The organism is Streptomyces sp. NPDC050625 (assembly GCF_040654755.1).
Classification (GTDB): Bacteria; Actinomycetota; Actinomycetes; order Streptomycetales; family Streptomycetaceae; genus Streptomyces.
The window spans coordinates 1-115,343 of the sequence record NZ_JBFAIQ010000008.1 but is presented as its reverse complement, the minus strand read 5'-3'; the positions used below and the strand labels follow the sequence as shown (position 1 = coordinate 115,343).

Below are 115,343 nucleotides of genomic sequence, written 5' to 3'. Positions count from 1 at the left end.
CTCACCACCGACCACCCGATCGACCTCACGCGCTGGCAGGTCGCCAACTGCTACATGGGCCGTGTCGGCCTGATCAACAGCGGCGGCGCCTCGGCCGGCCACGGGGACCTGGCCCAGGCGGTACGGACCGCGGTGATCAACAAGCGGGCCGGCGGCACCGGCCTCATCACCGGGCGCAAAGCCTTCCAGCGCCCCACCGCCGAGGGCATCGAGCTCCTGCACGCCGTCCAGGACGTCTACCTCGACGAGAGGGTGACCGTCGCGTGACGGGGGCGTGGCCGGACGCCCGGCGCCCCGCCGATGTCGGTCCCGGGCGCCTCGGTGTGCCTCAGACCGGCGTCACATCACTGACGAGCACTACGGCTGACAGCCTGACCGGGGCAGACGGATGCTCCGGTGGTTGCAGTCCTCCCCGGACGAAAATTGTGCGGAGAGCGGCTGCCGCATCAACCCGCGTCGGCGGGGTTACGGTCGGGCGGATTCGCGTGCGACCCTCCTGACCTTGCGATGGTGGTCGCGGACGAAACGTACATGCCGGAGCAGGCTTCCGATGTTCTCCCATCCCGGGAAGGCGTGAGCGTGCACCACGACGCCGGCCAGTGCGTCGAAGTCTTGGGCGCGCAGGGGCTGTTCAACCTCGACCACGAGCACGTTGGACCCGGGCAGGAGCTGGTGGGACACGCCGGGCCCTTCGGGCAGTGAGGCGAGCCAGCGCAGGGTCTCTTCGCGATCCTGAAGTCCGAAGACGCGTACCGGACAAGGCATCAGGAAACGCGAGAGCCGGGTCGATTCTCGGATCCAGCCGATGTCGCTGACGACTGCGCATCCCTCGAACAGGTGGATGGCGCCGATCCCGATCTTGAGGTTCTCCCACCCGGCGGCCGGGGTGAACGACCGGAATTCCGGGCCGATCTCCGACAGGATCCGGATGCGGCGGCCTTCTCTGCGGGCACCGTGCCGATCGCCTTGACCGTGTCGACCCTTGAGGGCACGTCTCGGGCTCTCTCAAGCATGGGGATCCTCTCTCGACGCCGGTGCGATGTGGAGGCCGGACGTCCTCGCCGCAGTCGGAGAGGACGTCGCAGAACCACGATCGCCCGCGATGCGAGCCGAGCCGCTAGCTGGTGGGGACGGTGTCCGTGAACGTTGTACCTGCTGTGCGGTAGGCGTTCACCTTGGCGGATACCTGGGCCGGGGTCAGGACCTGGTCCTTGACGTGGAGGACGTAGTCGACCTGTTCGTCGTAGGCGCGGGCGGTGGTGCCGGTCTGGCCCGCGAGGTCGATCAGCCACTGGTTGAAGTTGATCGACATGGGGCGCTCGGGCAGGTAGGCGGCGTCGTGGGTGCCGAAGAGCTGTCCGTCGATGTAGTACTTGATGTTGCTGTTGTCGATGGTCAGCAGCAGATCGTGCCAGCCGGCGTAGCTCTGCCGGGACTCGGTGTGCTGGTTGACGGCCTGCCAGGGGTCGGGGTTGTAGGTCTCCCAGGACGTCGTGTAGAGGATGTCGGAGGACTCCCCCCAGCCGCCGTTGGGAAGGTACTCGAAGTCGTATTCGGAGTAGTCGTCCGCCATGGGCGCCGTGAGGTCGTTGATGGTGAAGAAGGTCTGCACGAGGTGGTCCCCGTCAGGCCCGGACACCGGCGCGTCGGCGAACTTCACCCGGGCGGCGTAGGTGCCGTTCTTGAACTTCGTCGCCTTGGTGAGGATTTCGGTCTGCTTGGTGCTCTCCGCCGTCCCCGCCGTCGAAGTCCGCAGGTTCATCACGGAGTTGCCGCCGGTGGTGGCGAAGGTGACGTTCTCCGGAGACCAGGTCGCGCCGGGCACGCCGGGCCCGCCGGCATTGGAACGCACGTTCCAGCCGTTAGCCGAGATCTTCGGGTCGCTGGAACTGGTGTAGTTGAAGTCGTCGAACAGGCTTCGTCCGTCGGCAGGAGGGTCGGTCGGCGGATCGGTGGGGGGATCGGTCGGGTCGTTGCCCCCGGGCGCCGTGCCCCACACCGTGCTGCCGGACAACTGGGCAGTGACCTTTGGCCAGTTCGCGTACGCCGTCTGGGAGGCTCCGAAGGAGTAGTCGTCGCTCTGGTTGAGCGGCTGCCAGTCCGAGCGGTAGAAGCGCAGTTGCATGTCCCCGGTGTCGGAGCCAGGAGCAAGGCTGCCCGCGTTCGAGGTGAAGCCGATGTCGAGATAGCGGTCGGCGGTGGCGGTGGGGTTGGCCAGCGTGCCGAATGTGCCGGTGACGTTGGCACACCCCTTCACCGCCCAGGAACAGGCGAAGCGGTAACCGGCGCTGCTGGAGTCGGCTTTGAAGTAGTAGCGCACCTTGACGCTGGAGAGCTGGATGGTGGTGCTGCCGCTGTTCTTGACCATGAACCAGGGTTCGGCCTGGTCCGCCGTCGCGCCGGTGGCGCTGGTGCGGTACTGGACGGTCACAGGCTCGCCGACGGCGCCGGCCGTGCCGGACAGAGCGACGAGACCGGCAGTTCCGGCGGCCGTCGCTGCGGCCGCGGCGACGGCGACGCGCCATCCGCTGGGGACAGTTCTGGGTTTCATGGGGGATCCTTCCGGAGCGGGCTGATCTGCGGCGTGTTCCGTGCGGAGCAGGAATGTGCTGTGGTGCGGTTCGCGGGTGGCGACCGAGCGCGTCGAGGCGCGCACCGTGCCCCTGCAGGTGCCGACGTTGAAGGCGAAGCGGCCAGGTCTTGAGGGAGCCTTGGCAGGGTGGGGCACGGGCGAGGCGTGCGGCGGGCTCACACCTGTCTCCAGAGGTCGCGTGGGGGAGCGAGGGAGCTGTCAGCCCCGGGCTGGGCCGACGGTGAAACCATGGGTGACGCGGTGCCGGGGGAGGGGCCCGGCGTGTGCGCGGAGGGCAGAGGCCTCTGTGGAGGCATCGCAGTACGTTCCAACCGCGGACGTGGCGGTCACCAGCCCTGCGGGTGTGCCTGCGAGCATGTGGAGCTTCACGGTCACCCCCGGCGGGAAGGCACCTGGAGATCTGACCAGTTGGGTAACTGGTCAGGTTACCTCTTACTGGTCGTTGAAGGTGGCATAGACCAATCGAGCCGTCAACCCCCAATGCCGTATTGCCTTTTGAGATGGGCCGCACTCCAGGGCCTCCCCGCATGGGACGCGAAGTGCTTACACTGGGCCTGTCCAGTACGAGGTCGGTGGTAAGGGACAGGAACGGTGCCGGGAGCGAACGGGCACGGTGGGGCGGGGACGGCGACATGAACGCAGAGGAATCGGGAGCCGTCCTGAAGCGCGAACGCGTCAGAGACCACATCCTCGAACTGATCGAATCCCTCAGCCCGGGTGACGCCATCCCGTCCGAGCGCTCCCTGTGCGCCGCCCTGCACGTCTCCCGGCCAACACTGCGGGCAGCCGCCGGAGAACTCGTCGCAGCGGGTCTGCTGGTGCGCGAACACGGCCGTGGGATGTTCGTGGCACCCGAGAAGATCACACAGGAACTCATCTCCGACCACCACGCAGCCGTCCTCCCACGGGCATCCGGCACCTGGTCGAGCCGATTGCTGGAATTCACCACCATTGCGGCCGGCGCCCGCGTGGGACGCAAACTGCATGTGTCACCCGCCGCCGACATCGTCTACGTGGCCCGGCTACGACTCGTCGACAGCGCCCCCATGGCCATCGAGCACCTGCACATCCCCGCAGCCCTCGTGCCCGCACTCACGGCCGAGGAACTCGAGGCCGGAGATCTCTACGAACACCTTCGCGACCGCCACGGGGTCCAGGTCAGCGAAGCCAACCAGACGATCGAACCCACCGTCGTCAGCCAGGCCGAGGCCAGACTCCTCACCATCCCGCACCTGTCGCCCGCCCTGCTCTTCGAACGCCTCACCAGCGACACGGACAAACGGCCCGTCGAATACGTCCACTCCGTCTACCGCGGCGACCGCTACCGCATCGTCTCCCGCCTGTCCCTGGGACCGGCCGCCACCCACGAGCCCACACCGTCCACCGGCCACATACCGGGAATACCACCAGGCGCTCTGAACGAGCACACAGCCATCGCCCTCACGGCCCACCCCGCCCACCGGCCAACGGATCCGGCCAGCCGCACCTCAAGGTCATGAGGCTCCCACGTGCTGCTCCGCTTGCCCGGTGTTGACTCGCCCCCGAAGGGCGTGCCCCATCTCTTCGGTCGCGGTGCGGCGCGGCTCAAAGTCGCCGTCGAGTCCTGGCGTGAGACCAACGGAACGCCGGCCCTGCAGACACGTGCACCCTCACCCCTCCAGATGGCGCGATGGATCATTACTCCACCCGAACGTCGGCGCCTGGACGCCCAGGAACGGCTCGGAGTTGCGTGGTGCTGAAACCTCGCCCGCCTGCTCTGGGAGTTGGACAGTGGCCGTCTCTCGTCCCGGTTGGTCCGACTGGTCGGATCTGACGGTGGGTCGCGCCAGGACGTTCCGGGCGGCGGCAGAGCCGAGGTTATGAATGCGGTGCCTGACCATCCATGAACATCGACCCCAGGAGCCCCACGGTGCGCCCCATCAGAGCAGCCTGTCTCGGCACGGCCACTGCGCTGGTCCCCCTTCTCGCCTGCGCCCCTGTCGCGGCCGCCGCGACGGACACCGATTTCGCCCACGCCAAGGGTGGAGACCGAGTCATCACACTCATCGGCCGTCTCGCACAGCAGACACGCTTCCCCGTCAACCCCGGCGGCAGCCCCGCGCAGGGAGATCGGACCGTCTTCCGCTCGGACCTCTTCGACGAGCACGGCAACCAGGTCGGCGACACCGGCGGCACCTGCACCACCACCCGGGTCGACAACGGCGGAGCGGAGGAGTGTGTCGTGAACTACAACCTCCCGGGCGGCCAACTCACCGTGCAGGGAATGGTCTTCGGCATTCTCAACCCGGGCCCTCCCCCTTCGTTCGACAACGCGATCACCGGCGGCACCGGGGCATACGACCGGGCTCGTGGCTGGGTCCACGCCGACACGATCGGTACGGGTACGAGGCGCTTCACGATCGACCTCGACCGCTGACTGATCCTGAGCCCGCCCGGTGAGAAGGCTGGGCCGTCCACGGCACGGCGCACCGGTTCGATTGGTGCTGTCTGATGACGAGCGGGCGGGTTGGAGCGGTGGACGCGTCGGGCGACGCCGGCCCAGGTGCTGGCCCTGCGGGCGCGGGTTGTGCTGGCGTGTGCGGGGCCGGAGGTGCCGCCGATTGTCGCGATCGCCCGGGATCTGCGGGTGACTGCGGACACTGTTCGGAAGTGGCGGCGGCGCTTCCTCGCCGAGCGGCTGGACGGGCTTGCTGACGAGCCTCGGCCAGGCCGGCCGCCGACCATCAGCGTCGATCAGCACGCTGGAGCAGCTGCCGAAGAGGCCACACACTGGAGGCAGGAGTTATCCCAGGACCTCGCCGGCGTAGCAGGCGTAGACGGCGGCTGCCTTGAACAGCTCCTGCTCGTCGACGTGCTCGTTCGGGCCGTGGGAGACGTCCAGGCGTCCGGCGCCGAAGGCGAAGGCGGGGATGCCGAGTTGGTCGTACCAACGGATCTCCAGGATTCCGCCGCACATCTCGAACCGGGCCGGGATGCCGCGGACTTCCTCGACGCAGCGTGCGAGTGCGGCCCCGGCTGGGTGGTCGGCCGGGGTGCCGGCGGGCGGCTGGAACTGGGTGACCTCGACGGTGACCTTCGCGTCCACCTCGGCCGCGGCCTCGCGGATGATGGTCTGCATCCGTTCCAGTTCGGCGGCCAGGTCTTCTTCGGGGTTGAAGCGGCTGTCGACGGTGAACCAGGCGTCGGCGGGCACGACGTTGAAGTTCGATCCGCCGCCGAACAGGCCTCCGACGACGACCATCGACCCGGTCGGATCGTCGGGGTCCATGGTGTAGCCGGTGGGCCGGCCGGCCTTCTCCTCGGCGTAGGCCAGCAGCGGGCGGGCGATGTGGACCATGTGGGCGAAGGTGTTGATGCCGAACGCGGCCTGCCCGACGTGCGCCTCGCGGCCCTCGAAGCCGACCTTGAGGCTGACGGCGCCGCGGGCGGCGTTCCAGATGCTGCTGCCGCTGGGCTCGCCGGTCACCATCGCCACCGCGGAGGGGTCGATCAGGTTGTGCTCGCGCAGGTGTCCCGCGCCGACGACGCTACCCGTCTCCTCGTCCGGGACGACGTGGATCACGATCCGGCCGTCACCGATCAGTCCCAGGTCCTGGGCCGCCGCCGCGCCGTAGAGCATGCTGACGATGCCGCCCTTCATGTCGGCCGTCCCGCGGCCGATCAGCTTGCCGCCCTCACGGCCGCATCGTGAACTGGTTGCGGTCCTGGACCGGTACGACGTCGTAGTGGCCGTGGAAGTGCAGCAGCTTCGCCCCCGTCCCTGCGCTGCCGCGCACGATGTAGGGGTCCTCCAGGGTGTGGGGTCCGGTGATTTCGACCAGTTCCGGGTCCAGGCCCAGACGGTGCATCTCCTCTCCCAGCAGCCGTGCGCACCGGCCCAGCCCCACCCCGGGCGGGTTCTCGGTGGGCTCGGCGACCAGGCGGGCGAGGAAGTCCACCATCTCCTCGGCACGCGGCTCAAGCCATGCGCTGATCTGCTCGGAGCGTGCGCTCATCTGCGTTCTCCCGTCGATCGTCGAAGTCGGTCGGCTCGGCAGGACGAGAGTGTTCCGCCGCTCTCACACCCCGCTCACCAGCAACTTTAGGTCAAACCGTCAAGGTCGGACTGACGCCCCCACCGTGCCTGCGCCGAGTCAAGCGCCTGGAGGAGCGAGGGGTCATCGCCGGGTATCGGGCGGTCATCGACCCCGCGGCGCTGGGGCGCGGGATGGAGGTGATCGTCTCGGTCGAGGTGTCCGTCACCGACGTGGACAGCCTGCGCCGGTTCGAGGCGACGGTCGCCGCCCTCGACGAAGTCGTCGAGGTGCGCAGGGTGTTCGGCGTGCCCGACTACTTTCTGCGGGTCTCCGTCGCCGACGCGGACGCCTATGCCGTCTTCCAGATGACCAAGCTCGTCACCATTCCCGGCGTCAGCCGGGTGATCTCCCACCTGACGATGGAGGTCGTCAAGTCCGAGATCTAGGCTTCCGGCCGAGCGCCCGTGCCGTCGCTACAGCCCGAACAGTTGCGCCGCGTTGTCGTGGCAGACCGCGCGCAGCCAGTCGTCCCCCAGCCCCAGCCGCTCAAGGGCGTGGAGTTGGTGCAGGTAGGGATAGGGCACATTGGGGAAGTCGGATCCCAGCAGGATGCGCTCGCCCAGGCCGGCAAGGCGCGGCAGCTCCCGGCGTGGGAAGGGCATGAATCCTTCGGCGAAGTCGGTGAACGCCATCGTGGTGTCGAGGCGTACCTGGTCGTAGCGCTCGGTGAGATCGAGGAACTCCGTGTACTCGGGCATGCCCATGTGCGCGACGATCAGTCGGAGCGCGGGGTGGCGTACCAACACGCGGGTGATGGGCTCGGGACCGGTGTGCTTGCCCGGTGCGGGGCCGGACCCGCAGTGCATCACGACGGGAATCCCTGCCTCGGCCAGCAGCCCCCAGGCGGGATCGAGCTGCTCGTCGGCCGGGTCGTAGGCGCCCACCTGGACATGAGCCTTGAACACGCGCGCCCCCGCCTCGACCGCTTCGCCGACGTACGCCTCGACGCCGGGCTCGGGGTAGAGGGTGGCGGTGTGCAGGCAGTCGGGGGTGCGGTGTGCGAAGTCGGCGGCCCACCCGTTGAGCCACCTGGCCATGCCGGGCTTGTGCGGGTAGAGCATCGCGGTGAAGGCCCGCACTCCGAAGTCCCGTAGAACGGTGGTGCGTTCGGCCTCCTGTCGGCGGTAGGTGATGGGCCACTCCCGTCCGCCGATCATCGGCCCGCTGCCGTCGAAGTAGTCCCAGACCTTGTGCAGGACCCGCTCGGGCATGAAGTGGGTGTGGACGTCGATCAACCCGGGCAGGCCGAGCCCGCGCCAGAAGCGGCGGATCTTCACCGCCTCCCCCTCAACGTCCATGCGAACGGAACTCACTTGGTGTCCTCTTTCTTCAACTCGCGCGGGGCGCGGAGGCGTTCACGCGGATCAGTGTCTGCTGGCCGTTGGCCACCAGGGTGCGCACTGCCCCGTCCCGGACGGCGTAGACCTCCATCCTGCATACGGTCAGTGTGCGTCCGGACTTCAGCACGGTGCCGATGGCCTCAAGGTGGTCGCCGAGAGCGGGGGCCAGGAGGTTGATCTTGAATTCGACGGTGAGGACCTCGCAGTCCTCGGGGAAGAGCGTGAGCGCCGCGTAGCCGCCGGCGCTGTCGGCGATGGCGCTGGTGGCACCGGCGTGGATGTATCCGTGCTGTTGAGACACCTCTTTGCGTGCCGCAAGGACAATGTGCACGCAGCCTGGGGCCATGCTGGTGATTTGTGCGCCGAGATGCGTCATCAGGCCCTGCTGGTCGAAGCTGTCCTGGACGCGCTGTCGGACCGATGGACTGACCTGGCCCGGGTCCGTGTGAGCTGTCACGTAGGCCGTCTCCTTCGTCGTGCGTCGTGCCGCTGCGCGGGATGGCAGCGGCTGTGTCAGGCCGCCAGGCGTCCCACCAGGAGGAGGGCGCCGATGACAATCATGGCGGCGCCGGAGATCCGGGTGACCACCCGGGCCGCGGAGGGCCGGGTCTTCAGGACCGTCCGCGCCAGCAGCCCGACCGCCAGGTGCACCAGCGCGCTCGCGGTCATGTGCAGCGTGCCGAACAGGCCCATGACCTGCATCCGTGAGGAGCCGATCGCCTCCTCGGAGGCCGCCACCGTGGCCGGCTGCCGCAGCACCCCCGACCCCAGCCACACCAGGTACCCGGCGCCGGTCACGGTCAGCGCGGTCAGCACGGCCGGGGAACCCGCGACGATCACCACCAGGCCGGCCACGGCCAGCAGCGTGCACCCGGCGTAGGCCGCGATCAGCCCGGCCACCGCCGGGAGGACCGACCTCTCGCGCAGGCCCGCGGATATCGCGAACGCCCAGTCCGCGCCCGGGGTGAACACGAGTAGCAAGTCCACCGCCAGGAAGGCCGCCAGCGTGGTCGCGTCCATCGAATCCGTCCCTCTCACCTGCAGTGTTGCGTGAGAAAGGCTAGGCCGAATCACCTCGAAAGTGTTCCTGCATTTACCCCATGATCGCGACAATGGGGGGAGAATCTTCTCAACAGATGCAACAGACCGGAAAATTCTTTCCCAGCTACAGTCGCACGGCCGGCTCACGATCACCGAACTCGCGGCCCGGGTGCAACTGAGCGTCTCCGACCTTCAGATCGCGCCCAACACCGTCAACAACACCCGTCTGAAGCTCAACCGGCTTGCCGAACGCGGGATCCTGGCCGAGGCCGAGGAGGGCTTGTTCACCCATCCGCGGCCGTGAGCCACCCGGCGTCGCCGCGATCTGCCCGTTCGCCCCGAACGATGCGACGAGTCAGAAATAAACCCTCATACCGCCCTCTAACCTATTTGGCGGATCTTCCTTTAGTGTGTGCAGCGGTCCCAACTTCCCGGAGCCAGGGCGGCATTGTCGTTGGATGTCCGCCTTCGGTTGTCGGCGGGCTGATTCATGGGGTCGGCTCGGTGAGCCTGGTCCTGGTGCATACGACTCCGACGGGGGGACTACGCATGACCCAGGGATCGGTGTCCGGACCTGCGCCGGGAGTGGCCCGTGCGGTCGGCTCCGGGGGCATCGCGCAGGCATTTCGGGACGCCCTCTGCGGCCCCGCCCACCAGGGCAGCCCCCAGGTGGTCTGGGCTGATGGTGGAGACCGGATCGTGCTCCAGGTGGACCGACTCCAGGTCCGTACCTCTGGCAGTGTGCTGGTGGTGGCGGTGGACACCGAGTCGGCCGAGTTCGGCAGTGCCCCCCTGATCGCCCGGTTCGTTTTCGGCACCGAACAGGACCCGGCCATGCTGGTGGCCGCCACCGACGCCGCCCCGCTCGGTCATCCGCAGGTGGCTGCCCGCTGGGGAGAACTGTTCCGGTCGGTGGTCTGGGCCGCGTTCGCCCGGCTGGTCGAGGTGACCGCCGCCGGGCAGCAGCCCGGCCGGATCCGGCTGCATGAGGGCGGCCTGGAAGTCACTGTCCAGGAGCGGGTCTCGATCCGCGATCTGGCCCACGCCCACTTCCGCCAGGAGCAGTTATGACGATCAGCCTGGGTGGCTCGGGTGAACTCCAGGCGCTGGCCACGGCGATCGGGCTGCTGGACGCCGGTGGGAACCTCGACCCGGGCTGGTTCTCGGCCCCGCTGACCCGGCTGGCCGACGCCGTCCGGACGCCGGACCAGCGGGCCGCGCTGGCCGAGTTCTTCGACCTGGCCCTGCCGCCGGAGCCCGAACCGGGCCGCCCGGCGGAGGAGAAGTGGCATCCGCTGCTCGGCCGGCAGGAACTGGGCAACCTCTACCTCACGCTGCGCGACACCGGATCCGATCTCGTGCTCGGGATCGCCGGGGAGCTGCACACCCCGCCGGGAGCGACGGTGCCCGCCCGGTTGCGGCTGCAGGGCGACGTGATCGCGGCCGGAGCCGACGTGGACGTGGTGGCGGGCACCAGCGACCACCCGATCGTGGCCGAACTGCGGGTGGAGACCGGCTGGGTCTACGCGCCCCCGGCCCGCCCGGTCGGCCTCGGCGCGGTGTCCGGCCGGTTCGTTCTGGTCCCCGACCCGGACCACCCCAGCGCGACCATGCAACTGGTGCTGGAGCAGCTCAGCCTGGCGGGGGAGGGTCCGGCCGATACCGCCCTGGACGTCGAGGATCTCGGCGCCAGCGCCCCCGACCTGCTGGCCGCCCTGCTCAAGGTGGTGCTGGCCGAGGCCGATGGCGGCCCCGTGCTGACCCGGCTGGCCGACCATCTGCTGGCCCTGTTCGGACTGGCCGACGCGCAGGCCATCCCGGCCTTCCCGTTCGCCGGCCTGGCCAGTGGCCCCGGGGCGGCCCAGGCCTGGATGGCGCAACTGCTGGGTGCTCAGGGCGGCCCGCCGACGGCCGGGCCCTGGCTGGAGCACCTGGCCGGGCTGCTCGGCGAGGACGCCACCGCGATCGGCACCGGCAGCCCGGACACCCCCTGGCAGGTCACCCTGGCCGACTTCACCGGGGGCACGGTGTACGCCACCCTGGCCCTGGCCGACGGCTGCCTGCGACTGGGCACCGGTGTGCGGGTCGGCGGTTCGCTCGGCGCCGGTGATCCGGAGATCCACCTGGACGCCGCCGCGGCCATCCTGGACGTGCCCCTGGCCGGGGCCGCCCCACCGGTGGTGCTGCCCCGGGCCGCGGTCCTGGTCCGGGCCACCGGGCCGGGCGCGGGCGCGCTGCTCGACGAGCCGGCCGTGCGGATCGGTTCGATCCAGGCCGGGATCGCCTGGGACGGCACCCAGTTGCGACCCACCGTGCTCCTGCTGGACAACCGGCTGGACACCACGCCCTACCCACGGCTGGACCTGACCAACGTGGACAGCGTGGAGGCCGCCGCCGCCGACTTGGTGGTCGGCGAGATCACCGCCGCCCTCGGCACCGGGATCGGGCGACGGCTGGCCGCGATCTGCGGCCTGGTGGCCCCGGAGGATCCGGCCAACCCGGGTAGCGGGATCCCCGGCTGGACCCACCGTCTCGACCTGGCCGCCTTCGTGGTCAACCCGGCCACCGCGATCGGCGGCTACCACCGGGCGGTGCTGCTGGACGGGACCAACTGGCGGCTGGTGCTGCGGGAGATCGCCGAACTGCTCGGCCTCGGCCGGGCGATCGGCGGGACCGGCAGCGCCTCCGATCCATGGACCGTGCCGATCGCCGCAAGCGGGGCCGCCCACCTGGAACTGGCCGCCTGGCACCAGCCCGCCCCCGATGACCCGGCGGTCCGCCAACTCCGGCTCGGCCTGCGGCTGGCGGCCACCCCCGGTGGCGCCACCCTGGCCCTGGTCAGCGAACTGCTCAGCTTCGACCTGGCCGCCGGCGGCCCGGCCAGGCTGGCCTTCCTGGGCGCCCAGCAACTGCGGCTGGTGATGAGCCCGGCCCTGGAGGTGCAGACCGGGCCGACCGAGCTGCACCTGGACACCCTGGACGCCGCCGCGGGCTGGACCCCGGAAGGTGGCCTGGGCTGGCAGATCCGGGCCGGCGACCTGACCCTGTCCGTCGACGGCGAGAGCGTCTCGGTGGCCGAGCTCCATCTGCCCCCTGCGGTGCCGTTCGACCTGACCGACCTGCCCGGGTCGGCCGCCGCGCTCGGGCTCGGCCTGGCCGACCTGACCGGGCTGATCCGGATGGTCTTGGTGCTGCTGGCCGAACATGCCGGTCCGGAGGCCGGGCTCGGCACCGCCCTGCTCGGCCTGCACGCCCGGCTGCCCGGGATGAGTGAGGACACACCGCTGCTGATCGACCCGGCCGACCCGGGGCTGGTGCTGCGGGACCCGGTGGCCGCCCTGCGCGGCTGGCTGACCCGGCTGGTCGGGCACGTCGGCTCGGCCGGCCGGCCCAGCCTGGTGGCGCTGCTGCGGGCCCTCGGCACCCTCGGTACCGACCTGCTCGGATCGGTGGCGGCCGGGTTCGGCGCGGGCCTGGGGGAGGCCGGCGGCGCACTCGGCGAGTTCACCGCCGAACTCGGCGACGCGGAGCTGGCGCTGGCCCAACAGCTCGGTGGCACGGGAAGTTTCGAGGATCCGTGGCGGATGGCCTGGCCGGGCGCGGCGCCGCCGCAGGACACTGTCCCGGCCGACGGGTTCGGAGCGGCCGGCCCCGGCCCGGACCTGGAGATCTGGCTGGAGCCCGAAGGGCCGCCGCCGAGCTGGCTGGGCGGGCTGCGGGAGCGGGCCCAGCAGGCGGGCACCCCGGAGGAACTGGCCGCCGTGCTGCGCGAGGTGGCCTGGTTCGACCCGGCGCTGCGCTCCCTGCTGCGCGGGCTGCCGACGGCCGGGCTGCTGGAACGGATCAACCTGCTCCAGGTGCACCTGGCCGGAGGTGACGGTGTCGTCCCCCGGGACTCGGCGGCGCCCAGCGTGTTCGGCTGGAGCCACGGCGCCGAGGCGGAGGCCGCCCACCACCGGTTGCCCGCCCACCCGGACGTGATCGATGAAGTGATCAGCCGGGTCACCCAGTTCCAGGCCGGTCCGCCGGTCACCTCCGGGCCGGTTTTGCTGATCGGGCCGGACTTCACCGGCCGGGAGGCGTGGTCGGCGCTGCTGGCCGATCCCCGCCTGGCCGGGCAGACCGACCCCAGCGCGCACTTCGGGCTGCGTACCACCGGGATCGATCCACGCACCATCGCCCTGGACCACGTCAGCGCTTCGGCCGGTTACTACACGGCCGACCTGGCCCCTGGTGACCTGGCCTTCCAGGCCGCCCAGGTGGCCCATATCGCCGACCGGCTGGCCCAGTTGCGGCCCGGTGCGGTGGTGCTGGTGGCGCACTCCACCGCGGGCCTGGTGGCCCGCCGGTTCGCGGCCGACCACCCCGGCCGGGTGGCCGGGCTGATCACCATCGGCACCCCGCATCTGGGCGCGCCGCTGCCGTTCCTGCGTGAGCCCGAACACGGCGACGCGGTCCGGCTGGCTGGTCTGCTGCTGCCTCAGCTGCAGGATTCGCCGCTGAAGGACGCGCTGGCCCATCTGGTCCAGGCGGTCGAGGGCTACCGGCCCGGCGCCACCCCGGGGGCGCTGGACGTCGCCGATCCCTACCCCGAGGCCGCGTTCGGCAGTTCGCCGCCGTTCGACCTCGGCGACCTGCCGGTGGTGGTGATCAGTGGCGGGCTGACCGGTGACCTGATCGCCGCCCTGGCCCAGGCGCTGGCCGATCACGTGCAGGCGCTGGTCGGCCTGCCCAGGGCCACGCCGACCCACCTGAGCTACGGCATGTCGATGGTCCTGCCGCTGATCGACTCCGCGCAGGATCCGTCGGCCGGCGCCCGGGTCCGCCACGGGCTCGGCCAGATCCCGCTCGGGGGTGGCGGCACCCCACCCCGCCCGGCCCATCTGCTCCGGGCCGAACTCGACCTCTGGCGCGAGAACGGCTGGCTGGCCGGTGGTCCCGGGGTGTCCGCGTTGGATGGACGGTTGCGCTCGCTCCAGGTTGCGGTCACCGCCGGCGCGGGCACCGGAACCCGCGCCGGTGTCGTACAGGCCGCGCTCTCGGCCCGGCTGGACCAGGCCGCCTGGCACGGGACGACCGTGGCCCGGGCCGGCCTGGACGATCCCCGCGCCACCCCACTGATCGGCGCCGCCTTCGCGGCCGCGCTGGCCGGTCCGGGGACGGCCGGAGGCGCCGCCCCGGGTGGCCCGTCCGCCGCGGCGGCACCGGCAGGTGGCCCAGCACCGGACCTGAACGGCCTGGCCCGCGCGCTGTCGGCGATCGGCCTGGTGGCCACCGACACGGCCGGGGTGACCAGTCTTTCCGCCGACGCGTTCGCCGCCCTGCGTACCGATCCGGCCGGGTACCTGGCTGCCAGGATCCCGGCGGCGCTGGCCGCACCGGGCGGCTGGGCCGGGCTGGTCCGGATCGGGGACGACGGCGGATCGCGTTACCAGCCCGCCGATTCGGTGTTCGCGCTGTTCGTCCGGCCCGACGCCGGTCACTGGCGGACGGGGATCGAGACCAGTACGCCGCTGGACCTGCCGCTCTGGGTGTCGGCCGATATCGAGATCCAGTTGCCCGGTTTCGTGCCCCAGGCCGAACTGGGCGCTCATCTGGGACCGGCCACCCTGCGGTACCACACCGCAGACGGCACCATCACCCTCGACGTCCGGCCCTACCTGGACGGCCTGGTGCTGTACCCGGTCCCCAGCCCGGCCGAGCTCGGTGCCCAGGTGAACGACGTGCTGCCGGACGTCCTGGCCACGGGGGTGCTGGGGACGGTGCTCGGCCAGATCGTGCCCGGCCTGGACATGACCGCCTTCGCCGACCTGCTCCATGCCCCAGGGGCGTTCCTGGCCGGTGTGCTCAGCGGCGGAACCGGCCCGGGCCCGACCGGTCTGGACCTGACCCGGGTGTCCGGTCTGTTGACCACGCTGAACACCGCGATCGGGCTACCGGACGGCCCCGGCCTGCAACTGCCCGGGGACGTCAGCCTGATTGCCACCGCCGGCGCGGCGCCCGGCTCGGTGGCCTTGGGGCTGCGCACCACCACGCCGATCGGTGGTGTGCTCGGCCTGGCCGCCGGTCTCGAGATCGACTCCCGGTTCCACGTCAGCCCGGCCGGGTCAGTCACCGTCGCCACCCCATTGACGGCCGGCACCTGGCCGCACCTGACACTCACCTTCGGAGCCGGCGCGGGTGGTTTCAGCCTCGTGCTCGACCCGCAGGTCACCGATCCGATCACGATCCTGCCGGTCTTCAGCGGGCTGGGCGCGCTGCGCGGGGCTGGAGCGGCACTGCTGCCCCAGGTGCTGGACGCCGCGGTGGGGGCCGCGGTCACCCCGCACGCCCCCTGGCTGGAGCATGCCCTGGCCGCCGCCGGGCACCTGGGGATCTACGACGCCGGTGGTGGGTTCTCCGCTCACACCGCCGAGTTCAGCGCCATGCTGGACGGGAGCTGGTTCACCAGCGTGGCCGGCGGAGACCGGCAGGGCCTGGCCCAGGCCGCGATCGACCTGCTCACCCTGATCCCCGGCCTGCCCGGCAGCCTGGACGCCCCCGGGGCCGGGCTGATCCGGTGGCGCCTGGATCTGCCGGCCGGCGCCGGCCGGCTGCGGATCTCGACGGGCTGGGGCCTGGACGGGCCGATGGTGGCGGCCGGAATCGAGGGCCTGCACCCAGACGGTGCCCCGGCCGAACTGAGCGCCGGCGTCAGTGTGGACGGCACCGGCGTGGACGTGAGTGTCTCCGCCGGAGTCGTTCTCAGCGGCCTCGGGATCCCGCTGGTGCCCCGGTTCAGTCTGGACCGGGACGCCGGCGGGGCAGTCCGGGTCCGGCTGCTGCCACTGGCCGGCGGGCTTGCCGGGAGCGGGCCGTCCAGCACCGTCGACGAGGGGCCGCTGGAGATCACCCTGGCGCCGTCCTTCGCGGTGACCACCTCCGCCGGGTCGGCCGAGGCGCTGATCACCGGCTGGGCGCTGCCGCTGGCGGTCCAGGTCGCGCTGACCGCCGCCGAACCGGCGCTCGGCCATGCCCTGTGGAGCGGCGGGCCGACCCTCACCGAGGCGCTGACCGGGGCCGGCGTCCTGGTCGGCGGCCACATCGCCGACCCGCTGCCCGGGATCTTCCCGATGCTGGCCGGTTTCGTGGCGGCAGCGGCCGGCTCGCTGGATCTGCCGCTCGGGGACCTGCGGATCAGTCTGGCCACCCAGAACGGCCGGGTGGGCCTCGGACTGCGCGGCCGGCAGGCGATCCCGCTGGGTGATCTCGAACTGGACGTGTTCTTCGGCGCCCCGGCCGGGTGGGGGACCCCGGCCACCGAAGGGCTGCAGATCCTGCTGCTGGACATCACCGCCAAGCCGTTCCGGTTCGACCTGGGCCTGCGGATGCACGGCCTGGGCATCGGGCTGGCCCGCTCGGACGGCTCCCCGCTGGTGGCCGAGGACGCCGTCCGGCTCGGCTCGGTGCAGGCCTATCTGTTCCTGGACCTGGAGACCGGGACCGGCTCGCTGGTGGCCAGTCACGGCGGTGCCGGGGTTCGGCTCGGCGGTTTCGGCCTGCCGCTGTCGGCCGCGCTCGGCGGCGGTGGCGGGTCCAACCCGGTGGCCTCGAACCTGCTGTCCTCCGGGGGATCCGGCGGCCCGCAGGGCGACTCCCAGGCGGTCCACCCGGCCACCGACATAGACGCCTGGTACTGGGACGACGCGGGCACCAGCAGCCCGGCCCTGCACGTGCTAGTCGGCGGACAGCAGGGGCTGTTCTGGATCCCGATACAGGCCGGTTTCGGACCGATCTACATCGACGAGATCGGGGTGGGGGTGAACAGCACCCGCCTCACCCTGGCGATCGACGGCGGGGTCAGCGTGGCCGGGCTGTCGGCCGAGGTGGACGAGTTGTCGGTGTCGGTGCCCTACGCGACCGCCGGTGACCCCAGCACCTGGGCGCTCGACCTGAAGGGCCTGGCCATCGGGTACTCCGGCCCGGCCGTCTCGATCGCCGGCGGGCTGGTGAAGTTCGACGGCCCGCCGATCGAGTACGACGGAATGCTGCTGGTCGAGGTGGGCAGCATCGGCGCCGTCGTCATCGGCTCCTACGCGGTGGTCGGCTCCGGGGCCGACGAGTACACCTCGCTGGCCATCTTCGGCGGCGTGTTCGTCCCGATCGGGATCCCGCCGATCATCAACATCACCGGGATCGCGCTGGGCATGGGCTACAACCGGCGACTGATCGTGCCCGAGGACCTCAACCGGATCCCGGACTTCATGCTGGTCCAGGCGCTGGACCGGCCAGAGGCGCTGGCCAACAACCCGATGCAGGCGCTCTACGCCTTCCGGGACCAGGTGCCCCCGGCCCGCGGAGCGCTCTGGTTCGCGGCCGGGCTGCGCGGCACCTCGTTCGAGCTGGTGAACATCACCGCGGTGATCTACGTGGCGCTGAACAACGGCGCCGAGGTCGGCCTGCTCGGGGTGGCCCGGATGGCGCTGCCCTCCAGTGACGCCGCCGTCGCCAGTGTCGAACTGGCCCTCAAGGCCCGCTTCTCCAGCGCCGAGGGGCTGTTCTCGGTCCAGGCCCAGCTCACCGACAACTCCTGGCTGATCACCCAGGACTGCCGCCTGACCGGCGGTTTCGCATTCTTCACCTGGTTCCGGGAGTCCCAGTTTCTGCTCACCCTGGGGGGCTACCACCCCTCGTTCGTGCCCCGGCCGGAGTACCCAGTGGTGCCCCGGATCGGGTTCCAGTGGAACTTCCTCGGCGTGGTGCACATCAAGGGCGAGACCTACTTCGCCCTGACCAACACCGCGATCATGGCCGGGACCCGGGTCGAGGCCACCTACGGCCCGGACTGGCTGCAGGTCTGGTTCACCGCCTACGCCGACATCCTGGTGATGCGGGACCCGTTCCACTACGAGGTGGACATCGGCATCTCGGTCGGGGCCCGGTTGCGGATCCGGATCTGCTTCTTCGCGTGCTGCACGATCGAGATCAGTGTCTCTGTCGGAGCCTCCCTGCACCTGGCCGGCCCGCCCATCCACGGCACCGTGACCGCCGACCTCGGGGTCACCTCGGTGACGGTGCCGTTCGGCGACAACGCCCTGCCCAAGCCGCCGCCCCGGCCCTGGAACGAGTTCGTCGACGAGTACGTCAAGGCCGGGGACCCGAACGCGGGCACGGTGCAGGCCCAGGTCACCGCCGGGCTGATGCCGTCCGAGCCACCCGGCGCGGCGGTCGCCCCGGGGACCGCGGCCCAGCCCTGGCGGCTGTCGGCCGAGTGGTCGCTGCGCACCGAGAGCCGGATGCCCGCACACGGTTTCGGATTGCAGATCGCCACCCCGATGACCGAGGGCGAGATTCCGGCGGTGGTCTTCGGCACGGTGGCCAAGCTGGCCGGGGTCTACGACTTCGACCTGGCCCCGATGTACGTCAGCCACAGCAGCATGCGCTCGCTGCACCGGGTGGTGCTGGCCCGCCGGCCCGAGAACGCCACCGGCTTCGAGGACATGGTCCCCGACAGCCGGCCCGCCCCGGCCGATCACGCCCGGGTCCTGCGACACGCCCAGTTCCGGGTGAACCCCCTGATCTGCCAGGTGTCGGAGGCGACGTACCACTACTTCCCGGACCTGAAACCGCCCGCCGCGGCGAACACCCTGCCGGTGTTGTCCGGACTGACCCTGGACGGGGTGGCCGAACTGCACCACGAGAGCGCGGTCGTCCCGATCGGCACCCTGGTCGACGCCACCAACTACCGGCCGCTGCCGTTCGCCCGGCGGACCCCGGCGCTGATCACGAAGATCACCCGGATCGGGGACGCCTGGGTCACCGTGGCCGCGGTCAGCAGCGGGCTGAACACCGCCACCCTCGTCCAGGGATTCGCCGGCATCCTCGGCCCGGCCGCCGACTTTGTCGCGCTTAGGTCCGAAATCGGCCTGCGTCCCGGTGGTTACGGGCCGGTCGCGCTGGATGCCCTGGCCACCCGGCGTTCGGCCCCGCCGGTGCTGTCCGCCCTCGGGGAGGGATTCACCCTCCAGGACAACGGGTTCGGGGTGGCTCCCGAACCCGTCCGGGTGGGCCCGCTCACCGGTGTGGCCCTGGAGCGGCCCCGGCTGCGCACGGTGATGCAGCGCCCGCTGCTGGACGCCGCAGCCGCTCCGGCGCCGCGCACCTCGACCGGTCGCACACCGCGCCCGATCGGCCGGGAGGGCGCTCCGGCCGCAGACCCGCGTGAGGCCGTGGCATCCCGGGTCCCGGTGGTGAACGTCCGGGACGAACTGATACTGAGCTGGGACACCCCCGGGGTGGCGCTGGTCACCGCACCGGCCGCCGATGCCGCCCAGCCCACCCGGGCCGCCCGCTCGGCCCGGTCGCTGCGGCACCCGGCCCAGGGCGCCCCGACCGGCCGGGCCGCGCTGGCCGCCCTGGAGCAGCTCACCGAGGAGGTGGCCAGGCAGGTCACCGTCCGGGCCGGGGTGACCCAGGTCTGGGAACTGCCCGCGGCCCGGCGCTGGGTGCTGGCCGTACGCGGGGACAGCGCCGTCCGGGTCACCGAACTGAGCTCCGCCGGAACCGTACTGACCGACCGTGAGATCAGTGACCTGGTCCTGGCGGACGGCGGGGAGCACCGACTCGGCCTGGCCGAGGGCACCGGCATGGTCGCGATCACCGCCCTGGGCCGGCACAGTGCCGGCCAGTCCCCGGCCACCCGCGAGCGGGCCAGGGCCCGGGCCGAGCAGATGCGGGCCGCCCTGACCACACAGCCACCCGGCCGGGGCGGGGTGGTCGGTGTGACGTCCACCGCGCCCGGGGCCGGCCGGGCCGTGCTCGGCTGGCAGACCGGCGGGCAGGGGATCCAGACGGGCCCGGCCACCATGCTGGTCCGCGGGTCGGTGCTGCGCCTGGGCGTTCCGTTCGGCCCGGCCGTCCGCGGTCACGTGGCGGCGTCCGGGGTGGTGCCGATCTCAGCGGCGATGGTCCAGCAAGCGGTGATCGGCACCGAGTTCCCTCGCTCGGTCACCGTGGCCGGGGTGCTGGTGGACAACGCCACCGCCGCCGCACCCGGTCCCGACGAGGTGATCGTGCACGTGGACGGCGCGCTCGCCGGCCCCTTGCCGGTCCAGGTGGTCGCCGGGCGCCGAACCCTGTACCTGTACGACCTGGAACCGCTGCCGGACAAGGAACACCAGCGGGACGACCAGCGGGACGCCGGACAGAGCCAGGACGGCGAGTGGGTCCAGCGGGCCCCGGACCCGGCTCGCAGCGCCGACCCCGGGGTCGGCTACCTGTTGGTCTCGGCCGGGCTGACCGGCGACGCCCGGCTGGCCGGGGTGCTGGCCGGCACCGGCACCGCCGCCGAATGGGCCGCCGAACTGGCCGGTTCCACGCTCACCCAACTGGTGCCGCAGGAGCATCTGACCCCGGCCGGAGCGCTCCGCATCCGACTGGAGAAGGGGGACAGCGCGGATGGCTGACCCGAAGATCGGCGAGATGGTGCTGTACGACTACATCCGCCCGCCCCTGCTGGCCGGGGAGTACCGGATGCGGGTGCAGACCGACGTCTCGGTCCCCGGTACCGCCACCCCGCTGCCAGGGCAGGACTTCTTCTTCAACGTGGAGGGGCCCCGGTTCGCGCTCTCCCCGAATGAGGTGGCCGGGGTGTTCCCGCCCCGGGGCGGACACGGCCCGTTCGACTCGGCCCTGCCCCACGTCGCACTCGGCCGCCGGACCCTGCCCTGGGAGCGCCCGCTCGGCGATGCCTACACCGTGGCCGGGGACCAGCAGCCCTACCCGTTCCTGGCCCTGGTCCTGCTCGAACAGTCCGAGTGCACGATCCTGCGCAACCAGGCGCTCACCGACATCGTGCCGGCGGATGTCTTCACCCGGCTCGGCCGCCCCACCGGGGTGCGCTGCGACGCGGTCGAGGCGGACGCCCAGCTGCTGCACGAGATCCTGCCGATGCCCGAGGAACTGCAACTGCTCACCCACGTCCGGCAGGTCAACGTGGAGGACCGGGAACTGTCGGCCGGCGATTCCGACGGCTACTTCGCGGTCGTGATGGGCAACCGGATCCCCCGCCCGGGTGGCGACTACGTGGCCTGCCTGGTCTCGGTGGAGGAGCGCACCGACCTGCTGCCGGTCACCGACTTGGTGGACAGCGGGCCGAAGGGCGACGTCTGGGCCAACCCCGAGATCGACCACGTCTACCGGCCCTCGGACGCGGTGCCCAGTTCGATCGGCACCCAGATCAGCCCGCACGAGGCCGACCGGATCCGGATCAGCCCACCGGGAGCGGAGCCGGCTGGTCCCGGGCTCCCTGGCGGAGTGGCCGATCTTGTGACCGGCCCGGGGCTGGACGCGAGGCGAACAGATAACGGCGTGGGCGCCACAGTGGATGGCAGGTCGGATGCGGTGCGGGCGACCGGACCGGCCAGTTCGTTCACCCAGGTGGCGGCGGTCAGCCAGAGCAGCAGCGTGGTGAAGTTCGGCGCCGCCCAGCAGACGGCCAGGGCGAAGGAGTTCATCGCCGTCGAGGTGGGCTCGGGCGCGAGCAAGGCCGGCGGGCTGCTGCTGCATCCCAAGGCCCGCCTGGTGCTGCTGCATTCATGGACCTTCAGCGTGGAGGGCGAAGGCACCTTCCGGCAGCTGATGCAGGGTCTCGATGTCGGGATGATGGGCGACGTCAGCCCGGAGTCGAAGCTGAAGGTGGCCGACACCGGCCACATGCTGGTCGACGTGGTGGACCGGCTCGGCGCCGCCGAACAGTCCTGGTACAGGGGTCCGTTGGTCGGCGAACCCCTCACCCGGGACCCGCTGGGGCCGTACCACAGCGCCGACCAGGCCCGCCGGGTGGTGGCCGAGTCCGGGATCGAGAACATCTCCTACGCGGCCGCCTTCGAGACCGGCCGGTTGCTGGCGGCGGCCGACGGACGGCTGGCCCAGGAGCTGATGCGCTGGCGGCGGGGCAGTTTCCGGGCCTCCGCCCGGCACACCAGCATCACCCTGCTGAAGCAGAAACTGCGGCTGACGGCGGTGGAGGACCCGCTCGACCCGGTGGCCCTGCACTACACCGTGGACGTGCTGCAGAAGATCACCGACGGGATCATCGCCCCCGCCGACCCGCACGGCCTCGACCTGGCCCTGGCCGGCCCGCTGCTGCAACCCGAGGTCGTGGCCAAGGCGTTCGGCCTGGAGACCACCGAGCAGGCGCTGTCCCTGCTCGGGCACGACGTCGCGCTCAGCGGGCCGATCACCGTGCAGGCCCCCGAACGGGCGCTCAGCACGCTCGAGGCGGTGCTCTCGGACCGAGCCGGGATGGCCGCCCTGGCCGAGGTCCGTGCCCGGGCGATCGAAGCGGTCACCCGGACCGGCGACCCCGGCCGCCAGAACCGGTTGCTGCGCGACCATCCAGCCCGGCCGCAGGGACAGGAGGATCGGCGATGAGGACACCGGCCACCACCGCCCGGGAGGCGCTGCACGCCCGGCTGGTCGACCCGGCCCAGCAGGCCCCGTTGCAGCCTGAGGGCGATCTGCCGCCCTACCTGGAGTCGTTCCTGTCCCACCTGCGGCTGCTGGTCGGCGTCCCGTTCGAGTACCTGGTGCCCGACGACCGGCTGCTGCCGCCGGAGTCGATCCGGTTCTTCTACCTGGACCGTTCCTGGGCCGACCGGCTGGTCGACGGCGCGGTCGCGGTCGGCCAGATCGGTTCCCGCGAGGAGGCGCATTACCAGGCCCGGGCCGGCGTCCTGCACCAGGTGCTGGACCAGAGCGAGCGGATGGTCCGGGCCCTGCAGCGCGGCACCGAGTTCAGCGCGGCGAAGGCGACCAGTGACGCCGACCGCCGGCCGGCCCGGACGGTGACCGGTTTCGTGCTCCGCTCCAGCGCGGTCAAGGGCTGGCCGCACATGGATGTCCGGGCCTACGACCGGACCATCGACGAGCACTACACGGTGGCCGATCCGGCGGTCGCCGCCCATCAGTTGAAGCTGCTCCGGCTGGAGATCCTGGCCCCCTCGGTGATGATCGCGCTGTTCGAGGCCGAGCCGGCCATGGTCGTTCTCGAGGAGCCGCACCACGGGATCCAGTTCGGCGTCCGGCACCGGGGCAGCGCACTGGCCGTCCCGCTGCGGGACCGACACGGGAACGAGATCCGGGTGGACGACAAATCGGTCCCGGTCACCGTACCCACCCGGCGCGGGCACAGCGACGTGGTCCGGGTCAAGGCGCTGCGGGACGCGTTGCAGGCCGCGCGTACCCAGCATCCGGATGCGGTCGACCAGGACGGATCGGCCGCGTTCGCGATCACCGTTCTGGATCCGCCCTGGCGCCAGCACTTCCAGGGCACCCGGGACGACGCCGACACCGCGCCGCCGTCCCGGGTCTCGATCGGGGTGGCGGACATCGTCCAGCGGCCGGTGGTGCTGGCCGCCGTGAAGACCGCGCTGGAGGTGCGCTGAGATGGCGATGGACAGCCGCCTGATCTCCTCGGCGCTGGCCCATGGGCTGAGCGCCGGGGTGGTGGCCACCTGGGACCCCCGGCTGGCCCGCACTCCGAGGGTGATGGTCCCGATCCAGCTCGATGTGCTGATGGTGCGGAAGCCGGACGGGGTCTGGGCGCAGACACAGATGAGCACCCCCGAGCCGGGTTCGGCGCCCGCTGCGCACACCCTGCTGGCCCCGCCGTTCGCGGAGCGCGCCCCCCGCCCGCTGGGGGCCTACCTGCACTGGTCGTTGCCGGATGCGCTGACCCGGGGTCAGGGCAGCGCGCAGGGCGGCGACGTCAGCTTCCCGCCGATCCCGGACCGCTGGCTGGTGGTCCGGTTGTCCGCCGCGCCCGGTGGCGGGCGCCGCCAGGTGACCTCCTGGGTCCTGGAGTCCGGCGGCCAGGACCCGGTGATCACCCCGCTGGAGGAGTGGTCCGAACCGGAGGACCCGGAGCGGACCGGCACGCCGGGGGAGCAGCCGCTGACCGCGCTGGGGCACGGGGACGCCGGCTGGTCGGCCTATTTCGACAACGTGGAGAACCGGCTCGGCCTCTACGACGACCTGACCGACCGGGTCACCGGGAAGCCGGCCGAGGGCCCGATCGGCTACCTGGTCTGCGGCTGGCACAGCAGGCACCTGGACGACCCGATCGGGGAGGGCCTGTCCACCCCGGCAGCGTTCGAGGACCGGCTGGCCCAGCTCGGCTGGGAGATCGACCCGCACGACGTCGAACGGGCCTTCGTGTACGCCGACGACCGGGCGGTCGCGGCGTCCACCGCCGGTCTGGTCACCCGGGAGATGACCTTCCGGCGCACGGCGTCGGCGGCTGCCGGGAAGACGCTCATCCCGGACAGCACCACCGCGCACGTCGCGACCAAGGTGGGCGCCGGCGGCCGGCCGGTGCTCAAGCGGTTCCAGGCCCGGACCGTGTCCTGGCCCGAGTTCACCCTCTACCACGGGGGAGTGGTCGGCCTGGGCTGGCCCGGCCTGGGGATCGCGGTGGCCCCCGACGGCCTGCTCGGCGGGGACGCGGGCGGCCCGCCGCCGGCCTCGGCGGTGACCGTGACGATCGGGAACACCCTGGCCGAGGCGCTGGCCGCCCGGCTGGCCGACAACCAGGGGAACCAGGACGAGGCCCGGGCGCTGGAGGCAGTGCTGCTCGGCGGGGCGGACGAACTCGGCCAGCCGGACGGCGCCGCCCGGATCGATTCACTGCTGCACGCCTCCGGGTTCGGCAGCCTGCCCGGGGGGACCCGCACCGAGCCGATCACCCAGCACGCCAAACTGCCCCCGGCCTCAGTGGTCGCCGACCCGGCCCGGACCGATCCCGGCGTGTTCGCCCGGCAGGCCGCCGGGGGTGCGATCAAGGTCAGCCCGCGGGGCACGGTGACCGCCGGCGGTACGAAGGGCTCGCTGACGGGCGACATCCGTGAGCGCGAGCAGGTCACGCTCTCGCCCACGCTGAGGCTGGGCACGATGGACACGCTGGTGTCGAAGGTCAAGGACGCGATCAAGGTGCCCGTCCCGGTGCCACCCGCGGTGAACTCCGAGCCGTCGGCCCAGACCGTGGACGCCGAACGGGCGCTGCCCCGCTTCTTCATCCAGGCCGATCCGGTGTTCCTGCTCGAACACGCCGGGCGGTCGTTCAAGCACGGCGCCGACCACCTGCAGTCCGAATCCGGCCACCTGGTGTGCCGGCTCAGCGGGCACACGGTGACATCGCTGACCCCCCGGACCCTGATCACCGGCCCGGGCGGCGGGGTCCGCGGCTCCGACCTGATCGAGCGCGGCCTCGACCATGGCGGGATCCCGCCCGAATGCGATGACCTGCTGGCCGAACTCGCCCTGCTCGACCCGGGCAGTGCGACCGTCGCCGCCCAGGCCCGGGAGCGGGGCATCCAGCGGATGGCTGCCCGGACCGGCCGGCCGGCCCCCGAGCGAGCCGGCGCCGCCGCGATCGCGCAGACCGCTCAGGTGTTCGCGGTCGAGCAGGCGGCCGTCTGGATCACCCGGGACGACCGGCGGGACCCGGCCGGCCTGATCAGCCGGTCCGGCCTGGCCGGCACGCTGCCCGCCGCGTTCGCGATCGGGCTCCCGGTCCGGCCCTGGGTCCCGTTGCACCTGGACTGGGAGGCCGAACTCTTCCTCACCGCCGGGCTCGGCGACTGGGACCTGGGGGAGATCGACTACGACGCGAAGTCGGACACCCTGCCCGCGCCGGACGCCGCCCCGGACCGGACGCTGTCCGGCCGCGCGCTGCTCACCGGAGGCGCCGCCCAGGTGGCGGCGGCCACGGTCCGCCGGGTGCTGGAACAGGCACAGCAGACGGCCGGTTCGGCAGCGCTGGAGCCTGGCGTCACACACGCCTACCACTCCGCGGTGGCCCAGCAGGCGACGGCCAGGATCAACGGCCTGCGCTCGGCGTACGCCGCCAAGCGGATCGAGACGACGGCAAGGGCTCTCGGCGGCGGCGCCCAGGCGCTGGCCGCCGCCGAGCAGGCCGACTTGGATCACATCGCCGACGAACTGGAGAGGATGGACGTACTGACCGGGGCGATGGACCGGTTCACCTCCATGCTGCGTTCGGGATTCGTCGCCGACGGCGAGGACGCCCCGGCCGACGGGGTCGTACCCGCGGACTTCCTGCCCTTGCGGGCCGGATTCCTGCGGATCACCCGGCTGCGCCTGGTCGATTGTTTCGGCCAGACCCTCGACCTGCTGGGATCGAGCGCCGAGACGCCGGCCGCGGCGGACGAGATCCTCCGGTCCGAGCCGCTGACCGTCCGCGACCGACCGGAACTGGTCGAGCTGGCGCCCCGGTTCACCGCGCCGTCCCGGCTCTGGTTCCGATTCGTCTCCGCCGATGACGACGCCACCGACGCCACCGACGCCGTCTCCCCGGTCTGTGGGTTCGTGCTGCCCAACCATCTGGACGGCGACCTGCAGTTCTACGACGCCGCCGGAACCGCCCTGGGCGCGGTCCGATTCGACCCGGCTGCCGGGGTGGTCTGGGAGGAGTCCCCCGGCCACCCGGCCACGGTCGGCTCGGTGCCCGCCGCGATCGTGACCAACCGGCACCTGGCAAGGCTGGCCCAGGGCCTGATCGACTGGGGCGCGGTGGACTCCACCCCGGACACCCCGGCCCTGGACACCGCGCTGTCCTCGCTGCTACGGCTCATCGACACCTCGCTGTGGTCGGTCGACCCGTTCGGCCACATCGGCGAGGAACACCTGTCCCTGCTGGTCGGGCATCCGATCGCGGTGCTGCGCGGCCAGATCCGGGTCGAGGTGGACGAGCCGGTGACCCCCGGCCGGGTGAGCGGGATGCGGGTCCCGGTCCGGCTCGGTGCGCCGGCCCACTGGCAGGACGGCCTGCTCGCCTACCTGGTCGGGGACGACCCCCACACCCTGCATATCCCCGACCCGGCGGCCGCCGACTTCGCCCGGCCGATCGGGCCCAACCGGGGCTTCAACGGTCAGGCCGGCCAGAGCACCGACTACTACAACCGGTTCGCCAGTGACCTCGGGGTGGTGGCCGATCCCGGAGCCACTCCGGTGGACCACCCGTACGTCGACCACAGCGGCGTGCTCTGGGTGCAGCCGGGCCAGGACGTGTACGTCACCCTGCTGGCCGAGCCGCACAGCGTCGTCCACGCCACCACCGGCTACCTGCCGCGCAAGGAGATCGGCATGCGCCGGTCCTGGGTGGCGCCCGGACTGGCCGCGCTGGCCCCGCTGTTCCGGTTCGGGCCGGTGCTGGTGGATCCGAAGCAGATCCGGATGCCGGTGGCCTCGGACATCCGCGGCACCTGGAGCTGGAGTCATCGCACCAACCCCTCCACCTGGGCCGACGAACCGGTGATCAACAGCCTGGGTGATGCCCGGATGCCGTCCAATCCGTCCCAGGGACAGGAGGGCTGGCTACGCCTGACCCCGGAGGAACCGCTGTCATGAGTGAGGCCGAGCAGAACGTCCACGACGGCAACGAGGGCGAGTCCGAGAGCGTCCCCGAGCAGCTCCGCGAGCATGAGATCGACCTGAACGGCCGGGCCGACAACCGGCGTTGGCGGTACGCCGTCCGGGACCTGGAGTCGATCGGCTTCGCCGGCCCGGGGATCTGGCGGCAGATCGGCCCGGCCCCGTTGCAGATCGGGGGCCAGCAGGTGTTCCAGGGCACCGGGCCGAACTCCGGTGAGGTGGTGGACATCGCGTTCGACCCGCGCGGCGGGACCGAGCGGATCATGTACGTCGCGGCCGGCAACGGCGGGCTGTGGCGGAGCACGGACGCCGGGACCAACTGGAAACCGGTCACCGACCAGTTGCCCGCCACGTCGATCGGCGCGGTCGCGCTCGACCCGGTGGACCCGGACATCATCTACGTCGGCACCGGCAACCTGTTCGTCGGCGCGGGCGGAATGGCCAAGGCGGCCGGGATCTTCAAGTCGGTGGACGGCGGGCGAAGCTGGTCCCGGCTGAACTCCCCGGCTGGGCGGCCACCCCAGCAGATCGCGGCGGCGGTGAATGTCGCGGGCGGGGTGCGGGTCACGGTGGCCGGGCACGGCTATGCCAGCCTGGACCGGGTGGTCGCGGTCGGACTGCCGGGGGTGGTCGGCGCGGCCGGGGAGGGCGTGGTCCGGAGGATCGACGCGAACACCCTGCGGATCGGCGGGGTGAATCTCGCCGGAGTCTACGGCGGCGGGGCCATCCTGTTCGATGCCCGCCAGCCGCCGTTCCTGTCCGATCGGGGGATCATCCGGATGGTCTGCCCCGCCGGCGGAACCCTGCTGGTGGCGGCCGAATCCGGGCTCTACTACTCGAAGGATCACGGCCGCAACTTCGGGGCCAACTTCCCCGACTACAACGACGGCCGGCCGATCCGGACCGGGCTGATCAGCGCGCTGGAGGTCGACCAGGGCTGGAACCGGGTGCTGCGGGTGGCCGATGCCACCCCGGCCACCCCGATCCGGGTCACCCTGCCCGGGCACGGGTTCGTCACCGGCGACCACGTCGTCCTCGGCGGCGTCACCACCAACCGGGCAGCCAACGGCGGCTGGACCACCGACGTGGTGGACCCCGACCACATCACCCTGCGCGGGTCGAGCGGCAACGGCACCGGCGCGGTCACCGGTTTCGCGATCGGCCCGGCCCATCCGAACAGCCACCCGGTGACCGGGGCGACCAATCCGGCCGCGCCCAACCCGATCGTGATCACCGCGGCCGGGCACGGCTACGTCACCGGCGACATCGTCGCGATCAGCGGGACGACCGGGAACACCGCCGCCAACGGGTCCTGGGTGATCCGGGTGCTGACCCCGGACACGTTCTCGCTGACCGGTTCGCGGGGCAACGGGGCCTACGCCGGGGGTGGCGTGGTGGACGGGCCGCGCCACCGGGTGGGCCGGCCGATCACGGCGGCGGTGAACAACCCGGGCGGAGTCCGGGTGACCGTCGTGGGGCACGGCCTGATCGAGGGCGACCGGGTGAGCGTGACCGGCCTGCCCGGTATCGCCGCCCCTGGCAACTCGGCCGCGGTGCATGTGATCGACGCGAACACGGTGCGGCTGAACAACCTGGCCCTGAACGCCGTCTACGGCGGGGTGGGGGCGGTGCTGGCCGGACCGGCCGACTCCTGGAACACGGTCTACTTCGCCAGTGCCGGGCGGCTGCTCGGCACCACCACCGCCAACCCGGACTGGGGCCTGTACCGGCTGGCGATCACCTCGGCCGGGGAGGTGGTGATCTCACGGAACCTGATGGCCAATCCGGGGATCCCGGCCGGCCCGTTCGGCCGGGTGGCGTTCTGCCAGTCGCTGCTGCCCCGCAGTCGGGACCTGTACATCAGCGTGCAGAACAACGAAGCGGTGCAGGGCGGGGTGTTCGTCGGACTCTTCCACAGCGACGATTTCGGTGGCACCTGGAATCCGCGACCCGCCGTGGTTCCCCGGGTGAACGCCGATGGCGCGGCGCAGAGCAGCTACAACATGGTGATCGGCGTCGACCCCCAGGACGCCCGGCGGATCTACACCGCGCAGCAGCAACTCTGGCGGTCCACCGACGGAGGGGCCACCTGGCCGGTGACGCAGCCGGTCACGGCCGGCGGGGTGGACGCGCTCGGCGGCAGCGGCCGGGCCGCCAGCTTCACGCTGCTCCATTGGGACCATCATGAACTGGTGTTCCCGCCGGCCACCTGGTGGGCCTGGACGGCGGGCAACCCGGTGGCCCCGACCCCGGCCTACCACGGCACGGACGGCGGGGTGGCCCGCAGTGACACCACCCCAGCCGGTGCGCTGGCGTTCACCCAGTTGAACGAGGGCCTGGCGACCTCCCTGCTGACATCCCTGGACATCGGCCGGGGGGCCGGGAACAACGAGGTCAGTTTCGCCGGGATGCAGGACGCCGGGACGGCCGGCCACCGGGCCGGGCGCAGCACCGGCGGCTGGACGGCCGGGCACAACGGGGACGGCGGGCCGGTCGCGGTGGACCCGTTCGACCCGAACATCGCGTTCGGGATCAGCAACGGCAACCTGATCCGGACCACCAATCGCGGCCTGACCTGGTTCACCGCGAACCTTGCCGCCCGGGTGGAGATCGAGGCGGTGGACAACACCAACCCGGTCCGGGTCACCACGGCCGGGCATCCGTTCCGGACCGGGGACACCGTCACGATCGCCGGGGTTCCCGGGGGCGGCGGTCTGGCCAACGGGCCGTGTGCGATCACCGTTCCCGCCGGGGACACGCGGACCTTCACCCTGAACGGCAAGAACGGCGTCCCGGCGCCCGCTTTCGGCCCGTTCCCGGTGGCCACCGGAACCCGTTTCCTGGCCGACAAGACGATCACGGTGGCCACCCTGCAGGCCCCGATCCAGATCGAGACCAGCACACCGCACGGCTGTGCGAACGGTGACCGGGTCCGGATCGAGGCGGTGCAGGGCAATCTCGCCGCCAACAACACGGTGGCCAATCCGTCCTGGCGGGTCACCGTGATTTCCTCGACCCGGCTGTCCCTGGACACCTCGGACGGCACTCTGTCCCAGCGCTACGTCCGCGGCACCGGCCGGTTGCTCGGACCCGGAGTGAACGGCCCGGTGCCGGTGTTCGGGACCACCAATGCCAATCCGATCGTCGTCACCGCCCGGGGGCACGGCTTCCTCACCGGCGAGCAGGTCAGCATCGCCGGGGTCACCGGGAACACCGCCGCGAACGTCGCAGGCCAGGTGATCACCGTGCTGGACCGGAACAGCTTCAGCCTGAACGGGGTGGCCGGCAACGCCGCTCCGGGGGCGATGCCCCGGGCCTCGCTGTTCCAGTCGATCGGCCGCAACGGCGTCACCGTGAACTCCTACCAGGGCCGGATCGCGCTCGTCCCGCAGCCTGGGGCGCCGTCCAGTCTGATCTTCCTGGGAATGCGGAATCAGTTGTTCCGCAGCACCAATGGTGGGATCAGCTTCGTCCCGATGTCCACCTTCACCAACGACATCACCGCCGTGCACGCCCCGGACCCGCATCGGCTCTGGGTGGCCACCTCGAACATCTTCGGCACCAACCGGCAGTACCGGGTGCACTTCTCCCGCAACCAGGGAGCCTCCTACGACGGAGCGGCGCAGCACTTCGTCGGGGACATCGGGGCGCGCAGCTTCATCACCCAGATCATCGAGGACCCGGCCCGGGGCGGGCAACGGGTGGCGGTGGTCTGTGCCGGCTACAGCCGGACCGACACCGCCCGGCGGACCCGGCACGTGTTCCTCAGCGAGAGCGGGGGCAGCAACGCCGGCGGCGTGGTGCCCTGGCGGGAGGTCGGCGGCGTGTTCGGCGCCGCGCCTGGCAACCTGCCGGACATCCCGGTGCTCGGCGCGGCCTGGGACACGTCGATGAATCCGCAGCCGTCCCAGTTGCTGATCGCCACCGACGCGGGGGTGCTCCGCCTCGACCCGGGCGGGCCGAGCTGGTCCCGGGTCGGGCCGAACCTGCCCAAGGTCGGGCTGACCGCGATCGCCGGCGACGCCGTCGGGGCGGCTTCGGTGATCCGTGTCGGCAGCTACGGCCGCTCGGCCTGGCAACTGGAGGTGCCGCCCGGTCCCTCGCTCTTCGTGGAGGCCGATCTCGGGTTCGGCGACCAGCAGATCGGGACCACGGTGCGGCGCCGGATGACGCTGCACAGCGTCGGCTCGGGAACGGTCCAGGTGACCGGGATCAGCGGCGCCACGGGCGACATCACCGTCGAATCCGTTCCGCCCGGAGCGACTTTCCCGATCAACCTGGTCTCCGGCGCCCGGCAGGAGTTCGATGTCGTGTTCACCCCGTCGGCGGCTGGGGACCGGGGTGCTTTCCTGATGGTCAGCTCGGACGACCCGCAGCTCCTGGCGACCGAGGTGAAGGTGACCGGCTTCGGGATCGCGGCCGGAGCCCCCCGGCTCAGTGCCCGGGCCTTCCTGGAGTTCGGGGTGGTCCGGACCGGCCAGCCCAGCGACATCGCCGTCGAACTGCGCAATGTCGGGGACGGGCCGCTACCGATCACCGCCCTGGATCGCGCCGGTAGCGACCGGTTCAGCCTGGTCGCCCCGCCGGCCCTGCCGCTGACCATCCCGCCCAGCGGCTCGGTCAGCGTGACGGTGCGGTTCGATCCGAACGCCAATGGTGTGGTCCGGGGTGCGCTGATGGTCAGGGGCGGCGGTCAGGGGCAGGTGGTCACCCTGACCGGCGAGGGGACGACGACGGCGGCGGGCATGGTGGCCCTGCTGATCGAGCAGTTGGGGATCGGACAGCCGCAGGACGCGCTGGCCTGAGTGAGATGGCCGGACGCAGGTCCGACCGGAAGGAGACCGATGATGAATCCGCCCCGGGGGCTGCGGCCCCGTTTCTGGGTGCAGGCCGGCCTGTCCGCGCTGACCGCGGTGCTGGCCCTCCTGACCTTGCTGGTCCCGGACTGGATCGAGCAACTGACCGGCCTGCGCCCGGATTCGGGTACCGGGGAGGCGGAATGGTTGGTGGTCGGGGTGCTGGTGCTGGTCCTCGTGGCCGGCTCGGCCGGGCTGGCCGCGGGGGCGCGGCGGGAGTGGCGCCGGGCGGCAGCGGCCGGCACGTGAGCACGCCTTCACCGCCCTGGATGCGCAACTGGCGGACGAACGCGACCCGCCAGGCTCGCGGAGGCGACGGATGGGCTGCGTGTGCGCAGGTCCGTGCGCGCCGGTTCTTGCATGCGGATCTCCGTAGTGATCGGAGACCTGGAGTCACCCGTGATCGTCCGCGTGCGGATCGGGCCTTGGGGGCGCGCCCGGTCGTGCGTAGCGGCCAGCCACGCCCGATACCGCCGCAGGGCGCGGGCAGCGTCAGCCGGGGATGTTCGCCCGCCTGCCACATGCGGGGCGCGTCCGGTGCCAGTGCCGGCGCGGTGGCCAAACCCACGACGTTCACTCCGGACTTCAGGACTTCCTCAACCACCGCCGAGCGTCGGATGCCGCCGGTCAGCATGAGGGGCATGTGGGCGCTGTGTACCAGTGCCTCCGCGAGGGTGAGGAAGTACGGGCGTCGTCCGGATCGAAACCGCCGCGTTGGAAGTCGGCCGAGTTGAGCCTGACGGCCACGGCGAACTCTGGTGAGACGGCGTCGCGGACCGCGGCCACCACCTTGATCAGGAGCCGTGCCCGGTTCTGCAGGGTGCCGCCCCACGCGTCCTGGCGCACATTGGCCGGCGGGGACAGGAACTGGGACAGCAGATAGCCGTGTGCGGTGTGAATCTGAACGCCGTCGAACCCCGCGCTCTGGGCGCGCTGTGCCGATGCGGCGAACCGGGCGACAGCCTCCCGGATGTGACGCTCGGCCATCGCCTCGGGGACCGCGAAACGGCGGGAATGGCGGCCCAACTCGACCGGCACGTCCGATGGCGCCCAGGCGACCCCCGGCATGTCGGACTGGACCTGCCGACCGGGGTGTTTGGTTTACATCCACGCGCGCGCCGCCGGACTTGGCTGCCTCGGCCCACCGTCGGAACGGCTCCAACGGTGTTTGCGCCTCCAGCACAGCTGGTGAAGACGCCTCATCACGTCATCGCCGTGTCATGCGCGCCTGGGCAGCCGGTACTCAACTCCTCTCCCGCACTGCCGGGCGCACGGCCCGCGCAGGCTGAGCAACGCCTGCTCAATCGGGTGGTCGGGGCGGCGCCCTAGCGTCGCAGTGTCCGCACATCAGCGGTCACCGAGGAAAGGAGCCTTCCATGAAGTCCGGGTCGCACAACCACAATGAAATCGTCGTCGAGAATTCCACTGAGGTGCCGCCCGCCGGCTCCGTCGAGCCGACGCCGCGCGACATCGAGGCGGTCGCCACGTCCGGAGCGGGGCCGATCGGCTGCAACCACAACCAGATCGGCGTGCTGAACCACAACCACATCAGCGTGCACGGCGAGTAAACGCGCACCACATATGGATATCCTCCGGATCCAGGCGAACGGGAACGCCCGTTTCCGGCGTTGTGTGAAGCAATGCGGAATTCCACCTATCGCCGCGGTGGTGCTCTTCGGTGAATTCCTCTCCAGCGTCGGTTCCGGTACGACCTTCCCGTATCTGGTCGTCTACCTCCACGACGTCTGCGGCCTGCCCGGCGGCCAGGTGGGGGCGGTGTTGGTCGCCCGCTCGCTGGCCGCCGTCGCGGGATCCGTGGTCGGCGGCAGCCTGAGCGACCGATACGGGCCGCCTCGTACCGTCGTCGCGCTCGCCGCGACGGCTGCGACAGCGACGGCTGTGATGGCGACGGCTGTGATGGCAGGTGAGCACGGGAACGCCGTCTGGCCGGGAATCATCGGCGCAATCGTCGGTACGGGCGCGGAGGCGGCGCTCGTACCGGCGCTGGACGCGCTGCTGGCCCGGTCGGTGCCACATCATGCTCGCGAGAGGGCATTCTCCTGGCGCAACACCGTCGTCACTTTCGGGGCCATGCTCGGCGTCGTCGGCGCCTCCGCCGCGCTTGGCGCGCTCGGCGTCTCGAACGGGCTGCGCTGGGTGTACGCCGTTGACGCCGCCTCGTTCGTGGTACTGGCAGCGCTGGTGCTCCGGGCGTGCCGACCCTGCGGGGACCTCCTGCGCACGCCTGAGGCCCGTACACCCAGTGTTCGCAGAGCACGGAGTCGCAGTGCGCTGCACGGCTGCGGAATGCCGAGCGAGAACTACGCCGCCGTCGCCCGCGATCCCGCCATGCGCAGGGCCTTCGTCTTCGTGCTGCTCGTCGTGGCCGCCGGGTTTGCTCAGCTTCAGATCGGCCTGCCCGCCGTGACGGTGCTGACCCGCCACGTCGATGCGCTCGGCTGGCTTTTCGCCACGAACATGATCGTCGTCGCTGTCACACAGGTGCCCGCACAGCGCGCCCTGGCGCGCTTCCCCCGGCCGGTCGTTCTCGCAGGCGGAGCCGCCTGCATGGCCGGAGCCTGGGTAGTCGTCGCCATGAACCCTGCTCCCGAGGTCGGGACCCTTCTCACGGCGGCCGTGATGTTCGCCCTCGGGGAGGTCGCTTACATGCCGGTCATCGCCGCGCTCATCAACGACCTGGCGCCACCAGGCCTCGTCGGACGCTACAACGGCGCCCACACCCTCGCCTGGACCAGCGGTTTCGCCATCGGGGCACTGGCCACAGGAACGCTTCTCGGGACCCACTCCATACGCCCGTTCTTCGCCGCCGCAGCCGCCGTCCTGGGCCTGACCGCGATGACCGCGCTGAGCCTTGGCCATATCCGACCGGGGGAGAGTCGCAGATGATCGAGCACGAGTCCCTGAGCCCCGTGCGCACGGCCATCGCGCAAGCCGAGCGCGCGCTGGACGCAGGTCTCGCCGACAAGGCGGAGCACCTGCTGCGGACCGCGCTGAACACTCCCTCCTCCCTTCCTCGCCGGCCCACGACCACCGCACCCCTCACCGAGGAACACCTCCAAGCACGCGGCACGCTGGCCGCCGTATGGCGGACGCAGGGCAAGTACCGGCACGCCGGGCTGCTACTCGCGGTGACCCTGGCCGCGGCGGAGACCGCCACCGGTCCCTCGTCACCCCTCGTGGCCTGGCTGTGCAACCAGCGGGGTGTCCTGGGCAAGTACGTCGGAGACTTCGACGCCGCCGAACACCAATACTTCCGGGCACTGGAGATCTACGAAGGTGTCTTCGGGCCGGAGCACGACACCGTTGCCATGGTGTGCCACAACCTCGGAGGGCTGGCCCATGCGCGCGGTGACGCACAGGCCGGGGAACCGTGGGCCGCCCGCGCCGTACGGATCCGCACCCGGCTGCACGGGCCAGGCCATGTCCTCACGGCCCTTGACCTGGCCGCGTGGGCTGCCCTGCTGGACGGCTGCGGGCGCTCGGAGGAGGCCGAGCGCTGCCTGTGGCAGGCACTCGCCGCGTTTCATGACGTCCACGGCCCCGACCACTACGAGGTGGCTGTGACCTTGCACAACCTCGCTGCCCTTCAACATCGGGGCGGCGAATTCGGTCCGGCGGGCCGGCGCTATGCCGACGCTCTGCGCCTCAAGGAGCGCCTGCTGGGCACCGACCACCCCGACTTGGCACCGACGCTTGTCAACATGGCGGCCCTGAGCGAGTCGCAGGGCGAGACGGCACGCGCAGGGGCGCTGTACCGGCGCGCAATCCGACTCCTGCAATCCAGGGTTCACACCATGCACCCCACCCTGACCTCGGCACGAGCGGCGCTCGGCCGGCTTGCCGCCGACTCTCGTGAGCCCGCTGCCATCCTCAGCAAGGAAGAGACACCTCGATGACAATCCCAGCCCGGACGGCGTTTCGCAGCGCGATACTCGCGGAGGCGGCCATCTGGCCGGCCGCCCTCATCGTGGTGCTCCTGCACCTGCTGCCCACTCGGCTCAGCCCGGCCACCGACATGGTCAGCGAGTACGCGCTAGGCAGGTTCGGGCTGCTGGCGGACACGTGCTTCCTGGCAATCGCGGTCTCCGCCCTCGCGCTTGCCGTGTGCCTGCGCCGGGCCCTGCAGCCGAAGCGGGCAGTCAAGACGGCGACCATCGCGCTCACCGTCATGGCGATGGCTACCTTCGCACTTCCGCTCTTCCCGACGGATCCCGACCGGCCCTCGACCGTGCATGGCTGGATCCACCTGGCCGCCGCGCTGCTCGGCATGACCTCGCTCATCGTGGCCGCGGCCGCGGTCGCCGTGCACTACCGCACTCCCGTCGCGAACCACCCGGCGTCAACGAACATCGCCGGTCTCAGCCTCATCTGTTCCGCTGTCATGGCCGTGAACCTGGCGCTCATGCTGGCACGTTGGCTGCCAGGACTCACCGAACGCCTGCTGATTCTCGCCGGAATGGTGTGGATCGCCGTCATCTCGCGATTCCTGCGCACCAAGGCGCTGGGCGGGGGCTGACCTGATGCACGATTCACCTCCGAACCGCACGTATACCGAAGCCATTGAGCTGGAACCCGAGACCGTGCTACCGGCGCCGTTAGCCGCCCGCCTCGCCGCTGCGAGACATCCTGGCTCTCACGGACCGCCCCGAGGTTGTCTCCTGGCAAACTCCGCACCGCGCGTGTTGCCCTGCAGTGCTTCCGGCTCGCGGGAGCCCGGGTGGTCCCCCTCCCCCCTCACGGCGGAGGGCTCAACCCGGAGATGCTGCTGGAGACGCTGCGACGCGAACGCCCGAAAGTGCTGTACGTCGTACCGAACTTCCAAAGCCCACAGGGCACAGCGCGCGACTGCGCGACGCGTACCACACACGTTTGACAACCATGCTGGACCGCCTGCCGGACACCCTGCCTCATGGCAGCACATGGAGCGTGCCAGACGGCGGCATGTTCCTCCGGGCCCGCCTCCCGGACGGATGGGACACCGAAGCGTCCCTCCCGCACGCTCTTCGCAGGAACGTCGCCTACGTCCCCGGCGCGCCCCCACCGCGGGACTGGCACGGCCGGCGGCCGCGCTCAAGCAGTAAAGGAAGAACTGAAGTGACCCTCAACGGATCCAGCCGCTCTCTGGCTGCATGGACCCTGACCATTACCAGCGCGGCCGGTTTCATGATCGGCCTGGACAATCTCGTCGTCACGACCGCCCTGCCGTCCATCCGCAACGACCTGGGCGGGGGTATCGAGGACCTGACCTGGACCGTCAACGCCTACACACTGTCCTTCGCCGCGCTGCTGATGACGGGCTCGACGCTGGGTGAACTGTTCGGCAGACGCAGGCTGTTCATCATCGGGCTGGCCGTATTCACCGCGGCATCCGCTGCCGCAGCCCTCGCCCACGGCCTTCCGGCTCTCATCGCGGCGCGTGCGGCACAAGGCATGGGCGCAGCGGTGCTGCTTCCGCTGACACTGACCCTGCTCACGGTCGCTGTGCCGCCCGCACGCAGGGGCATGGCCTTCGGGATCTGGGGCGGCATCAACGGCAGCGCCATCGCCCTGGGGCCCGTCATCGGCGGGGAGGTCATCGACCAGCTCTCTTGGCAATGGATCTTCTGGCTGAACGTCCCCGTCGGCCTTGTCCTGCTGCCTCTGTCCCGCCTGCGGCTGGCAGAAAGCCACGGCAGCGCGCGACGGCTCGACGTGCCGGGCACCCTGCTCGCCACCTCCGGCGTCTTCGGCCTCGTGCTCTCCCTCGTGCGAGGGGAGGGCGCGGGCTGGACCAGTGCGGGCGTCCTTGCTGGATTTGCCGGCGGGACGGTTCTGCTCACTGCCTTTGTACGTTGGGAGCTGCGCACTCAGTACCCGATGCTGCCCATGCGGCTCTTCCGCGGTCGCGCCTTCAGCGTGGTCAACGCCATCGGCCTGCTGAACTTCTTCGGTCTGTTCGGCGCCGTCTTCCTTCTCACTCAGTTTCTCCAGGGTGTGCAAGGCTATTCACCGGTGGAAGCAGGCGTGCGAATGCTGCCGTGGACGGCTCTGCCCATCGCCGTCGCACCGCTCGCGGGCACGCTCTCCGACCGCGTGGGCAGCCGTGGCATCCTCGTCTCCGGGCTGGCCCTCCAGGCGCTGGGAATGGCCTGGTACGCGGCCATGACAGCCCCCCGTCTCTCCTACGCCGCCCAAGTGCCGCCATTCGTCCTGTGTGGGCTCGGTATGTCCCTGTTCCTGGCGCCTGTTGCCAACGTGGTCATGAGCAGTGTGAGCGCCGAACAGCAGGGCATCGCCTCGGGCGCCAGCACATCGCTGCGCAACATCGGAGGCGTGCTCGGAGTGTCGGTGTCCGGCGCCGTGTTCTCGGCCTGTGGCGGATACCAGTCCGCCGGGCAATTCGTCGACGGGCTCCGGCCCGCGCTGTGGATTGGCGCCGCCGCGTTCGCCCTGGCGTCGGTGACGGCGGTCCTGCTGCCTTCAGGCGGTGGCGGGGTCACGGTCGGTGCTGCGGCCAGCCCGGCCGAGGACACGGTGACGCCGATCTGACGGAAGGCTTTTCAACCTCGCTCGTGAGGTGCGTTCGGACAACCTGAACAGGTGTGAGATGTGAAATGAAGCATCTTCTATTTCCTGCCAGAGCAAACCGATCAACCGCGCGGGGGACTGCTCTGAGGTGGGTGCTTGGGTGTGGTTTCGTAGTTCAGGGCATGGGTGAGATCGGTGCGGTTGCGGATACCGAGTTTGAGGTAGATGCGCTGCAGGTGGTTCTCCACTGTGCGGACGGAGAGCGTGAGGTGCTGGGAGATGGTTTTGCTGGTGTTCCCGGCGGCGGCCAGCAGAGCGATTTCCTGTTCGCGTTTGGTGAGGGGTTCGGAAGTGCTGGCGATGGTGGCCAGCAAGGGGGTGCGGGCACCTTCGCATTGGCTGGCGAGACTGGCGGCGCGAGTCGTGGCAGCCGTCACTTTGCGGGAGTCTCCCTGGCGTTGCCAAGCGCCGGCGGCCGCGGCTGCTGATTCGGCGGCGAGGACAGGTGTGCTCATGTGCTCGAGTTCTTCCGAGCAGTTCATCAGACGCTGCGGATCGCTGTCCGCCAGAGCGGCCACAAAGCGTGCGCGTGCGTGAGTGAGTGCGCCGTCGCAATGAGCGGACAGTTCGGCAAGTCGCTCGCGGACGCTCTTCGAATCGCCGAGGCGTGCGATGTCGGTGAGCAGAAGCACTTCGGAGATGAGGTGGCCGGTGCGCCTGGCGTCGTCGGCGGCGGTGTACAACAGGTCTCGGGCACGGCCGAGTTCGCCGCGAGCGGCATGCAGCCAGGCCAGGCCGAGCGCCTCTTCTCCGGCCAAGAAGCCACTCGGCGCGCTCGCTTCGAAGTCCGGGATGAGTGAGGCGGCCATGTTCATGTCGCCGACGAGCGCGGCGCAGGCCATCAAGCCCGACAGGTAGGAGCGGACAACCCTGGTCAACCGATGTGTGCGCGCTATGGCGGCGGCCTCCGCGTACCATCGCCGGGCGCTGACGGGGCGACCAGCCAGCCACTCCGCACGTGCGCTGTAAAAAGCCAGGTACTGGCGGGCTACAGGAGAGTGCGCGGCCTGTAGGGCGTCCGAGGCTCGGAGGGAGACGTCGCGAGCCTGGTCGATCATCCCCTTTTCCATGAGCGACAAGGCGAGGGGCGCGAGTTGCAGGGCTGGATGAGGTAGTAGCTTGCCTTCCCCGATCGCTTCGTGGACGGACCTTGCATGATCGGCCAGCTGCTCGGCCTCTTCGACGCTGCCTACGAAGGCCAGGCCCAAGGCCTTCGCGTTCAGCGTGATCAACCAAGCGTCCAGACCCTCCTGAGGCGGAGCGTCGGGCAGATCGTCGAGCATTCGGAGCCCCCGGGCCGGTGCGCCTCCCAGAGTGAGCATGCCCCCCTCCATGAGGCGGGACTGCCGGGCGCAGGCTTGATCGGAGAGGGCGGATCGGGCTGTGGCGCAGACAGTGAGTGCCCTGTCCAGCTTGGGGTCCGACCAGAAGAGGTTGGTACAGCGGGTTGTTGCCACCGTGATGCGCTCGTGGTCGTTACGGGCGTGGGTATCGGCTTCGGCGAGGATCGCATCGGCGCGTTCGAGTTGGCCGGTGTGCATGAAGGCCCGGCCGAGGAGGACACGGCTTTCCAGCGTGTGCTGGTCGGGTTTGAGCGCGGTGAGCAACTCGATGACTTGCTCGTTGTCGTTGGAGTTCATCGCGACCGTGGCGGCCTGTCGGAGGAGGGCGGGATCGGCGGTGCCAGTGGCAGCAAGTCGCCAGGAAGCGACGTGAAGGGCGTCGTCGCGGCGTTTGAGGCCGTGGGACTCGAGCCGCTCAGCCTGTCGCAGGCCGAGGTCGTAGCGCTGGAGGGCGGAGGTGCCGGCAGCGATGACCTCTTCGTAGAGGGGGTGGGCCAGGGTGAGGACAATCCTGCGTCGGTGTGCGGAGACCTGGATGATGCCCGACTGCTCGAGGTGGTCCAGGACGGTGCGGTCGGTGAGGGTTGTGGCGTCGGCGAGGGAGAGGGCGCCGCAGAAGGCGAGGGATTCGAGCAGGGGCCGTGCCGCCGGCGGTGAGAGAAAGATCCTGGAGGCGATCAGGTCCCTGAGGTGCGGGGTGACAGGGAGGCGTTTCTCTGAGATGTCCCAGACTCCGCCGTCGTGGGTGAGGGCCCCCGCTTCCATCGCTCCGAGTACGAGTTCTCTCAGGAACAGGACGTTTCCGCCGCTGGCGGTGGAAAGCGCGTGGAGGGTACGTCGGCTGACGGGGCCTCGGAGGACGCGATGAAGGAGTTCTTCGACCTGGACGCGAGCCATGTGGCCGAGGTCGATGCGATGGATGTGGTCGCCGCGCCGCAGCAGCGCATGGATGGCGTCACTTGTCTGTTCACCGTCGCGGGCGGTGCCGATCAGGGCAATGACCTGGGAATCGAGGAGTTGGCCGAGCAGGACGGCCGATGAATTGTCGAGCAGGTGCAAGTCGTCGACGAGTATGACAGTGGGCTTGGAGCGTCCCGCCAGGGCCTGGGCGACGGTGCGGAAACCACTGACGGGATCGGTGAGGTCGACGCCTGGGGGGAGGATGTGGGCGATCGCTCCGAGGGGTACCTGGGCGGCGGCCCGGCTGGCCACTGCTTTGGCGGTGCGCCGTTTTCTGGCGGCGGCCAGGTCCAGGAACTCTTCCGCCAGGCGGGTCTTCCCCACCCCGGCGGGCCCGCAGATCATCCATGAGTGAATGTGGTTGGCGGAAAGATCCTGCGTGAAGGAGTCGAGGTGTGGTTTCCGCCCGACGAGTGGCCACCTGTCTATCCAGCCCTGCATGCCGTACTCCCTCAAGGCGTGACAGATTACTCATGTTACCCGCGGCGTCGCAGGGTCCGTACGTCTGAGACCTCGGCTGCGATCGAGAAGGGGGGAGTCTTGTCGGCGGTCGGTGTCAGGGCGGCTCTTGTCATTCCTCGACGGCGCCAGGGCCGCCGTCGGTGACCTCGATCAGCAATGTGTGGTCCACGCGGAGGAGCAGAGACAGCCGGACGGGAGGCTGAGCGTGCACCACGGCGTTGGTGACCAGCTCCGAGACGATCAGTAGGGCCGGGAGCGTCGAAAGCCCTCCGCCCTCTGAGGCGGTGGTCGGGGCGATCGGCGTGATGGCCTCGGCGGCTGTGAGAGCCATGGGGATCACTGCTTCGCAGGAGTGGATTCCGATAACCTCAGGACACAGTCATGCCGTGATCCGGCGATTGAGTAAGTAGCACCCAACCCGAAATTTCGCCGCAATCGGAGATATCTGAATTAATCGGGCATATTAAGTCGTAATGGCGATCGATTGTTACGACCGCTGCCGCGATTGTCGCAGGAGTGGTGGCTCCCATGTGCGCTGCGCGTTTGGCACCAGGATCGAGGCAGGCCTGAAGGAGTCTTACTAGGGCGTGTCCCTAGTCGTGATCAAGATGCGGGACGCCTCTTCCGGCGGCCGTTTGCCAACTGGTAGATGTCCAGCGTGGCACATGAGGAACTCACTTATAACGATTGGGAGTTGGGGGCCGCCGGAAGGGACGAATGGCGCAGGCCGAGGACGAGGCGGACGAGTCCGACCCGCGTAGACGAGAGCGGCGGCGGATCCGGCGCAGGCGCCGGGTCCGCCTGAGGCCGCCCGGCTCGGGCGTTCGTGCGGCGGGCTGACGAGCAAGGTCCACCTGATCCGCAGGACCCTACGACGTACCTCCAAGCAGCACCACGCGGCTGACATGTCGGCGCTGAAGGCTTTCTACACGGCTGCGGCCATGGCGCCGCTCCGGCCAGACCTCACGGCAAGCGGTTGCCCCTGTCTACCAGCTGATTGAGGGGGCCGTCTGTCAGGGTCGCACGCTGGTCCGTCACGACGGGCAGCCGTGACAGCGCCGCGGGCTCGATGAGTTGCGTTTGGCTGAGGACCGATGCCTGGTCCCAGTAGATGTGCTCGCTCGAGATCAAGGAGCCCTCGAAAGCCACGATGGCGATCACGGCGATGCTGACGGGGCGCCCGGTCGGGGCCACCCCCGGAAGGATCCAGGGCACCTGGCTGTCATGGGTGAACGAGATCAGCATTTCATCGACGATGCGGTCGCGTCCCGTGGTGCGGCTCAGCGATGTGATCGTGAAGTCCTGCGGATTGTGTCCTACGAACCAGCGGGCGTAGAAGTCCCGGACGGCCGGCCTGCCGCGGGCGCCCATGGCTGTGGGCACATGGAGCACCTCAGGTGAGTCCGTCATCGTGGCCATGGTCGCATCGACATCGAGCGTGACGAATTCGTTGCTGGTATGGAGCTCCCAGATGCGCTCCATGTCCTGGGCGGTGGTCATGAGCAACCTCCTCGAAGTCAGACAGCTGGCCGCACCGATCTTTTACCGCGCCGACGCGCGCCTGGCTGAACCACGCCGAGCGGGACCAACCATGTTGAGCGGATCGCCCGACGCGAGCCGCGCCCACCTCGCCCGGCTGGCGCCCTTGCGGTCACGGCCGAGGTCTGGATCCGCCGACCCCACGGCGGCCGCCCCAGGGCTCTACCGCCAGCCGGAGACGAGGACCATGCCAAGGCCGGCGGCGCAGAACCCCACCACTGCGATGCACGTTCCGGTCCAGCCGGCCACCGTGTGACCCATGTCCACATCACCATGTGCGTTCATCAATTCTCCCAAGCCTTGCCGATGAGCCCGCCGCCCATACGCCGACAGATATTGGTTCACCGGTTGGGCCAGGGCTTGAGCAGGTGCTACTCATGTCATTGCGCGGAACCGGGCGCGGGAACGGCATCCGTGGGTGATCTCGCAACGGCGTTCGCGGGTGAGGGCCGGCTCAGGCGCGGAGTCGTCTGAGTAACCATTACTCATGTCCCGGAGGTGCCAGGGCCCTGAGAGTAAGAACGTTCGGGTCATGCGCTCCAGCCCTGGTCCGGATACGCAAGGCCGACATGGCCTGCTGAGTTCCGAGGCCGGAGGCTGAAGCACATGGTCGCGCATGGTCCATCCCTGACGAGTGGCTTGAGAGAGGTCGCGTGGAGCGAGGGGACCTGGCTGAACGCTCCCCCGGACTACTGGGAAGAGGGCCAGGACCTTGTGGTGGCCACCGCTGGAGGAAGCGATTTCTGGCGGCACACGGCATACGGGTTCGTCCACGACGACGGTCACGCTCTGCTGGCGGATCTGCCGGACGCGACGGCCGTGGAAGTGACGTTCACTGCTGAGTTCCTGACCCGGTACGACCAGGCGGGCCTCATGGTCAGGGCGCATGATGCCCTGTGGGTGAAAGCCGGCGTGGAGCTGACCGACGGCGCGCCCCACGTGGGAGCGGTGGTGACCCGAAGGCTCTCGGATTGGTCATTGGCTCCGGTCCCGGACTGGTCGGGCAGGCCGGTCACGGTTCGGGCCAGTCGATTCGGGGGCGCCCTGGTGATCCGGGCCAGGTGCGACGGTGGTCCGTGGCGCCTGCTGCGTGTGGCCCCTTGGCCCGCGCGGATGGCGTCGATGGCTGGACCCTATTGCTGTTCACCGGGACGCAGCGGGCTGCTCGTCCGCTTCGGCGGCTTCTCTGTCGGCCCGGCCGACTCCGGCCTCCATGTCACTCCTTGATCTGTCTCCGTCGCGGAATCGGTCGGGAAGTTCCTGGAGAGCGAGCCCCCGTCCGAGTCGCGGGCCCAGCCGCATACCTCGCTTCGGCGCTCACGCTCCCGAAGCGGTGCCACGCACAGGGTGATCTCAGGCGCGGCGCCCCGCGTCAGCCGGCTGTGCCGTGCTCTTCGACTGATGGTGAACGCGCCCCGCTGCGGGCGGAGGAGAGAGAAGACAGCCACCATGGAAAAGATCACTTTGGTCACGGGCGCCACGGGGAACCTGGGCGGTCATGTCGTGGCACAACTGATGGAACGGGGCGGGCGGGTACGCGCCCTGTCCCGGCGCCACCCGGCCACCGACGACGTACCCGATGTCGAATGGTGCCAGGGCGACCTGTCGTCGGGGCAGGGGCTCGAGCGAGCTCTGGAGGGCGTGGAAACCGTCGTGCACTGTGCGACGGACGGCCGTACACGCAACGGTGACGTCGCGGCCGCGCGGCACCTGCTCAGGGCCGCGGGTGAGGCCGGCGGGCCCCATGTGCTGTTCGTGTCCATCATCGGTGTCGACCGCCACCCGCTGGGCTACTACCGGGCCAAGTACGACACCGAGCGCCTCGTCGAAACCTCCGGGCTGCCGTACACGATCCTGCGTGCCGCCCAGTTCCACGACATGCTGCACTACGCCCTCCACCAGGCAGCCCGCCTCCCGGTCATGCCCGTGCTGGCTCGCACGGGCTTCCAGAGCGTCGACGCCACGCATGTGGCCGCCCGGGCAGTGGAACTCAGCACTGGCGGTCCCTGCGGACGTGTCGCCGATCTGCCGGGGCCGCACACCCTGACGATGGCCGACATGGCGCGCATCTATCTGCGGGTCACCGGGCGGCGGCGGCCGATCCTGCCGCTCGTCCTGCCGGGCAGCGTGCCCAGGGCCTACCGGCAGGGCCTGCATCTGGCCCCCGCTCCCCAGCCCGGCAGTCGCTCCTTCGAGGAGTTCCTCAGGGAGCGCCCGTCCGTGAGGGTGCCCGAGGCCGCGCGGAAGGCGGCTCGGTGAACGAATCCGGACGCCCCGCGAGCAGCGAGACCACGCTCCCGTCCGATTCGGCCGGCTGTGAGGGAACCTGGCCCCTCGTCGGACGTGAACAGACGCTCGACATCTTCACCCGGGCGCTGCGCCACCGCCGTATCCAGGCGTTGCTCATCCACGGGGCCGCGGGCGTGGGGAAGTCCCGGCTGGCTGAGGAATGCCTCCTTCGCGCGGAGCGCGACGGATTCCGCACCGCCTGGGTGGTCGCCACCGCGGCGGCGGCCGGCGTGCCGCTGGGCGCCATGGCACACCTGATCCCCGCCGGCATCGACCTTTCGGACCCTGTCTCCGGCTTCGCCGCGGTGGACGCCGCGCTCCGGCCGGGGGACCAGGGCCGGCTGGTGATGCTGGTCGACGACCTCCATCTGCTCGACGCGACGTCGGTGATGCTGGTGCGGCAATTGATGGACTCCGGCACTGTGCTGCTCATCGGCACCGTCCGGACCGGCGAGCCCTTCGAGTTGGCGTCGGCTTTCGGCAGCGGCGACACCATCCACCGGGTGGACATCGAGGCGTTCACCGAAGACCAGGTGGCGGAGGTCCTCCGTACAGTGCTGGGTGGACCGGTCAGCGTTCATGGCGTGCACGAGCTGTACACAGCCAGCGCGGGAAACGCCCTCTACCTGCGGGAGCTGGTCCTGGGCGCGCTGCGGAACCGGTCCCTGACGAGTGACGGTGAGGTCTGGCAACTGGCGGCCGGTTGGCAGGTGGGGACGCCGCGGCTGAAGGAACTGATCGAGGCTCGGCTGGCCGGGGCCTCGGCGGCCGGCACCGCAGCGCTCGAACTGCTCGCGTTGTGCGCACCCGTCGCCCTGGCCGACGTGCAGGCCGTCGCCGGGTTGGAGGAGCTCATCACACTGGAACGGCTCGGGTACATGAGAGTGGTCAAGGAGGGCCGGCGCCATGTGGCGCTCCTGACGCACCCGCTGTACGGCGAAGTCGTACGGGACGCCATCCCGGAGCTGCGCCGCCGGACGATCCTGCTGGCCCAGGCCGAGCGAGCAGAAGCACGAGGCGCACGCCGGCAGGACGACCTGTTGCACATCGCTTCATGGCGGCTGTCCGCCACCGGCACTGCCGATCCGCAACAGCTGGAACGCGCCGCAACGCTCGCGCGTCACAGTCATGACTACCCGCAGGTGGTACGCCTGCTGCGGGCGCTTCCTCCGTCCGAACACAGGGTGCGGAACCGGCTGCTGCTCGCCGACGCGCTGTTCGAGCTGGGCAAGCCGGATCAGGCGGAGCCGGTGCTGGACCAGGCGAACGCTCTGGCGAGGACGGAAGAGGACAGACTGGCGGTGGTGGTGGCCTTCTCGGTCAACGCCCTGTGGGGCATGGCCCATGCGTCACTCGCGCTGGCCGTGACCACCGCCAGCCGAGCGCAGCTGACGTCCTCGAAGGCGCGCAGGATCCTCGCCATCAACGAGGGCTGCATACATGCCGCATGCGGGCGACCTGCCGAAGGACTCAGGCTGCTTGACTTGCTGGAACATGATGTCGGCTCGGCATGTGACCTCAACGTGTGGCTCATCGCAGCGGCCGTGAAGACCAGGGCCCTCCAGATGACTGGCCATGTCGCACAGGCCCGGTCCTGGGCGGAACACGCCTACGCGGCGCATCAGCGCGCCGGCCGACGGGCGCTGGCGGCGCCCCATCCGGCGATACAGCTGGCGCCCGTGATCCTCGCCCTTGCCGAGGACGGGCGTATTCCAGAGGCCCGGGCTCTGGGGGAGCGGCTGTTCGGTGAACTTGTCAGCTCCCAGGCAGGAATGGCCCGGATGTGGGTCGCCTTCTTCCTGGCCCGTACCGAATGGCTGGCGGGGCGCGCCGCCTCTGCGCGCCGCTGGTACGCCGAATGCACCGCCCTCGCCCGCTCGCACCACCGTACCCGGCCCATGCGCGAGGCGCTGGGCGGCATGGTCGCGTGCATCGCTCTCCTGGGTGATGCGCACGCGGCCGGCGCGGCACTGTCCGACCTCGACGAGGCCGATGCGTCGATGACCGAACGCGAGTACGTCAACGCGATCGCCTCCCCGGGCAGAGCCCTCGCGGAGGCCTGGTCGCAGGCGGCCAACGGGCAGCTGGCCAGTGCCCGCACCATCCTGCTCGATGGCGCGAAGAGTCTCAGGAGCAGCGGGAACATCTCGTCGGAGGGCCTGCTGTTGCTGGACGTGGCACGCCTTGGCGGAGCAGCGGACGTCGTGGACCGGCTCGCTGCGATCGCAGTGCAGTCCGATGGCCGGCTGGCCCGAGCCCAGGCGGACCTGGCCGCCGCCCTGGCCCGGAAGGACGCCGAAGACCTGCTGAGCATTTCTGAGGAACTCGAGGACATGGGCTGTGATCTCCTCGCCGCGGAGGCGGCAGGGGCGGCGGCTGCCGCATTCCGAATGTCAGGACAGTCACGGAACGCCACTGCGGCCGCCTTGCGGTCGAGGGCTCTGACGGATCGCTGTGAGGGCGCGCGCACGCCCGCACTCGCCGTGGCGGATGCAACGGTGCCCCTCACCCAGCGGGAAACCGAGATCGCATGGCTGGCCGCTGCGGGGGCGACCAGTCAGGAGATCGCCGAGAAGCTGGTCCTGTCCATTCGTACCGTCGACAACCATCTGGGGCATGCGTACACCAAGCTCGGAGTCACGAGTCGGCGTGAACTGGCTCAGGCGCTGCCCTCGGCACCGCGGTTCAGGCTGTAGTCCCGTTTCCTCCGTACGAGGGCGCTGAGCCCATCAAGGAAGGCACACACCGATGACGAGTGAACTCATTCTGCTGGCATCGGGTTTCGCGCTGGCCGAGGGCCCGGTCGTGCACGGTTCGGGAGCCCTGTGCGTGGCGGACGCGTTGGCCGGAGGGGTCCGTGTGCTGCACGCGGGCGGCGGCGAGAGGCAGCTGCTTGCGGGCCGCAAAGGCATCGGTGGGCTGGTGGTTCACGCCTCGGGTGCCCTGCTGGCTTCGGGTCGGACCGTTGTCGCCGTGGAATTGGACCCACCGGCCGGCACGGAGCGCGGTGTGGAAGTCCTTGGGGCCCGTCATGTCACGGGCTTCAATGATCTTGGGGTGGGACCTGAGGGGCAACTGCTGGCCGGGATGCTCCGTTACCGACCCTTCCGCGGGGAGCCGGCAGTTCCTGGGGGCTTGCGCGTGGTCGACGCCGAGGGGGCCGCGTACGACATGCCGGGCGAGGTGATCTGGCCCAACGGCGTGGCCGTAGCGGGGGAGTGGCTCTATCTGAGCGACTTCGCCACGGGTACGGTTCTGCGCGCCCGGTGGTCTGCCGGGGAAGGACAGGAGCTCACGCCCTGGTGGCGAAGCCCGAGCGGGCAGGCTGACGGGCTGGCGGTCGACGCGGAAGGTGCGGTGATGGTGGCACTCGGATCGGGCGGCGCCGTGGCCCGGGTACTGCCCAATGGGGACACTGCCGAACTGATCCCGGTGCCGTCGAACTTCGTGGCGAGTGTCTGTTTCCGTGACGCTGGGCTGGAACGCTTGGTGGTGTGCACCGCCGACAACAGCGAATCTCCGCAGCTCGGCGGTTGCGTCTTCGAGCTTCCCGCGCCGGTGCCCGGGGCCCCCGTGCCGGTGGCGGCGATCCCTCTTCCGGACCTGACCTGACCTGACTCGGCACGAGAACCGGGGGCGTCATGGGCGCTCACCCCTGTCGCGATGCTTTCTGACTGCTTCTTGAATGACTCCGAGAAGAATCATCGCGGCCAGCAGCGAAAGGAACAGCGTGAGTGATCCGAGGATGGCCCAGGCAACGATTTGATCGGCGGCGGTCATGAAATCCTGTCGAGTCGACGTGGTTGGATGCTGCCAGAAAAGCCAATCGTGCTGCGGGTATCGAGAGTATTGGTTGCTCAGTCCGCCGCTTCCGAGGATGGATTTTTTGAGGCGGCTTTTCCCTCGTCTGAGTGGTAATTGCTCATGCCGACCGAACTCTCCGTCGTGCAGGCTCTTTTGTACGCCGCCGGCGTCACGTCCCCTTGTCGAGCTCAATTGAGGTTTCTGGAATGCAGTCCCTATTCGATCGCGACGACATCCGCCGGATGATCGACGAACGTGGCATCGAGTATGCGGAGCAGACCCTGGAGAACTATGTGCGATGGCTGGAGGAGCGCACTCAGGAAGTCGAGGAGCGAATCACTGCGCTGCAAGCGGAACGGGAGCATCTGCTACGGCTCCAGAACCCCGCAAGCGGGGCAGTACGCCCTCTGGAGCGGCGGAAGGCGGAAGGACATCCTCTGTGAGACGAAGTGCAGCTGGAAGCCGGTGTCGGTGAAGCCCACGCTGTCGCGGCAGCTGACCGACACGTGTCCCGGCAAGCTTTGGTCCGGCACCGATGCGGTGCACAGTGCTGCCGAGCCGTTGGCCGTGGCGACGAGGCTCGCGTAACCAATGTCCGACTGCTGGTTGGCGATGTCCACGGTGTAGTGGCCGGTGCCGTTGCGATGCAGGGTGACAGCACCCGAAGCGGGGTTGTGGACGGCTTCGTCATCCAGCACCACGGGGATGTCGGCCACTGTGCGGGGAGCGGTGAAGTAGGCCTCCTTGACGCCGGAGGCACCGGCCAGGTTGACGCCCCGTACGTAGCTGATGTTCACCCGGGTGGCTGCGGGAGCGGGAAGACCGCTGACTGCGTCCCGGCAGGACATCCAGACCCGCCGCACCGGGCCCGTATCCCCCGCCGCCAGCGTCCGTGCCGTCGTCCCGCACACTACGTCCGAGATCGCACCGGTGTCAGCCTGGGCGAGGGGAGCGAGTGCCGTGACGGCGAAGGACTCCGGCTCGGCACCTGACAGGTAGGGCAGGTCGAAGGTGTACTGCCCTGGGGCTGGGTGGTTGTACGTAACCCGCGCGGTGCCACCGCCCTCCTGGGGTGCGGCTACATGCCAGTCCGCCGACACGGGAGCAGAAGTGGTCGAGGCACTCACCAGCGCACCGTGCGTTGTGCCGTGGGCGTTGTAGGCGAGGGTGAATCGGTGATCGGCGGGCCGCCCGGCGGTGTCGAAACACACGATGTCGATCTGGAGCCCCGGGTGCCGGCTGGGGGTGACACCGTCGAACGGCATGCAGTTGCCGCCGCCGACGGCCCGCACATGGACGCCGGCAGTGGGCGCCGTGCCGATGTCGGGTCCGGAGAAGAAGACCGAGTACCGTCCAGGCGCCTCGTGACGCACGTGCGCCGGCATGTCGAGTGCGGGCCTGCTGAACTGTGCCAGTGACGACAACTCGGTGTAGACCCCGGCCGGTTCGTTGCCCGCCACGACGGCGAAGACCGACACCGGGGGCTGCGGTGACGACCCCAGCGCATCCGCCTGCCCTGCGGGAAGCGCGAGCAGACCCGCCATGCCGCTGGTCATGGCGGCGGTGATTGCCGCCACGCGTCGAAATCTCTTGCTGAAGGGGAGCATGGAAGTCCCTGAAGATCGCCGGGCTGGAGGACGGCTTCGGCGCTGAAGGCCGCGTCGCGGTTCCGCGCCCGGGGCATTGAGGGCACCGGCGCTGCGAGAACAGGCGCGTTGTGGTACCCGACTTGGACGGATCGAGCCTGGCCCACGGTGTGAGCGCCCGGGAGAGCAACCGCTACTCGGTTCCCGGCGGAACGCCGGCCTGACCGGGAACTCACGGAAACCCTCGGTGCGGAGCCACAGGAGGACAAGGGCCTTCCGCGTCCCTGCGATGTCGTATCCGCATCGAATTCCGGAAGGCCCTCGCCCTGTTCCAGGGTGACTCGGCTCAGCTCTGCGACATCACCCAGTAGCTTCCGCCGGCTCCGAAGCGGAGATGCGTGAGCGGCCGGGAGTGAGTCGTGCACGAGTCCCACAGCGGCACGTAGAGGGGGCAGAGGTCCCAGTTGTACCGCACGTCGTAGACGTTGAATCCGACACCGTAGGAAGGATTGGCGGTGCAGCTCAGGTACTTGTACGACGGGATCCAGGGAGCGTCGTACCCGGAGCAACTGGAGGAGGTGTAGGTGATGGCGCTTCCGTTGCCGCACCAATCGGTGTGACCCGTGCCGTAGAGCTGGTCCGTGCCGACGCTCCTGGTGTCGTGCGACCAGCAACCCGAGGCGGCCGCGGCCGCAGCCAGTGCTTCCTTGGACTTCGCCCGGGCAGCGGGAGCGGCGTCGGGCCCCTTGTGCGGTTTCGTGATCTCGTAGCGGGCGAGGTTCACGTACTTGGCGAGGCCGCGTGCCTTGACCTCTGCGGGGGTCAGTGCACGCACCGTCTCGGTGCCGCCCGCCTTGTTCTTCCAGCTGACGGCTGTCGCCTCGGCGGGCTTCAGGTCCGGGTCGAAGCCGGTTGCCGCCTGGGCGGCGGGAGCCGCCATCGAGACACTCAACAGGGCCGCACTGATGAGAGTTCCGGCCTTGGCGACTGGCCGGTGCTGGCGTCTTGTCATGCTCATCCTCCTTGGTTCGGCTGGCACTTGACGCAGCCTCACCCGGTGGCGGCACGACGGTCATGAGTAATTCCTGCTCGTTGATCGCGCATGCCGGGCACCGAGCAGGTGAGTAACAACTGCTCACGACGGTGACCAAGGCCAACTCCTAGGTTTTGCCCCGTCATTGACGTCACATCAGCACCGAACACCGAGGGGAACACCCCGCATGACTTTGCGATCACGGCTGAAGAAGGCACCCGTCGTCGGAGCGCTCGCACTGGCCACCACCGGGCTCGGGATCCTGGCGGCGCCGTCCGCCTCTGCGGCGACGACGCCCGTCTACCACATGAACTGCACGGTCGGAATCTGGGGCAACCAGGGCTGGGGCACCTGCACAGGCACCGGCCGGTGGGTCGTGCGCGCCGAGTGTGCCTGGAGCCCGCTGTACTCCACCAGCGCCGGAGGGTGGACCGACGGAACGGTCACCAAGTGGACGGACTCCTGCGCCTTCGGCGTCGAGTCCGTGCGGATCGTGGAGTACTAGTCCGGCAGGAGCCGGCTGAAGCAGGTGCGTCCGCTTCGCTGCTGGACGCACCTGCTGCGGCGTTCTTCAGGCGTTCCGGCACATCGACTGGCTTGCCCGGCGAACGGGCCCGGCCGCCGGACACGCATTGCACTTTTCACAAGGGCCCTCCCGTGGAACCGCGGGAAGTGCCCTTTGTTGTAAGAATGAGGGGAGAAATTCGTGTTGCAGGGGGAACTCGCGGAAGACCCGCAACAGCCACCGGAGGCCGCTCCGGCGGAGCCTGCTCCGACCGAGGCAGGGCCGGCAGGCCGGGGGAGGGGAGTGACCCGGCGGGGCGTGCTGTCCGCCGCCGGGGCGACCGGCCTTCTTCTGGCGGTCTCCCAAGCAGTTCCGGGTGGGCGCTCACCGGAGAACGCCCTCGGCGAACCCACTGCCGCCGACGGGCCCCTGCGCGTGGTCTCGCTGGTGCGTCAGGCCGACATGGTCGACCTGTCGCTCGCACTGTGGAACTGCTCGGTCGATACAGGTGAAGGCCGCGCCCGTCTGGTCCGGGTCGACCAAACCCTCTCCGCCTACGTCGTCGTCCACTTCGGGCCCCAGGCCGTCACCGAGAGGGCCTTCCTGGAGGCGTCCGGCGGCGGCAACGAGCCGCCCACCGTGGATCCCGTACCCACGCGGATCTCCGGGACCAGTCGGCTGGCGTTCGACGTCACCGGTCACCTCCCGCTCGATTTCACGGTCGACGAAGTGCTGGACTGGGCCCGCTTCACTCCGCGACTTGTGCCCAACGCCCTGCCGCGGACGGCGCCCGACACGTTCCGGAGCCTGCCACGCCGCCCCGATGCCACCGAGACCTCCTTGGAGCTGCCTTGGCGGCTTCAGCTGTCGCCGGCCGAAGGCGGCGGCTGGGTGCACAGCGCGCAGCCGGTCACCCATGGCTCGTGGACCGAGGTCTGGGAGACCCGGCTCGGGGTCAGGGAGCAGCAGAAGGACGACAGTTGGCGGGTGACCGAGGCACCGGAGGCCGAGCCGTTCGTCCGGGCGGTCTGGGCCAGCGACCCCGGCTTCGAGAACTGGCTCACCACGCCGGCCTCCGTACCCTCCGGCGACACGACCAACGGACTGCGTACCGCTCTCACACCCCGCGAACGTTACGACCTCGTGCGGCTCTCCGGTGACTACACCCTCCGCACGGTGAGCGGCCGCCAGCCCGCGCCCATCGAGCTGGAGCGACTCTCCCTGAGCACGCTGGGGGCCGGATACGACCTGCACGCCGAATGGGACTCGGTCGTCACCGCGAACTACGCGAGCACGGTGCGGGAGTGGACGCAGCGCGGTGTCCTCGGGCGGGACCACCATGTGCGTGTGGTGAGCACCGGTTTCCTGTATCCGTTCGGGCACCGGGCCGCCGTACTGAGTCTGACGCAGCGCAAGGCACAACGCCCGAGCCCTTCGAGTGAGGCTCGTGCAGCCTTTCTGCGCAAGCGTCTGATCCTCGTCGTCCGTCAGCCGGTGAAGTCCTACCGGGGCGACTCCGATCTGCGCAACGCCGGCCGCAGATTCCCGTTCCGGCGGGTGCGGTTGCTGACCGCGCAGACCCCGCCCCTGGAACCGGAGACCGAGTACGTGAGCGGTGGGTCGGCCGCCAACTCCTATGTGCCGCGGGTCGGCGACAGTGCGTACCGCTTCCACCTGCGTGGTACCGACTGGGCCGACAAGGAGGTCGACTTCACGTCACCGCTGGTCTTCGTGTCGGACGCCGGTGCCCGCAACGCCGAACATCTCCAGCGCGTGCACGAGACGTACAACGCCGAGGGCCAGCTGCGAACGGCCGGGTTCGGCGGGCGCCCCGTCGTACTCGCACAGCCCGGCGCACACCCCGGTGACACCGAACTGCCGGTCGAGTCGATGGTGTTCATGGGGGAGGCACCGCGGTCCGGTGCGGACCCGGTGGCCATGGTCAACGCTGGACGGGCACCCTTCTACCCGGCGCTGGACCGACTGACGGCCGACCTGCCGGTGGTGCAGGAGCTGGTCGGAGACGAGCTGGGCACCGGCACCTTCTCGTACCACGACGCCGCGGGCAGCAGCTATGTGGTGGGTGGGTTCGGCTCCCAGAACCCCGGAGAGGTGTTCCTGGCCGCCACGGGGTCCGACCAGGTGCAGGTCCGCTTCCCCGCCGACCGGTCGGGCGGTGTGGTCACCCCGGTGTTCGGGATCGCCGGCATCTCCCGGTTGCGCGGCCCGGTGGCGGGGGACGCCCATGACGCCGCCCGTAACCTCTTCGACCCCCAGAAGATGTATCCGCGCTCCGAGGCCAAGCTGGCCGGCGGCCTGGAACTGAAGGACCTGCTGAAGCCTCAGAGTGACACGCCCAACCCGGAGCAGGCCGTCGAGCTGACCGCACGGCAGGAGACGGACGCCGACGGGCGGCCGGTCATGACCGAGCTGCGGTCGAAGACGAACCCCGAACTGCGCGCCTGGCCGTCCGGCGTGAACCTCTTCGTTCCCGCGGACCCGAAGAAGTGCCTGACCGTCGACACCCGGGTGACGTCGCGGGTGGACGCGCCGACCGAGGTGGTCGACCGGGTGGTCAAGGGGGAGCTGAAGAACTTCACCATCAACCTGTGGGGCACCGCGGACGCCACCCGCTTCGTCAGTCTCGACGTCGCCCGCTTCCGGTTCGTGGAGCGCAAGGACGCCAAGACGGAGGTCGACTGCGACGTCCGTACCGTCTCCTTCCACGGGGCCCTGAAGTTCGTCGAGGCGCTTTCCCGGTACTGCACCTTCCTAGGCTGGGAGCCCCCGACCGGACCTGCCACCACCGGCAGCAGCTCGGCCCGGACCGCGTCCTTCCGGCGGGCCGCCTCGGCGCCCGCCAACGCCCTCGCGGCCGCGGACGACCACCCGACCGCGGGCCAGGGCGACCGATATGTCGATGTGTCCCCCCAGGGCGTTGCTCTCAACAGGAGCTTCGCCGTGCCGGAGATCCAGCTGGGGGCCTTCGCGCTGACCGGGCTGGCGGTCTACGCGGGCATCGTGATCCCCTTCGACGGCAAGCCGATCCGGGTGCGCTTCGCCTTCAGCTCCCGCGAGAAGCCGTTCTCCGTCGTCCTCTCCTTCCTCGGAGGCGGTGGATTCGCCGCCGTGGAGCTCGGGCTCGGCGGGGTGGAGATGCTGGAGTTCTCCTTCGAGGTGAAGGCCTCCTACGCCTTCGCCATCGGCAGCGTCGTCAGCGGTGCCGTCGAGGCCAAGGCCGGCATCTACTTCGCCATCGAGACCGCCGAGAACGGCGACCAGGCCTGCGAACTCACCGCCTATCTGCAGTTCTCCGGCGCGGTCAGCGTCCTCGGGCTGGTCACGCTCTCGCTCGTCGCCTACCTCGCCCTGAGTTACTACGACACCCCCGAGCGGCTGGTCGGCGAGGCGACCGTGTCCGTCTCGGTCGACCTGTTCTTCTTCAGCTTCTCCAACAGCTACACCGTGCGGCGCGAACTGATCAAGGGATCGGGGGGCAGTGAGGGCGCCTCGGCTCGTGCCGGCCGGAGTTCCGTTGCCCGCAGGGCACTCGCCGAACTGCCCGCCAGTGCCCAGGTCGCCCGGGTGTCCTTCGGTGACACCCTCACCCAGCAGGAATGGCTCGACCAGTACTGCGCCGCCTTCGCCCCTGTGGGAGCCTGACATGCCTTTCCAGACCATCACCTGGACCGCACTCCCGGCGGGCGCCTCCGCGGGGGCGGTCCGTCTCTCGGTGCTGATCGCGCCCCGGCTCCGGACGGACGGGGCCACCCAGGCGCTGTCGGCGTTCCCGGATTGGTCCGACTGGCCGAAGGTCGTCTCCGGCATGTCCTTCACCGTCGGATTCCCCGATCTCGGCATCACCGGGGCGCCCGTCGAAGCGGTGCGGGTCTCCAGCCCCGAGTCGGCGAGATGGCGCTCCCTGTTCAACCCCAAGACCACCGTGCGCGGGCACACCTCCGCAGGAGCAGGCCGCAGGCGAATCCGCTCGTACCCCGCTGCGCACCTGCTCGGCTTCGTCGCCGGCCGCTGGGGGAGGTTCGGCGCCGTCTCACCCGATGAACACCCCCGCCGTGCCGCCCTCATCGACAGCGGTGCCTTCGGCCCCATCGGCTTCGAGGAGAACGACAGCGGCATCAAACGCCGCGCGCTCCTCGCCGGGCAGCTGGAGGACCGCTTCGACACCAGCGCGAACTCCACCCCCGCCACCTGGGCCATCCCCTACGACGCAGGCGACACCGGCGCGGACGGCGTCGCCCGCAGCTTCCTCCAGCTGACACGGTTCCACCGGCGCCGGCCGAAGGGCAGCGGTGCCCTGCCGCCGCTGCCGGAACCCGAGTTCGACTTCCATCAGACGGTCGCCGCCACACGGCAGTACCCGGCGCTGCAACGCATGCTGGGCCTGGTGGTGGAACTGCGCGTCACCGACTCCAGGGTCCTGGCCCTGTTGCAGGGACCGGTCAGGAACGGCTGGGTCACCGTGACCCCGAAATGGACCCCGTCCCTGGGCACGCCCGCCGATGTCGACGTCAGCCCCCACACGGCGTGCCTGATCGGCGCCAACCGCTTCGAGGCCCGACCGCGCGACCCCAACACCGCGGACTGGGACCACGGTCTGCTCCGCCTCGGCCACTCGAGCTCCTTCCTCACCATCCCGGTCGACATCGACGGAGCCGCGCTCCTGGCCGGGCAGTTCGCCGGCAATGTCGCGCGGGCCCGCAACGTCGCCGACGGGCATCCGCTGCCGGCGTTGCGTACCGCCGGATTCGCGGTCGCCCGCACGGGCCGGGCGTCCGGCCTGGCCCGCGGACTCGCCCGGGGCGAGGAGCTGAACGGCACCGCCTTCACCAAGACCGGCGAGAAGAAGGGCGGGACCCTCCAGCTCTACCTGGACGACCTTGTCCAGGGATACCGATGGGACGTACGGGACGCCGCCGACACCGCCTGGCGCACACTGATGGCGCGCTCCGGCCACTACCGCTTCCTCGCCGACGACCCGGATGTCGCCGTCGCGGTCAGCGAGGAGGGTGTGGTCACGACCGCGCCCACCAGTTCGGGAGTCGCGGGGGACACCGATCTGTACCTTCAGGAGCAACTGGTCCAGTGGACCGGATGGAGCCTGGGCGTTCTGCGTCCGGGAGCGGCGGTCGGTCCCGACGGCAGCCCCCACCGCCAGCAGCTGGTGCTCCGCGAGGACTTCCCCTTCGCCGGGGACTTCGGCGTACCGCCCGGCAGCCTGCCCCGGCTCAGGTTCGGCCACTCCTACCGGCTGCGCGCCCGCGTGGTGGACCTGGCGGGAAACAGTCGTCCCGCAGCGGCCGGTGAGCTGGAGGACACCGACGAACTGCGCTCCGCAGCCGTGGTGCACCAGCGCTTCGAACCCGTCAATCCCCCCGAGGTACTGCTGCGCAAGCCCCGCACCCAGGCCGAGGGCTCCGAACGGGTCGTCATCCGCAGCACCACCGGCTCGGACACCACGGCACAGGAGTCCGTCCGCCACCTGGTGCCCCCGCGTACCTCCCAGCTGATGGCGGAGCAGCACGGCTGCTTCGACGCCGACGGCGCGGGCCACCCGATGCGCGACGTGTACGACATGATCAAGACACGGGACGCGGCGGCCCTGGAGGCACTCAAGGAGGCGCATCCGGAACCCGCCCCGTATGAGGAGTCGTTCTACTACGACACCGACTCGCTGCCCGTGCCGTACCTGCCCGACCCTCTCGCCCGCCAGATCCTGGTGCGCGGCCTGCCCGACACCACGGGCACCACCAGCACCCTGCAGGTCGAGGCGCCCACCGGTGAGTGGCCCACCCATCGGGCCTGGCGGATCAGGCTCACCCGCGGCAGCACCGCCGGCTGGACGCGGGACGACACCAACCGTCTCCTCGAGATCCGCCTCGCGCCGGGCGACCTCTACACGCTGCGTCTGAGCAGCCGCTTCAAGGACGGCGACGTCGACCTCATGGGCGTGTGGAAGTGGATCCAGGAGTGGGTGGCGCAGTCCGGGTCCGGAACGGATCTCACCTCGCTGCGGAACCTGATCGCCGGGGGACGTCACACGATGTTCACGCCCTACCGGGAGATCACTCTCGTTCACGCCGTGCGCACCCCGCTCAAGGCACCCTCCCTCACCGCCCTGAGCGTCGACCGGGCCGGCGGCGCGTCGTCGACGTGGGCACGCGTGCAGGGGACCGTGGACATCAGTCGCAAGAGCACCGGCACGGTCGACCTGGTGGGGGAGTGGACCATGCCCGTCGACACGGGACCGGGAGGCCCCGAGCCGGAGTCCGCCCGGACCTTCCGTGCTCCGGTGGCCACGCTCCGGGTGGAGCGGGCGCCCGGCGCCTCGCCGGGCCCGGACGACCTGCCCCTCGACGTCCGCCACGAGTTCGGTGACACACGCCACCGGCGCGTCGTCTACCGTGCCGTCGCCACCAGTCCCTTCACCGAGTACTTCCGGGCCGAAACCGAGCTCACCCTGACGGACGGCCGGGCGTCCTACACCGTCGACGCCGAACCCGCCGGCATCAAGATCCGCGACAAGGCGACAGGGAATCTCCTCGAACCCGCTCCGGTGAGCGCCACCGACCCGCAGACCGCGGACGGCGACTACCTCCTGGACCCGGGCAGCAGGACCGTCCGTCGCACCACAAGCGGCCATACGCCGGAGAACGGCACGCTGGTCATGAGCTACGTGCCGCCCTCGACCACCAGGACCTCGGCCGCCCTCAGCGCCCGGATCGTGCACAGCACCGCCCGGCCGGCCGCACCCCGGATCCACTCGATCGTGCCGACCTTCTCGTGGACCGAGACCGCGGAGCAGAGCGTCCGCAAGGGAGGCCTGCGGGTCTACCTCGAGCGGCCGTGGTGGTCCTCCGGCCCCGACGAGCGGCTGGGGATCGTGCTCTGGAAGGGCGACACAACCGACCCGTCGCCCCAGCTGGAACCCTACGTGACCATGTGGGGCCGTGACCCGGCGTTCGCCACCGCGGACCTGCCCGCGACCCCCGCCACCACCTCGTTCCGCGGCACGGCCTGCACGGGCTTCGACCTGTCGCTGGCGGAGGCGGGAGGCGCGCAGGTGAACGCCGTCGGATACAACGTCGCCTACGACTCCGACCGCGGCCTGTGGTACGCCGACATCGAGGTGACCCTTCCGCGAGGCGAGCGGCACACCTCCTACTTCCCCTTCGTCCGGCTGGCCTTCGCGAGGTTCCAGTCCGCCTCGATCAGCGGATGCCATCTGTCCCCGGTGGTGACGGCGGGCTTCGTGCAGATCGCCCCGGACCGCACCGCCACCGTCACCGGCACCGGCTCCTCCCGGACGGTGACGGTGACAGGACGGTCGTACACCGCCACGGCCGCGAGCTCCGGTCCGTCCGTCCTCCAAGTCCAGGTGGAACGGGCGACACCCGGGGTGACCGATCCCGACCTGAAGTGGCAGCCCGTCTCAGACCCCCCGCGGACGCTGACGTCCTCGGTCACCCAAGGAAACCTCGTGACGTGGACCGGCACGGTCACTCTGCCCACCGACGCACCCGCCGGCTCGCTGCGTCTGACGCTGCGTGAGCTGGAGGCCCATCCGACCGGCCTGCCCGCCCCGACCGGCCGCAGGCGCACGGTCTACCTGGCCACGCTGCCGGTCTGACCGCAGGCTCCGAAAGCCCCCGAGTCGCTCGCCGGCCAGGCGACTCGGGGGCCGCCCGGCCATGTCACCGGCAAGGCCATGTCACCGGCAAGGAGGTTCAAACACCATGCTGTCCCGTATCGGCCCCACCGAGCTGCTCCTCGTCGCTCTCGTGATCTTCCTGCTGTTCGGCGCGAGCAGGCTCCCCGAGGTCGCGCGCTCTGTCGGCAGGTCGGCCCGCATCCTCAAGAGCGAAGCCAGGGCCATGAGATCCGACGACCAGGACCCAACCGACGATCCCCCGCAGCCCCTACGGCAGGAAGCCCTGCCACCGGGCCGCACCGAGTTCCCCAGTGAGCCGATGAAGACGGGCCCCGGAGGTGACGGTCATGACGCCGGCTGATCCTCTGGCGTGGCGGAAGCGAGCCGGCACCGCACTGCTGACGTTCGCCCTGCTGCTGGGCGTGCGGACGTCCGCACACGCCGCAGTGGAGGTCCCCATCGAACCATCCTGTGGTCCCGGACACGTCAACGTGAGGGACTTCTACGACGGGTCCGGAGACTACTCCACGGCCTTCGCCCGGGCGGTCTCCGCCCTGCCCGGCGGGGGAGTCCTCACGGTGCCCGCCGGTTCCCACCTCCTGCGACGCCACGTGATGGTGAACACCGACGGCATCTGCATCAAGGGTGACCCCGGCGCACGGGTCGTCGTCGACCCCGTCGAGGGAGATCTCGACATCAACCACTACGCGGCGTTCATCGCGAACAAGCCCGCGGCCTCCGGCACCGGGCTGGACGCCGTGCGCAACGTCTGGGTCCAGGACCTGAGGATCGAGGTGAGGAAGGGTGTCGACGGCCCGATCAGCCAGGGCGTCGTCCAGTACAACAACTGCCGCGACTGCGGTGTCGAGCGCTCCCAGGTGGTGTGGACGGGCGCAGCCGACATCGACCTGAAAGGGCGGAGCACGGACGGCATCGCCTTCTCCCAGGGATCCAGCGGCTGGATCTCCGAGGTCCGCGTCGACGGCATGCCCAAGGTCGGCATCCTCATGACCATGGGGGCGCACGACGTGCTCATCGACGAAGTGGAGACCGTCAACAGCGGAGCGCGCAACGGCGCGGGTGGGTACTGGGGGGCCGGCATCGCGCTCGGCGGATCGAGCCGTATCACCGTGCGCAGCGCGGTCTCCTCGGGCAATCGCATCGCCGGCATTCTGGTCGGAGCAGTCGGCGGCGGAGTTCTCGGCTGGCATCCGGCGCGCGACAGCGTCATAACCGACTGCACGGTCAGCGGCAACGGCACGCGGTCGCAGGAGAGCGCCGGTCTGATCGTCAACTCCGAGGCATTCGCCACCGACCATGTGGATGTGCTCCCCGAGGGAGTCCAGGTGGACGACCTGCGGTCCTACGCGAACAACGGCCACGGGATCTACGTCAGCTCCGGCAGGCACGTCGCGATCCGCGCAAGCACCGTCAGGGACAACACCGACCACGGGATTCTCGTCGCCAACGCCACCCACGGCGAAGGGCGGATCGCCGACCTCACCGCCGACGTCTCGATCCAAGGGTCGTACGTGTACCGCAACGGCACGGTCCTTGGGGTCCATTCCGGGTCGGTCGCTCTGAGAGCGGTGAAAGACGTCGAGGTGCGCGACAGTGTGCTCTGGGGTGCCGGGCAGGCGGGGAACACACTGGTCCTCATGTCCGCTCTGGCCGGGGCGCCGGGGCCCGACGTGCGTTCCTCCGGCGTCCGCCTGTCCGGGATCGACGTACGGAACACGCTGACCACATGGGTCGGCGGGGAATCGGAGTCCGGCGCGTACGACATCGCGGGCTCCGGCTCACCGAACGCCTATCGAGGCATCGGCCTTGCAGCGCCCCTGGGTTCCCACTACACGGACACTGCCGGCGGACGCCGGTATCTGAAGACCACCGGATCCCTGACGGCCACCGGGTGGAGCTGACGAGGGTCAGCCCGTCACAGGGGCAGGGGCCCCGGAAAGCGGTTGCGCACCGGAGCGGTCCGAGACGCGGAGCGAAACGCGGTTTCGGCGGACAGGTCCTGGTCTGTAGGGTCTGCCCAACGGCCTGCCTTCACAGTCGGACCCCGGGCGAAGGCCTCCCCCGGCCCACGTGACAGCCAAGTGCTGCCCATCGCGGGAGCGGACCCCCGGCGACCCGATGGTCCAGTGTCGGCCGTCAGCGCCCACATCCCGGAGAGTCCCATGTCGGTTCCCACCCCTTGCCCTGACGTGCCCCAGGGGCGGTGGCCCTTTGTGGGGCGCGAGGCCCAGACGGCCATGCTCCGCGCCGCGTGGCACGATCCCGGCTGCCAGGGAGCGATCGTCTACGGGGACGCGGGCGTGGGGAAGAGCCGCCTGGCCGAGCGGTTCTGGGGGGAACTGGTGGCAGGCGGCGTCCGGGGCGGCAGGACGGTGGCCACCGCGGCGGCGGCCACGATTCCCCTGGGCGCGGTCGCGCACCTGCTGCCGCCCGGTCTCGATCTGTCGGATCCTCCCGCCGCCTTCCGCGCGGCGGTTCAGGCCTTCGCAACAGGCGGGCGCGGCCGCTTCGTCATGCTCGTCGACGACCTCCACCACCTGGACGCGGCCTCGGCAACGTTGGTGACGCAGCTGCTGACGGCGGGGGTGATGTTCCTCGTGGCCACTGTCCGCTCGGGCCACGCGGCCGTCGACGCCGTGCTGGCCCTGGACCAGTGCGACCGGATGCGAAGAATAGACCTGACGGTGCTTCAGCCCCTGGAGAGCGAGGAGGTACTCTTCGCCGTCCTCGGCGGCAGTGTCGAGCGCCGGTCGAGCCTTGAGCTGCACCGGGCCAGCAACGGCAATCTGCTCTTCCTCAGGGAACTGGTGCTCGGCGCGCTGGAGCGAGGCGACCTGGTCCGCCACGGTGAGGTGTGGCGGCTGTCGGGTCCGCCGGCCGGCACTCGATGGCTCACGGAGCGCATCGAGGACAGGCTCGCGACCGTCGACGCGCTCGGCCGCCACGCTCTCCAACTGCTTGCGCTCGCCGAGCCGCTCAGCGTGAACGACCTCACCGCCCAGGTGCCCCCTGCCACGGTGGCCGGGCTTGAGGCGGCCGACCTGATCCACGTCCAGCTGGACGGCAGGCGCACCAGCGTGACGCTCGCGCACCCCCTCTACGGCGAGGTCATCAGCGCACGGCTTCCCGTCGTCGAACGGCGCGGTCTGCTGCGCGGCCTGCTGGAGAAGATGGAGTCCCGGGGGACACGTCGACGGGAGGACGCCCTGCGCATGGCGTCCTGGCAACTCGCGGCGACCGGCTCCGCGGACCCGGAGCTGATCATCCTGGCGGCCGGGCTCGCCCGGCACGGACACGACTACGAGCAAGTACTGACGCTGCTGCAGGCGCTGCCCGACACACACCGGTCGCTCAGCACCCGCATCCTCGAAGGAGAGGCCCACTACCAGTTGGGCCGCCTGGGCGAGGCAGAGCAGATGCTCTCGAACGCCTACGCCCTGGCCCGCACCGACGAGGAGCGGCTGATCATCACGGTGGAGCGCACACAGAATCTGCTGTGGGGCGCGGGGAAGGCCGCGGAGGCGCTCAAGGCCCACACCGAAGGGCGCGCCGTGATCAGCGATCCCCGCCTGCTCGCCGCCCTTGACATCGACCAGGGAGCGATTCACGTCATCGGCGGACAGCCGCAGGCCGGACTGAGGCTCCTGGAGGGAGTGGAGGAGGTACCGGACGACCGGGTGCGCACCTACGGGCTCGGGATGAGAGTGCTCGGGCTCGGGTCCACGGGACGCACGGCCGAGGCCATTGACCTGGGGCGGGCCGCCTACGAGGTACATGTGCGCGCCAGCACACACGTCGTGATCCAGCATCCTTCGGCCGCGCTGTCCGCCCTGTCGCTGGCGTATGCCGCGGCCGGTGATCTCGAGAACGCCCGGCGCACCGCGGAGCGCGGCCACGCGAGCGCGGTCGAGGCGGGCGCGACCCAGCCGGCCGCCTGGCTCGCGTGGGGTCTTGGACGTATCCACTGGCTGGCCGGCCGGGCGGCGGACTCCCGGCGTTGGTACGGCGAGGCGTTCACCGTCGCTCGTCAGCAGAACGTCCTGATCCTGCTGCGGCTCGCCGCGTCCGGGCTGGCGGCCGCGGCCGCTCTCACCGGTGACACGGAGACCGCGGAGTCCGTCCATGAGGATTTCGCAAGCTATCCGGAGTTTCCGTTCCTGGCCGGAGAGGACGCCCTGGGGCGCGCCTGGCTGCTGGCAGCCAGGGGCGACTTGGTGGCCGGCCGTGAGGTCGTGCTCCGGGCTGCCGCCCGGGCCCGCGCCGCCGAATACAGCAGCTCGGAGATGATCCTGCTGACCGAGGTGGCGCGGCTCGGCGGCGCCCGGCAGGTCCGCGAACGCCTGGCCGAGCTGGCTGCCTGCTGCGACGGGGCCTTTGCGGGCGCGCGGGCTGACCTGGTTGCCGCCATGGCCGACCGAGACGCCGAGGCGCTGCTGGCAGCAGGCGAGCGACTGGAGTCCATCGGGGCTCACCTGCTGGCGGCCGAGGCGGCGGCGGATGCGGCCGGCATCCTTCGCGGCAGTGGCGCGGCGCGGGCGGCCACGGCGGCGGCGGCGCGGGCGAACCGGCTCACCCAGAACTGCCAGGGCGCCGTCACCCCTCTCCTCGCGCTCACCTCCGCCCCCACACCGCTGACACAGCGGGAATCGGAGATCGCGCTTCTCGCCGCGTCCGGGCTGTCGAGCAAGGAGATAGCCGGTCGGCTGACGCTCTCCGTGCGCACGGTGGACAACCATTTGCGCCAGGTCTTCACCAAACTGGGCATCACCACCCGCCGCGAGCTGCCCGGCGCACTGAGACGAGGTGGGTCACCGGGCCCCGACGGGACGTACGGGCCCACTTCACCGGACCGTCCACTTTGAGCAGTGACTACTCATGAGAGTGCTGCCGCCCACTGCCAGGCTGGGCGTGGCCCCGTGAATTCCCGGGGTCGGTGTCGAGGAAAGGCAGAACTGGACCGTGAAGACCTGGTCCGTTCCCGGTTTCACCGAGATTCGCGAGCTGGGGACCGGGGGCAGTGGACGTGTGGTGATGGCCGTCGAGACGGCTTCTGGCACGCCTGTGGCGATCAAGTACCTCGACGAGCGGCTGACGGGGGACACTCGCTTCCTCCAGGACTTCCGAGCCGAGGCTCAACTGCTCAGGGAAGTCGACTCTCCGCACGTGGCGCGCTTGCACCGGTACGTGGAGACCCGGGACGGCGCCGCCATGGTGCTGGACCTGGTGGACGGGCTCTCCCTGCGGGCCCTGCTGCGACAGGAAGGCGCGACCACGCCCGAAGCGGCGCTGACCGTCCTCAAGGGCTCGCTTCTCGGCCTGAGCGCGGCACACCACCTGGGCATCGTCCACCGGGACTACAAACCCGAAAACGTCCTCGTCACCACCGACGCCACCTCCAAGCTCGTCGACTTCGGCATCGCCCTGCGTGACGGGTCGTCACCCGTCGGTGCGGCGGGCACCCCGATGTACATGGCCCCGGAACAGTGGGAGGGGCACCCGGCTTCGCCCGCGACCGACGTGTACGCGGCGACCGTCACCTTCTTCGAGTGCGTGACCGGGTCCCGACCGTTCACCGGCGAACACCTCGCCGAGATCGCCGTACGGCACATGTCCACGCCGGTGCCCGCGGAAGCCGCGCCCGAGCCCGTCCGCGCGCTCGTCCTGCGCGGGATGGCCAAGAGCCCGTACGACAGGTTCGGTTCGGCGGACCAGTTCCTTGCCGAGTTGGAGACCGCCGCAGCCGCCGGGTTCGGCCCCGACTGGGAAAAGCGGGGCAGACGCGCCCTTGCGGCACTCATCGCCGCCCTGCTGCTGGAACTGCCCCAGCCCCCGGCCGGCGGCGCCGACGCCACGACCGAACTGGCCATCACCGACATGGACGAGGAGTCGGCCGCCGATCACTCGCTTCCGCGTCCGCACAGGCAGCGGTCCGGCGGCGCTCGCAGCCGGATCCGGAACGTCGTCGGCACCGCTCGGCGACGGCCCCTGAAAGTCCCGGCAATCATGGCTGCCGCGGTGTTGCTCGGCGCCGCCGCTGTTGCAGGGGGCATCACGAGCAACGCACCGGGCAAGAACAGCGCCCAAACCGACCCCGCGGCGGACCCCGGGACCGGCGACGCAATGCCGGGCTCGACTCGGCCCCCCACCGGCGATTCCGTCGAGGACGATCCGGCAGCGTCCTCGTCACCGGCGCACGATTCCACGGTGGCCGGCACCCCGGACCCCAGCGGTGCCTCGGCCGGCACAGCGGGACAGGGCACCGGCACCGGAAGCACCGGCACCAGCTCCGACGGCTCCGAACCGGTGTCAGTGCCCTCGCCATCCGCCGCATCGCAGGGGCCGGTCGCGTCGCCCACGGCATCCCGTACGGCGACGGCGGTCCGGTCGCTGGGCATCACCTCCCTCCAGGAGTCGACGCAAAGCCGCGGCGCCGACGCGACGGTCACCGTCACCACGACCGGCACCGACCCCGTAAGCCTCACACTGACCTGGTACGACAGCGACCAGGCCGACACTCCCGGGCAGCGGGACGGAAGCAGCGAGACCTACCAGCTCAGCGGGCGCACGAGCTACCAGCTCTCCTACCACCACGACTTCACCACCTGCCCCCGTTACTGGGGACTTCAGGTCAGCACCGCGCCCGACGCCGAGTCCGGGACGGCCTACCGGGACATGGACGCGCTGGCCTGCATCCTCCAGCCGAGGGGTTGAGCGGGGCCTGGAAGGCAACCGGTATGAGTACGAATGACGATGCGCCCACCCGGCGATTCGGCCGGCACCACCATCGCGGCACGCATGAGGAGGAAGCTCCTGAGTACCTGTCAACGGGCTGGACTCCCACTCGCGCCACCCCTTCACCACCACAGCGGCACGACGAGCAGCCCACGGCCGTGACCGTGTGGAACACCGGTGTGTACCCCTTGAATCCGATGGCCGAGGACGCACTGCCGACCCTGCGTCTGCCCGACGGGGAGTCCCCCCGCCACCGCACCACCACGGTCTGGCGGGACGGCCCCCCGCATCACACCGGGCGTACCCGGCGCCGCATCGGGTGGCTGCTGGGACGGGTGGCCCTCGTGCTGCTGATGGCCGCCGCCATCGGCGTGATCGTGTGGCAGCGCAACACTCCGGAACTGGCCGTCACCCAGGTCACGGTGAGCGCGCGGCCGACCGAGTTGCGGTGCGACGGATCGGCCACCGTGGTCGCCGTGGTCACGACCAACGGGGCGGCGGGAAGCATCCGTTACCGATGGGTCCGGAGCGACGGCACTGATTCGGGCGAGTTGCGTCAAACCGTACGTGCGGGCCAGGAACACGTCAGCCTGCCGATGCGCTGGACCTTCCATGGCAGGGGCACCGACAAGGCGCGCGTCGTCGTCGACATCCTCACCCCCACAGCGCACACGGCCTCGGCATCCTTCACCTATCGCTGTAGCGAGGGCCTGTAGCGCGTTCAGTAAGCCGCGCCGATCCTCCTCCGGCACGTGTGCGCATGCGGAGCAGGACGCTTCCCTCTACCTGGCTGCGGGAACCGCCTGTCTCCAGGCGGTGCGACAGCAATTGGCTGCCGAAGCGCAGCAGTGGTGGCAGACCCTGTTCCACAACGACCGGGCAGAGGCCGCCGAGTTGCCGGTGCTGCGGCGGCTCGGGCTCGCCATGTGGGCGTACGCGGTGCTGCTCAGGCTTTCCGAGACCGCTGCCATCAGCCCGGCACGCGGCGTGCGCATGCTGCCCTGGACCGCCGTTCCCGTCGCCGTCATACCGCTGGCCGGAGCCCTCTCCGACCGTAATCGGCGGGCTCGTCATCCTCACCGTGGGGCTCGCGGTGCGGGCCCTCGGCACGGGCTGGTCCTATCCGGCCTGGGTATGTCCCTATTCCGGTCCACGATCCTTCGCCTCACGGCGTGGTGAGCAGTTCCCCGTCTATGACGGTGACGGCCGTGCCGTGGAGCAGCGTGCGGTCGCCGCGCAGCTCGGTTCGCACCAGGCCGCTGCGGGCCGACACCTGAAGACCGGTGAGCGTGGTGCCACCGAGGCGGGCGGACCAGAAGGGCGCCAGCGCGGTGTGGGCGCCGCCGGTCACGGGATCCTCGTCGATGCCGATGCCGGGGAAGAAGCAGCGGGAGACGAAGTCGTAGTCGGCGGCCGGGTTGTCGGCGCGTGCGGTGACGATCACGCCGCCTCGCCAAGGGAGCGCGGCCACTGCAGCCAGATTGGGGGTGAGTTGACGGACGGTCTTCTCGTCGGCCACCTCGACCAGGGGCTCACCGACATCCGGGCCCGTTTCGTGGACGGACAGGACGTCAGTGCCGATGGCAGCGGCGATCTCGTCGGGCGGTGCGATGGCACGCAGTGGGGCAGTGGGGAAGTCCAGGGTGATGGTGCCGTCGTCGGCACCGGTCGAGCGCAGTATGCCACTGCGTGTGGCGAACCGTACGATGCCGCGGGTCAGGCCCGTCGCGTTCAGCACATGTGCGGTGGCCAGGGTGGCATGGCCGCACATGTTCACCTCCGTGGCGGGAGTGAACCAGCGCAGCGCCCAGTCGGCCTCGGCATGTCCGGGGAGAGGGTGGGCGAATGCTGTCTCCGGAAGGCCGACCTCGGCGGCGACCCGCTGCAGCCACCGGTCCTCGGGGAAGGAGTCCGTGTCCAGCAGCAGGACGCCCGCGGGGTTGCCGGCAAAGGGACGCTCCGTGAAGGCGTCGACGATTCTGATCCGCATGGACGGGACGGTAGAGGCCCTGAGCAGCGGCCGGGCAGTGCCAATTCCCAACAGGTGGCATGACGGCCGGGGAGACCTTTGGCCATTCGCTTCAGCTGACGCGGCTGCGGTCCCGGAACCAGGTTGGAGAGGGGGAGTGGGGCCTCCTGAGCAGGGTCATGCTGCGTTGTCCAGCATGGCTGCCGCGACCGCGTGTGCCTCCGCGGCGGGTGCCGTTGTGCGTTCCCGCAGTGCGGTGACGATCGCTCCGTCCATCAGCAGAACGAGCCGTCGCGCGAGTGCCTCGGCATCCTCGTGTCCACTCTTGTTGAGCAGGCCCGCAACGTAGGCGGTGACGCGCTCCTTGTGTTCGGCGGCGACCCGGTAGGCCGCGCTGCTGGTGTCGGCGGTCTCGGCCATGGTGTTGATGAAGGCGCATCCGCGGAAGTCGGCGTTGGCGAATCGCTCGGCCAGCGCATGGAAGACGTCCAGGGCGTCACCGCCGAAGGCATCCACGCGTTCGGCCAGCCATGCGCGCCAGGCTTGGTCGCGTCGTTGCAGGACGGCCACGACCAGGTCGTCCTTGCTGGCGAAATGCCGGTAGAAGGAGGCCCGGCCGACTCCGGATTCGGCCAGGATGCGTTCGACGCCGACGGCGCGGATGCCCTCGGCGTAAAAGAGTTCCTCGGCGGCGTCGAGGAGGCGTTCGCGTGCGTGGGTGGCCATGGGACCAGGCTATCCCGATCTTGACGATTACGGAACCGATCAGTACCGTCTTGCCGCAAGAAGACGGAACCGATCGGTACCATCTGGAGGACTCGTGCCACGCATGCCACAGCTCACCGACGACCCCTCGGGGCTTCTCGACCAGACCCGCCGCCAGCTCGGCCGGCTGCCCAACCTGTATGCGGCGATGGCCAACGGCCCGGCGGCACTCGCCGGGTACCTGGCCTTGCGCGATCACCTCGGCCGAGGCGTTCTGCCCGCCCGCCTCCGCGAGCAGCTCGCGCTCCTGGCCGCCCAGGAGAACCACTGCACGTACTGCGTCAGCGCCCACACGCTGCGGGGCCGCAAGCTGGGCCTGAGCGACGAGGAACTGGTCCGCACCCGCGAGGGTGCCGACGACGCCGACCCGCACGCCGACGCGGTGCTGCGGATCGCCCGCGAGGTCATGCGCAGCGGGGGTCGAGTCGAGGACACGGCACTGGCCGACGCCCGCCGAGCCGGGGTGACCGATGCCGAACTGGCCGAAATTGTCGCCCACATCGCACTCAACACGCTGTCCAACTACTTCAACCACCTTGCCCAGCCGGACCTCGACTTCCCGGAGGTGTCCGCATGAACCGCGAGTGGCGCAAGGGTTCGATCGAGCTAGTGTCCGGCTACACCATCACCGATGCCGACGGCCGTCCCGTCAGTCGCGCCGAGGGCGTCGACTTCGCGCTCGAAGGCGGCTTCGTCAACGTCCGGATCCCCGGCAGCCCCCACACCCAGTTGGTCTCAGCTCCGGCCGTCCGGCTGATCACCTGCGAATCCTGACGTTCCATGCTGGTTGGTCTCTCCGCAGGGCGGCTTCCCCAGCCGCCTACGTCGCCGTAGCCGCACCCCGGCATACGCGGGCCCGGCCCGGATCGCATGATCCTGGGCCGGGCCGGAGTCGTCTGGCACCCCGAGGAGGCCGGCGCGGCCAGTTGCTCGGTGGACCAGTGCCTCGACGAGCGTGTGGCTTTGATCCAGGTATCCCAGGGGGCGGCGTGTAGCGGCAGCCGCCGGACGAAGGTGTCCTCGTCATCGGCCGGGACGAAGTCCTCCGTGAAGCACGGGTCAACATATGCGCCTGCCCGCGCAGCCCCTCGATGGCGGCGCCCACGCAGACGTCCGTGGCGCGCCGGGCCTGGCTGAAGAGGCGCAGGGTGCCGAGCAGTTCGTCGGCGCCGGCCGAATCGCTCAGTTACTGTGCGGCGGTGTCACGGGCCTGGGCCGCCGTAACCCACCAGTCCGCGGAGGTGTGCCGCGGATGTGTTCCGTACGTCATGGTGCGGGCCTTTCCGGCGTCCGGGCGGGAGGGTGGCGCAGGGTCTCGGCGGCATCGGAGACGCGGCGCAGCAGATCGAGGAAGGTCGCCTGCTCCGCGGGGTCCAGCGGGGCGAGGAAGACCTGGTTCATGCGGGCGGTCCGCGCCGAGAGCTTCCGGTGCACCTGCACGCCCTCGTCGGTGGCGCGCAGGACCGACCGGCGCGCGTCCTTGGCGTCCCGTACCTTGTGGACCAGGCCACGGCCGGCGAGACGGCGGATCACCTCGGCGACGGTGGACCGGTCGAGTCCGACTCGCTCGCCCACGGTGCGCTGGTCCAGGCCCTCCTCGCCGACCAGTGTGTTGAGCACCGCGAACTGCGGGGAGGTGACGTCCTCCGACACCATCGTGGTCCACAGCAGTGTGTGCGCCTGCTGGAGGCGCCTGGCCAGATGGCCGGGGTGACTGCCGAGGTCGAGCGCGGGCACGGTGTGTCCTTTCGGTCGGATGCTCCTTGCACTGAGGGTCTTGACCCTGGATTCCCATCATGTCACGCTTCCGATCCAGAAAAATACATTCAGTGTACTGATTAATTTGGAGTGAGGAGCGGACGGATGGACAAGGGCTGTGGCCGACATCCCGGACGGGGCCTCACTGGCCGTCGGCGGTTTCGGACTCAACGGCGTTCGAACGTGCTGATCCGCGCGGCAGAGCCGATTCCGCAGGGCACGCTCGCGGAGCGGCTGCGGGCCGGGGGTTGCGGGATCCCGGCGTTCTACACCCGGCCGACGTCGGCAAGCAGGTCGCACAGGGCGGGCTGCCGTGGAGGTACGACGGCGAGGGCGGCGTCGTGCTCTCGTCCGGGCGGCCCGCCGCGATCGGCACGGGAACCTCGTCCTCAACAAGTCCCCGCGGAACTTCAATCCGCTCGCCGCGATGGCGGGCAAGGTCACGATCGCCGAGGTGGAGGAGCTGGTCGAGCCGGGCGCACTCGACCCCGACCAGGTCCATCTGCCGGGCATCTTCGTGCAGCGGGTGGTCGCGCTGACCTGCGGCCGTCGTTCCGAACCGAGAAGGGAACCATCACCCCGGGCAACTCCTCGCCGCTCAACGACGACGCCGCCGCCCTGCTGCTCGTGGACGAGGAAGCACTCAGGGCCACCGGCCACGAACCGCTCGCCCGGATCTCCGCCTCCGCCGTCACGGCGGTCGAACCGCACTGGCCGGAGTTCGACCCGGCGATTCTCAACCCCTCGGCAGCGCCCTCGACCTCGGCCACCCGCTGGTACTGGAGCAATAGGACAAGGAAGTTCACTCATGGCACAGACCGCACCCGACGACCAGACAATCATCGACCACGAGATCAGGCAGCGGCGGGAGGCGTACGAGAAGTCCGTCTCCGACGGCGCACCGCGCAGCCATCACCCGGCCCGGGACTACGCCCCCTACCGGTCCAGCCTCCTACGGCACCCCCGGCAACCGCTCGTGCCGATAGCGGTACGGCAGGACCCGGAGGCCGTCGAGCTGGGCTCGCCCGCCTTCGGCGAGACCGACATCACCGAGCTCGACAGCGACCTCACCCGCCAGTGCCACGGTGAGCCGCTCGGCGAACGCATCACCGTCAGCGGCCGGCTCCTCGACCGCGACGGGCGACCCGTACGGGGCCAGCTGATCGAGATCTGGCAGGCCAACGCCTCGGGCCGGTACGCCCATCAGCGCGACCAGCACCCCGCACCGCTCGACCCCAACTTCATCGGAGTGGGGCGGACACTGACCGCAGACGACGGCAGCTACACCTTCACCACGATCAAGCCCGGCGCCTACCCGTGGCGCAACCACACCAACGCCTGGCGGCCCGCGCACATCCACTTCTCGCTCTTCGGATCGGCCTTCACCCAGCGGCTGATCACCCAGATGTACTTCCCGGGCGACCCGCTCTTCGCCTACGACCCCATCCTCCAGTCCGTCACCGACGAGGCCGCACGCGCGCGGCTGGTCGCCGGCTACGACCACGGGTTGTCACGGCCCGAGTGGTCCCTGGGCTACCGCTGGGACATGGTGCTCGACGGCCCCGCCGCCACCTGGATCGAGGAAGGCCGCTGACATGACCGCTGACATGACGACCACTCCCGTGCACCCCACTCCTGCCCACACCGTGGGGCCCTTCTACGGGTACGCGCTGCCCTTCCCCGGCGGCGCGGAGATCGCCCCGGTCGGCCACCCGGACACGATCACCGTGCACGGCTGCGTCCGCGATGGCGCCGGCGATCCGGTACCGGACGCACTTCTCGAATTCTGGGGGCCGGGGCCGGACGGCGAACTGCCGCGCATCAGCGGCTCGTTGCGCCGCGACCCGGTCACCGGCGGGTTCCTCGGCCGCGACGGCGTCGGATTCACCGGCTTCGGCCGGGTCCCGGCCGACGCGGACGGCCACTGGGCGATCCGCACGCTCCGCCCCGGCGCGCGCGGCGGCAACGCCCCGTACATCGGGGTGTGCGTCTTCGCGCGCGGCCTCACCCACCACCTCTTCACCCGTGCCTATCTGCCGGAGCCGGCCGAGGCGCTGACCGCCGACCCGCTGCTCGCATCGCTGGCGCCCGAGCGGCGCGCGACGCTGGTGGCAGCCGCCGAACCACACGCCAGATACCGGTTCGACATCCGGCTGCAGGGGGAGTCCGAGACCGTGTTCCTGGAGTTCCTGTGACTCCTGTGACCCACGGTCTGCTCGCCCCGGGCGTTGCCGGTTCGCCCGCCGATGCGGCCACCTCGGACACCGCTTTCCTCCAGGCGATCCTGGACGCCGAGGCCGCACTGACCCGCGCCCAGGCGGCACTCGGCCTGGCGCCCGAGGAGGCGGCCGAGGCCGTCGCGCGGGCAGCCCGGGCCTCCCGCTTCGACATACGGGACCTGGCGCTGCGCGCACGCGACGGCGGCAACCCCGTCATCCCGCTCGTCGCCGATCTCACGGCGGCGGTCCCCGAGGCGCACGCGCCCTACGTCCACCGCGGGGCCACCAGCCAGGACATGCTCGACACGGCGGCGATGCTGGTCGCCGCACGGACGCTGGCGCTGCTACTGGACGACCTCGACCGCACGGCGGCGGCACTGGCCCGACTCGCCGCCGGACACCGCGACACCCCCATGCCGGGCCGCACCCTGACCCAGCACGCCGTACCGACGACCTTCGGGCTGAAGGCCGCGGGCTGGCGAAGCCTGGTGCTCGACGCACGGGACCGGCTGACGACCGTACGCGACTCACTGCCCGTGCAACTCGGCGGAGCGGCAGGCACGCTGGCGGCCTTCGACGCCTACGCGCAGACGGAGGGCGCCGGGCTGCGGCTGCTCGGTGCCTACGCCCGTGAACTCGCCCTCGCCGAACCCACCCTCCCCTGGCACACCCTCCGCACACCCGTCGCCGACCTGGCCGGGGCGCTCGCCTTCACCACCGGAGCGCTCGGAAAGGCCGCCGCCGACATCCTCGTCCTCTCCCGTACCGAGATCGGCGAGCTGAGCGAAGGCAGCGGCGGCGGCTCGTCCGCCATGCCGCACAAGTCGAATCCGGTACGTGCCACCCTCGTCGCCGCCGCCGCGCGCCGGGCGCCCGCGCTCGCCGCCGTGCTGTACGGTTCCGTGGCCGCCGAGGACGAGCGGCCCGCCGGGGCATGGCACGCCGAGTGGGAGACCCTGCGCGATCTGCTCCGGGTGGCCGCGGGCGCGGCCCGGGACGCGGCGCAACTCGCCGGGGACCTGCGGGTGCACCCCGCTCGTATGCGCGACCATCTGGACCTGACCGAGGGGCTGATCGTCTCGGAACGGCTGAACGCCGTCCTCGGCGCCCGACTGGGCCGCGCCCGCGCCAGGCGGTTGCTGACGGAAGCGGCACTCGCCTCCCGTTCGAGCGGCGCGCGACTCGCCGACGTGCTGACGGACCTCCTGGCCGAGGAGTCCTCATGCAAGGACCTCGACCTCGACGCCCTCCTCGACCCCACCCACTACACCGGCGCCGCCGGGGCGCTCACCGACCGCGCACTGCGACGGCGCTGAGCCGCCGAACCGCCGAGCCGTTCAACCACCCAACCGTCGAATACACAGGCACAGGTCATGACCCCACTCCCGCTCAAAACGCTGCACCACCGCTCCGAAGGCCCGGCCACCGGGCCCGCTCTGCTCCTCGGCCCCTCCCTGGGCACCTCGACGTCCCTGTGGGACGCGGTCGCGCCCGAACTGGCCTCGGCCTTCCGTACCGTCCGCTGGGACCTGCCGGGACACGGCGGATCGTCCGCGGGACTCATCGGCACCGAGACATCCGTCGGAGAACTCGGGGAACTCGTCCTCGCACTGGCCGACTCGCTCGGCCTCGACCGCTTCCACTACGCCGGGGTGTCACTCGGCGGCGCGGTCGGCCTGTGGCTGGCCGCACACCATCCCGAGCGGATCGACCGGCTCGCCGTCGTCTGCTCCTCCGCGCACTTCGGCCCGCCCGGCCCCTGGCGCGAACGGGCCGCGCTCGTACGGGAGTCGGGAACCGGCCCCGTCGCCGCGAGCGCTCCCGCGCGGTGGTTCGCCCCCGGCTCCGGTCATCCCGGACTCGTCGACGATCTGCTGCGGGCCGACCCGGAGGCGTACGCCGCCTGCTGCGATGCGCTCGCCGTCCTCGACCTGCGTGCGGACCTGCCGGCGATATCGGCCCCCACCCTGGTCGTCGCGGGACGCCTGGATCCCGTCACACCGCCCGAGCACGCCCGGGAGATCGCCGATGGAGTGCCGGGCGCGGCGCTCACCGAACTGGCGAACGCCTCGCATCTCGCGCCCGCCGATCGGCCCGGGGCCGTCCTGGGCGCACTGCGGGAGCACTTCGCGGCGCCCGGACCGGGGGCGGGGGCGGCGGTTCGCAGAGAGGTGCTCGGTGATGATCACGTCGATCGGGCTCAGACCCGTACTACCGCTTTCACCGCGCGCTTCCAGGACTTCATCACCCGCTATGCCTGGGGCGAGGTCTGGACCGACCCCACGCTCAGCCGGCGCGAGCGCAGCCTCGTCACGCTCACCGCGCTTGTCGCCCATGGGCACCTGGACGAATTGGCCCTGCATGTGCGGGCCGCCCTGCGCAACGGTCTGACCCCCGAGGAGATAGGCGCTGTGCTGCTCCAGGCCGGGGTCTACTGCGGCGTTCCGGCAGCCAATGCGGCCTTCGCCACGGCACAGCGGGTGCTGGCGGAGGACAGGGAGATCTGACCCGCCGCCTGCGCGTCGGCGCACATCCGGCCACTTCGTCACGGCCGGATGTGCCGGATGTATTGACACGGTCGGAGGGGCGGAGGACTATCACTTCCCAGTTAATTAACTATCTAGTGCGTTAACTGTTCGGGTCGGGTGTCTCTGCCTACCGCTCGGTACCCGCTCCGGCGTTCTCTCCCCAACGCCGCCCCCGTCCCTCCCGCCGCCCGCCCCTCGCTCATGGGTAGGCTGCTGTCCCCGAGGAGTTCATGTGTCCGCTCATCCACAGGCCGACGAGGCGCCCGCCGTGCCGCCCCGAGGCAAGCCCCGCAAGGCCGCTCTCGCCGCCTGGATCGGCAGCGCGCTGGAGTACTACGACTTCTTCATCTACGGCAGTGCCGCGGCGCTGGTCTTCCCCAAGGTCTTCTTCGACCCGGACGACCCGGCCTCCGCCACCCTGATCTCCCTGGCGACCTTCGGCGTCGCGTACGCCCTGCGCCCTGTCGGGGCTCTCTTCCTCGGCCACTTCGGTGACCGGCTCGGCCGACGGAAGATCATGGTGTGGACGCTGGTCCTCATGGGTCTGTCGACCTTCCTCATCGGCTGCCTGCCCACATACGCGCAGGCCGGCACCGTCGCTCCGGTGCTGCTGGTCCTGATGCGGATGCTCCAGGGCCTGTCCGCGGCCGGCGAGCAGGCCAGCGCGAACGCGATGACACTGGAGCACGCGCCGGAACACCGGCGCGGCTACTACACGAGCTTCACCCTGAACGGGACCCAGGCCGGGCAGATCCTCGCGACCGTGGTGTTCATTCCGGTCGCCGCGCTGCCGGACGAGCAGCTGTACACGTGGGGCTGGCGTATTCCGTTCCTGCTCAGCGTCGTCGTCGCGGTCGTCGGGTACATCATCCGCCGGACCCTGGAGGAGACCCCCGTGTTCCAGGAGGTCTCGGCCAGTCGGAACGTGGCCAGGATGCCGCTGGCGGAGCTGCTCAGGAACTACTGGGCGGATGTGCTGCGGGTGGTCGCGGCGGCGCTGATCGCGACGGTCAGCACCATCTTCTCCGTCTGGGCCCTGACGTACGCCACGAGTGACGCGGTCGGCTTCGACAAGACGGACATGCTGTGGGTCAACGGCTGCGCCAACGGGGTCGCCCTGCTCGCCATCCCGCTGTGGGCCAGGCTCTCGGACCGGATCGGCCGCAAGCCCGTCTTCCTCGCCGGGGCGCTCGGCAGCTCGGTGATGGTCTTCGTCTATCTGTGGGCGATCTCGACCGGCAACTACCCGCTGGTCTTCGTGACGGGACTGCTGTTCTTCGGTGTCGTCTACAGCGCCGCCAACGGCATCTGGCCCTCGTTCTACGGTGAGATGTTCCCCGCCAGGATCCGTCTGTCGGGCATGGCTGTCGGCACCCAGATCGGCTTCGCGGTCGCCGGCTTCTCGGTGACCTTCGCGGCACAGATCGCGGGCCTCCACGGCGACAACTGGACAGGCGTCGCGATCTTCACCGCCGCCTTCTGCGTGATCTGCGCGATAGCCGTGGCCACCGGGCGCGAGACGTACCGGGTCCCCACGGCCCGGCTCGGCCTGCGATCCCAGGGCGTACCGGAACCGATGCCGGCCCGCCAGTCGACCGCTCTCTGAACCGGCCACACCAGGGGCCCCTCGGCGGGCTTCTCCGAGGGGCCCCACCGTCCATGCAGTGAGCTAACCAGTTAGTACGTAAGGAGCGGATCATGGCGAATCCAGCCCACGCTGCCGCACCTGAGACCGCCGTGCCGATGTCTGTACTGGTCCTCGTGCTCACCCACCTCACCCACCTCACCCACCTCGCCCAACTGACCCACGGGACCCCTCGATGACCTCGTACCTTGCCGGCCTGATCGGCTCCGGCATCGGCCCCTCCCTCAGCCCCGCCCTGCACGAACGCGAAGCGGACCGGCACGGTGTGCGCCTCGTCTACCGCACCCTCGACATCCGTGCGCTGGGCGTCGAGCCCGAGGCCGTCGGTGAGCTGGTGCGCGCCGCCCAGCGCCTCGGCTTCGACGGCGTGAACATCACCCACCCCTGCAAACAGCTGGTCATCGAGCACCTGGACGAGCTGGCCCCCGAGGCCGCGGAGCTCGGTGCCGTGAACACCGTGGTCTTCCAGGGCGGGCGTGCCGTCGGGCACAACACCGATGTCACCGGCTTCGCCCAGTCCTTCGCCCGCGGCCTGCCCGACGCGCCCACCGGTGACGTCGTCCAGCTCGGCGCGGGCGGGGCGGGCGCCGCCGTGGCACATGCGCTGCTGAACCTCGGCGTCGACCGGCTCACCCTGCTCGACACCGACCCGTCACGCGCCGCCGCGCTCGCCGCCGTGCTGACCTCGCGCTTCGGGACCGGCCGCGCGGTGTCCGCGCCGACCACCGCGGTGGCCGAGCGCCTCGCGGAGGCGGACGGGCTCGTCCACGCCACCCCGACCGGCATGGCCGCCCACCCGGGCCTGCCGCTGCCCGTCGCGCTGCTCCGGCCCGAGTTGTGGGTGGCAGAGGTCGTCTACCGGCCCCTGGAGACCGAGCTGCTGCGCGAGGCCCGCGCGATCGGCTGCCGCACCCTCGACGGCGGCGGCATGGCCGTCTTCCAGGCCGCCGACGCCTTCCGGCTCTTCACCGGACTCGAACCGCACACCGGGCGGATGCTCACCGACCTCGCCGATCTGACCGCCTCCTCGGCCTGACAGGAGGACACCATGCGCAAGTCGATCGCCACCGTCTCGCTCAGCGGCCCGCTCTCCGAGAAGCTCACCGCCATCGCCACCGCCGGATTCGACGGTGTGGAGATCTTCGAGAACGATCTGCTGAGCAGTCCGCTCAGCCCCGAGGAGGTGCGACTGCGCTGCGCGGACCTGGGCCTGAGCATCGACCTCTACCAGCCCTTCCGTGACTTCGAGGCCGTCCCCGCCGACGTACTCGCCCGTAATCTGCGGCGTGCGGAACGCAAGTTCGCCGTCATGGAGCGCCTCGGCGCGGATCTGCTCCTCGTCTGCTCCAGCGTCGCCCCCGAATCGGCCGATGACGACGACCTCGCCGCCGGGCAACTGCGGCTGCTCGCCGACCGGGCGGAGCTCCATGGAATACGCATCGCCTACGAGGCACTGGCCTGGGGCCGACACGTCCGGACGTACGACCACGCCTGGAGGATCGTCGAACAGGCGGATCATCCGGCCCTCGGCACCTGCCTCGACAGCTTCCACATCCTCTCCCGTGGCTCCGACCCGAAGGGCATCGCCGACATCCCCGGCGAGAAGATCTTCTTCCTCCAGCTGGCGGACGCACCGCTGATGGCGATGGACATCCTCCAGTGGAGCCGACACCACCGCTGCTTCCCCGGCCAGGGCGGCTTCGACGTCGCCGCTCTGGTGACCGCCGTGGTACAGGCGGGCTACCGAGGGCCCCTGTCGCTGGAAGTGTTCAACGATGTCTTCCGGCAGGCCGACGCGTCCTCCACCGCCGTCGACGCGCTGCGCTCGCTGCTCCTGCTGGAGGAGTCGGCCGGACTCTCCGCACCACCCGCGCCGGCTGTCCCTTCCGGGTTCGCCTTTGCCGAGTTGACGGCGGCCGACACCGAGCCGCTGCGCGCGGTGCTCGGGGCCCTCGGCTTCGCCCGCGCCGGACGGCACATGTCGAAGCCGGTCGAACTGTGGGAACAGGGCGAGGCCCGGATCCTGCTCAACACCGGTGTCAGCGGCCGGCGCCCAGGTCCGGCGCTGGCCGCCATCGGCGTGGAGACCCCCGACCCGGACCGGGCCGCACGGCGCGCGGAGGGGATGCTCGCACCCGTCGTGCCGCGCCGTCGTGCCCCGCGCGACGCACCGCTGGACGCGGTCGCCGCACCCGATGGCACCGAGCTCTTCTTCTGCCGTACCGCAAGGCCCGACCACTCCAGCTGGACCGGTGACTTCACCGCCGTACCGTCGCTCGCCCTGCCCGGCGGGCCGGGGGAGCCGGCCGCGATCATCCGCCGTATCGACCACATCGCCCTGACTCAGCCCTGGCACCAGTTCGACGAGGCAGCGCTGTTCCACCGGGGCGTGCTGGGCCTGGAGGTGGACGACAGCCTCGATCTGGCCGATCCCTACGGGCTCGTGCGCAGCCGGGCCGTCGCGTCCCCCGGCGGCGGCGTCCGGATCGTCCTCAACATCGCGCCGGCGCCCGGTGGCGAGGAGACCCGTCTTCAGCACATCGCACTGGCGACGGACGACATCGTCGGCGCCGCCCGGCGCATCCGGGAACGGGGTCTGGGCCTGCTCCCCATCCCCGCCAACTACTACGACGACGTGGCGGCCCGCTATGAGCCGGCCCCACAGGACCTGGCCGCGCTGGCGGAGCTGGGCATCCTCTACGACCGGGACGAGAACGGGGAGTTCTTCCACTGCTACACCGCCACGATCGGGCGGCTGTTCTTCGAGCTGGTGCAGCGCACCGGCGGCTACCGGGGGTACGGCGCCCAGAACGCGGCCGTGCGGCTCGCGGCCCAGCATGCTCATCAGCAAGGTGTGTGACCTCTGCAGAAACCCTTGGACCTGGCACGAAGGCGCGGAGGCGGCCGCGGCTAGACTGACCAGCGCCGGACAGTCCGCCCTGAGGAGCCGCATGGCCGCCGCCGTCCCCCCGCCGACTCAGTCCGCCAAGCGCACCCGGGACGCGGCCCGGACGCAGGCGGAGATCCTCGACGTGGCCACCGAGGAGTTCGCCCGCATGGGCTTCGCGGGAGCCAGGGTGGACGAGATCGCCGCCCGCATGCGGACGACGAAGCGGATGATCTACTACTACTTCGGCAGCAAGGACCAGCTCTTCACGGCGGTCCTGGAGCGCGCGTACACGGTCATCCGGGACGAGGAGCGCAAGCTCGACGTCGAGCATCTGGACCCGGTCTCCGCCATCCGTCGACTGGCCGAACTCACCTTCGACCATCACGAGGCGCACCCGGACTTCATCCGCCTCGTCAGCATCGAGAACATCCATGAGGCGGTGCACGTCGCCGCCTCGCCGAGGCTCGCCTCCCTCAGCTCCCCGGCGATCGATGTCATCGGCCGCATTCTCGAAGCCGGGCGCGAGCAGGGCGTGTTCACGGCCGAGGTGGACGCCGTCGACCTGCACGCGATGATCAGCTCGTTCTGTTTCTTCCGGGTCGCCAACCGGTACACCTTTCGCACGCTCTTCGGCCGCGACCTCACCGAGGCACCCCGCCGCGAGCACTACCGGACGATGCTGGGGAACATGGTCATCTCCTACCTGACCTCGGACCTCCCCGGCACAGTCCGAGGCTGAACCGGGGTCCCGGTGCGGGGGCGCCCGCCACGTCGCCCACCGCTGGGCCTGATCGCGCCCGGGTCTACGAGTTCCCCGAGCGTTCCTGACGCTCCATCGGCCCGCAACGTCGCAGGCGCCCGGTCTCAGGAAAGCGCGCGGTGCGCACTCTTCAGGGAGCCGCGGAACTGCTCGACCTCGTCCGGTCGGAGATCTTGGACCATGCGCTCTTCGAGCCGGCGTGCCGGCTCGGCGTACTCGGCCAGCAGCTCGCGGCCGGCATCGGTGAGCAGGATGACCTTTTCGCGCCGGTTACGGGAGTTGGGCTCACGACGGATGAGGCCGCGGCCCTCCAGGGCGCGCACCATGTCGGCCATGGACTGGGCCGTGACGAAGGAGTCCCGCGCCAGCTGGGCGGCGGACACTCCGTCCCGCCGCTCCAGGACGGTGAGAGCGGTGTACTGCAGGGCGGTGATACCGGCGGGCCTGAGCAGTTCCTCAAGACGGGCGCGCACCACGAGTTCGGCCCGCTTGAGCAGATAGAGCAGAGATGGGCCCGTCTCTTCGCCTTCCCCGGTCGCGGACTCCGCTGGATCTGTCATGCCCTGCCTCCACGAGGTGCCGTCGCTGTGCCGTCCTTGAGTGCTGTACGGCCCACCCTAGGCCATTGACAGGAATCCTGATGAATGGCAACACTGACACCGAGCCCATCGACAGGATTCCTGTTGATTGGAGCGGGTGGCCGCCGGCCGGCGCCACCGCACAGGGCAACGAAAGAGACTCAGTCATGGATCTGCAGGGGAAGGTCGCCGTCGTCACCGGGAGCGGTCGCGGACTCGGTCTGGCATACGCCCAGGCACTCGCCGCCGCCGGAGCCGCCGTCGTCGTCAACGACATCGATCCCGAGGCCGTGCACACCGCGGTCGACGCCATCACGTCGCAGGGCGGCAAGGCAGCCGGCGTCGTGGCGGCAGTGGGCGACACGGCGGCGGCCGAGCACATCGTCGAGACCGCCGTGCGGGAGTTCGGGCGCCTGGACGTGTGCGTCACCAACGCGGGCATTCTCCGCGATCGCGTGCTGTGGAAGATGACGGACGACGACTTCGACGCCGTCGTCAAGGTCCATCTGCGCGGCACCTTCACCTGTGCCCGTGCGGCCGCGGTCCGTATGCGCGAGCAGGGCACCGGGGGCCGTCTCGTCCTGATCTCCTCACCCGCCGGGCAGCGGGGCAACTTCGGCCAGACCAACTACGCGGCCGCGAAGGCCGGGATCGTGGCGATGGCGCGGACCTGGGCCATGGAACTGGCCAGGGCCGGTATCACCGTCAACGCCGTCGTCCCGGTCGCGGCCACCGAGATGACCAAGACCATCCCGGCCTTCGCGCCGGTCATCGCGGATTCGGAGCGCACTGGCGCGCCCCTGCCGGACTGGCTGCGCAAGGACGAGGGTCTCGGCACCGTGGAGGACGTGGCGAGCCTGATCACGTTCCTTGCCTCGGAAGCCGCAAAGGACGTCACCGGACAGGCCATCGGCATCGGCGGGGACCGCCTGGCGCTGTGGGCCCACCCCAAGGAGAAGTCCGTGGCCTTCGCCGACGGCGGGTGGAGCGCCGACGCGATCGGCGCGCAGTGGCACAGCGGCGTCGGCGCCGATCCCGAGACCTACGGGATTCCCGCTCCCCAAGCGCCGGAGGTGTGACATGGGCGCCCCGTCGATCGACGTCGGCGCGTTGACCGCCATCGACGTCCACACCCACGCCGAGATCTCCCGGACCGGTCACGGCGCCCTGAGCCCCGAACTGTTCGGCGCCTCCGAGCAGTACTTCAAGGCGCACGGACACCGGCAGCCGACCATCGAGGAGATGGCCGCCCACTACCGGGAGCGCCGTATGGCCGCGGTGGTCTTCACCGTGGACGCCGAGCACGCCACGGGCCATCCCCGCATCTCCAACGAGGAGGTCGCCGAGAGCTGTGCCGCCCACGCCGACGTGCTCATCCCGTTCGCCAGCGTCGACCCCCACAAGGGCCGGGCCGGGGTGCGGGAGGCCCGCCGCCTGGTGGCGGATCACGGAGTGCGCGGGTTCAAGTTCCACCCCAGCATCCAGGCGTTCTCCCCCGACGACCGGATGGCGTATCCGCTCTACGAGGCCATCGAGGAACTCGGCGTACCCGCCCTGTTCCACACGGGCCAGACCGGTATCGGCGCAGGCGTGCCCGGAGGCGGCGGCATCAGGCTCAAGTACTCCGACCCCATGCTGATCGACGACGTCGCCGTGGACTTCCCGGAGCTGCGGATCGTCCTGGCCCACCCGTCCTTCCCCTGGCAGGACGAGGCCCTGGCCGTGGCCACGCACAAACCGCACGTCCACATCGACCTGTCGGGCTGGTCGCCGAAGTACTTCCCGCCGCAACTGGTGCGGTACGCCAACACGCTGCTCAAGGACAAGGTGCTCTTCGGCTCCGACTATCCCGTCATCACGCCCGACCGCTGGCTCGCCGACTTCGAGGAACTCGACATCAAACCCGAGGTCCGGCCCAAGATCCTCAAGGACAACGCCGCCCGCCTGCTCGGCCTGCTCGAAGACTGAGGGGGATGCCGTGCTGAACCAGGGCATCGGTTCCTGGCCCGCGCGCCGGGCCCGCAAGACACCGGACCGAATCGCGATCGTCCACCAGGACACGGAGATCACCTACCGGGAACTGCACCAACGCGTGCTGCGCCTGGCCCACGCGCTGCGCGCCCTCGGGGCCGGACGCGGCGACCGCATCGCCTACCTGGGTCCGAACCACCCGGCCTTCCTGGAGACGCTGTTCGCGGCCGGAGCACTCGGCGCCGTCTTCGTGCCGCTCAACACGAGGCTGGCCGCGCCGGAACTGGCGTACAACCTCAAGGACTCGGAAAGCACCTTCCTCGTCCACGGCCCCGAACAGGCCGATGTCGCCGCAGCCGCAGCCGAGGAGGCGGAGGTCCGGCACCGCATCGCCCTGGACCCTGCCGCGGGAGATGCCATCGGCTACGAGGATCTGCTCGCGGGCGCGGCAGCCGAGGCGCTGGACGAGACCGTCGCCCCGGACGACCCATGCATGATCATGTACACCTCCGGGACCACCGGGCGTCCCAAGGGCGCGGTCCTCTCCCACTCCAACATCATCTGGAACAGCGTCAACGTACTCGTCGACATCGACCTCACCGGTGACGAAGTCACCCTCGTCGTCGCGCCGTTGTTCCACACCGCCGGGCTCAACATGACGTGCCTGCCCACCTTGCTCAAGGGCGGCCGGGTGGTGCTGCCCGGCGCCTTCCACGCCGGGGACGTCCTGGACGTCATCGAGCGACACCGCGTGACGTACATGTTCGGCGTCCCGACGATGTACGACGCCATCGCCGCCCAGTCCCGCTGGGCGACGGCGGACCTGTCCAGCCTGCGCGCCCTCAGCTGCGGAGGCGCACCTGTGCCGACCCGCACCATCGAGACCTACCTCGCGCGCGGACTGGCCTTCAGCCAGGGCTACGGCATGACCGAGGCATCTCCGGGCGTCCTCTTCCTCGACCGGAAGCAGACCGCGGCCAAGGCCGGCTCGGCAGGCGTGCCGCACTTCTTCACCGACACCCGTGTGGTGCTGCCGGACGGCCGCGCCGCCGCCCCCGGTCAGCGCGGCGAGATCCTCGTCAGCGGGCCCAACGTCATGACCGGCTACTGGCGCCGTCCCGAGGACACCACGGCCGCCATCAGCGGCGACGGCTGGCTGCGCACCGGTGACGTCGCGCGGACCGACGAGGACGGCTACGCGTACATCGTCGACCGGGTCAAGGACATGTTCGTCTCGGGCGGGGAGAACGTCTACCCGGCCGAGGTCGAGGAGGCCCTCCTCGGCCACCCGGCCGTCCGTGAGTGCGCGGTCGTCGGCGTACCGCACCAGGTCTGGGGCGAGGTCGGTCACGCGGTCGTCGTCCTTGAGGCGGACGTTCACGTCGACGAGCACACGCTCCTGGCCCATCTGCGGGGTCGGCTCGCCAAGTACAAGATTCCCAGGTCCGTCGCCTTCGTCGACGGCCTGCCCCGCACGGCCACCGGAAAGATCATCAAATCCGCCGTGTACGCGTCCTGTGCGGATCACCCCGCGAAACCCTCCCAGCCCTGACCCGGCACCGTCCGGGTCCCCTCGAAAGGCAGGACCCATGCCCACCCACGCCAACGGCCTCGAAGAACTCAAGTTCCTGTCCGGAAGCGACCTCGGCCGTACGGACTGGCTCGACATCACCCAGGAGCGCGTGCACACCTTCGCCGACGCAACCGACGACCACCAGTGGATCCACACCGACCCGGAGCGGGCCAAGGAAGGCCCCTTCGGTGGTCCCATCGCCCACGGATACCTCACGCTCTCCCTGATCATCCCCCTGTTCGGTGAACTCCTTGAGATCACCGGCATCTCCATGAGCGTCAACTACGGCCTGGAGAAAGTCCGGTTCCCCAGCCCGGTGCCGGTCGGCGCGAGGATCCGCCTGCACGGCACGGTCGGCTCCGTGGAAGAGGTCAAGGGCAACGGCGTCCAGATGGAGTTGACCTTCACCGTCGAGGTCGAGGGCAGTGACAAGCCCGCGTGCGTGGCGCAGGCCGTCTACCGCCACTACGACTGACAGCGATGACGTTCGTGTGACGCCGCGGGTTGGTCCGACCGGGCCCGCAGCGCCCCGCCGCGGCCTTCGTCATCGCCCACCGCGCCTCGACAGCGCACTCACTCTCCGAGGAGCAACGCCATGAACCACCCCGTCCGTACACGCGTCGCCGTCGTCGGGGCCGGCCCCGCCGGGCTGCTGCTGGCCCGGCTGCTGCATCTCAGTGGCATCGACTGCGTGGTCCTGGAGAGCCGTGACCGCGCCTACGTCGAGCAGCGCCAGCGCGCCGGAATCCTGGAGCAGGGCACGGTCGACACCCTCCGCCGGGCGGGCGCCGCCGCCCGGCTGGAACAGCAGGGCATGCCCCATGACGGCATCGAACTCCGCTTCGGCGGAAACCGTCACCGCATCGACTTCCCCGCGCTGGCCGACGGCTGCCGCGTGTGGGTGTACGCCCAGACAGAAGTCGTGAAGGACCTCATAGCCCTTCAGCTTGAGGACGGCGCGCCGTTGTACTTCGACGCGCCCGTCCACGCCGTGCAGGGCGCGGACACGGACACCTGTGTCGTCCACTACACCCACGAGGGGCAGACCCGCGCCCTCAGTTGCGACTACGTCATCGGCTGCGACGGCTTCCACGGCATCGTCCGCCGCGCCGTGCCCGCGCAGGCGACCCAGGTCCACGAACGTACCTATCCCTATTCCTGGCTCGGCATCCTCGCCGACGCCCCGCCCGCCTACGAGGAGCTGATCTATGCCCACTCCGAGCGCGGGTTCGCCCTGGCCAGCATGCGCTCCCCGTCCGTCAGCCGCCTCTACCTCCAGGTACCCAATGGCGAACACCCCGCCGCCTGGAGCGAGCGCCGGATCTGGGACGAGCTCGACCTGCGGCTCGGAGCCGACACCACATGGCGACTGAACCGCGGGCCCATCACCGCCAAGTCGGTACTTCCCATGCGCAGTTGGGTCACCGAGCCGATGCGTCACGGCCGGATCCTGCTCGCCGGCGACGCCGCCCACATCGTCCCGCCCACCGGGGCCAAGGGACTCAACCTCGCCACCTCCGACGTCACGGTCCTCGCCGAAGCCCTCATTCGTCTGTACGACTCGGGCTCGGCGGAACTGCTCGACGCCTACTCCGACACCTGCCTGCGACGCGTGTGGCGGGCCGAGCACTTCTCGTACTTCATGACCACCACGCTCCACACCGCACCGGGGCAGTCTTCCTTCGACACCCGGCTCCAGCTCTCCCAACTGGACCGCATCGCCACCTCACCGCACGCGGCCTCGGAGCTAGCGGCGAACTACACCGGGACCGTCCCGCACGACTCGGGACGAAATTCATGAGCAGGCCGAAGACGATGTCGCTGTAGCTCGCGGCGCCGCGCCCAGCCGGGCTTCGGTTTCAGTCGATTGTCAGCATTCGGGCCTTGCTCGGCACGCCCTGGGCGTCGAGCGCGAACAGCATGTATGTCCCTGGCAGGGCGGTGCCGGGGTCGGCCGGGATGTCGACCTGGTACGAGGTCGCGGCTGTGGCCCGGAACTGCAGTGGCACGCGGCGCTGGTCGTTGTCGGTGGAGTGGGTCGCCGCACTGGCGCGTACGAGGACGAAGGACGTGACGGGCTTGTCGGTGGCTACCGACAATTGGGTGCCGTTTTCTGCGTGGGCCGACATCTGACCGGTGATGGCCGGACGGGGCCTTTCGCTGCCGTCCGGGTTGAGCAGATACGGCGGCGTGAAGATCGCGCCGTCCAGGTGGTTCGTGGCGCAGTCCCCGCACAGGCCCCCGCCGCCGGAGAAGATCCGGCCGTCCGGCAGCAGATTGGCGACGCTGTGGTAGTTGCGCGGCACGGCCATCGACGCCGCGGGCGTGAACGTCCCGGTAGCCGGATCCCAGATCTCGAGGGTCATGACGGAGGCCGCGTCGCTGAAAGGTACGGGGTAGGCCTGTCCGCCGAACACCGCGACCTTCCCGTCCGGCATGACCACGCTGTTGCTGAACGCGCGCGCGAAGCGCATATCACCGGTGCGGGTGGTCACCGGCTGTCCGCCGCCGCTCGCGTCGACGGTATAGGCACGGTTCGTGGCCATGGCCTTCTCGTAGGCGGTGGCGCCGCCGAGGGTGAGCAGTTTGTCGATGTCGTACGCGACCGCGTTGCCGTTCATGGCGTCCTGGCTGCCGGCACGGGTCCCGGCCGGCGTGATGGTCCCGGCGCCGGTCGTGGTGATCCAGTTCATCCGCTTGCTCGGGCCGACCTGCAGCACCCGGCCGCCCGAAGTGGCGTGCAGCCACTCATGGTTGTCCGCCCGGTAGGGACCCGCCGGGTCCGCGGTCATGGTCGGGTCGACGGGAACGCCGGGCAGGGTGCGCCAGGTTTCCGTGGCGGGCGACCATACTTCGGCGTTCTTGCCGCCCTTGCCGTCCGGGCCGTCGTTCCAGGAACCGCCCAGGACGAAGGCCTCGCCGTTGGACAGCAGGGTCATCGCCTGGTAGCCGCGGGGTATGTGCATGTCCGCAGTCGACGTCCAGGCGTCCGTCGCCGGGTCGTAGATGCTGGCACGCTCCGCGTTGCTGCCGCCGGTGACCAGGACGCGCCCGTCGGACAGGATGGCGATCCCCGGGCAGAACATGTCGTGTCCGGGGTTGTCGATGCGCCGCTGTGTGACCTGACCGGTCGTCAGGTCCATGATTGCGGTCTGGGTGTGGCCGGTGCTGCCGCCGAACCGGTCGACGCCGTACGCCGACCAGGCGAGGAGTTTGTCGTTCGGCAGGACGGCCGTGGCCACGGGGACCAGGGGGAAGCCCTTCACCGGACCCCACGCGCCGGCTCGGGCGGGATCCGCGGGCCCGGCCAGCCGAATTTCGGCCGCCGAGGCCCAGGCGCCGCGGCCGCCCGCCTCGGTGGTGGCCGTCAGACGCACATACCGGGCCGTCACCGGCCGGATGAACGTGGCGCCCTTGATCGTGTCGTCATCGGCCCAGGTGCCGGAGGCCACCGGCGCACCGAAGGACGCGCCATCCGAGCTGGTGGTGACGGTGAAGGCGCCGATCCGGCCGTTCGCGGAGTCCTGACGCGGCTGGTAGGTGAGCTGGGAGACCGTGCGGGGCCTCTTCATGTCGATGGTGATGCTGTGCGGCAGCGGAGCGGGGGTTCTCGACCACTTGCTGTGCCAGATGGTGTCGGTATCGCCGTCCAGCACGTGGGCGGCGCGTCCGTCCTCGTTGTCGCTCTCCTCGTCGCTCGCCGTGGCGGTCCATCCCTCGCGCGACAGGTCGACGACACCGGCGGTGGTACCGGGATCGCCGAGCAGGTCGAGTTCCGCCGCGGACGTCCATGGACCCCGTCCGCCCGCTTCGGTCAGTGCCGTCAGCCGCACGTAACGGGTGTACTGCGCGGCGAAGGACAGCGTCTTGGCCGTGGCGTCGTCCGCGAGAGTGCCGGAGGCCACCGGCACACCCCACCTCTGGCCGTCGTCGCTCAGCCGGATCTCGTAGTTGCCGATGCGGCCGTTGGAGTTGCCGGCCCGCGGCTGGTAGACGATCGCCGACACCACCGCGGTGCGGTGCATGTCGATGGTGATGCTGTGCGGCAGCGGTGCGGGGGTTCCCGACCATTTGCTGTGCCAGATGGTGGTGGTGTCCCCGTCCAGTACGTGGGCGGCGCGTCCGTCCTCCTTGTCTCTCTCCTCGTCGCTCGCGGTCGCCGTCCACCCGTCCCGTGGCAGTACCGGTGCGGTGGATTCCATCGCGGATGCGGGCGCCACTCCGTGGTGTGGGACGAACCCCGCACCGGTAGGGCCGGGCACCCCTGAACTGTCGGCCTTTGCGTCTTTCTGGCCGAGGCCCGCCAGGGGGAGTAGGGCGGTTGCCACGGCCAGCACCGCAACGAGGATGAGCGTGCGGGAACTTGTCAGGGAACGCCATGGCTCGCGTGATGAGCCGGATCTGCGAACACGCGGTATCGGCACGCCTATGCGTCTGATCCTCACAGCGCGGTGTCCTTCCGGTGGCGGGATGTGGAAGTGCCGCTGACGGGCCATGCGAGTCAGCGCGACGAGCGTGTCCACCGCCGATCACCGGGTCAATCAGGAGACGCTGATTACGGATACGTAATGATCGGCGGCCGCGCCGATGCCGGCGAGCCGCTCGGTGTTCCGAATGGACGCGTATGGCGAACTGCGGTCGCTGTGGTGGACCGGCCCAGGGTTCTTCTTGATCCGGCGCTGTCGCGGGGCCATCTCCAGTGCGTCCAGAGGGAGTTCGGTCCGTAGGTGATTCGCGGCTTGCCGGCCGACTGACGTAGACCCAGCTGAGCGCGCGGGTGATCCGCCGGGTTCCGTAGGCGGGCTCGGACGTCCGCCACCGGGCCGGGGCGGAGGCGCACGCCCACTGTCGGCCGAGTGCCGGGAAGCCGTGAGTGCGCGGCCTCTGGCCGTAGCCCCTGCCACGATCGAACGGTGAACCAACTCGCCGTGTTCCTCTGTGGCTTGGCCGGCGCCGGTGTCTTGTGTGCCGTGCTCGGCGTGGCCGTGTGGGTGCAACGTCGAGCCGACCGCAGTATCAGGGCCGGTCTCGCCACCTTCGGGCAAGCGTCACCGGGCCGTGGCCACGACATACAACTTCCGCCGGAAGCGGGGTGCGGCCTTGAATGCCTTGGCCCTTTGCTCTCGGTGTCTGACTGCCAGGGCCTATGCCCGCCGTCATGTGTCAGTGGGGGTGTGGGTGAGTCGAGCGCGGAGGCGGGCCGCGTCCTGGCCTGGCGGGAGGCCGTAGGTGCTGCGGTACTCACGGTTGAACTGGGTGGCGCTCGCGTATCCGACCGCCTGCGCGATCTGGGCCGCGGTGGCGCCCCCGGCGACCAGGCGCCGTCGTGCCTCCTGCAGCCGTAGGTGTTTCTGGTACTTGAGCGGGCTCATGCCGGTGGCCGCTTTGAAGTGCCGGTGCAGGCTGGCGGGGCTCATGTGTGCCACGGCGGCGATCTCGTCGATGCTGAGCGGCTCGGTGTAGCGGGCGCAGATCCATTGGGCCACCTCGCGCACCCGGGTCGTGATCGAGTCGCCCAGCGACCACTGGCGCAGGATGGGGCCGAGGGAGCTGCGCAGTAGCCGGTAGAGGATCTCGCTCTCGACGCGGGCGGCGAGGGGGCGGATGTCGTCGGGGGTGTCGAGGAGCTGGACATAGCGGGTGAGCGCGTCGATGAGTTCCGGTGTCATCGGCGCGGTCACCTGTGCTTCGATCGTCGACGGGGTGACTGGGCCCGTCTCGTGCAGCTCGACGAGCAGTTCGGTGAGCGCCTGGCTGTCGAATCGCAGGACGGCGGAGCGGTAGGGCACTTTCTCCACCGCGACGGTGACGGGCAGGGCGATGGTGGTGAACAGCATCTCGCCGGCGTGAGCGACATGGCTGAGCTCCCCCGCGGTGGTGCGTTTCATGCCGTCGGCGACGAAGCAGAGCATCGGATCCTCGAGCCGGTCGGTGGGCTCGACGGGGTCGTCGAGCGCGACCAGGGTGAGTCGGGGGACGGCGGTGGCCGCGCCCACTCCCACGAAGTGCCGGTCGATGGCCGCGGCGAGTCGGTCCAGCATGACACCCTCCTTGCTTGAGAGGATCAGGCAATCCTATGCGATCGGTGCCCCATGACCCCTGGGTGCCGTGCCCTTAGCGTCGAGGACATGGCACAGCGCACCACAAAGCTCGCCCAGCGCACCCTCGGCGGCCGGGGCCTCAAGGCCGGGGCGGTCGGTCTGGGCACGATGGGCATGACGATCGCCTGCGGGGCTCCGGACGAGCAGAGCGGCATCGCCACCGTCCACCGGGCCCACGAACTCGGCGTCACGCCCTTCGACAATGCCGAGCTGCACGGCTTGGCACCGGCAGCAATGAGCAACTCTCCGGCCGTGCTGTGAAGGGCGCCGCCCTGGACAGCCGCCCCGAGCACATGCGCGATGTCACCGAGAACAGCTTGCGCCACCTGGGCACCGACCGCATCGTCTTCGGCCTGCCGATGCACCACCTCGCCGTGCCGACGCTTCCCTTCGGCGGTGTCGGCGAGAGCGGCATGGGCAGCTACCACGGCCGCTATTCCATCGAGACGTTCAGCCACGGCAAGGCCGTCCTCGACGTCCCGCTGAGCTGAACGCGTGGCGGTCGAAGGAACGGATGTCTTATCCCGCACGGCCCTCACCAGTAGGGCCGTCTCCGCGTCCCCCCATCCCGTACGGCTCGCAGCAGCGTGGCCGTTCATCGAAAGGCTCGAACCATGACTCGTACTCTTGAAGGAACCGTCGCCCTGGTCACCGGGGCCTCCAGCGGTATCGGCCACGCCACCGCCCTGCAGCTTTCCCGTGAGGGCGCCTCCGTGGCCCTGGTCGGGCGACGCGAGGACCGGCTCACCGACCTCGCCGGAGAGATCACCGCCGCCGGTGGCCAGGCCCTGGTGGTGCCGGCGGACATCACGGACGCGCAGGCCGCCGCGGAAGTGGTCGAGCGGACCGTCGAGGGCTTGGGTCGCCTGGACACCCTGGTCAACAACGCAGGTCTCATGCTGCTCGGGCCCGCCCCCGCCGCGGACCTGAACGACTGGCGCCGCATGATCGACATCAACCTCATGGGCCTGATGTACACCGCCCACGCGGCCGTCCCTCACCTGGTCAAGGCCGCCACCGAGGAACCGCGCCAGGTCGCCGACATCGTCAACATCAGCTCTCTCAACGGCCGTCGCGCCTACCCCATGATGGCCGTGTACAGCGCCAGCAAATTCGGCGTCAACGCCTTCAGCGAGTCGCTGCGCCAGGAACTGGCACACCAGCACGTCCGTGTGTCCGTCATCGAGCCGGGCAGCGTCGACACCGAACTGCGCACGCACAACCCGGAAGCCGTCCTGCAGGCACTCACCGCCGGTCTGGGTGACATCGAGCGGCTCCAGAGCCAGGACATCGCCGACACCGTCGGCTACATCGTCACCCGCCCCCGGCACGTGGCCGTAGCCGAGCTCCTCGTCCGCCCCACCGAGCAGATCTGAACACCGAACCCCGCGGTCGACTGCGCGACAAGCAAGGAATCACCATGGCTGCCAACACCCCTCTCACCAGAGCCCAGACCATCGTTCGTGTCTGCCTGCTGTTGACAACTGCCGTCATCATCGCCGGTGCCGGCCTGCAAATAGTGCAGGGAGCCTCGGACGGCGATGTGACCGCGGACCACATCCACCGCTTCATGGCAGGCGTCTACATCGGCTGGGCGCCCTTGTTCTTCTGGGCGGCGGGAACGATTCGCTCGCAGGGAGTCCTCGTCTACTTCCTTGCCGTCCCGATCTTCCTCGGGGCCCTCGGGCGGTTGCTCTCCATCGCCCTGAACGGCCTGCCCGACCGTCCGGCAGAATTCCTCTCCTTCGGCGCCCTGGAGTTGATCCTCGCGTTCGTCATCGTCTGGGCACATTCCACCGCACTCAGATCCAGACGCGTGCCGGCTGTCGCCTGAGGCACCGATCCCGGACAGGCAGACCCGGCATCGGAAAATGTGTCGAGGCGGGCCCCGGTGGCGCGGGGCGCTCGTACGACACCTTCGCGTTCGGTATCGGCCGCCATCGTTGCCCAGGCGCGTCCCTGGCGTGCACGGAGACCGCGGCGGCTTTGCGGACCGGCCTCGCTCCTCCACGCCACCCGACGCAGAACGAGGCCCTCAGTGCGGCGCTTCCGGCCACGGTGGGCAAGCCGCTGCATGCGGACGGTTGAACTGGATCATACGTGGCATTTACCTTGAGCAGGTAGAAATTTACCCATAGCGGGTGAAAACTGGCGTCGAGCGAACTGGTCAGAGGGAGTGGATCAAGTGACGGTCATGATGGACGACGTCGCCGCCCTCTCCGAAGCTCACGAGCGGCTCCTGGCGGGCATGCCGGTGGGGTCGCTTGTGCGGGATCCCATCCGGGCCTCCTGGCGACGGTGCCAGTCTCTCGGCCTCGAGCCGGACCACCACGGGGACCTCCCCTACCATCAGGACCCGGACGACGTCTACAGTCTCGCCGACGCCGCCCGCCCCGTGATCGAGACCCTGGAGTCCCGCCTCTCGGGTCTCGGGGTGACCGTGCTTCTCAGCGACGAACGCGCCCGGCTGCTCCAGCGCCGGGAGGGCGAGGCCCCGCTCCACCGGTATCTCGACTCCGTCCAGGTCGCTCCGGGGTTCGCCTTCCCCGAGGAGATCATCGGCAATAACGGCGTGGGCACCACCCTGGCCACGCGGCGACCCGCCTTCGTAACCGGTCGCGAGCACTTCACCGACCAGTTGGGAGGGCTCGCCTGTGCGGGCGCGCCCGTACGCGACCCCCTGAGCGGGCAGGTCATCGGGGTGTTCGACCTGACCTGTCGGAGCGTTCACTCCGATTCCTCCATGTTGGCCGTGGCCGTGGAGGCGGCCCGCGGCATCGAGCAGCGGCTGCTGCAACGCGCCACGTCCCGCGAGCGCGCCCTGCTCCAGGCGTTCAACGAAGCCCGCCGCCGGACGACGGCCGACGGAGGTGTCGGGGCGGGCATTGCGGCCACCGAGCTGCTCGACCGCCTCGATCAGCGGATTCTGGAGGAGAGAGCGGCTGCGCTGATCGCCTTGGGGCGGACCGGTCTCGCCGAGGTACAGCTCCCGGGCGGGCGCACGGCCGTCCTCCTCTGCCGACCGGTCTCCAGCTCCGGCGGCGTCACAGGCTTCGCCGTCGAGGCCGCCCTTCCTGCCGGTGTCCTGCGTCGCCTCACCCCGGCGGCGACCGAGGCCGCAACGCCGGTCGCCGGGCCCTCCCGCAGGCCCGCTGTCGTGACCACGCCTCAGATGGCGCCCCTTGCCCCCGCCGGCCCTCCCGCCGAGCCCTCCGCGGGTACCAGCCCATGGCTGCTGGCCGTGGGGGAGCCCGGGATCGGCAGGCTCGCCGTACGGGCCCAAGGGCGTCTGGGGCTGCTCTACGACGCCGGTGCCTGTGTGGGCACCACGCTGGATGTGACCCGGACCGCCGAGGAGCTGACCGGGGTGGCCGTCCCCCGGTTCGCCGACTTCGCCGCTGTCGACCTGCCGGTGGCAGTCCTGCTCGGCGAGGAACCGATCCGCGTGGACGGGCCGCTGCGCCGGGCGGCGATCGCCGGTGTCCACGAGAGCTCCCACCTCCGTGCGGCGGGCGATCTGGTCACCTACATCGCGTCCACCCCGCAGGCCAGGTCCCTCATGAGCGAGGAGGCGGTCCTGGAGCCGGATCTGGCCAAGGCCTCGGGCTGGAGCGCCCAGGATCCGGCCCGCGGCGAGCAGATCCTGGACGCGGGGATCCGCTCACTCATCACTGTGCCCATGCGCGCCCGCGGCACCGTGCTCGGCGTGGTCAGCTTCTACCGCTCCCGGCTCCGGGAGTCCTTCGAGGAGGACGACCTGTCGCTGGCCGAGGAACTGGTCGGACGTGCGGCGCTGTGCATCGACAACGCCCGCCGCTTCACACGCGAGCACGCCGTGGCCCTGGCCCTGCAGCGCAGCCTGCTGCCGCGTGGCCTTCCCGCACAGCACGCCGTGGAGGCGGCCCATCGCTACCTGCCCGCGCGATCCGGGGTAGGCGGCGACTGGTTCGACGTCATCCCGCTGTCCGGGGCGCGGGTGGCGCTGGTCGTCGGCGACGTCGTCGGCCACGGCCTGCACGCCGCCGCCACCATGGGCCGGCTGCGCACCGCGGTCCACAACTTCTCCTCCCTCGATCTGGCCGTCGACGAGGTCCTCACCCAGCTGGACGACCTGGTCGGGCAGCTTCACCTCGACCAGGAGGAGGCGGAGACGGGCAGCCAGGAGTTCATCGGTGCGAGCTGCCTGTACGCCGTCTACGACCCGGCCACCCGGTGCTGCACCCTGGCCCGCGCCGGCCACCCCCCGCCGGCCCTGGTCCTGCCCGACGGCACCGTGGAGTACCTGGAGCTGCCCGCGGGACCCCCGCTCGGCCTGGGTGGCCAGCCCTTCGAGACCGCCGAGGTCGAGGTGCCCGAAGGCAGCCTGCTGGTCCTCTACACGGACGGACTGATCGAGCACATCGGCAACCGTGATGTCGAGCTCGGGCTCGATCGGCTGCGCAGGGTGCTGGCCCACCGGGGCCGGACCCCGGAGCAGACCTGCCGGGTACTGGACGCACTGCTGCCGGTCGACCCCGCCGACGACATCGCCGTGCTCGTGGCCCGCACCAGGGCGCTGGATGCCGGCCAGGTCTCCACCTGGGACGTGCCCGCCGAGCCCGCCGTCGTCTCCCGGATCCGCGCAGAGGTGCTCGAACGACTGACGCAATGGGGCCTGGAAGAGCTGGCGTTCACCACCGAGCTGACCGTCAGCGAGCTGGTCACCAACGCGATCCGCTACGGCGCAGAGCCCATAACGTTGCGTCTCCTGCGCGACCGCACGCTGATCTGCGAGCTGTCCGACGGCAGCAGTACCTCCCCACACCTGCGCCGGGCTCGCATCACCGACGAGGGCGGTCGCGGGTTGTACATGGTCGCCCAGCTGGTTCAGCGCTGGGGCACCCGGTACGGCGCCCACGGCAAGGTCATCTGGACCGAGCAGCCCCTCACACCTGTGTGACATGTCGTCGACGTCGGAGGGTGCGCTGCCGACGGTCACTTCGGGACGGTGACGAGGGACTCCCAGGTGGGCTTGGGCTGTTCCTTGAGGATGCCGAGACGGACGTAGGCGTCGAACGTCTTGGTGAGCGTGGACTGGTCCAGGGTAGTGGCGAAGTCGTTGTAGGCGTCGTCGAGGACCAGCTCGCCCACCGGCTTGCTGACGCCGGTGTCCTTCATCAGGAGATCCAGCGCCGTAGTGCGGTCGGCACCGCTCTTGATCGTCTTCAGGCTCTCGTCGATCACCTCGCAGAATGCCTTGGCGGTGTCCGGGTGCTCCTTGAGGAAGGCGTCGCTGCCCACCCAGCCGCTGCCGTAGTAGTCCTTGTACGCCTTCGGGCCCTCCGGCATGTACAGCAGTGACTTGGCGGACTTGCCGTTCTTGATGAACTGGGTGCCCGTGGGGTTGACCTGTGCCGCGTCGACGCTGCCCTTCTTGAGTGCGGCGATGGCCGCGCTGCTGCCGCCGCCGAGGTTGACGTAGGTGACGTCCTCGACGCCTGCCTCCTTGAGCGCCTCGGCGAAGATGAGCTGGAGTCCGGATCCCACGGGGGTCTGGATGCCGACCTTCTTGCCCTCCAGGGACTTCAGCACGGTCCGCCAGTCGGCACCGTCCTCGGTGGACGGCAGGTCACTGTCCGGCGGTGCCATCAGCGTCGTCTGCAGGACCTTGATGCCGCCGCAGAAGAACGCGCCCTTGTTCCCGGCCTGCCAGCCCTGGCCCAGCGTGCCGACGGTGACGATGCCGATGTCCGAGTGGGTGGCCGAAAGACCCTGCATGCCCTGCAGGTTGGCCGGCTGCTCGGTGATCTCGAGCTTGATGCCGCGCTTCGCGAACAGTCCCTTCTGTTCCGCGAACAGCACCGGCAGCCGGTAGGACTGGGCGGGAAACATCATCACCCGGACCGTCTCCGACCCGCCCTTCGCCGACCCCGCGTCGCCGACGTCGTCTCCGCCACCGCTGCCGCAGCCGGTGGCGGAGGCCGCCGCGAGCATTCCTGCCGCCGCTAGAGCGATGTGGGAACGGAATCTGCTGCGCACTGCGTACCTCCACTGATCGAACCCCGGCGGGCGCCGCCCTGCAGGATCGAGAATTTCACGTTGAACGAGAGATAGCAACATTCGTGCATCGGCCGCCGGGCCCCGGGCCGGGGTGTCGGCGCGCGGTCCTTCTCGCGCAGGTTGACCACCAGCGACTTCACCCGCGTCATCGCCTCGATGGACGGGCGGACCCCTTGCGTGCCCATGCCCGACGCCGTGGTGCCGAGGAACGGGAAGTTGGTCCGGGCCGCGTGCCGTGCGCCCGTTGACCTGGACCGTCCCTGCCTCCAGCCGGGCCGCGAGCTGGATCGCCATGTCGATGTCGCGGGTGAACACGGCCGCCTGGAGTCCGTCCTCGGAACGATTGGCGAGCCGGACCGCCCCGGCCGGACTGCTCACTCTGATCACCGGCAGGACCGGAGCGAAGGGTTCCACCCAGGCCAGATCCATCTCCTCGGTCACCTGGTCGACGACGGTGGGGTGGACGAGGTTGCCGTCCCGGCCGCCGCCGTGGACGACCACACCCGCCGCCACGGCCTCCTCGACCAACCGCTCGGCGCCCGCCGCGGACTCCGGGTCCACCAGCGGTGTGATGCGGGCGTTGTCGCGCGGGCCGCCGACGGTGAGCCGGGCTGTGCGACGGACGATCCGCGCGACGAGGTCGTCGGCCACCCGGTCGTGCACGAGGACCCGCTTGACGGCCGCGCACCGCTGGCCGCTGTAGGCGAAGGCGCCCGCCACGATGTCGGCGGCGGCCGCGTCCAGGTCCGCGTCCGCGAGCACGATGGCCGGATCCTTGCCGCCCAGCTCCAACAGCAGCGGCACCATGCCGGCCTTGCGGGCCAGTTCGGTGCCGGTCTGCGACGAGCCGGTGAAAGTGATCAGGTCGACGCCGTCGTGTTGGACGAGGTGGTCGCCGATGGGTGAACCGCGTCCGGTCACCACCTGGAGCACCTTGGGCGGGATGCCCACCTGGTAGGCGAGTTCACACATCATCAGCGCGCTGAGCGCACCGTGCGACGGGGGCTTGAGGACGACCGCGTTGCCGGTCACCAGCGCCGGGGCGATCTTCGAGACGGCCATATTCACCGGGTAGTTGAACGGCGGAATGGCCGGCACCGTGCCCACCGGCACACGGTGCGCGATGGCCGGCTTGTTGCGGGGCTGCCCGGGGAACGAGTCCGAGAACTGTGTCTCGCCGATGATCCGTTTGGCGTCCTCGGCGGTGTGCCGCGGGCCGACCAGCGGCCCCGGGCGCGACGTGCGCAGTCGAAGACCTCGTCGATCTCCGCCCGGGTGAACTCGTGGACGCTGCCGACGACGGAGCCGTCCGCAGGGGAGACCACCGGGAGGCTCCGGTCGTCCGGCGCCTCCCGCCGGCGTCCGATGGTCATGTTCCGGCCTCTCTCGGTGACGTGGTGGACTCCGGCAGCATGATGAGATATAACGTTGAACGTCAAGGATGAGTTCATTGGGTCCCGCCGGGACCCGGGACGTGTGCTGCACAGGAAGCAGGTGGCATCCCGGATGTTCGACCGGTACTACGACCAGCTGGAGGTGGGGGACCGGCGTGAGTTCACCGGTCTCACCATCACGGAGACCCACGTGGTGAACTTCGCCGGCGTGACCGGCGATCACTTCGGGCTGCACATGGACGCCGAGTACGCCAAGTCCACTCCGTTCGGGCAACGGGTCGCGCACGGGCTGCTCGTACTGTCGTGCGGCGCCGGCCTCATCCCGTTGCTTCCCGGGCGGGTCCTGGCCTTCCTGGGCATGGAGGAGGTCAAGTTCCGGGCGCCCTGCTTCTTCGGGGACACTGTCCATCCGGTCATGGAGGTCCTGGAGAAGAAGGACAAGGCGCCCGGTGGGGTCGTGACACTCAAGGAAGACATCCTCAACCAGCGTGGCGAGGTGGTGATCTCGGCGCGGATCAGCGTCTGGGTCGGCTCCCGCCCCGTCGAGGACGTCGCGTAGGGGGCCCGCGGTGTCGTGGGGGAACTCGCGCGTCTGCTGCTCCGGCGTGTGGCAAAATTGCTACGCTTAACGAGATCCGTTAAATATTCATCCATCACTACGCATCAGGAAGGGGCACGCCATGGCAGTGCGTCGCACCGCGTCCTCGCGCGAGCGATCAGCCAAGACCGATGTCGAAGCGAAGCGTGCCGGCCGAACGGGGGCCTCCACGCCGGCGTCGGGCAAGAAGCCGAAGGCCGCGAAGCGGGAGTCGCTGAGCATCGGCGAACTCGCCGAGCAGACCAAGGTCTCGACCCGCACCATCCGATACTACGAGGAGCTCGGCATCCTTCCCCCGCCGGAGCGGACGGAGGGGGGCACCCGCCGCTACCCCCGGGACTACATCTTCTACGTCGAGGGCGCACGCACCCTCAAGCAGCTCGGCTTCGGCCTCGAGGAGATCGCGGAGCTGGGCAAGTTCGCGCTGACCGGAGCCCAGGCCTCGTCCCGTACGCAGGCGATCCTCCAGGAGAAGCTCTCCGAGCTCGACCACCGCATCCGCGTGCTCACCCGTCTCTACGAGCTCGTCAACGAGGTCGCGTCCGCCCCCGGGCGCAAGAACGCCGGTTCCCCCGTGCCCGAGCTGCTGCGCTGGGTCAGTGAGGGCAATGCCAAGGGGGAGGGGCCCGACCGCGAGGCGAGCTGACGCCCACCTCACACACCGGAGCTGTCGATGGAACGCACCCTGTTCGACTCCGAGCACAATGAATTCCGGGACGCCGTACGGCAGTTCGTGAAACGGCACGTGCTGGCGCACTACGACCGCTGGGAGGCCGAAGGGCTGGTGGACCGCAAGCTGTGGCAGCTCGCCGGCGAGGCCGGGTTCCTCGGCACGGCCGTCCCCACCGAGTACGGCGGTGGGGGCGAGCCGGACTTCCGGTACAACGCCGTGCTGGTCGAGGAGTTCGCGCTGTGCGGCGCCGCCTCGCTCAGCTCCGGCTTCGGGCTGCACAACGACGTGGTCGCCCCGTACCTGGTCGAGCTGGGCAGCGAGGAACAGAAGCGGCGGTGGCTGCCCGGCTTCTGCTCCGGCGAGCAGGTCACGGCGATCGCCATGACCGAGCCGGGCGCCGGGAGCGACCTGAAGGCAGTGTCCACCACCGCCGTCCGCGACGGCGACGCCTACGTCCTCAACGGCACCAAGACCTTCATCACCAACGGCATCCACTCCGACCTCGTCATCGTCGTGGCGAAGACCGACCCGTCGGCGGGAGCCCACGGGATCAGTCTGCTGGTGGTGGAGCGGGGCATGCCGGGGTTCGAGCGGGGCCGCAAGCTCGCCAAGGCCGGAATGCACGCCCAGGACACCGCGGAGCTGGTCTTCACCGACGTGCGCGTACCCGCGGCCAACCTCCTCGGTGAGGAGAACCGCGGCTTCTCCTATCTGATGAGGAACCTCCCGCAGGAGCGCCTGTCCATCGCCGTGGTCGCCGTCGCCGCGTCCCGGGCAGCGTTCGACTGGACCGTGGAGTACTGCCACAACCGCAAGGCCTTCGGCCGGCAGATCGGCAGCTTCCAGAACAGCCGGTTCAAGCTGGCCGAGATGGCCACCGAGATCGAGATGGCCCAGGTGTATCTGGACCGGGCGATCCTCGAACTCAACGCCGGCACGCTCACCCCCGTCGACGCGGCCAAGCTCAAGTGGTGGACCACGGAGCTGATGAAGCGGACCACGGACACGTGCGTGCAACTGCACGGCGGCTACGGATACATGGATGAATACCCCATCTCCCGGGCCTGGCGGGACGCCCGCATCCACACGATCTTCGGCGGGACGACGGAGATCATGAAGGAGATCATCGGGCGGGACCTCGGCTTCTGAGCCCCGGTTCGGCGAGCGGCGGAACACGGGCCCCGGATTCGTCCGGGGCCCGAACCGTGCCGTCAGATCGTGCGCGCCAGTTCGTACGCCTGCCGGGTGGCGAACGACATCCGGCGCGGCGCATAGGCGTCGCCCAGGATGTGCACTTCGGGCACCCGGTCGAGCAACTGGGTGTACAGCCCCGACTCCGCCTCGCCGCCACAGGCCAGCACCACCGAGTCATGGCCCCGATACTCGCGCGGCGCCCCCGAGTAGACGTTGCGCGTCAGCACCCGCCCCGGCTCGATCGAGCTCACCCGCTCCATCACCTCCACCCGGGCACCGGCCGCCGAGAGCTTGGCGAGCGGTGCCCCGATGGAGTACCTGCCCACCAGCGGGGCGATCGCGGGCGTCGGACAGACGAGGGTCACCTCGCGGCCGAGGTCGGCGAGATGACCGGCCACGGTGAGCGGCTGCATGTGGTCCTCCATCGCCACGACGAGCGTGCGCGGGCCGGTCTCCGCCCGGCCGAGCAGCACGTCGCGGCCCTCGACCACGAAGGGCTGGTCGGCGCCCGGGATCGCCGGCCGGCGGGCCCGTGCCCCGGTGGCCACCGCGACCGCGTCGAATCCGGCGGCGGCCACCTCGTCGGCCAGGGCCTCACGGCCCAGCTCCACCTTCACGCCGAGTGCCGCCAGACGCCGCTCCTGGAACTGGAGGAAGTCGCCGTACGCGGCGTTCTCCGCGGCGCGCGCCGCGATCCGCAGCTGCCCGCCCAGCTCCGCCTCCCGTTCCCACAGCTCCACCTGGTGGCCGCGCTCGGCGAGCAGCGCGGCCAGCTCCAGACCGGCGGGACCGCCACCGGCCACGAGCACTCTCCTGCCCGCCCCGGCGGGCGGCAGCGGAGGCTCGCTCTCCCGGCCGGTCCGGGGGTTGACCGAGCAGCCGAAACGCAGGCCCTCCACGACGACCCGGTGGAGGCAGTCGTTCGTGCCGATGCACGGCCTGATCTCCGCCTCCCGGCCGGTGCGTGCCTTGGCGACCAGGTCACCGTCCGCGAACATCGCGCGTGCCATGCCGACGACGTCGGCCTCCCCGTCCTCGACGATGCGCGCCGCGGCCGTCACCGTTGTCACCCGGCCGGTGTAGACGACCGGGAGGTCCAGTGCCTCCTTGAAGTGGCGCGCCAGGCCCGACCACTGGGCCACGGCGTAGTGGTGCGGCTGGATGTAGCTGGGCGCGCCCCAGTTGTTGCCCATGACGCAGTGCAGGTAGTCGACGGTCCCCGAGGCCTGCAGGGCGCGCGCGATGGCCAGTCCGCCGTCCAGTCCGTAGCCACCGTCGAAGAGTTCGTCCATGTTCAGCCGGACACCGACGGTGAGGTCCGCGCCCACCCGGCGGCGGACGGCGTGCAGCACGTCGAGCAGCAGTCGCATCCGGCGGTCGTGGTCGCCGCCGTAGGCATCGTCGCGGTGGTTGGTCGCGGGGGAGAGGAACAGCTGGAGCAGGTCCTCGTGGTTGGCGTGGAGTTCCACGCCGTCGAGCCCGGCGGCCGCGGCTTCGCCCGCGGAGAAGGCGTACTCCTCCACGAGCCGGGCGATCTCGGGCTCGGTCAGCACGTGCGGCACCTGGTTGTTGGTGTGGTTGGCCAGCACGCCCGAGGGGGAGCCGGGCATCCCGCCCTGGAGGATGAGCTGAGCCGCCGCGTAGGCGCCGGCGGCGTGCACGGCCTTGGCGTACAGGGCGGCGCGCTCGCGGAACTGCGGCAGCCGGAAGACGCCGCGGACGGTCGCGCCGAGGCCGGTCGGCTCGAAGCCGGGAATGGTGACATTGCCGACGAAGCCGTTGAGCCCGCAGATCCAGGCGGCTCCGCTCTCGGCCCGCCGGCGCCAGTAGGCGAGGTGTTCCCGGGCCTGTCGCTCACCGCCGAACAGGTCGCCCACCAGGCGGCCGTGCGGGGGCAGCATGATCCGGTTGCGCAGCTCCATCCGGCCGATACGGATCGGCCGGAACAACAGGCTGTCCCGGAGGGGTTGTTGCATCACCGTTTCTCCCTCAGTGCGGGCGGGCCGCGTGCCGGCCGGCCAGATACGCGAAGACCATGGCGGGGCCGAGTGTGCCGCCGGCTCCGCCGTAGGCCATCCCCGTGGGTGCGGCCATGGCGTTGCCGGCGGCGTACAGGCCCTCGATGACGGTTCCGTCGACCCGGAGCACCCGGCCGTCCGGCGTGGTGCGCGGACCGCCCTTGGTGCCGAGCGTGCTCGGGTGGACCCGGGCGGCGTAGAAGGGCCCGGTGGCCACGGGGCCGAGTGTGGCCCTCGGGGTGCCGTAGTACGTCTGGTCGCCGACCCACCCGTCGTACGTGCTCTCGCCGCGGTGGAAGTCGGGATCCCGTCCCTCGCGCGCGCCGTCGTTGAAACGCTGTACGGAGGTGCGGAGCGCGTCGGCGGGAACGCCGATGCGTTCGGCGAGCCCGGTGAGGGTGTCCGCCCGCAGCAGCCATTCGGGCGGCTCGGTGCCGGGCGCGCTGCCGAAGACGCCGTACCGCCGCACGCAGGCGTCGTCGAGGACGAGCCAGGCCGGGAGGTTGGCGTAGCGGAAGGAGGTGACGTCGAAGGCGTGGAACGCGGCGCCCAGGGCGTTGTAGTTGGCTGCCTCGTTGGTGAAGCGGCGCCCCTGGCCGTTGACCATCAACGTGCCGGGCAGCGTCCGCTCCCGGAGCAGCAGGGTGGGGGACGTGGAGCCGCCGGGCGTGCGGGCGAGAACGACCGGCACCCACCACGCCTCTCGCATGGCGCTGAGCCGGGCACCGAGCCTCATCGCCATCCGCAGCCCGTCGCCGGTGTTGGTGAGTACGCCGGGCGGGTGCGCGACCGGCCCGCGCAGAAAGTCCGCCACCAGGTCGGCGTCGTGCTCGAAGCCGCCGGTGGCCAGGATGACCGCCCGGTCCGCGCCGACCCGGTGGGTGCCGGTGGCGGACTCGAAGCACACGCCGTCCACGCGGTCGCCCTCGACCAGGAGCCGGGTGGCTCGCATCCCCGTGCGCGGTGTGATGCCACGGTCCAGGCAGCCCTGGAGCAGCGCCGCGACGAGGCCACGGCCCAGGCCCTCCAGGGAGGCCTTCGTGCGCCGCCGCAGGACCTCCGGGTCGAGTACGCCGGACCCGCCCCCGCCGCTCGGGATCTCGGCGACCTGCAACCGCCGCGGCTCACCCACGATCCGGTCCAGCCAGGCGTCGAGCCCGGTGGTGTCGAACAGTTCGGGTTCCAGGGAGCGGCCGCCGCCCGGCATGCCGCCGGGGTGTTCAGGGTGGTAGTCCGGGTAGCGGGGGACCAGCTTCAGTCGTAGCGGGGTCTCGTCGCGCAGCCAGGCCAGAGCGGGCCCGACGTTGTCGACGAACGCCTCCACCATCTCGCGGCGCATGCTGCCGTTGGACAGGGAGTCGAGGTAGGCGAGCGCCTGCTCGCGGCTGTCGGCGACGCCCGCCCGCGCGGCGTACGGGTTGTCCGGGGCCCAGAGGATGCCGCCGGACAGGGCGGTCGTCCCGCCCACCTCCTCGCCCTTCTCGTACAGCGCCACACGGGCCCCCGCGCAGGCGGCCGCCAGCGCTGCCGTCAGTCCGGACGCGCCCGACCCGAGCACCACCACGTCGTACCGTTCCACGGCCGTCACTCCCCTCGTCCCGCTCGCCGCACGAATCTACCTCATGCAACGTCTAACGTATAAGGTTTGATTCTTCGAGCGGGAATGGGGAGGGGAGCGTCCGGATGACGGCTCAGCCACCGGAGGTCTCGAAGCCGGCGACCGGCCCGGGCGACCGCCCCGTACCGATGCGGACCTGGATCCGGCCGGTGCTGCTGGTGATGTGCGCCTGTGGGGTCTCCCAGGGGTTCGCGCGGTTCACGTTCTCCTTCGTACTGCCCGACATGACCGCCGACGTGCTCGGCTCCTACGGCGTCGCCGGGCTGCTCGGCGGCGCCCACCTGGGGGCCTACCTGCTCGGTGTGCTCGGCACGACCACGCTGGCCCGGCGCGCGGAGGGCACCGGGCTGCTGAAGGCGGGACTGGCCTCGACGGCTCTGGGCCTGCTGCTCACCGCTGTCGCCCCGTGGACCTGGCTGCTGTTCGCCGGTCTGACACTCACCGGGCTGAGTAGTGCCGCCGTCTGGATACCGGCCCCGTCGATCGTCGCGGCACATGTGCCGCGGCACCGCAACGGGCTGGCCATCGGGCTCGTCACCGCAGGCATAGGGATCACCATCGCCATAACGGGACCGGCCGTGACACTCCTTCAGCGGCTCTTCGGGGCCGGGACCTGGCGCCCGGTGTGGGGTCTCGCCGCCACCGTGGCCGTCCTGGTGCTGGTGGCGCAGGTGCTGTTCCTCCGGCCGGTCGGCGCGCACCCCGACGCCGGGCCGGAGCGCCGGCCCCTGCGCGCCCTGTTCCCCGAGGTGCGCACGCTGCTGCTGTCGTACTTCCTGTACGGCGTGGGCTTCGCGCTCTACACCAACTACCTCATCGCCGCGCTCCAGCACGACCTCGGGTTCGACGTGGCCTCCGCGACGGGCACGTTCTCGCTGCTCGGGGTCGCCAGCATCTTCGGGGGACTGGTGGGCGGACGGCTGTCCGACAGCCTCGGCCGCAGGCGGACGCTGGTGGCCTTCCTGGCCGTCATCGGGGCGGCACCGCTCGCGGTACCGCTGCGCTGGCACGCCGCAATCCAGCTGTCGGTGCTGCTGTACGGCCTGCTGATGACCGGGATCGGCACCGTGCTCATGGCCTACCTCGGCGACCGGCAGGGGCCCGGAGACATCAGCGCGGCGTTCGGCGTCACGACGATGAGCCTCGGACTGGCCCAGTTCCTCGCCCCGCCGCTGGGCGGGCGACTGGCCGATGTCTCCGGCTCGTTCGATTCGACGTTCTATCTCGCCTCCGGCACCGCTGTGCTCGCCGCCGTCGTGTCGGCCTTCCTGCCCGACGGAGGCCGCCTGCGGGGACGCCGGCCCTGACACGGCGCCCCCGCGGGCTCTGTGCCGGGCGCGCCCGGCGGTCGGTGGGGTCAGTGGCCCGGCAGGCTCACCTTGTCCGGGTCGATCCGGATGTCGATCAGGACCGGCCGGTCCCGGGTCTGCACGGCGTCGAGCGCCTCGTCCAGCTGCTCCAGGTTCCGCACCGTGTACCCGCGCCCGCCCAGTGCCGTGGCGACCGGCCCGAAGTCCGGCCAGTCGAAGGTGGAGATGGCCGGATCCATGTTCTTGTTGCGGAACTGGATGTGCTCGGCGCCGTAGGCGGCGTCGTTGAACAGCACCACGACCAGGTCCACGCCGTGCCGCACGGCCGTGTTGAACTCGGCCAGGCCGCCCAGCATGAAGCCGCCGTCACCGGTGACCAGCAGGGTGGGCCGGCCGGGGGCGCCGAAGGACGCGCCGATCGCGTTGCCCATGCCCAGACCGATGGACCCGAAGTTGACCGTGTGGACGTACGCCGAGGGCTCGGGGCAGTGCAGCCGTGTGAACGCGTTGAAGATGAACCGGCCGCCGTCGAAGACGAGCGTACGGTCCTCGGGGAGGGCCCGGTCGATCCTGAGCATGGCCGTGCGGATGTCGACCGTCTCGCTCGTGCTCAGATCCGTGAAGTCGGCGTCGGACCGGGCGGCTAGGCGTCCGGCCAGCTCCTCGGAGGCGAATCCGGTGGGCTTGACCTCGGCCTCGTCCAGCCAGTCGACGATCGTGTCCGCCACCCTCGCCGCGTCACCGACGATGCCCGCGTCGCTCGGCGAGAACCGGTTGATGCTGTCGCGGTCGATGTCGACATGCACCAACCGCGCACCCTCCAGCACCGAACGCTCCGCGGTCGTCCACTTGTTGAGGCTCGCCCCGAACGCGATGACGCAGTCGCTGCTCAGTACGGTGTCCAGTGCCACCTCGTGGGAGAGCGTTCCGCAGATGCCGAGGTCGAACCGCTCGCCGCGGAAGAGGTCCTTCGCGCGCAGTGTCGTGGCGACCGGGGCGCCGATGCGCTCGGCCAGTCGCAGCAGCGCCGCCCTGGCCTCGGGGCTCGTGGCGCCGCGGCCCGCGAGGACGACGGGGCGTCGGGCGGCGGCGATGACGCCCACCGCCCTGTCCAGGGCGGCCGGGTCCGGGGCGACCGCCTGGTGCGGGACCAATCCCCGCTCCGGCGGCCGGTAGTCGACCTCTTCCCACTGGAACTCCACGGGAACGTCGAGGACGATCGGACGCTTCTCGAGACAGGCCCTGCGGACGGCTGTGGTGATGTCCTCGACGACGGTCTGCGGGGCGCGGACCTGCTCGAAGCCGGCCCCGGTGGGCAGCACGACGTCCCGTTGCGGGATGTTCTGGAAGTTGTCCCGGTCCACCACGGCGGTGTCACCGGCGAGGAGGAGAACGGGTGTGTGGTCCCTGACGCTCTCCACGAGGGCGGTCACGGTGTTCGTCAGGGCGGGCCCGTGGGTCACCGTCGCGACGCCGAGACGGCCCGACGTCCTGGCGTACCCGTTGGCGGCCAGCACGGCGCCCGCCTCGTTGGAGCAGGAGAGGTAGGAGCCGCCCGCCACTCGCTGGAAGCTGTCCATCATGTACAGATTGGCGTCCCCGAGGACCCCGAACACGGTCTCCACGCCGTGGTCGGCGAGTGCGCGGGCGACGGCTTCATGGAAGAGCATCACGGCTCCCTCGGTAGGTTGTTCTGCACCGTCGCAAATCTTCCCTTGTACGTCAATAGGTAGGTCCCTTACCGTAAGGGCAACCAGCGGAGCCGACCGGAGAAGGTGCGGGATGTCCGAGCCGTATGACGTGATAGTGCTGGGAACGGGAGCCGCGGGCCTCACCGCGGCGGTCACGGCCGCGCAGGGCGGGGCGCGTGTGGGCCTGTTCGAGAAGGCCGACGAGGTGGGGGGCACCACGGCGTGGTCGGGGGGACACGTGTGGATCCCGAACAACCCGTTCCAGGCCGCCGCCGGTGTCGAGGACAGTGAGGAGGAGGCGTTCACGTACATCATGTCGCTGTCCCGCGGCCTGCTCGAGGAGCGCCTGGTCCGGGCCTTCCTGAAGGCGGGGCCCGACATGGTCCGGTTCCTCGACGCCAACGCAGGCACCGACTTCCACGTCGTGACCGACTTTCCCGACTACCACCCCGAGAACCCGGGGGGAAAGCCCGGCGGAGGACGGACCATCGAGTGTCCGCTGTTCCCCTTCGACGAGCTGGGTGCGTGGCAGCACAGGGTCACCAAGAGCCCCTACTACCCGAACCAGCACGTGACGATGAGTGAGACGACCCTGGGCGCGGTCGTCCCCGAGGTGCCGTCGGAGGAGGAGTTCGCCCGCCGCGCGGTCCGCGACGAGCGGGGACGCGGGCAGGCGCTCGTCGGCCGGCTCCTGAAGGCCTGTCTCGACGCCGGGATCGAGCCGAAGGGGTCCCACCGTGCGCGCCGGCTGCTCATGACGGACGGCAGGGTCACCGGGGTGCGCTTCGACACCCCGGAGGGACCGGCCGAGTACCACGCCAGGCACGGGGTCGTGCTGGCCACCGGCGGCTTCGAGTGGAACGAGGAGTACAAGCGGGCGTTCCTGCGCGGCCCGCTCACCCATCCGGTGTCCATGCGGACGAACACCGGGGACGGCCTGTACATGGCGATGAAGGCCGGCGCCATGCTCGGCAACATGCGCGAGGCCTGGTGGATACCGGCCGCCGACCTGCCCGAGGGAATCAACGCGATGAACCGGGCGATGATCAGCGCCGACCGTACGCGCCCCCGCTCGATCATGGTGAACCGGCACGGCCGCCGCTTCACCAACGAGGCCGCGAACTACAACGCGTTCGGCGGAGCGTTCCACGTCGAGGACGTCTCCGCCTTCGAGTACGCCAACCTGCCCTGCTGGCTGATCTTCGACCAGGGCTATCTGCGGGCATACGGCACGATCGGCCCGCACCCGGCCGGCGAGGAGCCCCCGGCGTGGCTGAAGGGCTGTCAGAGCCTGCAGGCGCTCGCCGAGGATCTGGGCATCCCCGCCGAGGAACTCGAGGCGACCGTCAGCCGCTGGAACGAGAACGTGGACAAGGGCGTCGACCCCGACTTCCACCGCGGTGAGAGCGCCCACGACCGCTGGTGGGGAGACCCTGCCTACAAGCGCGACGTGCGCGGCACGCTGGGACCGCTCGACGAGCCGCCGTACTACGCGATCCCCATCAAGAGCGGGGCGCTGGGCACCAAGGGCGGGCCCCGGGTCGATCCCGACGCGCGGGTCCTCGACCTCGACGGCGAGCCGATCGAGGGCCTGTACGCGGCGGGCAACGTGATGGCGTCCCCCTTCGGCATGACCTACGGAGGCGCCGGGGGCACCCTGGCCCCGGCCATGGTCTTCGGCTACCTGGCCGCGCTCAGCCTGACCGGCGGCAGCGGCAGCTGAACGAAGGCCGGCTCACCGGCCGCGACGGCACCCCCGCCCGGGGCCCTCGAAGGGCTCCGGGCGGGGGTGCCCGATCAGTGGCCGCCGACCGCCCTTCACGCCTCCACGGGGGTGAGGACGTCAACGACCCAGGTAGGAGGACTCGATGTCCGACCAGCGGGCGAGCAGGTCCGGCGCCGTGCCCTGCGCCCGAACCCGGCCACCGGACAGGACGTAGCCGCGCCGGGCGTACTTCAGCGCCAGGTGGATGTGCTGCTCGACCATCAGCACGGCGAGCCCGCCGGACACCGCGATCTCGCGCAGCGCGTCGAAGAGGCGTTCCACGACGACCGGTGCGAGCCCCATCGACATCTCGTCGACCAGCAGCACCTCGGGATGGGCGGCCAGCGCCCTGCCGAGTGCGAGCATCTGCTGCTCGCCGCCGGAGAGCACCCCGGCCCGGTTGTTGCGGCGCTTGCGCAGCTCGGGAAAGAGCTCCAGCACGTTCAGGCCGCCCGGCCTTGCGCTCAGGCGCAGATGCTCGTCGACGGTGAGCGAGGGAAACAGCGAGCGGTCCTCGGGGATGTGCGCGAGCCGCTTGCGGGCGATGACGTGCGGGCTGAGCCGCAGCAGCGAGGTGCCGCGCAGCCGGATGTCGCCGCCGGACACGCTCACCAGCCCCGAGCACGCCAGCAGAGTCGTGGTCTTTCCCGCGCCGTTGGGTCCCAGCAGGCTCACGATCTCCCCGGCGCCCACACGGACCGAGACCCCGTGCAGGACCTCGATGTTTCCGTAGCCCGCGCGGAGGCCGGTGATGTCGAGGACCGTGGTGTCCGTCGCCGTCGCGGTCATGCCGCACCTCCCGTGCCCCGGTCCGCGCCGACCTCCGTGGCCTGGGTGCCGAGATAGGCCCGTGCGACCTCGGGGTCCTCGCGGACCGTCGCCGCGGGGCCGGAGGCGATCCGCCTGCCGAAGTCGAGTACGTGGATGTCGTCGCAGACGTTCATGATGAGATCCATGTCGTGGTCGACGAGGAGGATCGTGGTGAGGCCCTCGTCGACGAGTGCCCTGAGCTTGGCCCCCAGCGTCCGGGACTCCCCGGCGTCCAGGCCCGCGGCGGGCTCGTCGAGGAGCAGCAGCCGGGGACCGGCCGCCAGGGCGCGGGCGACGGACACCAGTCGCGCCGAGCCGTGCGACAGCTCGGAGGGGTACCGGTCGGCCGCCCAGCCGACATCGAGTCGGTCCAGCGCGTACTCCACGCCGTGCGACGCGGAGCGGTCGGTGCGGCTGGGCGCGTAGGCCTCCAGGTTCTCCCGGACGGTGAGTTCCTGGAACAACTCCAGGGACTGGAAGGTGCGCACGATGCCCGCCCGGCTTCTGCGGTGGGCCGGCCAGGAGCCGACGCTCTGTCCGTCCAGCCGGATGTCTCCCGTGCAGCGCACCATCCCGGTGATGGCGTCGATCAACGTCGTCTTGCCGGCGCCGTTGGGCCCGATCAGCCCGGTCAGGCTGCCGGGCCGGACCGCGAAGCCGACCGAGTCCACGGCGGTGACACCGCCGTAGCGGACCGTCACGCGGTCGAGTTCGAGCAGGCTCATTGTTTCCTCCCTCCCCATGGACCTGACAAACCGTCAGTTCTTCGGCGGGGTGCCGGCGACCCAGGTGAGGTCGCCCTCGGTGTCGATGAACTGGGCGAGCGCTCCGGGGTTCTCGATGACCGCCGGGGTGTACGTGCCGTCGTGGTACTCGGCGACGAGGCTGTACGGGTTGGCGATGGACGGCATGCTCTCCGGCGCGTGTGCCGGATCGCTCCGGTGGGTCATGAACCCGTCCCAGGGTTCCTTCTTCTGCAGCTGTGCGAGCACCGACTGCTTGGTGATGTCACCCTCGATCGCGGAGAGGATGTCGTAGGCGTACTGCATCGAGGACGCCGCGACCGCGGTCTGGTTGGTCAGCTCCAGGTCGGGTGCGTGCTTGCCGAGCACGTCGCGGTAGAGCTTCGCGTCCTTGCTGTCGTGGTCCGCCGGGACCGAGGAGAAGGCGTAGTAGATGCCGTCGGCCGCGTCACCAGCCGCGTCGAAGACGGCCTTGACGGCGGCCGTGGCCGAGACACCGATGGTGGCGTCGAGCCCGGTGACCTGGACGGCCTTGAACATGCGGGCGGCCGGTCCCTCGCCGACGGCCAGGATGACAGCGTCCGGCTTCTGCTTCGCGATCTTGGACATGGTGGGGGTGAAGTCCGCTGCGGCGGCGTCGAACTCGGTCATGTAGTAGTCCGTGCCGCCCAGGGACGCCCACTGCTTCTTCAGCTGTTCCCCGACCTGCTGTCCGGAGGGCGTGTTGCTGTAGGCGACGGCGAGCTTCTTCGCCCCGCTGGCGGCGAAGTGCACCGCGAGGCCGGGATAGGAGCCCGCCGCACCGGGCGTGGTGGGGAAGTTGTGGTCGCTGTTGTACTCGCCGGGGGTCACCGGCCACCCGCCGATGTTGGCGAGGCCGGCCTTCTCCATGGCGGGCAGCGCGTTCGCGCCGAACGCCAGGGAGGAGTTGTTGACGAACGCGACCACACCGGAGTCGATCAGGTTGTTCAGGCACTGGGACGTCTTGGCCGGGTCGCCGTGGTCGTCACAGCTCTTCACGACGACCGGACGCCCGTCGATGCCGCCGAGTTCCTCGTTGATGTACGTCGCCCAGGCGTCGTTCACCTGCTTGACGTTGCCGTTGGTCCAGGCGGGGTTGGTGATGGTCAGCACGGAGCCGAGCTTGACCGGATCGCCCTTGAGGCCGCCCGTGCCCGGGCCGCTGTCCTTGGAGGAGTCGGACCCGCAGGCCGCCAGGGCGAGCGTGAGCGCCACGGTGGCGACCACAGCCTGCCGGGGCCTTTGTCGACGAATGTTCATGTTCTCTCCCTGCTCCTTGTCACTTCGCGGGTACGGACGGCTCGACCGGCCAGGACCGGTCCTGCTCCTCGTGCGGCGGTGAGGGGGGACCGGCCCCGCGGGCCCGGCGGCGTCGGCGCTCCCGGACGGTGTGGGCCAGGGAGGCCAGGCCGTCGGGGTGCAGCTGGACGGAGACGAGCAGCGCGGCGCCGGCGATGACGAGGTGATAGTCGTCGAGCCCTCCGGCGGCGAGGAGCTGTGAGAACAGTCCGCCGTCGGCGCCGAGTCCGGCGAAGATCGCGCCGCTGACCATGCCGATCCCGCCGATGTAGGCCATCACGATCACGTTCAGTGACTCGAAGACGCTGAAGCGTTCGTAGGCGAAGACGTTGGCCTGGTAACCGAGCAGCGAGCCCCCTACCCCGGCCAGGAACGCGGAGGCCGCGAAGGCGCCGAGCTTGAAGCGCTTGATGTTGATGCCGGCGGCCGCGGCAGCGGCCTCGTTCTCCCGCACGGCCAGGGCGCGGCGGCCCGGCCGGGACAGTCGCACCGCGGAGATCGCGGCTGCGGCGGCGATGACGATCAGCAGGGTGAGGGTCGCGAACTGGGTGTCGCTCAGCTCGTGCCCGAACACCGTCGGCGCGTCGACGCGGTTGAAGCCCTTGTTGCCGAGCAGACGGCCGTCGGAGAAGACGGCGACCTGGCAGATGTAGGCCGCGCTGAGCGTGACCAGCGCCAGGCTCGGGCCGCGTACCCGCAGTGACGGCAGGCCCACCAGCAGCCCGAGCAGCAGGGCGATCACTCCGCTGAGCGGGAGCACCAGCAGGAACGGCACTCCGTGGCCGGACAGCAGGGCGGTCATCAGTCCACCGATCCCGGCGAAGGCGACCTGGGCGAGCGAGATCTGGCCCACGAAGCCGGTGACCAGGACGACCGAGAGCGCGATGAGGATGCCGGCGAGCGTGACCACCCCGGCGGAGAGCCAGGACGGGCGCACCGTGTGGATGAACACCAGGCCGACCACCAGCGCGACCACGGGGCCGATGATCCGGTGACGCGGCGGGAGGCTGACGGGCAGTCGCCCGCGTAGCACCTCGCCCCGGGCCGGCAGTAGCCGACCGGAGAAGATCATGGCGAGGATGACCACCAGGGCGGGGATGGCCTGGGCGCGCCCGGGACCGGTCCACAGCCAGGTGTACCAGCCGCCCTCGGAGTTCATGGCGAGCTGCAGCGCCGACTCGGCCATGCCGAGCCCCAGACCGGCGACGACGGCGACGCCGAACGAGGTGACCCGGGCGACGAGCGCCGCGCCGAAGACGGGCACCACCAGCAGGGTCAGGACCCTGGCGTCCAGGCCGGCGATCGGGCTGAGCATCACACCGGCCACCGCGGCCAGGACGAACCCCACCGCCCAGGTGAGGGCGCCGATCAGAACCGGGGACAGTCCGCTGAGTGAGGCGCCCTTCTCGCTGTCCGAGATCGCCCGGACCGCGAGACCCACCCGGGTACGGCGCGAGACGAGCGAGAGCACGACCGCGAGGACGACGGCGATCCCGGCGAGGATGATGCGGTCCCTGGGCAGGGCGATGCCCAGGACGTCGACCGGCTCCGAGGAGACCACCGAGACCGGAGTGGTGGTCCGCACGTCGAAGAGCAGGGTGGCCAGGCCCTGGAGGAGCAGCAGCAGCGCGAGCGTCGCGACGATCCGGGCCAGCACGGGGGAGTCGCGCAGCTGCCGCATGACCAGCAGGTAGAACGTGACTCCCAGGACGACCGCGAACGCGCCGGTCGCCAGTGCCGCGGGTACCACGGACCAGCCGAGGTCGTCGCGCAGTTCGAAGAAGACATAGGCGCAGATCATCGCGACCGCGCCGTGGCTGAAGTTGAGGACTCCCGTCCCCCGGTAGATCGTCACGAGTCCGAGCGCCAGCAGTGCGTAGGCACCGCCCAAGCCCAGTCCCAGAAGCGCGAATTGCACCACAGACATCTGGCGTACCTGCCTTCGACCATTGTGGAGCGATGTCGGGGAAATTATGCTTTCTGACGTTGAACGTCAATAGTTCTGTCAGGTCTGCTGTGAGGAGAGTCCCATGTCCGACGTCGCCGCGGTCAGCGCGCGGATTCGGCAGTTGGAGAAGCACCGGTGGGCGGCGTTGGTCGGATCCGACTGCGCGGCCCTCCGGGAGCTGTTCGCGGACCGGATGACCTACACCCACTCGAACGCGATGGTGGACACGAAGGACAGCTACATCCGCGCGATCGAGGACGGCACGGTCACCTATGTCGCCGTCGAGCCGTCCGACGAGGAGGTGAGGGTCTTCGGCCATGCGGCCGTGGTCACCGGGTGTGCCGTGATCGACGCCCGGGCGGGCGGGCGCGAGCAACGGACGCGGGCGCGCTACAGCGCCGTGTGGGCGCAGGAGGACGGCCGGTGGCGGTTCGTCTGCTGGCACTCCACTCCGCAGCCGGTCTGACGTGAAGCGCCGTGCGGCGGCCCCGGCCGGGACCCCCCCCCCGCGCGCGGCCCCCCCCCCGCGGGCCCGGGGGGAGGCGGCCGCGGGGCGGGGCGGGGGGGGCGGGGCGGCCCCACCCCGCCGCGGCCGC

Annotated in this window: 82 protein-coding genes and 8 pseudogenes (1 of these 90 running past the window's edge); 61 read left to right on the top strand and 29 right to left on the bottom strand. The window is 70.4% G+C overall.

The features are described 5' to 3' along the window. A protein-coding gene (locus tag AB0I54_RS20820) for a class I fructose-bisphosphate aldolase (protein WP_363297531.1) crosses the window boundary here: on the top strand, nucleotides 1-267 show its end. Its footprint begins 786 nt before the window's first position; 267 of the gene's 1,053 nt are visible here — the last part of the coding sequence; its start codon lies beyond the left edge, outside the window; it ends in the stop codon at nucleotides 265-267. 198 nt (nucleotides 268-465) lie between these two features. Here AB0I54_RS20820 and AB0I54_RS20815 read toward each other — a convergent pair whose 3' ends face one another. Further along, the gene (locus AB0I54_RS20815) at nucleotides 466-930 is read right to left on the bottom strand and encodes an STAS/SEC14 domain-containing protein (RefSeq protein WP_363297737.1); all 465 of its coding nucleotides are present in this window, start codon (nucleotides 928-930) and stop codon (nucleotides 466-468) included. Between the two features lie 187 nt (nucleotides 931-1,117). Then, nucleotides 1,118-2,551: a cellulose binding domain-containing protein gene (locus AB0I54_RS20810; protein ID WP_363297529.1), complete on the bottom strand. Its 1,434-nt coding sequence runs from the start codon at nucleotides 2,549-2,551 to the stop codon at nucleotides 1,118-1,120. 674 nt (nucleotides 2,552-3,225) lie between these two features. Between AB0I54_RS20810 and AB0I54_RS20805 the strand changes: the two genes are divergently transcribed. From AB0I54_RS20805 to AB0I54_RS20795, 3 genes and pseudogenes are all read left to right on the top strand, one after another. Beyond that, the gene (locus AB0I54_RS20805) at nucleotides 3,226-4,092 is read left to right on the top strand and encodes a GntR family transcriptional regulator (RefSeq protein ID WP_363297528.1); all 867 of its coding nucleotides are present in this window, start codon (nucleotides 3,226-3,228) and stop codon (nucleotides 4,090-4,092) included. Nucleotides 4,093-4,502: 410 nt separating this feature from the next. After that, on the top strand, nucleotides 4,503-5,009 hold the full coding sequence (locus AB0I54_RS20800; RefSeq protein ID WP_363297527.1) for a hypothetical protein: 507 nt from the start codon (nucleotides 4,503-4,505) through the stop codon (nucleotides 5,007-5,009). 126 nt (nucleotides 5,010-5,135) lie between these two features. After that, nucleotides 5,136-5,288 (top strand): annotated as a pseudogene (locus tag AB0I54_RS20795) (helix-turn-helix domain-containing protein); the annotation flags it as partial. Between the two features lie 87 nt (nucleotides 5,289-5,375). Here the strand turns inward: AB0I54_RS20795 and AB0I54_RS20790 are convergent. After that, on the bottom strand, nucleotides 5,376-6,233 hold the full coding sequence (locus AB0I54_RS20790) for a M20/M25/M40 family metallo-hydrolase (protein ID WP_363297526.1): 858 nt from the start codon (nucleotides 6,231-6,233) through the stop codon (nucleotides 5,376-5,378). 34 nt (nucleotides 6,234-6,267) lie between these two features. Next, nucleotides 6,268-6,588 carry a hypothetical protein gene (locus AB0I54_RS20785; protein WP_363297525.1) on the bottom strand — a complete coding sequence of 107 codons (321 nt, stop codon included), beginning with the start codon at nucleotides 6,586-6,588 and terminating at the stop codon, nucleotides 6,268-6,270. On the opposite strand from AB0I54_RS20785, the pseudogene AB0I54_RS20780 reads away from it, so the two are divergent. Continuing rightward, nucleotides 6,579-6,749, top strand: a pseudogene (locus AB0I54_RS20780) (Lrp/AsnC family transcriptional regulator); the annotation flags it as partial. The gene AB0I54_RS20785 and the pseudogene AB0I54_RS20780 sit on opposite strands and share 10 nt — an antisense overlap. A gap of 51 nt (nucleotides 6,750-6,800) precedes the next feature. Further along, the gene (locus AB0I54_RS20775; protein WP_363297736.1) at nucleotides 6,801-7,055 is read left to right on the top strand and encodes an Lrp/AsnC ligand binding domain-containing protein; all 255 of its coding nucleotides are present in this window, start codon (nucleotides 6,801-6,803) and stop codon (nucleotides 7,053-7,055) included. Between the two features lie 27 nt (nucleotides 7,056-7,082). Here AB0I54_RS20775 and AB0I54_RS20770 read toward each other — a convergent pair whose 3' ends face one another. From AB0I54_RS20770 to AB0I54_RS20760, 3 genes are all read right to left on the bottom strand, one after another. Beyond that, nucleotides 7,083-7,967 carry an amidohydrolase family protein gene (locus AB0I54_RS20770; RefSeq protein WP_363297524.1) on the bottom strand — a complete coding sequence of 295 codons (885 nt, stop codon included), beginning with the start codon at nucleotides 7,965-7,967 and terminating at the stop codon, nucleotides 7,083-7,085. Between the two features lie 31 nt (nucleotides 7,968-7,998). Further along, nucleotides 7,999-8,385 (bottom strand): PaaI family thioesterase, encoded by a 387-nt coding sequence (locus tag AB0I54_RS20765; protein WP_363297735.1) that lies wholly within the window; start codon nucleotides 8,383-8,385, stop codon nucleotides 7,999-8,001. A gap of 137 nt (nucleotides 8,386-8,522) precedes the next feature. Next, a complete protein-coding gene (locus tag AB0I54_RS20760; protein WP_363297523.1) occupies nucleotides 8,523-9,029 on the bottom strand; it encodes a LysE family transporter in 507 nt (168 codons plus the stop codon). A gap of 103 nt (nucleotides 9,030-9,132) precedes the next feature. Here AB0I54_RS20760 and AB0I54_RS20755 point away from each other — a divergent pair. The 8 genes and pseudogenes from AB0I54_RS20755 to AB0I54_RS20720 form a co-directional block, all read left to right on the top strand. Continuing rightward, nucleotides 9,133-9,237: pseudogene (locus tag AB0I54_RS20755) on the top strand (AsnC family transcriptional regulator); the annotation flags it as partial. A gap of 362 nt (nucleotides 9,238-9,599) precedes the next feature. Further along, complete coding sequence (locus AB0I54_RS20750) at nucleotides 9,600-10,121, top strand: hypothetical protein (RefSeq protein ID WP_363297522.1); 522 nt, start codon at nucleotides 9,600-9,602, stop codon at nucleotides 10,119-10,121. Then, on the top strand, nucleotides 10,118-20,494 hold the full coding sequence (locus tag AB0I54_RS20745) for an alpha/beta hydrolase (protein ID WP_363297521.1): 10,377 nt from the start codon (nucleotides 10,118-10,120) through the stop codon (nucleotides 20,492-20,494). Before AB0I54_RS20750 ends, AB0I54_RS20745 begins: the two co-directional genes overlap by 4 nt. After that, entirely contained in the window at nucleotides 20,487-22,463 is a 1,977-nt protein-coding gene (locus AB0I54_RS20740; RefSeq protein ID WP_363297520.1) for a hypothetical protein, read from the top strand. The genes AB0I54_RS20745 and AB0I54_RS20740 overlap by 8 nt, the downstream gene beginning before the upstream one ends. Continuing rightward, nucleotides 22,460-23,476 carry a hypothetical protein gene (locus AB0I54_RS20735; protein ID WP_363297519.1) on the top strand — a complete coding sequence of 339 codons (1,017 nt, stop codon included), beginning with the start codon at nucleotides 22,460-22,462 and terminating at the stop codon, nucleotides 23,474-23,476. Before AB0I54_RS20740 ends, AB0I54_RS20735 begins: the two co-directional genes overlap by 4 nt. 1 nt (nucleotide 23,477) lies before the next feature. Next, the gene (locus tag AB0I54_RS20730; protein WP_363297518.1) at nucleotides 23,478-27,458 is read left to right on the top strand and encodes a hypothetical protein; all 3,981 of its coding nucleotides are present in this window, start codon (nucleotides 23,478-23,480) and stop codon (nucleotides 27,456-27,458) included. Then, on the top strand, nucleotides 27,455-32,287 hold the full coding sequence (locus AB0I54_RS20725) for a choice-of-anchor D domain-containing protein (protein ID WP_363297517.1): 4,833 nt from the start codon (nucleotides 27,455-27,457) through the stop codon (nucleotides 32,285-32,287). The genes AB0I54_RS20730 and AB0I54_RS20725 overlap by 4 nt, the downstream gene beginning before the upstream one ends. Before the next feature lie 39 nt (nucleotides 32,288-32,326). Next, complete coding sequence (locus AB0I54_RS20720) at nucleotides 32,327-32,587, top strand: hypothetical protein (RefSeq protein ID WP_363297516.1); 261 nt, start codon at nucleotides 32,327-32,329, stop codon at nucleotides 32,585-32,587. Nucleotides 32,588-32,965: 378 nt separating this feature from the next. On the opposite strand, the gene AB0I54_RS20715 is transcribed toward AB0I54_RS20720, so the two are convergent. Next, entirely contained in the window at nucleotides 32,966-33,406 is a 441-nt protein-coding gene (locus AB0I54_RS20715) for a hypothetical protein (RefSeq protein ID WP_363297515.1), read from the bottom strand. A 308-nt stretch (nucleotides 33,407-33,714) separates the two neighbouring features. Between AB0I54_RS20715 and AB0I54_RS20710 the strand changes: the two genes are divergently transcribed. From AB0I54_RS20710 to AB0I54_RS20690, 5 genes are all read left to right on the top strand, one after another. Next, nucleotides 33,715-33,906: a hypothetical protein gene (locus tag AB0I54_RS20710; protein WP_363297513.1), complete on the top strand. Its 192-nt coding sequence runs from the start codon at nucleotides 33,715-33,717 to the stop codon at nucleotides 33,904-33,906. Between the two features lie 100 nt (nucleotides 33,907-34,006). After that, nucleotides 34,007-35,245: an MFS transporter gene (locus tag AB0I54_RS20705; RefSeq protein WP_363297512.1), complete on the top strand. Its 1,239-nt coding sequence runs from the start codon at nucleotides 34,007-34,009 to the stop codon at nucleotides 35,243-35,245. Beyond that, nucleotides 35,242-36,255, top strand: coding sequence for a tetratricopeptide repeat protein (locus tag AB0I54_RS20700; protein WP_363297511.1), 1,014 nt, complete (start codon nucleotides 35,242-35,244; stop codon nucleotides 36,253-36,255). Before AB0I54_RS20705 ends, AB0I54_RS20700 begins: the two co-directional genes overlap by 4 nt. Then, the gene (locus tag AB0I54_RS20695; RefSeq protein ID WP_363297509.1) at nucleotides 36,252-36,875 is read left to right on the top strand and encodes a DUF998 domain-containing protein; all 624 of its coding nucleotides are present in this window, start codon (nucleotides 36,252-36,254) and stop codon (nucleotides 36,873-36,875) included. The genes AB0I54_RS20700 and AB0I54_RS20695 overlap by 4 nt, the downstream gene beginning before the upstream one ends. A 578-nt stretch (nucleotides 36,876-37,453) precedes the next feature. Continuing rightward, complete coding sequence (locus AB0I54_RS20690; protein ID WP_363297508.1) at nucleotides 37,454-38,887, top strand: DHA2 family efflux MFS transporter permease subunit; 1,434 nt, start codon at nucleotides 37,454-37,456, stop codon at nucleotides 38,885-38,887. A gap of 101 nt (nucleotides 38,888-38,988) precedes the next feature. On the opposite strand, the gene AB0I54_RS20685 is transcribed toward AB0I54_RS20690, so the two are convergent. The 4 genes and pseudogenes from AB0I54_RS20685 to AB0I54_RS20670 all read right to left on the bottom strand — a co-directional run. Beyond that, nucleotides 38,989-41,670 (bottom strand): LuxR C-terminal-related transcriptional regulator, encoded by a 2,682-nt coding sequence (locus tag AB0I54_RS20685; protein WP_363297507.1) that lies wholly within the window; start codon nucleotides 41,668-41,670, stop codon nucleotides 38,989-38,991. Nucleotides 41,671-41,800: 130 nt separating this feature from the next. Next, nucleotides 41,801-42,022 (bottom strand): ATP-binding protein, encoded by a 222-nt coding sequence (locus AB0I54_RS20680; RefSeq protein WP_363297506.1) that lies wholly within the window; start codon nucleotides 42,020-42,022, stop codon nucleotides 41,801-41,803. 632 nt (nucleotides 42,023-42,654) lie between these two features. Continuing rightward, nucleotides 42,655-43,191 (bottom strand): nuclear transport factor 2 family protein, encoded by a 537-nt coding sequence (locus AB0I54_RS20675; protein WP_363297505.1) that lies wholly within the window; start codon nucleotides 43,189-43,191, stop codon nucleotides 42,655-42,657. A gap of 246 nt (nucleotides 43,192-43,437) precedes the next feature. Next, nucleotides 43,438-43,515: pseudogene (locus tag AB0I54_RS20670) on the bottom strand (HGxxPAAW family protein); the annotation flags it as partial. A 321-nt stretch (nucleotides 43,516-43,836) separates the two neighbouring features. On the opposite strand from AB0I54_RS20670, the gene AB0I54_RS20665 reads away from it, so the two are divergent. The 4 genes from AB0I54_RS20665 (at nucleotide 43,837) to AB0I54_RS20650 (ending at nucleotide 49,131) form a co-directional block, all read left to right on the top strand. Next, complete coding sequence (locus AB0I54_RS20665) at nucleotides 43,837-44,457, top strand: DUF1349 domain-containing protein (protein ID WP_363297504.1); 621 nt, start codon at nucleotides 43,837-43,839, stop codon at nucleotides 44,455-44,457. A 222-nt stretch (nucleotides 44,458-44,679) separates the two neighbouring features. Further along, on the top strand, nucleotides 44,680-45,489 hold the full coding sequence (locus AB0I54_RS20660; RefSeq protein WP_363297503.1) for an SDR family oxidoreductase: 810 nt from the start codon (nucleotides 44,680-44,682) through the stop codon (nucleotides 45,487-45,489). Beyond that, nucleotides 45,486-48,215: a LuxR C-terminal-related transcriptional regulator gene (locus AB0I54_RS20655; RefSeq protein WP_363297502.1), complete on the top strand. Its 2,730-nt coding sequence runs from the start codon at nucleotides 45,486-45,488 to the stop codon at nucleotides 48,213-48,215. Before AB0I54_RS20660 ends, AB0I54_RS20655 begins: the two co-directional genes overlap by 4 nt. Nucleotides 48,216-48,267: 52 nt before the next feature. Next, nucleotides 48,268-49,131: an SMP-30/gluconolactonase/LRE family protein gene (locus AB0I54_RS20650; RefSeq protein WP_363297501.1), complete on the top strand. Its 864-nt coding sequence runs from the start codon at nucleotides 48,268-48,270 to the stop codon at nucleotides 49,129-49,131. A 27-nt stretch (nucleotides 49,132-49,158) separates the two neighbouring features. Here the strand turns inward: AB0I54_RS20650 and AB0I54_RS20645 are convergent, their stop codons facing one another. The 3 genes from AB0I54_RS20645 to AB0I54_RS20635 form a co-directional block, all read right to left on the bottom strand. Then, on the bottom strand, nucleotides 49,159-49,515 hold the full coding sequence (locus AB0I54_RS20645; protein WP_363297499.1) for a hypothetical protein: 357 nt from the start codon (nucleotides 49,513-49,515) through the stop codon (nucleotides 49,159-49,161). A 176-nt stretch (nucleotides 49,516-49,691) separates the two neighbouring features. Continuing rightward, a complete protein-coding gene (locus tag AB0I54_RS20640; RefSeq protein ID WP_363297498.1) occupies nucleotides 49,692-50,900 on the bottom strand; it encodes a hypothetical protein in 1,209 nt (402 codons plus the stop codon). A gap of 355 nt (nucleotides 50,901-51,255) precedes the next feature. Then, nucleotides 51,256-51,921 carry a hypothetical protein gene (locus AB0I54_RS20635; RefSeq protein WP_363297497.1) on the bottom strand — a complete coding sequence of 222 codons (666 nt, stop codon included), beginning with the start codon at nucleotides 51,919-51,921 and terminating at the stop codon, nucleotides 51,256-51,258. A gap of 208 nt (nucleotides 51,922-52,129) precedes the next feature. Between AB0I54_RS20635 and AB0I54_RS20630 the strand changes: the two genes are divergently transcribed. The 9 genes from AB0I54_RS20630 to AB0I54_RS20590 all read left to right on the top strand — a co-directional run bounded on the left by AB0I54_RS20630 (nucleotide 52,130) and on the right by AB0I54_RS20590 (nucleotide 68,048). After that, a complete protein-coding gene (locus AB0I54_RS20630; RefSeq protein WP_363297496.1) occupies nucleotides 52,130-52,447 on the top strand; it encodes a hypothetical protein in 318 nt (105 codons plus the stop codon). 303 nt (nucleotides 52,448-52,750) lie between these two features. After that, complete coding sequence (locus AB0I54_RS20625) at nucleotides 52,751-56,110, top strand: hypothetical protein (RefSeq protein WP_363297495.1); 3,360 nt, start codon at nucleotides 52,751-52,753, stop codon at nucleotides 56,108-56,110. A gap of 1 nt (nucleotide 56,111) precedes the next feature. Continuing rightward, nucleotides 56,112-60,095, top strand: a complete 3,984-nt coding sequence (locus AB0I54_RS20620; RefSeq protein WP_363297494.1) for a hypothetical protein — start codon at nucleotides 56,112-56,114, stop codon at nucleotides 60,093-60,095. A 106-nt stretch (nucleotides 60,096-60,201) separates the two neighbouring features. Continuing rightward, nucleotides 60,202-60,477 (top strand): twin-arginine translocase TatA/TatE family subunit, encoded by a 276-nt coding sequence (gene tatA / locus AB0I54_RS20615; protein ID WP_363297493.1) that lies wholly within the window; start codon nucleotides 60,202-60,204, stop codon nucleotides 60,475-60,477. After that, nucleotides 60,464-62,038 (top strand): right-handed parallel beta-helix repeat-containing protein, encoded by a 1,575-nt coding sequence (locus AB0I54_RS20610; protein ID WP_363297492.1) that lies wholly within the window; start codon nucleotides 60,464-60,466, stop codon nucleotides 62,036-62,038. The genes tatA and AB0I54_RS20610 overlap by 14 nt, the downstream gene beginning before the upstream one ends. 312 nt (nucleotides 62,039-62,350) lie before the next feature. After that, complete coding sequence (locus AB0I54_RS20605) at nucleotides 62,351-64,999, top strand: LuxR C-terminal-related transcriptional regulator (RefSeq protein WP_363297490.1); 2,649 nt, start codon at nucleotides 62,351-62,353, stop codon at nucleotides 64,997-64,999. A 97-nt stretch (nucleotides 65,000-65,096) separates the two neighbouring features. Then, nucleotides 65,097-66,848: a serine/threonine-protein kinase gene (locus tag AB0I54_RS20600; protein ID WP_363297488.1), complete on the top strand. Its 1,752-nt coding sequence runs from the start codon at nucleotides 65,097-65,099 to the stop codon at nucleotides 66,846-66,848. Nucleotides 66,849-67,027: 179 nt separating this feature from the next. Beyond that, the gene (locus AB0I54_RS20595) at nucleotides 67,028-67,585 is read left to right on the top strand and encodes a hypothetical protein (RefSeq protein WP_363297487.1); all 558 of its coding nucleotides are present in this window, start codon (nucleotides 67,028-67,030) and stop codon (nucleotides 67,583-67,585) included. A gap of 112 nt (nucleotides 67,586-67,697) precedes the next feature. Continuing rightward, nucleotides 67,698-68,048, top strand: coding sequence for a hypothetical protein (locus AB0I54_RS20590; RefSeq protein ID WP_363297486.1), 351 nt, complete (start codon nucleotides 67,698-67,700; stop codon nucleotides 68,046-68,048). Here AB0I54_RS20590 and AB0I54_RS20585 read toward each other — a convergent pair. Together AB0I54_RS20585 and AB0I54_RS20580 are read right to left on the bottom strand one after the other, a co-directional pair. Next, a complete protein-coding gene (locus tag AB0I54_RS20585; RefSeq protein ID WP_363297485.1) occupies nucleotides 68,035-68,859 on the bottom strand; it encodes a PhzF family phenazine biosynthesis protein in 825 nt (274 codons plus the stop codon). The genes AB0I54_RS20590 and AB0I54_RS20585 overlap by 14 nt on opposite strands. Nucleotides 68,860-69,015: 156 nt before the next feature. Then, entirely contained in the window at nucleotides 69,016-69,564 is a 549-nt protein-coding gene (locus tag AB0I54_RS20580; RefSeq protein ID WP_363297484.1) for a helix-turn-helix domain-containing protein, read from the bottom strand. A 103-nt stretch (nucleotides 69,565-69,667) separates the two neighbouring features. Here AB0I54_RS20580 and AB0I54_RS20575 point away from each other — a divergent pair, with 103 nt between their 5' ends. Both AB0I54_RS20575 and AB0I54_RS20570 read left to right on the top strand, forming a co-directional pair. Beyond that, entirely contained in the window at nucleotides 69,668-70,180 is a 513-nt protein-coding gene (locus AB0I54_RS20575; protein WP_363297483.1) for a carboxymuconolactone decarboxylase family protein, read from the top strand. Beyond that, complete coding sequence (locus AB0I54_RS20570; RefSeq protein ID WP_363297482.1) at nucleotides 70,177-70,377, top strand: hypothetical protein; 201 nt, start codon at nucleotides 70,177-70,179, stop codon at nucleotides 70,375-70,377. The genes AB0I54_RS20575 and AB0I54_RS20570 overlap by 4 nt, the downstream gene beginning before the upstream one ends. A 492-nt stretch (nucleotides 70,378-70,869) precedes the next feature. Here the strand turns inward: AB0I54_RS20570 and AB0I54_RS20565 are convergent, their stop codons facing one another. Continuing rightward, nucleotides 70,870-71,340, bottom strand: a complete 471-nt coding sequence (locus tag AB0I54_RS20565) for a MarR family transcriptional regulator (RefSeq protein ID WP_363297481.1) — start codon at nucleotides 71,338-71,340, stop codon at nucleotides 70,870-70,872. 139 nt (nucleotides 71,341-71,479) lie between these two features. Here AB0I54_RS20565 and AB0I54_RS20560 point away from each other — a divergent pair. The 11 genes and pseudogenes from AB0I54_RS20560 to AB0I54_RS20510 all read left to right on the top strand — a co-directional run. Next, a pseudogene (locus AB0I54_RS20560) lies at nucleotides 71,480-71,902 on the top strand (CoA-transferase); the annotation flags it as partial. After that, nucleotides 71,896-72,137: pseudogene (locus tag AB0I54_RS20555) on the top strand (3-oxoadipyl-CoA thiolase); the annotation flags it as partial. The pseudogenes AB0I54_RS20560 and AB0I54_RS20555, both read left to right, overlap by 7 nt. 32 nt (nucleotides 72,138-72,169) lie before the next feature. Next, the gene (pcaH, locus tag AB0I54_RS20550; protein WP_363297480.1) at nucleotides 72,170-72,955 is read left to right on the top strand and encodes a protocatechuate 3,4-dioxygenase subunit beta; all 786 of its coding nucleotides are present in this window, start codon (nucleotides 72,170-72,172) and stop codon (nucleotides 72,953-72,955) included. A 1-nt stretch (nucleotide 72,956) separates the two neighbouring features. Continuing rightward, nucleotides 72,957-73,556 carry a protocatechuate 3,4-dioxygenase subunit alpha gene (gene pcaG / locus AB0I54_RS20545; protein WP_363297479.1) on the top strand — a complete coding sequence of 200 codons (600 nt, stop codon included), beginning with the start codon at nucleotides 72,957-72,959 and terminating at the stop codon, nucleotides 73,554-73,556. Continuing rightward, nucleotides 73,553-74,896 carry a 3-carboxy-cis,cis-muconate cycloisomerase gene (gene pcaB / locus AB0I54_RS20540; protein WP_363297478.1) on the top strand — a complete coding sequence of 448 codons (1,344 nt, stop codon included), beginning with the start codon at nucleotides 73,553-73,555 and terminating at the stop codon, nucleotides 74,894-74,896. Before pcaG ends, pcaB begins: the two co-directional genes overlap by 4 nt. A 57-nt stretch (nucleotides 74,897-74,953) precedes the next feature. Next, the gene (locus AB0I54_RS20535) at nucleotides 74,954-76,087 is read left to right on the top strand and encodes an alpha/beta fold hydrolase (protein ID WP_363297477.1); all 1,134 of its coding nucleotides are present in this window, start codon (nucleotides 74,954-74,956) and stop codon (nucleotides 76,085-76,087) included. Between the two features lie 253 nt (nucleotides 76,088-76,340). After that, complete coding sequence (locus AB0I54_RS20530) at nucleotides 76,341-77,714, top strand: MFS transporter (RefSeq protein ID WP_363297476.1); 1,374 nt, start codon at nucleotides 76,341-76,343, stop codon at nucleotides 77,712-77,714. A gap of 92 nt (nucleotides 77,715-77,806) precedes the next feature. Then, complete coding sequence (locus tag AB0I54_RS20525; RefSeq protein ID WP_363297475.1) at nucleotides 77,807-77,932, top strand: hypothetical protein; 126 nt, start codon at nucleotides 77,807-77,809, stop codon at nucleotides 77,930-77,932. Further along, a complete protein-coding gene (locus AB0I54_RS20520; RefSeq protein WP_363297474.1) occupies nucleotides 77,929-78,789 on the top strand; it encodes a shikimate dehydrogenase in 861 nt (286 codons plus the stop codon). Before AB0I54_RS20525 ends, AB0I54_RS20520 begins: the two co-directional genes overlap by 4 nt. A 12-nt stretch (nucleotides 78,790-78,801) precedes the next feature. Continuing rightward, nucleotides 78,802-80,613 (top strand): TIM barrel protein, encoded by a 1,812-nt coding sequence (locus AB0I54_RS20515; protein WP_363297473.1) that lies wholly within the window; start codon nucleotides 78,802-78,804, stop codon nucleotides 80,611-80,613. A gap of 91 nt (nucleotides 80,614-80,704) precedes the next feature. After that, nucleotides 80,705-81,382 carry a TetR/AcrR family transcriptional regulator gene (locus AB0I54_RS20510; protein WP_363297472.1) on the top strand — a complete coding sequence of 226 codons (678 nt, stop codon included), beginning with the start codon at nucleotides 80,705-80,707 and terminating at the stop codon, nucleotides 81,380-81,382. A 125-nt stretch (nucleotides 81,383-81,507) separates the two neighbouring features. Here AB0I54_RS20510 and AB0I54_RS20505 read toward each other — a convergent pair whose 3' ends face one another. Next, nucleotides 81,508-81,963, bottom strand: coding sequence for a MarR family transcriptional regulator (locus tag AB0I54_RS20505; RefSeq protein WP_363297470.1), 456 nt, complete (start codon nucleotides 81,961-81,963; stop codon nucleotides 81,508-81,510). A 185-nt stretch (nucleotides 81,964-82,148) separates the two neighbouring features. Between AB0I54_RS20505 and AB0I54_RS20500 the strand changes: the two genes are divergently transcribed. The 5 genes from AB0I54_RS20500 (at nucleotide 82,149) to AB0I54_RS20480 (ending at nucleotide 87,326) form a co-directional block, all read left to right on the top strand. After that, nucleotides 82,149-83,060, top strand: coding sequence for an SDR family NAD(P)-dependent oxidoreductase (locus tag AB0I54_RS20500; protein ID WP_363297469.1), 912 nt, complete (start codon nucleotides 82,149-82,151; stop codon nucleotides 83,058-83,060). 16 nt (nucleotides 83,061-83,076) lie between these two features. Further along, nucleotides 83,077-83,949: an amidohydrolase family protein gene (locus AB0I54_RS20495; RefSeq protein WP_363297734.1), complete on the top strand. Its 873-nt coding sequence runs from the start codon at nucleotides 83,077-83,079 to the stop codon at nucleotides 83,947-83,949. Between the two features lie 10 nt (nucleotides 83,950-83,959). Then, nucleotides 83,960-85,504 carry a long-chain fatty acid--CoA ligase gene (locus tag AB0I54_RS20490; RefSeq protein WP_363297468.1) on the top strand — a complete coding sequence of 515 codons (1,545 nt, stop codon included), beginning with the start codon at nucleotides 83,960-83,962 and terminating at the stop codon, nucleotides 85,502-85,504. A gap of 37 nt (nucleotides 85,505-85,541) precedes the next feature. After that, a complete protein-coding gene (locus tag AB0I54_RS20485) occupies nucleotides 85,542-86,000 on the top strand; it encodes a MaoC family dehydratase (protein ID WP_363297467.1) in 459 nt (152 codons plus the stop codon). A gap of 120 nt (nucleotides 86,001-86,120) precedes the next feature. Then, nucleotides 86,121-87,326, top strand: coding sequence for a 4-hydroxybenzoate 3-monooxygenase (locus tag AB0I54_RS20480; RefSeq protein ID WP_363297466.1), 1,206 nt, complete (start codon nucleotides 86,121-86,123; stop codon nucleotides 87,324-87,326). A gap of 58 nt (nucleotides 87,327-87,384) precedes the next feature. On the opposite strand, the gene AB0I54_RS20475 is transcribed toward AB0I54_RS20480, so the two are convergent. Further along, complete coding sequence (locus tag AB0I54_RS20475) at nucleotides 87,385-89,727, bottom strand: discoidin domain-containing protein (protein ID WP_363297465.1); 2,343 nt, start codon at nucleotides 89,725-89,727, stop codon at nucleotides 87,385-87,387. A 954-nt stretch (nucleotides 89,728-90,681) separates the two neighbouring features. After that, entirely contained in the window at nucleotides 90,682-91,566 is an 885-nt protein-coding gene (locus tag AB0I54_RS20470; protein WP_363297463.1) for an AraC family transcriptional regulator, read from the bottom strand. 87 nt (nucleotides 91,567-91,653) lie between these two features. Between AB0I54_RS20470 and AB0I54_RS20465 the strand changes: the two are divergent. The 5 genes and pseudogenes from AB0I54_RS20465 to AB0I54_RS20445 all read left to right on the top strand — a co-directional run. Further along, nucleotides 91,654-91,970: pseudogene (locus AB0I54_RS20465) on the top strand (aldo/keto reductase); the annotation flags it as partial. A 3-nt stretch (nucleotides 91,971-91,973) separates the two neighbouring features. Further along, nucleotides 91,974-92,117: pseudogene (locus AB0I54_RS20460) on the top strand (aldehyde dehydrogenase family protein); the annotation flags it as partial. Nucleotides 92,118-92,240: 123 nt separating this feature from the next. Beyond that, entirely contained in the window at nucleotides 92,241-93,002 is a 762-nt protein-coding gene (locus AB0I54_RS20455) for an SDR family NAD(P)-dependent oxidoreductase (protein ID WP_363297462.1), read from the top strand. Between the two features lie 44 nt (nucleotides 93,003-93,046). Next, on the top strand, nucleotides 93,047-93,460 hold the full coding sequence (locus AB0I54_RS20450; protein ID WP_363297461.1) for a DUF4345 domain-containing protein: 414 nt from the start codon (nucleotides 93,047-93,049) through the stop codon (nucleotides 93,458-93,460). 360 nt (nucleotides 93,461-93,820) lie between these two features. After that, nucleotides 93,821-96,565 carry a SpoIIE family protein phosphatase gene (locus tag AB0I54_RS20445; protein ID WP_363297733.1) on the top strand — a complete coding sequence of 915 codons (2,745 nt, stop codon included), beginning with the start codon at nucleotides 93,821-93,823 and terminating at the stop codon, nucleotides 96,563-96,565. 35 nt (nucleotides 96,566-96,600) lie between these two features. Here AB0I54_RS20445 and AB0I54_RS20440 read toward each other — a convergent pair whose 3' ends face one another. Next, nucleotides 96,601-99,150 carry an aldehyde dehydrogenase family protein gene (locus AB0I54_RS20440; RefSeq protein WP_363297460.1) on the bottom strand — a complete coding sequence of 850 codons (2,550 nt, stop codon included), beginning with the start codon at nucleotides 99,148-99,150 and terminating at the stop codon, nucleotides 96,601-96,603. 9 nt (nucleotides 99,151-99,159) lie between these two features. On the opposite strand from AB0I54_RS20440, the gene AB0I54_RS20435 reads away from it, so the two are divergent. From AB0I54_RS20435 to AB0I54_RS20425, 3 genes are all read left to right on the top strand, one after another. After that, nucleotides 99,160-99,618 carry a MaoC/PaaZ C-terminal domain-containing protein gene (locus AB0I54_RS20435; RefSeq protein ID WP_363297459.1) on the top strand — a complete coding sequence of 153 codons (459 nt, stop codon included), beginning with the start codon at nucleotides 99,160-99,162 and terminating at the stop codon, nucleotides 99,616-99,618. Between the two features lie 121 nt (nucleotides 99,619-99,739). Continuing rightward, nucleotides 99,740-100,303 carry a MerR family DNA-binding transcriptional regulator gene (locus AB0I54_RS20430; RefSeq protein ID WP_363297457.1) on the top strand — a complete coding sequence of 188 codons (564 nt, stop codon included), beginning with the start codon at nucleotides 99,740-99,742 and terminating at the stop codon, nucleotides 100,301-100,303. Nucleotides 100,304-100,330: 27 nt separating this feature from the next. Continuing rightward, the gene (locus tag AB0I54_RS20425; RefSeq protein WP_363297455.1) at nucleotides 100,331-101,479 is read left to right on the top strand and encodes an acyl-CoA dehydrogenase family protein; all 1,149 of its coding nucleotides are present in this window, start codon (nucleotides 100,331-100,333) and stop codon (nucleotides 101,477-101,479) included. A gap of 62 nt (nucleotides 101,480-101,541) precedes the next feature. On the opposite strand, the gene AB0I54_RS20420 is transcribed toward AB0I54_RS20425, so the two are convergent. Next, nucleotides 101,542-103,500, bottom strand: coding sequence for an FAD-dependent oxidoreductase (locus AB0I54_RS20420; RefSeq protein WP_363297454.1), 1,959 nt, complete (start codon nucleotides 103,498-103,500; stop codon nucleotides 101,542-101,544). 13 nt (nucleotides 103,501-103,513) lie between these two features. Then, the gene (locus AB0I54_RS20415; protein ID WP_363297453.1) at nucleotides 103,514-105,121 is read right to left on the bottom strand and encodes an FAD-dependent oxidoreductase; all 1,608 of its coding nucleotides are present in this window, start codon (nucleotides 105,119-105,121) and stop codon (nucleotides 103,514-103,516) included. Between the two features lie 104 nt (nucleotides 105,122-105,225). On the opposite strand from AB0I54_RS20415, the gene AB0I54_RS20410 reads away from it, so the two are divergent. Further along, entirely contained in the window at nucleotides 105,226-106,467 is a 1,242-nt protein-coding gene (locus AB0I54_RS20410; protein WP_363297452.1) for a YbfB/YjiJ family MFS transporter, read from the top strand. Nucleotides 106,468-106,517: 50 nt separating this feature from the next. Here AB0I54_RS20410 and AB0I54_RS20405 read toward each other — a convergent pair whose 3' ends face one another. Next, complete coding sequence (locus tag AB0I54_RS20405) at nucleotides 106,518-108,140, bottom strand: thiamine pyrophosphate-binding protein (protein WP_363297451.1); 1,623 nt, start codon at nucleotides 108,138-108,140, stop codon at nucleotides 106,518-106,520. A 112-nt stretch (nucleotides 108,141-108,252) separates the two neighbouring features. On the opposite strand from AB0I54_RS20405, the gene AB0I54_RS20400 reads away from it, so the two are divergent. After that, nucleotides 108,253-109,884, top strand: a complete 1,632-nt coding sequence (locus tag AB0I54_RS20400; protein WP_363297450.1) for an FAD-dependent oxidoreductase — start codon at nucleotides 108,253-108,255, stop codon at nucleotides 109,882-109,884. A 120-nt stretch (nucleotides 109,885-110,004) separates the two neighbouring features. On the opposite strand, the gene AB0I54_RS20395 is transcribed toward AB0I54_RS20400, so the two are convergent. The 4 genes from AB0I54_RS20395 to AB0I54_RS20380 are packed head-to-tail and all read right to left on the bottom strand — an operon-like array spanning nucleotide 110,005 to nucleotide 114,726. Beyond that, a complete protein-coding gene (locus tag AB0I54_RS20395; protein WP_363297449.1) occupies nucleotides 110,005-110,715 on the bottom strand; it encodes an ABC transporter ATP-binding protein in 711 nt (236 codons plus the stop codon). Beyond that, on the bottom strand, nucleotides 110,712-111,461 hold the full coding sequence (locus AB0I54_RS20390) for an ABC transporter ATP-binding protein (RefSeq protein WP_363297448.1): 750 nt from the start codon (nucleotides 111,459-111,461) through the stop codon (nucleotides 110,712-110,714). The genes AB0I54_RS20395 and AB0I54_RS20390 overlap by 4 nt, the downstream gene beginning before the upstream one ends. 33 nt (nucleotides 111,462-111,494) lie before the next feature. Continuing rightward, nucleotides 111,495-112,760, bottom strand: a complete 1,266-nt coding sequence (locus AB0I54_RS20385) for an ABC transporter substrate-binding protein (protein ID WP_363297447.1) — start codon at nucleotides 112,758-112,760, stop codon at nucleotides 111,495-111,497. 19 nt (nucleotides 112,761-112,779) lie between these two features. Then, nucleotides 112,780-114,726 carry an ABC transporter permease gene (locus tag AB0I54_RS20380; RefSeq protein WP_363297446.1) on the bottom strand — a complete coding sequence of 649 codons (1,947 nt, stop codon included), beginning with the start codon at nucleotides 114,724-114,726 and terminating at the stop codon, nucleotides 112,780-112,782. A 103-nt stretch (nucleotides 114,727-114,829) separates the two neighbouring features. Between AB0I54_RS20380 and AB0I54_RS20375 the strand changes: the two genes are divergently transcribed. After that, on the top strand, nucleotides 114,830-115,213 hold the full coding sequence (locus AB0I54_RS20375; RefSeq protein WP_363297445.1) for a nuclear transport factor 2 family protein: 384 nt from the start codon (nucleotides 114,830-114,832) through the stop codon (nucleotides 115,211-115,213). The last annotated feature ends 130 nt before the right edge of the window (nucleotides 115,214-115,343 follow it).

Bases quoted from the DNA above. Each gene is read 5' to 3' on its own strand.
- AB0I54_RS20425 (WP_363297455.1), top strand. From the start codon at position 100,331: ATGGAACGCACCCTGTTCGACTCCGAGCACAATGAATTCCGGGACGCC.
- AB0I54_RS20475 (WP_363297465.1), bottom strand. From the start codon at position 89,727: ATGGAATCCACCGCACCGGTACTGCCACGGGACGGGTGGACGGCGACC.
- AB0I54_RS20585 (WP_363297485.1), bottom strand. From the start codon at position 68,859: ATGCGGATCAGAATCGTCGACGCCTTCACGGAGCGTCCCTTTGCCGGC.
- AB0I54_RS20375 (WP_363297445.1), top strand. From the start codon at position 114,830: ATGTCCGACGTCGCCGCGGTCAGCGCGCGGATTCGGCAGTTGGAGAAG.
- AB0I54_RS20515 (WP_363297473.1), top strand. From the start codon at position 78,802: ATGCGCAAGTCGATCGCCACCGTCTCGCTCAGCGGCCCGCTCTCCGAG.
- AB0I54_RS20695 (WP_363297509.1), top strand. From the start codon at position 36,252: ATGACAATCCCAGCCCGGACGGCGTTTCGCAGCGCGATACTCGCGGAG.
- AB0I54_RS20750 (WP_363297522.1), top strand. From the start codon at position 9,600: ATGACCCAGGGATCGGTGTCCGGACCTGCGCCGGGAGTGGCCCGTGCG.
- AB0I54_RS20760 (WP_363297523.1), bottom strand. From the start codon at position 9,029: ATGGACGCGACCACGCTGGCGGCCTTCCTGGCGGTGGACTTGCTACTC.
- AB0I54_RS20745 (WP_363297521.1), top strand. From the start codon at position 10,118: ATGACGATCAGCCTGGGTGGCTCGGGTGAACTCCAGGCGCTGGCCACG.
- AB0I54_RS20485 (WP_363297467.1), top strand. From the start codon at position 85,542: ATGCCCACCCACGCCAACGGCCTCGAAGAACTCAAGTTCCTGTCCGGA.
- AB0I54_RS20710 (WP_363297513.1), top strand. From the start codon at position 33,715: ATGAAGTCCGGGTCGCACAACCACAATGAAATCGTCGTCGAGAATTCC.
- AB0I54_RS20535 (WP_363297477.1), top strand. From the start codon at position 74,954: ATGACCCCACTCCCGCTCAAAACGCTGCACCACCGCTCCGAAGGCCCG.
- AB0I54_RS20650 (WP_363297501.1), top strand. From the start codon at position 48,268: ATGACGAGTGAACTCATTCTGCTGGCATCGGGTTTCGCGCTGGCCGAG.
- AB0I54_RS20675 (WP_363297505.1), bottom strand. From the start codon at position 43,191: ATGACCACCGCCCAGGACATGGAGCGCATCTGGGAGCTCCATACCAGC.
- AB0I54_RS20395 (WP_363297449.1), bottom strand. From the start codon at position 110,715: ATGACCGCGACGGCGACGGACACCACGGTCCTCGACATCACCGGCCTC.
- AB0I54_RS20770 (WP_363297524.1), bottom strand. From the start codon at position 7,967: ATGGACGTTGAGGGGGAGGCGGTGAAGATCCGCCGCTTCTGGCGCGGG.
- AB0I54_RS20765 (WP_363297735.1), bottom strand. From the start codon at position 8,385: ATGACGCATCTCGGCGCACAAATCACCAGCATGGCCCCAGGCTGCGTG.
- AB0I54_RS20735 (WP_363297519.1), top strand. From the start codon at position 22,460: ATGAGGACACCGGCCACCACCGCCCGGGAGGCGCTGCACGCCCGGCTG.
- AB0I54_RS20720 (WP_363297516.1), top strand. From the start codon at position 32,327: ATGATGAATCCGCCCCGGGGGCTGCGGCCCCGTTTCTGGGTGCAGGCC.
- AB0I54_RS20660 (WP_363297503.1), top strand. From the start codon at position 44,680: ATGGAAAAGATCACTTTGGTCACGGGCGCCACGGGGAACCTGGGCGGT.
- AB0I54_RS20405 (WP_363297451.1), bottom strand. From the start codon at position 108,140: ATGCTCTTCCATGAAGCCGTCGCCCGCGCACTCGCCGACCACGGCGTG.
- AB0I54_RS20740 (WP_363297520.1), top strand. From the start codon at position 20,487: ATGGCTGACCCGAAGATCGGCGAGATGGTGCTGTACGACTACATCCGC.
- AB0I54_RS20785 (WP_363297525.1), bottom strand. From the start codon at position 6,588: ATGAGCGCACGCTCCGAGCAGATCAGCGCATGGCTTGAGCCGCGTGCC.
- AB0I54_RS20700 (WP_363297511.1), top strand. From the start codon at position 35,242: ATGATCGAGCACGAGTCCCTGAGCCCCGTGCGCACGGCCATCGCGCAA.
- AB0I54_RS20400 (WP_363297450.1), top strand. From the start codon at position 108,253: ATGTCCGAGCCGTATGACGTGATAGTGCTGGGAACGGGAGCCGCGGGC.
- AB0I54_RS20420 (WP_363297454.1), bottom strand. From the start codon at position 103,500: ATGCAACAACCCCTCCGGGACAGCCTGTTGTTCCGGCCGATCCGTATC.
- AB0I54_RS20520 (WP_363297474.1), top strand. From the start codon at position 77,929: ATGACCTCGTACCTTGCCGGCCTGATCGGCTCCGGCATCGGCCCCTCC.
- AB0I54_RS20610 (WP_363297492.1), top strand. From the start codon at position 60,464: ATGACGCCGGCTGATCCTCTGGCGTGGCGGAAGCGAGCCGGCACCGCA.
- AB0I54_RS20680 (WP_363297506.1), bottom strand. From the start codon at position 42,022: ATGGCTCTCACAGCCGCCGAGGCCATCACGCCGATCGCCCCGACCACC.
- AB0I54_RS20470 (WP_363297463.1), bottom strand. From the start codon at position 91,566: ATGCTGGACCGACTCGCCGCGGCCATCGACCGGCACTTCGTGGGAGTG.
- AB0I54_RS20715 (WP_363297515.1), bottom strand. From the start codon at position 33,406: ATGCCGGGGGTCGCCTGGGCGCCATCGGACGTGCCGGTCGAGTTGGGC.
- AB0I54_RS20580 (WP_363297484.1), bottom strand. From the start codon at position 69,564: ATGGCCACCCACGCACGCGAACGCCTCCTCGACGCCGCCGAGGAACTC.
- AB0I54_RS20505 (WP_363297470.1), bottom strand. From the start codon at position 81,963: ATGACAGATCCAGCGGAGTCCGCGACCGGGGAAGGCGAAGAGACGGGC.
- AB0I54_RS20620 (WP_363297494.1), top strand. From the start codon at position 56,112: ATGCCTTTCCAGACCATCACCTGGACCGCACTCCCGGCGGGCGCCTCC.
- AB0I54_RS20635 (WP_363297497.1), bottom strand. From the start codon at position 51,921: ATGACAAGACGCCAGCACCGGCCAGTCGCCAAGGCCGGAACTCTCATC.
- AB0I54_RS20805 (WP_363297528.1), top strand. From the start codon at position 3,226: ATGAACGCAGAGGAATCGGGAGCCGTCCTGAAGCGCGAACGCGTCAGA.
- AB0I54_RS20525 (WP_363297475.1), top strand. From the start codon at position 77,807: ATGGCGAATCCAGCCCACGCTGCCGCACCTGAGACCGCCGTGCCGATG.
- AB0I54_RS20450 (WP_363297461.1), top strand. From the start codon at position 93,047: ATGGCTGCCAACACCCCTCTCACCAGAGCCCAGACCATCGTTCGTGTC.
- AB0I54_RS20500 (WP_363297469.1), top strand. From the start codon at position 82,149: ATGGATCTGCAGGGGAAGGTCGCCGTCGTCACCGGGAGCGGTCGCGGA.
- pcaG (WP_363297479.1), top strand. From the start codon at position 72,957: ATGACCGCTGACATGACGACCACTCCCGTGCACCCCACTCCTGCCCAC.
- AB0I54_RS20775 (WP_363297736.1), top strand. From the start codon at position 6,801: ATGGAGGTGATCGTCTCGGTCGAGGTGTCCGTCACCGACGTGGACAGC.
- AB0I54_RS20380 (WP_363297446.1), bottom strand. From the start codon at position 114,726: ATGTCTGTGGTGCAATTCGCGCTTCTGGGACTGGGCTTGGGCGGTGCC.
- pcaH (WP_363297480.1), top strand. From the start codon at position 72,170: ATGGCACAGACCGCACCCGACGACCAGACAATCATCGACCACGAGATC.
- AB0I54_RS20725 (WP_363297517.1), top strand. From the start codon at position 27,455: ATGAGTGAGGCCGAGCAGAACGTCCACGACGGCAACGAGGGCGAGTCC.
- tatA (WP_363297493.1), top strand. From the start codon at position 60,202: ATGCTGTCCCGTATCGGCCCCACCGAGCTGCTCCTCGTCGCTCTCGTG.
- AB0I54_RS20570 (WP_363297482.1), top strand. From the start codon at position 70,177: ATGAACCGCGAGTGGCGCAAGGGTTCGATCGAGCTAGTGTCCGGCTAC.
- AB0I54_RS20685 (WP_363297507.1), bottom strand. From the start codon at position 41,670: ATGCAGGGCTGGATAGACAGGTGGCCACTCGTCGGGCGGAAACCACAC.
- AB0I54_RS20790 (WP_363297526.1), bottom strand. From the start codon at position 6,233: ATGAAGGGCGGCATCGTCAGCATGCTCTACGGCGCGGCGGCGGCCCAG.
- AB0I54_RS20445 (WP_363297733.1), top strand. From the start codon at position 93,821: ATGATGGACGACGTCGCCGCCCTCTCCGAAGCTCACGAGCGGCTCCTG.
- AB0I54_RS20390 (WP_363297448.1), bottom strand. From the start codon at position 111,461: ATGAGCCTGCTCGAACTCGACCGCGTGACGGTCCGCTACGGCGGTGTC.
- AB0I54_RS20665 (WP_363297504.1), top strand. From the start codon at position 43,837: ATGGTCGCGCATGGTCCATCCCTGACGAGTGGCTTGAGAGAGGTCGCG.
- AB0I54_RS20575 (WP_363297483.1), top strand. From the start codon at position 69,668: ATGCCACAGCTCACCGACGACCCCTCGGGGCTTCTCGACCAGACCCGC.
- AB0I54_RS20430 (WP_363297457.1), top strand. From the start codon at position 99,740: ATGGCAGTGCGTCGCACCGCGTCCTCGCGCGAGCGATCAGCCAAGACC.
- AB0I54_RS20410 (WP_363297452.1), top strand. From the start codon at position 105,226: ATGACGGCTCAGCCACCGGAGGTCTCGAAGCCGGCGACCGGCCCGGGC.
- AB0I54_RS20480 (WP_363297466.1), top strand. From the start codon at position 86,121: ATGAACCACCCCGTCCGTACACGCGTCGCCGTCGTCGGGGCCGGCCCC.
- AB0I54_RS20455 (WP_363297462.1), top strand. From the start codon at position 92,241: ATGACTCGTACTCTTGAAGGAACCGTCGCCCTGGTCACCGGGGCCTCC.
- AB0I54_RS20630 (WP_363297496.1), top strand. From the start codon at position 52,130: ATGACTTTGCGATCACGGCTGAAGAAGGCACCCGTCGTCGGAGCGCTC.
- AB0I54_RS20510 (WP_363297472.1), top strand. From the start codon at position 80,705: ATGGCCGCCGCCGTCCCCCCGCCGACTCAGTCCGCCAAGCGCACCCGG.
- AB0I54_RS20810 (WP_363297529.1), bottom strand. From the start codon at position 2,551: ATGAAACCCAGAACTGTCCCCAGCGGATGGCGCGTCGCCGTCGCCGCG.
- AB0I54_RS20730 (WP_363297518.1), top strand. From the start codon at position 23,478: ATGGCGATGGACAGCCGCCTGATCTCCTCGGCGCTGGCCCATGGGCTG.
- AB0I54_RS20385 (WP_363297447.1), bottom strand. From the start codon at position 112,760: ATGAACATTCGTCGACAAAGGCCCCGGCAGGCTGTGGTCGCCACCGTG.